We start from the raw sequence: 115343 nt of genomic DNA on the forward strand, positions 1-115343 counted from the left end.
ATACCCCACATGCCCATTAAAATGTGAACCTCCATATAACGAAAATTTTTTAAAAGCCACTTTTAGTAGGCTTATTTTGTTATGCCCACTTTTTTCTCAGCAGTTACTTTAGCATTCTTTCAAACTAGCTCCTTATGCCATCAATTGGTTCGCATTGCTCGCATCTTTATGGTATACAGTATTGTTAACTTGCATCGTTTCGATACCATTTAACGAAGAATAGAGGGCTTTATTTGGAAAATGAAAGGGAAGGAACGGGTGGGACACGGTCTACTTAATGGAGTTACAAAGAATATGGGATAGAGGGGAGAGACTGAGCTGTAAGTCTCTATCCAAAGTTAAAGGGAAGGTTAAAGAATCTGGATAACGTTAAATGGTCAGCTTGAAGGTGATGGAAATTCTAACGAATATGCATAACCTTAAGTAAGGAAATCTGCCTCAAATACGGGGAAAACCGCCTAATACGACGCTGTATATTCCTTAGCATGAGAAAGGCTTCATTGGTCATAAATAACGTTATCCAGCTTCCTTAGCGATTAGCGATCCCTTTATCAGCCTTTCAACCCTTTACTTTTCAGATAGCCTTTGATCACTAGCCTTCGCTTTAAGCTTGCTCCAGCAGTTTTTTCAATTGTAGCGCAGGCATAGGGTTGTTGCAGGTCATAACCGTTGCACCTGCACCGACAGAATAAAGCACATCCTGCGCGGTATCAGGACAATAGCTCCAAACCTGCTTACCCATGTGCTTAAACAGCTTGACGTCGCTGCGGTTCAAATGCGACATTTCCAGCGCAATCGCCCACATTTTTGAGTAGGTGCCCTGTTCTCCTTCAACGAAGTTAGTCATTTTATCGCCGCGAAAGCCTTGTGTTTTAGCGGCGTAGCGGTCATGCAAATAAGCAATAATTGCAGCATCGAAGCATGTAAACACACAGCGCTCATATAGGCTGAACTGTTTAAGCATGGCAATCGCGGCGTCAACAACCTCCTCGGCATCAGAGCTTGGCTTAACCTCGATATTAAGCAATAGGTGGGGGTAGGCAAGCATTAGCTGACAAAATTGCTCAAAGCTCGGAATTTTAAGTCCGGCAAAGCTTGGCCCCATCCAGCCACCGGCATCAAGCGCCTGCAGCTGCTCCCAGGTCATCTCGCCAACCTTGCCGCTGCCGTTAGTCGTACGATCAACCGTTTCGTCGTGGATAATGACAACTTGCTTATCCTTGCTCATGCGCAAATCAAGCTCCAGCATATGCACGCCAGCGGCTACAGCCTGCTGAAAGGACAGCAGCGTATTTTCGGGATAAGCCGCCTTATAGCCGCGGTGACCGGATACAATAATTTGTGCAGAATCCGTAATTGATTCAATCAGCATTTAAATCCTCCTTAAAAGTGGAACATATCAAGTCTCGGCGGTATCAGCGCTGCGGAGTAAAGCATCCTCCAGTCGCTTTTTAAATCAGCGCTCCGGAGTAAAGCATCCTCCAGTCGCTTTTTAAATCGTAATGCTCTTATTAAATTTTTTAAGGTAGCATTACGATGTTAAAGGCGACCCACTTCGTTTTACGGATGCTTTGCTCCTCCGCTGTAGCTTTTTTTAAAGCAGAACCAAGAAGGTTGGACGCTAGTAGAAAACGAGGAGCGCAGTGTAGAACGTTGCTACGTGAGCACCTAAAATGTTTCCGTAGGAAGCATACTTCGGAAGCAAAAGCCTTCGCTAGCGTTCAAGATTCGCCGCCGACTAGGCTACAACGCAATTACATCGTCATCAAAGTCGAACTTTTTGATCATCCTCTTCCAATGAAAGAACAAAAATTCGGCTTTCAGGACCAAGAAGCTTGGACGCTAGTAGAAAACGAGGAGCGCAGCGTAGGCACTTGCTACGTGAGCACCGGAGTTTTCGCTAGCGTTCAAGATTCGCCGCCGACTAGGCTACAACGCAATTACATCGTCATCAAAGTCGTATTTTTGATCTACCTTACTCAGAGAGGAGTCTTTCTGCTTCCTTTTGGAACCCCTGCAACGTCCCTGCAATATCCTCGCTGTCGTACATAATCGCTTCAATAGCAGAGAAGAACTCATGCATAATTGACGGCCAAGCTACGTCTTTGTTCGTATCTACTGCGTATTGCAGCTGCTCATATGCTGTTTTTCGAACGGGCTCTTTTTCCCATTGCTCTTTGATCATGTCGGACTCGATCATGGCATGGGTAACCGGCAAATAGCCTGATTCGACAATGAATGGAAGCGCGCCATTTTCATCAGTCAGCATCCATTTCATAAATTCCCATGCAGCATCCTTGCTATCGGAATCTTCAAGCATGACAACGTTAGCGCCGCCAGTTGGTGTTGCAAACATTTCATTTTGCGGTAAAAATGCTGTTACATATTCAAAATCAACATTTTGGATAAGGCCGCCAATTGTACCCGTAGATTGATATAGTATGGCAAGCTTGCCTTCTGTAAACATGCCGTTCACGATATTGCCAGAGTCAGCGGATGGCGGATAGAACAATGCGCCAGTGCCTTGCATATCTTTCAAGAAGCCAAACACTTCCTCACCAGTTCCGTCCGTTACAAATGGAACTGTTGTACCTGCTTCATCAAAGAAACGGCTGCCTGATTGCGAGATCATCGCCAGCGGATACCAGGTATCATACGGCATCGACATGCCGTAGCGTGTAATTTCATTGTCTTCCTTAACAACTGCTGCATTGGCAACGGCCTTTAGCTCCTCCCAAGTAGTCGGCACGTCCATGCCCAGCTCATCCAAAATGGTTTTGTTAACATGCATAATTGGTGTGGAGCGGTTAAGCGGCAAAGACACAAGCTGATCATTAAAGGTGGAGTGACCCATTAGTCCTTCGATAAAATAGGACTCATCCATGCCTGACTGCTGCAAAAACGGATTTAGATCAGCCAAAACCTCGGAATCAGAAAACATTTGCACATAAGCGCGTTCCAGCATGGATACATCAGGACCTGTAGCTGAAGCGATCGATTGCTGAAGCTTAGTTACGGTTTCGTCATAGCCGCCCTGAAACGTTGCAACTACTTCGATGTTGTCGTGCGACTCATTGAAGCGCTTGACCATCGCGTCGATTCGTTCGCCGTTCGCGCCTCCCATAGAATGCCAGAAATCAATGGTTACTTTTTCGGAGCTTGCGTTGCCGCTTGCACTGGAGCTTGAGCCGTTGTTGCTGCTTTGCGGTGTTCCAGTGTTGGAGCTGCCTCCATTGCTGCTGCACGCTGCAAGCATGCTGATCAGAAGTGTGAGTACAATTGCCATTGACAGTTTTTTCATTTGATTAATCCCTCCACATTTGTATATGTTAGAAGCTTTCGCAGGCTATTTGATACCGGAGTAAACAAATGCTTTCACGATTTGCTTCGAACAAAAGATGTAAACGAGCAAGATCGGCAAAACGAGAATGACGTTGCCCGCCATAATGACATGCCAGTTGCTGATTCCTTCTGTTTCGCGCAGCATGGCGATTCCGATTGTTAACGGGCGAACCGCTGCCGAGTCCGTCATCACTAAAGGCCAAAAGTAATCATTCCAGTGACTGACGAAGCTGAACAGAGCAATCGTTGCCAGGGCAGGCTTGGACATAGGGAGCATAAGCTTCCACAAAATTTTCAGCTCGCTGGCGTTGTCGAGACGGGCCGCTTCAATTAGCTCCTCCGGCACCTGCTTGAAATATTGACGCAGCAGAAAAATGCCGAATGCATTGGTCATAAACGGAATAATTTGCGGCAGCAGCGTGCGGCCAATTCCCCAATCCGCCATCATGAGATAAACAGGAATAAAGGTGACCTGACCAGGTATCATAAATGCCAGCAGCACGAGGCTGAACAGAAAGCCGCTTCCTCTAAAGGAGTATTTGGCAAAGCCGTAGGCAGCCGGAATGAGCACGACCATCTGCATCACAATAATGGACAGCGTAATAATAATTGAGTTTTTGAAGTAAGTGCCGAACGGTCCTGCCTCCAGCGCAGTCAAATAGTTGACAAACTGCGGAACCGCTGGCACAAGCGTTGGCGGATAAGCCAATGTCTCGCGAAACGTTTGCAGCGAGGTAGAGATCATCCACAGAAAAGGGAAGATAAACACCATCAGCAGACAAAGCTTGAGCACATACTCCAAAACTCGCCGGGCGATCGGAAAAACTTGAGTCATTGAAGCTCCTCCAGACTTTTTGAGTACAGACTTGAAACGTTATTGATAGTGCACCTTTTTCGCCAGCATACGGAAGTAGACAAATGTTAAGATGCCGATAATAGCCATTAGCACCATGCCTGTTGCCGAGGCGTAGCCGATATTGGTTGTCCGGTTTTGATAGATGTAATAGACGATCGTATTTGTTGCATTGTTGGGACCGCCGTTCGTCATCATGCGGACGGTATCAAACACTTTGAACGAGCCAATGGTCATAATGATCAGTATGAAAAACAATTGCGGTGAAATCATGGGCAGCGTAATTTTGTAAAAGACCTTCCAATTGCTGGCGTTATCGAGCGACGCTGCTTCATAAATCGAAGGCGAAATGCCCTGCAGCGCAGCGACAATGATCAGCACATAATAGCCAATGCCTTGCCATACGGATACGATGATGACAGACAGCAGCGCTGTATCCGAGCTTTGCAGCCATTGCGAGGTCGGCAAGCCCAAGCTTTTCAGAGCAAAGTTCAGAAAACCGAGATTAGGCTCCATCATCCATAGCCAAACGAGCGAGATCGATACAATCGACACAATATGCGGCGTAAAGATGCCGGCCTGCACAAAGGCATTGAGCTTAGTTGAGCGCTTGAGCCACACCGCAATCGCCAGAGAAATCGCTAGCGTCAGAACGACTGTGCCAAATGTGTAAACAGCAGTGTTGAATAACGATTTGTAAAAGTCATCACGCGCAAAAATAGCAGCGTAATTTTCAAGTCCGACAAATTTACTTTTGGCCGGGTTCATCAAATTGTATTTGTAAAAGCTTAAATAGCCTAAGTACAGCACGGGGTAGATAACAAATACAGCGATACCGAACATAGCCGGAAAAACAAGCAGATAGGGCAGCACAGCTTTCATAAACCGATGTTTATCCATAGCGGCGACCTCTCAGCAAGTCCAAGCTTTGCTCATAGGCAGGCTCGCTTGGTGCGATTCGCTTTTGCCGGGCATCAAAGAAATGCAGCTTGTCCTGTTTAACGGCAATATGCACCTCATCGTCGACGCGGAAGCTGTCATCGATGCTTTTGATCATAAAGCTGCCATGCTCGGTTTTAAGCTGATAAATCGTTTCAGAGCCGAGCATTTCCCGCGTTACAATGCGGCCATGTGCGGCAAAAGCTCCCAGAAGCTTTTCCTTGCTCAGGCTGGCGCTTTCCGGGCGAAATCCGAAGCTGAATCCGTCTGACATTGCACTAATGTTCATAGGCGGAACACCAATAAATTGCGCGGTAAACGCATTGCTTGGCGTATGGTACATCACCTCTGGCGGAGCTTCCTGCTGGATTTCGCCTTTGTTCATCAGCACGATTTTGTCGGCCATCGACATTGCCTCGACCTGATCATGCGTTACATAAACGAAGGTAGTGCCGAGCTTTTTATGAAGCTCGATCAGCTCAATCCGCATTTGTACGCGAAGCTTGGCATCCAAATTGGACAGCGGCTCATCCATTAGAAACACGGCCGGCTTTTTCACCATAGCGCGCGCCAAAGCAACACGCTGGCGCTGTCCGCCAGACAATGTCGATGGCTTGCGATCCAAATAGTCGCTCAAGCCAACCGTTTCCGCGATGCCCTCCACGAGCTCGGTGCGCTCTGCCTTTGGCACCTTATTGTTTTTAAGGCCAAATTCAATATTTTCCCGCACAGACATCGTCGGATAGATGGCATAGTTTTGAAACACCATGGCGATGCCGCGCTGTCCTGGCGCAACCTTGGAAACATCCTTGCCGCCGACATATATTTGTCCCGATGTTTGCACCTCAAGACCAGCGATCATACGCAGCAATGTCGTTTTGCCGCAGCCTGAAGGACCAACAAGCACCGTAAATTTACCATCCTCTATATCGAGATTAAGATCCTTGATGACGTCGTGCTTATCGAATGTTTTCGTAATCTGCTTTAGCTGAATCGAGGCCATCCGTTCACTTCCTTTCAAAATTTTAGCTACACGACATGCACTTGAATGCCGCTTTCCTGGAATGCTTGAATGTCGCTTTCATCGGCCTCCGAGCCTGTAATAAGCGAGTGGATAGCGGATGCAGGAGCAACCGTATGGAGCGAAAGCTTTCCGAGCTTGCGATGGTCGGTAACGACGATGATTTCGCGAGCAGCACGAATCATGCCTTGCTTGGCAGGAACGAGCTGCGACTCCGGATGCATTAAGCCATGCTGAGGATGCAGCGCTGGCGTTCCGATAAATGCTTTGACCACATGCAACGATTTCAAGGCGTAGTCGGTCAGCATGCCATTAAGCATATAGCTGGACGGATACAGCTCGCCGCCAGTCAAAATAACCTTTACCCCTTTGGCATCCTTCAACTCGCTGGCGACATTGATATCGTTGGTCACGACCGTGAGATTCGAGTGATGAACCAAATGCTTGGCGATATGAAGCGTCGTCGTGCCTGAGTCGATGATGATATGATCGCCGTTCTGTACAAGACTGGCAGCAAATTTTCCAATGCGGCTTTTCTCATCGGTGCTTTGCTGAGAGCGCTCGGCAAATGATGGCTCGTCATCAGTCCACTGCTCCATCACGACGCCTCCATGCGTACGCTTCAAAACGCCTTCCTGCTCAATTTCCGTCAAATCCCGCCGAATCGTAGCCTCATGAACATGAAATTGCTGAGCCAACTGGCTAACCGTAGCGGAATTATGCTTGCGCACATACTCCAAAATCAACCTTTTTCTCTCTGCAGCTAACATCCTTATACCTCCTAAAACTTTTCATGTGCATCAAGTCATAGCTTCCTGTATCCATGAAAAGTACGACGGAAGCGTAGGCTTAACTTTTTGCGAATCTTACGTTTGTGCTTCCATGCGAGCAAAAAGTCGCAACGGAAGCCTAAGCTTAACTTTTTGCTTCAAGCTCCTGAACGACTGTTCATGTGACCAGTCTCCATATTGTAGGCGTGCAGCAGGGTGTAGCGTTCTGGTCTTACCAGATGCGCCTCGCTCATGCTTCTGGCAACGAGCTCCTGCGCAATGCCAAGCTGGTGATAGCTGGTCGGACCGCCAACCTGGGCAAGCAGGGCGCTAAGCTCGTCCGCAGCAGGAATAGCGGAAATATGCTGCTTAATTTCATCCCAATGGCTTGCGATATTCGAGTTCAATTTTGCCTGCAAACCCCAATCCTGTTCTTGAAGCTGCTTGTACAGCTTGGCGATTTCAATCGTTGCACAGCCTACCTTGGCACCGTGCAGCAGCTGCTTTTCGCCATGCTTGAGATATTCCATCTCCCAATAATGAGACAAATGATGCTCTGCGCCGGAAGCGGGGTGGGAGTGGCCGAACAGCAGCATCGCCACACCGGATTCCATTAGAGCGCGGGTGAGCAGGGCGATCCCTTCCTCATCGCGTTTTGCAATTTGCCCGGCGCAGCTCACGCTATGCTGCAGCGCATGGCGGGTAATAAGCTCTGAGGCGAGAGAATAAGGCTCGCCGCTTGTTATAGCGCCAAATTTCCAGTCAAACAGCGATGTATATTTGCCGAGAATGTCGCCAAAGCCTGCGGCAATCATTGGCTGAGGCGCTTTGACCAGTACATTGAGATCGGCGAACACAGCCTCGGGTCCAATGCTAATAATCGTTTGCTTATAGCCGCGAATAATAATCGGAGCACCCTTGGAATTGAAGCCATCAACTGAAGGGGCTGTCGGCACGGATATAAAGCGCAGCCTGGATGTGTAGGCCGCATAGCGTGCAATATCATGCAGCGTGCCGCCGCCAACCGCTATGACAACGTCTGCGTGGTTATGCTGAATATCAAGCAGCACCTGCACAATCGCGGCTTCGTCGGCGATAACGTCTCCAATGCTGTTGGCAGTTACACAGGTTGTAAAGGCTTGAAAGCCTTTCTTGCCGAGAATAAGCACCAGTTCCTTGCCAGCCGCAGCATAAGTATGCTCGTCAACTACTAGCTGGACGCTTCTGTAGCCCTTTTGCTCAACATGATCCGCTATGCGGTGCAATGCTCCTGCTTCAATGCAGATGCTCGCCATCTGCTCTTGAAAATGCTGATAGGTTGCCTGATCAAGCAATTGCTGCAAGCTTGAACCGCCGCCTATGTCATTACGTTCTGTCAATATGTCCAACTCCTGTAGTGTAGTATCCTTGAATAAAGCTCCATACATGTGGCGCAATCCAGGTTGGCTGCCATGGGCTCGCCTGCACTTGCTTTTCCATCGTTGAGCCTGACAGCACAAGCACGGATTTCATATTCGCTTTTTGCGCAAGCTGAATATCCGATTTGAGGCTGTCGCCGATTACGATGCATTGCTCTGGGGGCAAGCCTAGCTGCAATAGAGCAGCCTCCGCCATCATGCTGGAAGGCTTGCCGGCGACAAAATCGACATTTTTATTCGTTGTGGCAGTAATCGCACCGATCATGCCAGCTACGTCGATGCAATCGCCATCCTCTCCGGGAAAGCTGCGATCCTGGTTGGTTGCGATAATACGAGCTCCGGCCCGTGCAGCGCGAAACGCCTGATTCAGATCATGGTAGGTGACATGCTCATGCAGCGTAATGACCAGCCAGTCTGCCAGTTCAGGCTCTTCGGCTAGCTGCAGGCCATGAGCCTGCAGCTCCTCGGCAAGACCGCGATCTCCCAAAGTCCACAGCAAATGATGCTTGTAATAGGTTGATAGAAAGCGCGCAGTAACGGTTGAGCTTAAAATGATATGATCAATTGAAACCTCTATGCCCAATGCCTTCAGCTTTGCCTGGCACATGGTACGCGAATAGTTTCCACGATTGCTTAAAAAGACAAACGGAATTTGCTTGGCTTGCAGCAGCTCTACCGTTTCACGTGCCCCAGCGATCAGCTCATTGCCTGCATAAATCGTTCCGTCCAAGTCGATGATGAAGCCGACTTCCTGTTTATTGTTCACGGCTCATTTCTTCCTCTCTAACAGAAAATGCTTGTTTATGCTTGTTTTATCGTTAAGACAAGCTCGTTTTTGCTCGATTTCATTGTAGGCATCAATTGTAAAATGGTTGTTATCGACGTATGAAGAAATTGTTAAGCTGTGTAAAGATCAAGTAAAAGCAAGCAATAAATAGCAGAACATCAGGTAGCGAGCTTGCTTGCAGTGCTAATAGATAGAAAAGTTCATTTATGAGCGAGTGGAATGTAAGTTTGCCTAAATGTTCATTTATGCTCGTTTGTAAGCTTAAGCTGGCAAACTGTATAGAGGATTCATTTAAATAAAGCTATCGGCACAAAATAAAGCGCTTGCTAATCAAGCGGCAGCTATGCTATAAAATAAATATAGTGTTTAAACGTTTAAATTAATCTTCCGATAGCAGCGCACTTAAACCTCTATTTTCAGTACAATAAACTAGCTTTCTCGCTTCTGATTCATATGTTTCCTGCCTGTTTTTTGACAAATTCCACAATACCGGCAGCGAAATCTGTAGAGATTAATTTAAACGATTAAATGGTCAGTCGCACATATAGAGAAGGAGTAGAAGGGAGAAAAGAGAGAATGAACATTAGTAAAATAAGAGAGCGCACCTTGCCATTAAAAAATGTAGCAATTCGCGATCATTTCTGGTCGCATTACATACGTCTGGTGAGAGAGGTGGTTGTGCCCTATCAATGGGAAGTGCTTAATGATCGCGTGCCAGAAGCTGAGCCAAGCCATGCTGTGCGCAATTTTAAAATTGCTGCCGGAGAGGAGCAAGGAGAATTTGGCGGCATGGTTTTTCAGGATAGCGATGTTGCCAAATGGCTTGAAGCAGTAGCTTATTTGCTGCAAACTGGCCCTGATCGAGAGCTGGAGGCTGCTGCTGATGAGATGATCGATATTATCGCCAAAGCGCAGCATGCTGACGGATATTTGAATACTTATTTTACACTAAAGGAGCCTGAAGGGCGCTGGACCAATCTGGCGGAATGTCATGAGCTGTATTGCGCGGGACATATGATCGAGGCAGCGGTAGCCTATTACGAGGCAACGGGCAAGCGTAAAATTATTGATGTAGTATGTCGGTTTGCCGATTATATCGACAGTGTGTTTGGCAGCGAGCCTGGCAAGCTGAACGGCTATGACGGTCATCAGGAAATTGAGCTGGCATTGGTCAAGTTATACCGCACCACAGGAATTGAACGCTATTTGCGGCTAAGCCAGTACTTTCTTGATCAGCGAGGCAGCAGGCCGCACTTTTATTTTCGAGAATTCAAGCTGCGCGATGGCAAGGTTCATTTTCTCCAGCTGGATATGGCGCATGATTTGAAGTACAGCCAATCCCACAGGCCGGTAAGGCAGCAGGATGAAGCGGTCGGTCATGCGGTCCGACTCGTTTATATGCTGTCCGGCATGGCCGACGTTGCGGCTGAAACCGGGGACGCGAGCCTGCTGCAGGCGTGCCGCAGCATATGGAAAAGCATTGTCACCAAGCGAATGTACATTACAGCAGGCATAGGCTCAATGGCGTATGGCGAGTCCTTTACCGCCGATTATGATTTGCCAAGCGATACAGCATATGCTGAAACTTGCGCCTCAATCGGGCTCATCTTTTTTGCGCATCGCATGCTGCAGCTCGAGCCTTCCAGCGAATATGCCAGCATTATGGAGCGGGCGCTGTACAATACAGTAGTCAGCGGCATGGCGCGCGACGGAAAAAGCTTCTTTTATGTCAATCCGCTTGAGGTCGATCCGCGCCTGTTTGGCAAAAACCAAATATATGATCATGTGAAGCCGATTCGCCAGGAATGGTTCTCCTGTGCCTGCTGCCCACCGAATATTGCTCGGCTTCTGGCATCGCTCGGCCAGTACATTTATACCGTGAAGGGGGATACGCTATATACTCATCTCTATATTGGCGGTCATGCGAAAATAGACTGGGAGGATGGCTCATTTGAAATTGAACAGAGCGGCAATTATGCCTGGGAGGGACAGGTAAAGCTTAACATTGCCGCGACCTGCAGCCATGCGAAAACAATTGCGCTGCGTATTCCGGACTGGTGTGACGGAGTCAAAATTGAAATTGACGGCGTACCCCTGGAGCTTGAACAACAAAGGATAGAGCACGGTTATGTGACAATAACTCGCCAATGGGCAGCTGCAACAGAGATACGACTTCTATTCGATATGCCGATCAAAAAAATGAAAGGACATCCGGCGCTCAGGCATACAGCTGGCAAGATCGCTTTGCAGCGCGGCCCGTTCATTTACTGTCTGGAGGAGGCTGATAATGGGGAGCATCTTCATTTGCTGGCAATACCCGAGAATGGCGGGCTGGAAGCGGCATATGTTCCTGAGCTGCTTGGAGGTATAACGGTTATCCGGGCCGAGGCGCTCAGGCAGGTGGCTGAGCCATGCGACGATCGTGCAGCTTTGTACGGCAATACTTTGGCATTGTACGGCGATGCCAGCAGCATGAATTGGCGCGAAGCAAGCTGCCAGGCTACCTTTATTCCATATTATGCTTGGGCAAACCGTGGCATGGGAGAAATGACGGTTTGGGTACGAGAGCGTCTCTTGTAAAAGCGGCAGCAGTGTGCTATAACCGAAAAAGGATCTAAACGTTTATACAGTTAGGGGATGCTAAGGTGCGCAGAGTAGGGATGAAGGATATAGCAGCAAAGGCTAATGTGTCCGTGGCAACGGTGTCTTACGTCATTAACGGCACACGCAATGTAAAGCCGCAAACACGCGAACGGGTTATGAAGGTCATCGAGGAGCTCAATTACACGCCCAATGAAATTGCCAAAAGCTTGAAAATTAAACGAACGAATACGATTGGCGTCATTGCTGAGGATGTGACAGTATTCAATGTTCCCGAAATTATCGATGGCATTCATGACTATGCCGATCAGCATGATTTGCATATTCTTCTTACCAATATGAGATTGTTCAAGCGGATCGGGCATAACTATTCCGATATGGAAACCTACCGCCATCTGGCCGAAAATGCTGCAACCAACCTGCTGTCGCGGCAGGCGGAAGGGATCATTTATATCGGTGTGCATCCAAGGGATGTGACAGGGCTGCTTGATGCAAAGGGCAAGCCTATGGTGTACACATACTGCTATGCGCAGCATGAGCTGTCGATTCAATACAATGATGAACAGGCTTCATATGATGCGATGCATTATTTGATTAGCATGGGCCATAAAAAAATTGCCATTATTAGCGGGCTAATGGACTCTTTGCCCTCACGTCATCGCTTTAATGGCTACTATAAGGCAATTACAGAGTTTGAGCTGCCGTTCAATCCTCAATATATTAGGGTAGGCGACTGGGGCTTGCAGTCAGGCTATCAGCTGACGAAAGAGCTGCTGGAATTGGAGGACCGGCCTACAGCGATCCTCATTATGAACGATGTAATGGCGGCAGGAGCGATGCGCGCGGCGCTGGAGATGGGAGTCTCGATCCCGCAAGACCTTTCGATTTTAGGCTTTGATAATCGGGAGTTTAGCGACTTCGCCAACCCGCGGCTGACGACGATGGAGCTGCCGCTGCACGAAATGGGCTACAATGCGATGGAAGCGTTAAGCCAGCTCATTAAGGGCGAGCAGCCGACGAGCGACCGTTCTCCGCTATGCAAACTGCTGGTCAGAGATTCCGTTGCGCCTCCCCGCAGCTAGCTCTTTACTCGCAATTGGCAGCTTGGCAGCTGATTCAACCTGGTTGATAAGCTGCCAAGCCTGATCTACAGTCTGATCTAGAAACTGATCTAAAGCTGATCTAATCAAAAACTACCTCAAAAAAATCTAGCTTAACGCCTCTCAATTTACCTTTCTTGTTTAGTTCGACAACTTTGTTAAACGTTTAAATTAATTGATCTAAAGCGGCTGTTTATAGCTGTACAAGCCTCTAATCCTTGAAAGGGGGTGATGGAAAAGGTTCAGTCTCAATCATTCATCCAGATTAACTCGCTTGATTGCAAAGCTTTTGTCATGAAAGGAGAAAAAAGTATGGGTGAGAACATTATTTATTGCTCTAAACGATTTATGTGGTTAATGATGGTTATTTTTGTAAGCGCTTTATGTTGGTTCGTGCTGCCGCAAAGTGTCTTGGCGTATGATCTTGCCAATGACACCTTCCGTTTAAGCACAGGCAATCACGGTGAAATTACGAAGCTGGAAATTGTGGGCGACCAATTTCCAACCAATTATGTCATGAACGGCAGCAATGCGCCACCGCAAAATACGTCCGAGCACCAATGGGTAGGCGAGCTAATGTTTACTTATCGCTTGAACAATGGCGCTTGGCAAGAGGCGTGGACGAGCAAATCAGCCGGTGCGCGCACGCAAAGCCAATCGGGCAATACGGTGAATATTACGTATCAAAACTCCTCCAATTCGCAAGGGATTCGCAATTTCCGCGTCGACCAGTCCTACCAGCTGCAAGCGGATCATTTGCGCTGGGAAATCAAGGTGACGAATACTAGCAATCAATCGCTGGAAATCGGCGATTTTGGCTTGCCGCTGCCATTTAATGAATACTGGTCGTACGGAGGCAACGAGGAAATCTATGAAACGCGAGTCGTTACACATTCCAATGTAGCCAACAGCAATTCATATATAACAGTGCAGCGTCCTAGCGGCATCGGCCATTCGTTGCTTATGGTCCCTGATACAGCAACAGGAGCCGGCTTTGAATATATGGACAATTGGCGGATCGAGGAGCATCCCGGCTCAACATGGGCAGCCGATCAAGGGGGCTGGCCTGAAGGGTTAACCGTCTACTACATTCATTCCAATGTCATTAAAAGCACGAATCGCGGCTATTTGAACAATACGAGTCTTATATTGGCGCCAGGGCAAAGCAAAACCTATGCCTTCAAGCTATTCGCCGAGGAGGATGAGCAGGCTGTCAAGGACCGCCTTTATGAGGAAGGGCTGATTGATGTCACAGTCATTCCAAGCATGGTCGTGCCAACTGATCAAAAGGCCAAATTCGCTCTGCGCACGAAGAAGCCAATTACTTCAGTAAACGCACAATATCCGTCGCAAACTGTGATTACATCACTCGGCACGAAGCCGGGCGGCTATCATTTGTATGAGCTGCAGCTTGGCCGCCTGGGACAAAACGATATTACGGTGCTATATGGCAACGGCGAGAAGACTGTGCTGCAATTCTATGCGATTGAGCCGATTGCGGACGCATTGCAGCGCCATGCAACATTTATCGTAGAAAAAACGCAATGGCATATGCCAGGAAATATTCGCGACAAAGTATTCGATGACTGGATGATGTCCACCAAGTCGAAGCGCAACTCCTTCTCGGGCTACTGGGGCTGGGGCGATGATTGGGGCTTGACGCATGGGCAGTTTCTTGCCGAAAAAAATGTGCAAGACCCGGTTGCAGCTGAAATTGTTGCGGTTGATCAATACCTGGAAACCGCGATCTGGACCAATTTAATGAACGGCCATCATCAGGATTATTTGATCCATGACTTCCTGATGCCTGAGCCGAACGATACTCCAACCTACAGAGGCTATGCGTACCCCCATGTATACAATACGTATTTCAGCATGTATAAAATTGCTGATCTTTATCCGCAGCTTGTTAACTACATTCATCCGAAGGAGACTTATTTGCTGCGAGCATACCGCATATTTAAAGCGCTTTATGAAGGGCCTGTCGCTTACAACTGGAATACCGGACTAATGGGCGAAATGACGACCCCGGATATAATCAAGGCGCTGCAGGAGGAAGGGTATACTGCTGAAGCGAACGATATGATCGCCAAGATGACTACCAAATACAACAACTTTAAAAATACCAAATATCCGTACGGCTCGGAATACAACTATGACAATACTGGCGAGGAAGCCGTCTATACGCTGGCCAAAATGAACAACAACCTGCAAATGATGAGCAAAATCAACACGAAGGCGCGAGCTGTTCGCGGCCATATGCCGCTGTGGTACTTCTACTCGGTTCCGGTTACGATTACTGGCGAGCCGTGGTGGAACTTCCAATACACGGTTGCGCTGCAGGGCTATGCGATGGATGACTGGGTTCGCCATCACTCAACGAATCCCGAGCTGGAAATGCGTTTGACCTATGCCAGCAAAATTGGCAATATAACGGCGATCAATTCAGGACAAATCAGCTCAGATCCTGAAAATATCGGTGCTGTAGCCTGGACCTATCAGATGACGAAGGGCAACCATGGCGCGCTTGGACTGGGCGGCGGTCCGCTGTTTAACGGCTGGCGCGGCATGTCAGGCGAGGCTGATCTTGGCTTATGGGGCGCGATTAAAATATTGAGCGCCGACATCGTCGTTGATCCGTTGTTTGGCTTGTACGGCTACGGTGCCGATGTAACAGAGAGCGGCTCCAACTACGTCATCGTGCCGAAGGATGGCGTATTCCAAAAGCTGAATCTTATTACGGAGAAGCTCGGCATCGAGCTGGAGCGCGATACGTATACGACGGCAACGGTAGCGAAAGCAAAGAATTACGTCAAGCTAGCGCTGTCCAATGCCACGCCAGGCGCTGCGCATACAACTAAAATTATGTTTACCGGGCTGGTAAGCGGCAGCTATAACGTATTGCTCGACGGTCAGCCTGTAGGCAGCGTCAATGCGGTTAACGGCCAAACGACAGAGGTGCTTGTTAATATTGGCGCCAACCAAAGCTATGAGCTCGAATTGGAGCAGGGCACATCCGTTCCGATTCCTGAACAGGTGATTCATTTGGAAATGAATCATACGAGCGGCACGACTGCAACTGATTCCTCGGGCAGCGGCAATCATGCTGCTTTGCACGGTGGAGCATCATGGACAACAGGCTATGCTGGTCAAGCGCTGCAGCTGAACGGTACGAACGGCTATGCCAGCCTGCCTGCCGGAGTAGTTAACCAGCTTAATCATTTTACAATTGCGAGCTGGGTAAAGGTGGACAGCCATGCGGATTGGGCGCGAATTTTTGATTTTGGTTCGGGCTCTACTCACTATATGTTTCTCACTGCTGATGCTGGCGGAGCTGCAGGTTTGCGCTTTGCCATCTCGACAAATGGCAACAGCAGTGAACAGCAGCTCAGCACCAATACGCCGCTGGAGACTGGCAAATGGGTGCATGTGGCAGTAACGAAGCAAGGCACGACCGGCATCATGTATGTAAATGGAGTCGAGGTAGCGAGAAATACGAGCATGACGCTCAGCCCTTCTAGCCTGGGCGCAACTACACAAAACTATATTGGAAGATCGCAATTTGCCTCTGATCCATATTTCAAGGGAGCGATTGACGATTTCCGCATCTATAGCAGGGCGCTTGCTTCATCTGAAATTGCCGGACTTGCCAATATTGCGAGCGATATTGCACCGCTAGCGACCGCTACAGCCTCCTATGTTTCGCCTTGGGAAAGCCTGACGGGCTTGAATGACGGCTACACGCCAACAAGCTCGAGCGACCGCGGTCATCCTGTGTATGGAAACTGGAATAATCCGAATACGACACAATGGGTACAGTACACATGGAGTCAGCCGTATACGATTGACAAGGTCGATGTATACTGGTTTGACGATGGCGGCGGTATTGATTTGCCAGCCTCGTATACGATTCAATACTGGAATGGCTCGGCATGGACCAGCGTCAGCAATGCGGAAGGCTACGGCCTGCTCGCTGATCAATACAACACGACATCATTTGCACCAGTTACAACCGATCGCATTCGTTTAAGCGTTACTGCAAAAGCAACTGCATCAACCGGCATTCAAAGCTGGAAGGTTTACGGGAATTAGTGCCTGTACATTTAATTAGTAAGTGAATAGAGGCACCTCATCGCTTCAAATTGGAATATGAAGAGGGCTTGTTCAGATTGTCAGTCTTTACTGACCTTCCGGATAAGCCCTCTTTGAATAAAGAGGATTGACCTTGGAGTATACTCCAATGATACGCTATAGCTAAAGAGGAGGAGATCAGGTGAAAATTAAACAGTTTACAGAAAAATATCGGATTTCAGCTGATACAGCAAGGTTCTATGAAGCAGAAGGGCTGCTGCAGCCAGTTCGTTCTGAAAATGGCTACCGCATTTACGATGAGAACTGCGAACGAGCAATAAAATTTATACTCGTATTAAAGCATACCGGCTTTTCTCTGCAGGAGATTAAGCTGCTGCTTTCCTTGGAAAAAAGACCAGTCTCTGAGGAGTGCAACATCGCCTCTGTTACCGCTTTTTCCAGCAAAATAGATGAGATCAAACGAAAAATAGCATTTTATCAGTCAGCCTTGCATGCGCTGCAAATGACGACGCAATTGATGGAAAATGGGAAGTATGAGCAAAATCAGACGATCATTGACGAGCTGATGGACGATATGTACATCAAATTAACCGCACAGCAGGAGACGAATCGCGATATTTAAGCTTGCAACAAAGCAAAGGGGAGATTAGGATGAAGGTACGTAAAATTTCTGCGCATATTACGAAGCTGGAGAGCTGGTTTATGTTTAAAATGAGCGCTTGGCTCGTACAGGTTGAGGACGGTGTCTATATCGTCGATACCGGTATGTCGTTTATGGGCAAGCAAATATTGCACGAGGCCGAAAAGCTCGGTAAAGTGAAGGCAGTGCTGTTGACGCATGGGCATTCCGATCATGTTGGCGGCTTGCAGCGAATTGTTGCGGAAAGAAATATTCCCGTGTATGCACATCAGCTGGAGCTAAAGTATATGGAAGGCCAGGAGCCGTTTCCAGGCAGAAAGAAAAGCGAGAAGCTCGTACCGCCTGGCAGTGTGCAGCCTTTGCCAGCAGACGAGAACGGTACACTGCAGCCAATCGACTCGTTGATCCCGTATCATACGCCAGGGCATTCTCCAGGCCATGTGGCGTATTATCATAAGGCGGATTCCGTTCTGATCAGCGGCGACTTGTTTACATCCAGTAAAGGCAAGCTGCAGCAGCCGATGAAAATGTTTACCGCCGATATGCGGCAAGCGGTGGCCAGCGCCGTAATCGTCAGCAAGCTAAAGCCCAAGCTGGTTAGCATCGCGCACAGCAATGATGTGCAGCATGCCTACAAGCAAATCGATCATTATTTGCAGCAGGCGTAACTTAAAGTGGTCATCATTTTATTTGCGAGGAGTTGGAATGGAAAGAGGGGATAGAAATATGTTTAAACAGAAGAAGCTTTTGCTAGTCGGCATTGTTTTGGTTTTAATTGTATCTGGATTCTTTATCTATAGTCAGAAAAGCGATCAGAAAAGCGACCGCATTCTTAACAAAATAGTATCCTCTAGCTTAGACAATCTGCTAGAGGATACGTTGCAAATGTTAGAAACAGAAAGCAGTAGTTCCCTGTATTTAATAAAGGATGCGAGCCATTATATTCACTTTATTATGTTAGATTCGAACGAACTATTAGCTGATTTGAAAATTCCTGCGGAAATTGGAAATAACTCAGATTTGGAATTAACATGGAGCGCTAAGCATATCAATAGCGAAAAGAAGTATGCATTTTTTGGCGTAATTTATAACAAGAATATAGCTCGAATAACTGTTAACAACTCCGAGGTTAATACGGTTGATTATCAAGGTCATCGAGTGTTCTATAGCACTGAAAAATTTGATTCTCCTATATTTATTAGAGGTTATTCGCCATCTGGAGATTTGATATATAGAAATGACAGCAATGACAAAAATGACATGAAGCATGCCTAAAAGTAAATCAATACATACAACAGCTCTCCTATTGCCGCGGCACAATAAAGCGCCCGCCTCCGGACCGTTCAGAAGACGGTTGCGGAGGCGGGCGCTATGTTGCTTGTAATAAGATTAAGATTGATAATAAGAGCGGAGTGCTTCCTTGATGCCGAGCGGATTTTTGCGCAGATCCTTCGCGCTGAAGTATACGTCGCCTTTTATTTCAGGGTAGCGCTTATTGTATTCCAACTGATTAATAATTTCCTGTGCGCTCTGCCAACCAGCTTCCTTGGTCCCCAGCTTATATGGCGAGTGACCGATATACAGATCCACTCCGGTTCCCTGCACCTCCTGTACCCACCAATCGACCAGCTTGTCATATCTGGCGGCCGGGAAGGAGAGGCTCCAGTACAGCTGCGGATTGACGTAGTCGATCCAGCCCTGCTTGATCCAGGTGCGGACGTCGGCATACATGCTGTCATATGTCGTTATTCCCGCGTTCGTATCCGAGCCGGTCTTGTCTACCGACTGGTTGCGCCAGACGCCGAACGGGCTAATGCCAAAACGGACATCCGGCTTCGCGCCGTGGATCGCCTGTCCGAGATCACGCACGAACACGTTAATATTGTTGCGCCGCCAGTCGGCCTTGGAGGCGATTTTGTCCGGATTGTACGTCTTGAAGGTCTGGTCGTCGGCAAAGCTTGTATTGGACGGGTAGAAATAATCATCCAGATGAACCCCGTCAATATTATAGCCGTTCACGACTTCCATGATCGTATCAATAATATGCTGACGTGCCTGCGGAATGCCCGGGTTAATATACAGCTTGCTGCCGGCGTTTACGATCCAGTCCGGTTGCTGCTTGGCAATGTGGCTATCAGCCAACTGCTCGGTCTTCGTGTCGACGCTGGCGCGGAACGGATTGAACCAGGCATGAAACTCCATATTCCGCTTATGTGTCTCCTCGATCATAAAGGCCAGCGGATCATAATCGGGAGCAAGCCCTTGTTTACCCGTCACATATTTGGACCAAGGGACAAGCTGTGACGGGTACAAGGCATCTGCCTCCGGGCGGACCTGCACAAATACCGCGTTCATGCCCAGTTCCTGCAGCTCGTCGAGCAGCTCGCGATACTCCTCCATCTGCTGAAGCGACTTCCCGTAGGAGGATGGCGACGGCCAATCGAGATTATACACGGTCGAAATCCAGACGCCGCGCAGCTCGGTCTCGCCCGTATCGCCTTTGCCACCCCCACCCGGATTCACCGTGTCTTTCGGACCTGCAGGGGCCGTCGATCCTGGCTGTCCGCTCCCCGGATTCGTCGTCCCGGATCCTGGCGTCTCGCCCCCCGGGGTCACTGGAGCCTTACCGCCGTCAGCTGCCAATGTAATGCGCTGATCCTGCTCGCTCCAGGTAACCTTCAGACCCAACTGCTCGCTGACGAAACGCAGCGGCACCATCGTCCGGCCAGACTTAATAGCGATGGAAGCGTCGAGCGCGACAGTTTGCCCGTTGACGATTGCGTTCGCTGCCCCTCGTTTCATGATGATCGTCTTTCCAACCCCGTCCATGATTGTAGCCTGCTGCTCCTTCTGGTTCCAGCTGACCGTTGCGCCCAGTTCTTCGCTAATAATGCGCAGCGGCACCATCGTCACATACACTTTAGGGATAATGTAAGGAGAAACATCGCTATTGATTGTTCTCCCATCCAGTATAATCTCGATTCCCTTGGCGCTGTCGGAAGTTCCGGCAGCTGAAGCGACCGGTGTGGACAGCGTCATCAACATCGCCGCCAGCATCAGCCAGACAGCCCATTTCCTTACCTTCATCTTGGCAATTTCCTCCTGCTTCCATTTAATATAGTAAACCTTTCCAATAGATTAGACGTCGGTCCGGTTTGTTAGTTGCACCTTGCAGTCCATTTCGTCCTGATGCATATCCTGCTATCCCCTATGAGCAAATCTAGCACTAATCCCATTTTAACAATTTAATAACAGGTTATTGAACTATTTCCAGTCTTATAATATACTATTCCTACCCGATAACTATGAATATTATTGAAGCCTCGTTACGTTCATAAAAGGAGTGTTCGTGTGATTGAGCTGATCGATATTTACCTTTCTTTAAAATAGAAAAAGAAGCGCTTCACCATTACTAAACGAGTGAAACGCTTCATCATTTTTATCAATATAACTATTGAACAAGAACCTGTAAGAAAATATTTGCAGTCCCACCCATTCCGTATGCGGTTAGGGTAGCTTCTGTGTAACCTCTTGGTCCTGAATAGTTAGTATGAGGGTAAAGGTCGACATAATCCCATCCAGTGTTATAGTTAAACGAATTGGTGGTAGGGTTCTTTCTAATTACATTTCCAAGAGGTAAGCCGTCAGAGACTGATGCTTCACGATTACTTACAACAATAGTGGAATTTTGTGGTTCCCATCCTCCCTTAATATTAGTAATTTTAATTTCTTTATCTGTAGATCCTCTAGTAAAATATGTAATTTCTAATGTTGCCTTGCATAGATTCTGAGTTACTGATCCACTGTTAGAATCAAATGGGGTTATGAGTCCTGATTGAGAACCAGAGCCAAATTCAGTGTTCGGCAATGATAGAGTAACTTCGTAACTTGCTGTGAAAGAGCCATCCTCATTAATTTGGTTAAGAGTTTGTTTTGCGTCTTTAATTTCAAAATCTGATTGCTTGTTATTTTGAACGTTGTTTGATGTTAATGACGTCTTATGATTTGAGTTGTTTAATGTTAAAAATGCTTCAAATTGAAAATTAACAGGCTCCGATTTTTCAGTGTTTTCAGTCGCTGCCGTCGCTGTTGGTTGTAAAATCAAACTAAATAACAACCCTAAACTTAATAAATACCCTAAAATTTTTTTCAACTGAATACCTCCTAAATTTTCAAAATAATAACAATAAAAATATACCATATATTGAATTAAATGTAAATACTAAATTTTCTGAGTATGCTTTATTTCATGTTAAGTTCCGTATACGGTTTTATAGATAAAAGGAGCCAAGTTTTGTGTAGTGTTTATAGAAGGCTGAAAGCCCCAAATGCTTAAGAATACTGACTTAGAGCTTAAAAAACTGCATATGAATCACGGGTTCGCCTTGCTACGATATAGCTTGATAAGAGGAGCAGCAGTAAAGCAGGGCAGGATCAATGCGCTGAGCATTGCGTACAGTACCTGTTAACTAACGGATGATGGGAGGATGATCTGTACTATATTTTGACAGCGGTTTCATTTCGCGACATAGACGGAGGCAAGCTTGTTACAGAGAAATGCAGCTTCAAATTTTAAAGGATAGAAAGGGGATCGATTATGAATAAGCAGTGGAAGCGGTTTTTATCGTTATTGCTGTGCTTGCCGATCATGGGCATGCCGTTTTATACACTTATCCCGGGAACAGCAGCAGCTGCGGCTTCGTCTGCCGCACTGTCCTTTCCGGCAGCGCAAGACGCATTCGTCTCCAATTTCAGTGGTCAAGGAGATCGCTTGGGAATTGAGCTGAACGCCAATAAATTAATTTACGGAAAATCGCGGCATGTTTATCTCAAATTTGATTTATCCGCGATTGATACGGAGCGCTACGATCTTAACGAGATGAGCATGCTGCTTAGCTTCAGAAAATCACATGCGCCAAACGAGCTGGTCTTTACGGAAAGCGAATCCACACTGCGCGACTCTGATGAAGCGTGGACGGCCAACAATTTAACCTATAATAACCGTCCAAATGATATAGCTGGATCGCCTAGCGCAACCTATAAGGTGACATCAAATGGCGAAGAAAACCTGTCCATCGACTTATCTGAAATTTTTCGCTCTGCACTGAGCAGCGGAAGAAAGGTGATCAGCGTACATCTAACGACTGCCAGTGTGGATGACAGCACGATTAGCGCCAGTGAAATGTATGCCTCGCGCAATACAGCAGCGCATCCTGGGCCGACCTTGAACGTCACATTGGGCGAGCCGATTGTCGATGATGGGGTTGACAGGTCAGCGCTCAATGCGCGAATTAGCGAAGCTGAACAGTTAGTTGAAAGCGAATACACAACGGACAGCTGGCCGAAATTGGTCGCAGCTCTCGCTTACGCAAAGGAGGTTAGCATGCGCAATACAACGCAGGAGGAGATTAACGAAGCGCTCGCGTTACTGCAAGCAGCAGTAAACAGTCTTGAAAAGGCAGAATTTCCCATTAAAATCGCCGCGCCAAACATGGGGAATTACGTGAACAATAGCAGCACTGCAGCGATGATTATGAAAATGAAAAATGAGGAAGGCCAATATGTCAAGGTAGACCCCGTAACTGAAAAGCTATCGCTTACGAAAAATGCCGCGGAGGCCTCTCATTTTGCGCTATATGTGCTTGACTATTTTGCAACGGTAAATCATGAGGAGCCAGAGGTTGGCGCTACTAAAACGGCTTATTCGATAAAGTCATTGGATAACGGTAAATATCTTACGATCCAAAATTACTTTACAGCCGACCAGTTTTTAAGCAATACGCATCGTTACTTTAATATTGTGAGCGGTGCGCCTAGCGGCACCAGCACCGACAGAACCTTCGAGATCAAGGCATCAGCGAGCATGCCAAGCTGGAATGAGCGGTTTTATATCGATCATTTCGCCAGCTCAGGTTATTATCGAATATATTCGCATTTGTCCACAATGAGAGATGATATCGGCTTTCGTATATTTAATGTGCAAATGTCTGAGGAGGCAATGCTAAGCACGGGAACAGCCGGGCAGGATCGCGAGTATAGATTTTATTTTGAAGAGCTAGAGGGCAATGATTTGCTGGAGGTAAAGCAAGAGATTTCCGGCGGCCAGGCAAAGCTGTTCTGGCAACCTGTTAATGGCGATACGAATGCTGAGCATTACCGTATTGTAGGGGCAAGTGCCGACATCGTTTACGCAGACGGCTTGATGCAGGTTACATTGTCGGATTTGAGCGCAGGTCATTATCAGTATGTCGTTCAATATAACGGAAGCGATTATGAAACGTCGGAGGATGTAAAGGTACGTATCTTCAACCATCCTGGCATTTTGCATACCGAGCAAGATTTGGACAGAATGAAGCAGCGCGTTCAAGAGAAGGCTGAGCCTTGGTACTCTGATTACCAGAGACTGTTGAACAGCGTTTCCTACAATTTATCGAGCGCAGACTTTGAAACGACTGTCTTTTCAAATGTTGGACGGGGTGGCGCTCCAGCGGATTCCGGCAATATCGGTCATTTTGAGAAAGGCGGTAATGCGGCGTATTTCAACGCCTTGCAGTGGGTCATTACAGGGGATGATCAATTTGCGGAAAAAGCAGCCGACATTCTCGTAAAATGGTCGAGCGGCTTGAAGGCAATAGACGGCAGAGACCGAATTCTTGGTGCTGGCATAAATGCATACAAATATGCCAATGCAGCCGAAATTATACGTTACTATAACGGTGGATACAGCGGGTATAGCGATGAGGACTTCAAAGCACTGCAGGATATGATGCTGAACGTCGTTTATCCTGTTATTCAGGATGCGGCTGTTCCGATGCTTGCCAATGGCAACTGGGACGCGGCGGCGATTGTGAGCATAATTTCAATCGGTGTTTTATGCAACAATACGGAAATTTTTGATCGTGCAATGGCCTTGTATCAAGACATTCATGTAAACGGCTCAATATTCGCTTATGTGCATGAGTCAGGCCAGACGATGGAAACTGGCCGCGATCAAGCCCATGCTTTACTGGCTATCGGCTATATGGCGGAGATATGCCTGATTGCCTACAATCACGGCGAGGATCTGTACTCCTTGTACGACAACAGGCTGGCGAAAGCATTTGAATATTCGGCGAAATATAATTTGTATTCGAGCGAGCTGTACGGTGAGGAAGTGCCCTTCGTATCGATGCCGAACGTTTTTGGCGATAGAAGCAGAGGCTACTATGGGGACGGGTTCGACAGAGAGAATAACGGATTAAACAGAGGCGAGCTTAGACCGGTGTTCGAGCAAGGACTTGCACTCTATAGCAAGGCAGGCGTTGAAGTGCCGTGGACAGAGAAAGCGGCAGCGGCAGCGAGACCGCAGGCTATGGTGCATTTTGACAATTTGAACTTTGCAACGCTTACCTTCTATCAAGGCGAGCCAGTCAATCAAGACGGGCCATACTTCCAAATGCGGACGAGATGGGAGCCATTGTATCAGCGCAATTGGAGCATCGTAGACGGTCAGAGAGTCGCGGAGACATTGAACTCCTATTATGATGTCAATGAAGACGGCGAGCTTGTAACCAGTGTCATGAAGAAGGAGGCGCCTTTCTATCAGCTGGTTGCCAACGACGACGGCACATATTCGATAAGGCTTGTGAAGAGCAACACTTATTTATCGGTCAAGGATGAAACGGCAGGAGATTACAATGTAATAAAAGCTGATGCGACAGAGATAGGCGAGAGTGAAAAGTTTCTGCTTCGTTCCAGCGGAGTAGGCCCGTACTTCCTCGTATCTCCAGCCTACGATAACCGTATTGTGTACCAGGAGGCAATCGATTCAGGAAGCAGTGCTGTCTTAACATTACGGCTTGGTACGAAAACGCTTTCTGAAGTAGCGGATGTACCGAATATTACAACGAATGAAAGACTTATCTTTATGTACAATACGAAGGACATTGCACGGAGCAGCAGCATGCCTCCGCCAATTACATCGGCTAACAGCAGCAAACAGACGGTAACGCTTAATGGTCAGACTGCTACTGTAACAAAAACTGAGGATGGCACATATCGTCTAGTCAGCACAGTTGAGCAAATCAGCAAGGCTCTATCAGCCTCCGGCAGCGAGCTGAACATCGCTGCTAAGGACATCTATGCTTTGACAGTGGAGCTTCCAATAGTGGCAATAGGTACTGCCGATTTGAAGATTGAAACGGAATTCGGCACTGTCACTATCCCTAATGCCGCGCTGCATCAAATTAAGAAATTGTATGGCGATACGCTCATGCTTAGCCTTCGACAAGGTAGCTTTATCGTTGAGCTGCTACACAACGGCAAGCCTGCAGCCTACCATGATCCCGACAATCCGCTGATCATCACGCTGCCTGTAGAGAATGCAGAAGGCCGCGATCCTTATCAGTATGTAGCAATCAAGAAGGAAAATGGCAAAGCAGTCAGCTACCCGATGGCGATTAGTGAAAACGGCAGTATAACGTTTACTGCAGCGTCTACTGGGACCTATGATGTGCTATACAATGGCAAAGCGTTTGCCGACGTAATTCCTGAGCACTGGGCGGCAAGAGATATTTCACTGGTAACAGCTCGTGGGCTATTTGAGGGTACAGCTGTCAACCAGTTCAGTCCTGGCGCAACCATGACGCGGGCAATGCTGGCTCACGTGCTCGCTAATTTGGAAGGTATTGATAGCGAAGTATACGCAGAATCGCCATTCCGTGATGTACCTGCAGGACTTTGGTACACAGCTTCGACGGCTTGGGCATTTAAAAATGGCATAGTAAGCGGAACGGGGCAGGACAGCTTTAGTCCTCATCATAATATTACACGCGAGCAAATGGCGGTTATGCTCTATAATTACGCGAAGTTTAAAGGCTACAAGCTGCCGTCAGCTTCGACGGTACAGTTCGCCGATCATGATCATATAAGCGCATGGGCCAAAGAGGCGGTTGACGCGATTGCAGCAGCAGGCATCATTAGCGGTAAGCCAGACGGCAGCTTTGACCCGAAAGCTAACGCCACCAGAGCCGAGGTGGCTGCTGTATTCGCCAGATTTATTCGGGCAATTAATGCAAACAGCTTAAGAACATAGGGATAAGTTTGCTGTGGAAAACATGTTTGCAGCTTTGCAAAACAGGCGATAAATTAATGATCTTTTCAAAAGCGACTGGAGGAATGCTTTTTTCCGGAGCACCGATTCACCTACAAGAGAAGGACGTTCAGATTGTCAGCATCCGCTGGCTTTCTGGACATCCTTTTTTTGTGCAAAAAGAAGCATATACGCTATAATGACGGTGAATGGAGTGAAGAAAATGAATGAAATTTTATATATCGAAGATGATCTTGAAATAGGTGCATGGCTGAAGCAGGAGCTGGAAAGCAGAGGCTATCGTGTTATATGGCTCAGCTCTGGCGAAGGAGCGGAGGATTACGCTCAGGCTGTCGATCTTGTAATTCTTGACGTGATGCTGCCAGGGCTTGACGGCTTCTCGGTTGGCAAGCGCTTGAAGCGGGTCAGCCCTGAGCTGCCGATTCTGATGCTTTCTGCGCGCACGGCAGTAGAGGACAAGCTGGAGGGTCTTGGCTTTGCCGATGACTATGTAACGAAGCCATTTCATCCCGATGAGCTGGCTGCGCGAGTCGAGGTGCTGCTGCGCAGATTCCAGAAGCATGAGCAGCAGCTTGAGCTGCAGCATTTGCGCATTAATACGAAGGAGCTGCGCATCATCGACACGCGAACGGAAGAAGAAATCGTGCTGACTGGCAAGCAATATTATTTGTTCCAATGCTTTATCCGCCACCTTAATCAAATTTTGACCAAGGAGCAATTATATGAGCAGGTGTGGGGCGAGAGTTATATCGAAGGGGACAAAACGCTAATGGTGCATATTCGCTATTTGCGCGAAAAAATCGAGCGTGACCCTTCACAACCAACCGTTATTGAAACGATCCGCGGCATTGGCTACAGGGTGAAGCTATGAAGAGAAAGCTGTTTAGCTCACTGCAATCCAAGTATATGCTGCTCATATGTGTTGCACTTATTTTGTTTCAATTTGTCTATTTGCTCGTCTCTATGGTGTTTTCAGGAATTTCCAATCAAACGAACAGGGATGAGCGGCCTGATTACAGGAAGGTGGAACAATCATGGCATCAAGCGGCAAAAGAACTGACGCCCGATTCAGCGGAAGCGGTGGAGCAGTTGTATGAAGCATGGGCCAAGCAATTTCCGCAAGCAGCTATGTTTTGGGTCAATGGCGCGGGCGAGCTGAAAAGCAGCTGGAATGTGGAGCGCGAGCTGCCGCAGACCTGGACGGCGATGAACACTGCTCAATATATGAAGTCAAGCTACGGCAATGATCCTTATACGGTGATTGCTTTCGTTGCTGGCTCCGAGCAGCATGGTTTTGTTGTCATTGAGCTGCCGCGCAAGCTGTTCCAATCGATGCTGGAAAACGTGTATGACCGGTTCGGCACTTTGCTGTTGGGCTCAGTATTGGCAATTATTTTGCTGTTCATTTTTATATCGTATTGGTTTTTCCGCAGCATTCGCAAACGGCTGCTCTATTTACAGCGAGCGATGAGTATGCGTGACAGCGATAATTTGCCGGTAGCGATTCATGTGCGCAAGCAGGATGAAATCGGACAGCTGGAGCAGGCGTTTAACCATATGGTGCTTGAGCTGAAGCAAAGCCGGGAAAGGGAGCTGGAGGAGGAGCATATCAGACGTCAGCTGATCGCCAATCTTTCCCACGATATTCGAACACCGCTGACTAAGCTGCGCGCCAACGCCTATACGATCAGCAAGCATGAGCTGCCAGCCCCCGTCGCAACGGCTGCGCAGTCGATGGAAGGATCAGTGCGGCAGATCGATGAGCTGGTGGACAACCTGCTTGCCTATACGCTGCTGATTGGGGAGCGTTATCGGATGGAGCTGAAGCATGTTGCAATCAATCGCTTTTTACGGGAGCATCTTGCGTCATGGTATGCGGCATTTGAGCAGGAGGATTTTGAAGTAGAAATTAAGCTGGGCGAAATGAAGCAGCCAGAATGGATGATTGATCCGATCTGGATGAAGCGCATTTTGGACAATTTGCTGCAAAATGTGCTGCGGCATGCCAAGTCAGGCAAATATGTGGCGGTTGAGACGACCAGCTGCGAGGGCTATGACGTCATTCGCATCATTGATCAGGGCAACGGGATTGATGAAGGGAAGCAGCATAGCGAAGGAGCGGGAATCGGCTTGTCCATTGTCGATATGATGGTCAAAGGAATGGGGCTGTCATGGCAGGTCTATCGCCAAGCACCTTACTTCATCATCGAAATTCGCAAGCCGTATCAGCGCTCCGGAGCAAAGCATCCTCCAGTCGCTTTTTAAATCGTAATGCTCTTGTTTAAATTTTTAAGGTAGCATTACGATGTTAAAGGCGCCCCACTTCGTTTTACGGATGCTTTGCTCCTCCGCTGTGGCTTTTTTGTTGAGTACGCTACGAAGTAGACCGTTGCGTTATTCAGCTGGATGATTGAATGCCTTTTTCAGCGCTCCGGAGCAAAGCATCCTCCAGTCGCTTTTTAAATCGTAATGCTCTTATTTAAATTTTTAAGGTAGCATTACGATGTTAAAGGCGACCCACTTCGTTTTACGGATGCTTTGCTCCTCCGCTGTAGCTTTTTGTCGTTGAGTACGCTACGAAGCAGACCGTTGCGTTATTCAGCTGGATGATTGAATGCCTTTTTCAGCGCTGCGGAACAAAGCATCCTCCAGTCGCTTTTTAAATCGTAATGCTCTTGTTTAAATTTTTAAGGTAGCATTACGATGTTAAAGGCGACCCACATGCGTTTTTCGGATTGCTTTGCTCCTTCGCTGTAGCTTTTAGTTGTTGAGTACGCTACGAAGCAGATCGTTGCGTTATTCAACTGGATGATTGAATGCCTTTTTCAGCGCTGCGGAACAAAGCATCCTCCAGTCGCTTTTTAAATCGTAATGCTCTTGTTTAAATTTTTAAGATAGCATTACGATGTTAAAGGCGCCCCACATGCGTTTTACGGATGCTTTGCTCCTCCGCTGTAGCTTTTTTGAGTGCAGGACCAAGAAGCTTGGACGCTAGTAGAAAATGAGGAGCGCAGCGTAGGCATAAGCTACGTGAGCACCTAAAATGTTTCCGTAGGAAACATACATCGGAAGCATAAGCCTTCGCTAGCGTTCAAGAATTCGCCGCCGATTATGCTACAACGAAACGACATCGTCATCAAAGCCTATTTTTGAACTACCACTTTCAATAAAGGTTCAAAAATAGGGCTTTCAGGACCAAGAAGCTTGGACGCTAGTAGAAAACGAGGAGCGCAGCGTAGGCATAAGCTACGTGAGCACCTAAAATGTTTCCGTAGGAAACATACATCGGAAGCATAAGCCTTCGCTAGCGTTCAAGATACGCCGCCGATTATGCTACAAAGCACTCCATCGTCATCAAAGTCCAGTTATTGAACTACCACTTCCAATAAAGGTTCAAAAATAGGGCTTTCAGGACCAAGAAGCTTGGACGCTAGTAGAAAATGAGGAGCGCAGCGTAGATAGACCTACGTGAGCACCTAAAATGTTTCCGTAGGAAACATACATCGGAAGCATAAGCCTTCGCTAGCGTTCAAGATACGCCGCCGAATCCGCTACAAAGCACTCCATCGTCATCAAAGACCTATTTTTGAACTACCTCTTAAACAAAATTTAAACTTTATGTGGACCTCCTTTTAACCTCCACCCCCTATACTAGGTTGCGAGGTGAAGAAAACGATGAGTATTATCGTACAAACAGAGCAATTAACGAAAACATTTCAGAAGCAGTATGCGGTTGATCATATTGATATGACGATTCGTGAGGGTGAGATTTACGGTTTTCTAGGGCCAAACGGCGCTGGCAAAACGACGACTATTCGCATGCTGCTCGGTCTGATGAAGCCGTCCTCCGGCAGAATCAAGGTGTTAGGCAAACGGCTGAACACGCATAAGCTGGAGATATTGCGTCAGGTAGGCTCTTTGGTTGAAAATCCTTCCTATTATCCACATTTAACAGCCTATGAAAATTTGAATGTTATCCGCCAAATCGTCGGTGTGCCGCCTGTAAGAGTGACAGAGGTGCTGGAGCTGGTCCGTCTGACAGAAGCGGCGCATCGCAAGGTTAAAGGCTTCTCGCTTGGCATGAAGCAGAGGCTGGGCATAGCCGCAGCGCTGCTGCATCAGCCGAAGCTGCTTATTCTCGATGAGCCGACCAACGGTTTGGATCCTTCCGGCATTATCGAAATTAGAGAGCTGATCAAAAGCTTGCCGCAAAAATATGGCATGACTGTGCTAATATCGAGCCATTTGCTTTCGGAAATCGATCAGATCGCTACATCCGTAGGGGTTGTATCGCATGGCAAGCTGATTTATCAGGACAGCATAACCAATATGCGCAAGCTGGCAAACTCTTCAATTCACATTCAATGTAATGATCCTGAGCAAGCAGCAGTGGCTTTGCATCGGCTTGAATTGGCAGTAGAGCTGGGAGCGAATAAGCTTGTGCTGCATCAATGCTCGGACCGCGCGGTAGCGGATGCCGTTAAGCTGCTTGTGCATCAAGGCATGGACATTTATCGTGTAGAGGAGCATAAGCAATCGCTTGAACGCATCTTTTTGGATATGACAGGCGGGGTGAGTTTATGATGCTCTCCAAACTTCTTGGCTCAGAATGGATGAAAATCAAGCGCAAGGGACTATGGTTTTTGACCTTATTAGGTCCGCTTGGCGTGATTGGCTTAACGATGGTTAACTATGGCGTGCGAAAGGACTATTTGTTAGCGCAAAGTGAGGATGATTGGGCCTACTATTTGGACAATGTTGCGGCTTTAACGCCGATGGCGCTTGTGCTTGGCATTGTCATTTTAACCTCGCTGCTAGCCAGCATAGAAGCACAGACGAACGCCTGGAAGATGTGGCTGGCGCTGCCTGTCAGAAGAGGCTCGGTTTATTTATCCAAGTATCTAATCGCAGCTGTGCTGCTGCTTGTATCCTCCTGCATTTTAGCTGTTGGTACAGCGGTTTACGGGATGACGCTCGGTCTGGGCGACGACATCCCATGGCTTTCTATACTGGAATACAGTTTTTATCCATGGGTTGCCTCACAGGCTTTAATTGCGCTGCATTTATGGTGCGCTTTAACAAGCAGCAACCAAGGCTTTACAGTCAGTCTTGGAATTGTAGGCGTGATTGCCGTCATTATTCCGGTGTATTTGCCCGATTGGGTCATATGGAAATGGCCTTCTTTAGTCTCGGAGCTTGACAATCCCTGGTCTAGCGGTGTAATAGGTGTTGGCGCAGGCTTGCTGCTGTTTATGGCAGGCATGCTTCATTTTAGCAGAAAGGATGTTGGTTGAGATGAAGGCGATATTACGAACAGAATGGTTTAAGCTGCGCAAGACGAATATTATCCCCTTTATTTTGCTAGGTCCTGCGCTAGTATTCGCTATTGCTTTGTTGATAGATGTCAGCGGTGAGGAGATGGCTGGCATCAGATATGTGTACGCCTTAATAAATGCCAACATGGCCTACGGTGTTTTGTTTCTGCCGTTAATTACTGGCGTACTGGCAACCTTGACCTGCCGCTACGAGCATCAAGCGGGAGGCTGGAAGCAGCTGTTTGCTCTGCCGACGACGAGAGGACGCGTCTATGTTGGGAAGTTTTTAATTGTTAGTGCCATCATTTTTGTAATGCAGCTGCTTGTATTGGTCGCTTTGTTAGCTGCTGGCATCATTAAGCAATATGGGGAGCCGTTTCCTGTTGATGTGATCCTGCGCGGCATTATTGGAGGCTGGCTGGCAACCCAGCCGTTAATCGCGCTTATGCTATGGCTGTCCACGCTGTTTCAAAGCTTGGCTGCGCCATTTGCGGTAAACGTTATTTTTACAATCCCGACGATGATGGTGCTGAATTCAAAATTCGCTCCATATTATCCATGGGGACAGCCGTTTCTGATGATGACCGTGCGCGAAGAAGCAGACAATTTCTTCTATATTGCGTGGGAGCAGCTATTAGCGGTTGTAGGCGGCAGCTTCCTGCTGTTTTTCCTCATCGGCTATATTTACTTGCAGCGCAAGGAAGTGTAGCTATTCACTATTGAACAATCTTTAAAACAACTTAGAGGAACTGTCCAAAAAGTCAATCACGCTTCTAAACTAGCACTCGTAGTAGTTTAGAAATGGACTTTTCGGACAGTCCCTGCTCTTGTTCATTTGTTGATTTCTATTACTTTAACTCTGGAAACAAATCAACCTGTTCGACCAGGATTTGCTCGTTCGACTGCGTGCCTTCCAAGTGAAGATTAACCGTTACATTTGTAACGCCGTTATGCGTCAGAGTAAAGGGAAGCTTGATCAAGCCGCTGGAGTCAAACTCCTTCACAAGCGATCCGCCTGACAGGTAGCTTGACTTAAGCTCAATTTTCCCTGCAATCGCCTGGCCTTGCAGGCCGCGAACTTTAAGCTCTACTACATAGCTGCCAGCTAAGAGATCAAATGCATTTTGCTTCAATGTTACAGTGTCTGAAGCGTTTAATGAAATTTGCATCCCCTCTTCAACAATAGTGTAAGCCTGTTCCTTCTGTGAAGATATAATCTGCCATTCCTCAATTCCTCGATCGAAACGAGGATTCATTATTCGATTTGCACCGCGGCTTGTTGCTTCTTGGAAATAGTAATAGACGACTTTTGGTGATCGCGCAGCCCAGTCAACCATGCCCATTCCCGAAAGTCTTTGCGGGTCTCTGCTAGTGTATTCCATTTTGCTGCGGTAATCCTTTAAGTTCCAGAAGGTGTAGCCTGCGGTAAATGGATAAGATACCGTTACGTCCCAATGTGCTGCAAAGTTGCCTGCCTGCCACTGTTCTCTGGCACGATCGCCCAGGCTTGACCATGTTCCGTTCTCTGATAGAATAATAGGCTTGCTAGGGTAGCGTTCATGAATTTCCAGCAATTTTTCTCTATATTGCTCCGCGCCATAATCTGCGGCTTCTCCACCGTGAAAGCCATAGTACTGATTAAATCCAATAATATCTGCTGCTGACATAGACATATCAACCGGGTGATGCTGCGTATTCGATGCATAAGTAACGGGTCTCTTTTTAGGATCAACGGATCTCACAGCATCTCTCATATCATTAAACCATGCCAAATGCGTCGTATTGTTTGGGGTGTTTTCATTCGCTACACTCCAAATGATGACAGAGGGATGATTCACCTGATTCCATGCCATAGCTATCGCTTTTTCGCGCGATAAGCCCTTTTCGTACAATTGATGGGCAATCGCCTTTTCACTAAGCCAGTAGTTTTCAATTTCATCCATAACATACATTCCAATTTGGTCAGCATACTCATACGCGTATGGATGACGATTGTAGTGAGCATTACGGATAAGATTGGCGTTTGCATTTTTAGCGACATCTATCTCTGCACGATATTCCTCAGGCGACATCGATCGGCCGGATTCTTTGTTCTCATCGTGCCAGTTCGTTGCCTTAAACCATTCTGGAGACCCATTAACTAGCACTTTTGCATCTCCAACCTCCACGTCTATTGCACCATACTGCGTAGTTAGCGAATCACCATTCTTAATTTCAGCTTTTAATTGATACAGCTTTGGCGACTCTGTTGACCAAGCCTCAATTGCAGGTGTATCAAATTCGAAGGTTACGACTTTTACTTCGTCTGCCTTCATCGTTACGTTTTTGGTTTGAGCTGCAACATTTTCAACGCCTGGCTGAACCTGAAGGCTGAGGTCAGCTGCTTCTTTACCGTAGTTTAGTAGTACAACATAGGCATTTACGCGCTCCTTTAAAGGTGAAGCGTCGATGATGACTTTAGAGATTGTCTGTGGTGCTGTAGCCTCCAAGTAGATATCTCGAGTAATACCGGAATAATCCCACCAGTCAAATCCGCCAGCTGGCAGCGCTCCATCATCATTTTGATCGTGTGGTGGTCTAATAATTTGAACAGCGATTACATTATCTTCACCATAGTTCAAGTAAGGCGAAACATTGAATGAGAAAGAGGTCGCACTGCCTTCATTTTCTCCAACCTTTGTTCCGTTAATATAAATAGCGGAATGATAGCCCATTCCTAAAGCGTTTAACTTAACAAACTTAGCTTCCCAGTCCTGTTCGACCTTGAAGGTTTTGCGGAACCAAAATGCTCCAAATGAATACTGGTATTTCCCATTGTCATAGGCGAGATCAAGGCTTGCTGGAACCTTCTGCACAGACCATGCGGAATCATTATACGCTTTATCGCTGCAAGCAAGGTCAGCGTCTGTACAACTGATTTCATCCTCATGGCCGAATCGCCATTCTCCGTTCAGTGAAATATATTGTCTGCTTTCCTCGTTCATTTTCCAAGTAGAAAATTCAGGGATGGGGAATCCATTATCATATGCAACCTGGACACCATCATGCTCAATTAAATGCACAGTAGTATTTTCTACTAGCAACCGAGTATCACTAGTGATGATCATGTTTTTCTCCTTCAAATTCATAATTAACGTAACAAGACAGATGAAAAATAAGATCGCGGATATGGCAATCAGTAACATCTTTTTTTGACTTGTCATTCTATACCCTCCAGTTAAGACATAACGCCTCGTTAATGAAACCCGTTTCATTAACGGTCAGCTTGATCCCGAAAAACGATCAATCAAGAGGAGAACAATGCTAAAAGAACAACACAAGAGAGAACAACGCAAGAGAGAACAACACAAGAGAAGAATTGAAGAATGAACGATACAAGAGAAGAACATTTTGTCGGTAATAATAATAGATCATATGATTAAAGCGGTTACAGTTCACCATTATAAGGAGTTAACCATTAAAAAACAACAACGATTTTTCTATTTTTAGAAATTCATAGCTCTCCGAGCCACACGATTAACAAGCGGAATATTTTTAATTTTTTTTTATTGACAATACAAAGTGTGAGGAGCTAAAATGTCATCAAACAAGAGATGAATTTTTTACCTATTTTTTTTGAAAGTAATGAAACCCTTTTCATAAAACGGGTTACATTACATGTTTTCTCACAAGGATCATATGATTAAGGATATGAAAATGGGAACCGACAGGCAGGTGATCAGAGCTTTTTTGAATGAACGATGCTTGGAAATTAAAGCGCTTACTTTTTGTTTTGGCCGAAAGGAATTCTAATTTACGAAAACAGGGGGATGCAAAGTATGGTAACTAGATCAAAAAAAGCTTTAATTGTGTTAATGACGATGGTTTTAACTGTTTTATTGCTTAGTGCTTGTACAAAATCTGAGAATACTCCGAAACCAACCAATAGCAATACGGAGAACACAGAGCAAACGAACAACAATGAGACGCCGAGCGGCGAGCCGACAGTCATCGTTTTCGGTACGCACTGGCAGCCTGGGGATGACCCGAACTGGACCGATCCGGTTACTGGTGAGCCAGGCATGCCTCCAGATCAGCTTGCAGCCAGAAAAGCAGCTGAAGAAGCTGTACTTAACGAATTAAACGTAAAAATAGAGTGGAAGCAATATCCTGAGGATATTCGTGAATCATTGTTAAAATCCGTGCTAGCGAACGATCCAATCGTTGATATTGCTTTACTTTGGGGCGGCTCCCAAGGCACATTGCTAGGACAAAACATCTTCCAGCCGCTTGATCAATATAAGGACATTTTTGCTGATCCGGATGACCAATGGATGTTTGGTAACCAAATGTTCGGTGGCACTTACTTCTTGAACTACATTCTTGAATTCGTACCGCACTGGCCGCTTGTTTACAATATTGACTATTTAGATCAGGTTGATGCTTTGAAAGAAAACGGTCAGACCGTCTATCCTCATGACCTTTGGAAAAAAGGTGAGTGGACGTGGTCAAAATTTGAAGACTACTTAACGAAAATTAATGAGTACTATGCTAACAAAATGTCTCCGGTTAGAACGGATGTACCGATCAAAGCATTCCAAACAGACTACCGACAAACAGCCTATCAAGCGATCCATTCTAATGGCGGCGCTGTTTACGGAGCGAATGGCCTGGCAGCTGATTCAGCAGAAACAAAACAAGCGATTGAGTACATTGATCGCCTGATGAATAAAAATCTAATGTTTACAGCCAGATACAATGATAGTGAGCCTTCTCCAGGCTGGACATGGAATGCTAATGACTTTGGCAATGGTGAAACCGTATTCACGAATATGGTTCCTTGGCTGGCAGCTGGTGCTGGTCAAACATTAGCAGGGCGTGGTGAATCTATGGGAGTTGTACCATTCCCTAGACCAGATCATTTGTCTGCGGACGATGCGAAGTACCAGCAGCTCGTTGCTCCTGGTAACCAAATGGCTGTCTTAAAAGGTATCGACGAAGAACGTACAAAGCTTGCACTTGAAGCATACAAAATCTATTGGTCAACCTCATATAAAACATTGGCTAACAGTGATAAGGCGCTTGATTATCTAACTACTCAAGCCAAAACTGCAGCACTTAACTTCGGCTTGGACGTAACCAATGAAACATACGGTGAAGCGGTAATGGAAGCATTCCTTGGCTTGTCGAAAGATCCTGTTCCTAATGAGTTTGCGACCATTCTTTCCTGGGGCCCAATGTGGGAAGAGCAAATTATGGGGAGCTCCATCTATGGCTTGAACGGCACTCCTAAATATGCGGCTGCAATTGATGCGAATAAAAACCGTATTCTTGACGCTATGAGCTCGACTGAAAATGCTTTGAGTGCGAGTGAGCCGGTAGACAATATGCCGCCATTCTTTACAGAAACCGGAACTCCGATTGCTATTGCAGCAGGAACGGATCCAGCAACTGTGAATTGGAATGAATTTGTAACAGCGGCAGACGGTGTTGATGGCGATATTCCATTTGACAAGGTTGTTGTAGATACGAGTGCAATTGACTTTTCTGCTATCGCAAAATATGAAGGCGGCTTAGTTTTAAGCGCTAAGGATGCGGCTGGCAATGAAGGCAGCAGCAAGTATTCTGTCGTCATTTACGATCCGAATAACACAACTGCACCTACCATTACTGCTAAAGCAGAGTATCGTGCGATTAAAGTAGAGGAAGATGTTTCTGCCATTAACTGGAAGGATGATTTTATTGAAACTGCTGTTGATAAAGACGGTTTTGATGTAAAAGCGAATCTAACTGCTGACGTTAGCGAACTGGATGCGACGACTCCAGGTGAATACGATGTTGCGATTACAGTAACAGACTTTGCTGGAAATACATCGAATTTGACGCTAAAGGTTAAGGTTGAGTAATTTCAACAACCCGCACTTATAGCGGCACTTCGTAATTATCACGGAGGTTAAGGTATGGGCATGAAGAAAAGAACGTTCAGATTCAGTATGGTTTTCATTTTAGTTTTAGCCATGTTCATGCCTGCAGGGCTAGGGTCAGGTAACACTGACCCTGCTTTTGCTGTTGGGCTGGAGAGCGAAGGTCATGAATATATTGAGGATTCATATGGCGAGTATCTCTCAGCACAAGGGTATGAAGGAAATATGGCGTCCTCTGAGGTAAAGGTGGATGTGACAACATTTAAAGCGATCGGTGGCATGGAAGCTGTAGCTAATGGTAACGCGGTTGCTACTGGCGAGCAAGGCGCGATAGAGTGGTCATTTCAGGTCAAGGAAGCTGGCTTCTATAATATTTCCCTTACGTATATCCCGTTAAAGGGCACAAATTCAAAAATTGAAAGAAGGCTCCTGATTGATCATGAAAGCTATTTTAAAGGCATGAATCAATTAGTATTTAACCGTGTATGGGACAATAGCAACGGGGAAGAAATTATGGAGCGAAACGGTAATGAGATTAGACCGTTGGCGGTAGAAAAGCCACAATTGACGACGGTTTATATTGGCGATGCACAAAAAAGAAACCTGGAGCCATACAAATTTTATTTTAGTGCAGGCACACATACGATTACGCTTGAATCCGTAAAAGAGCCTATGGAAATTCATGAGCTTACGTTAAAGACGGCTCCGGAAGTAAGACCTTATGAAGAAGTGCTGAGCGAATGGAAGCAAAAGTATGACGTGTATAGCAATGAAAATCTTACCTATCAGGCAGAACGCATTGATGGCAACACACTAGCAATCGAAAAATCGTCCGTCGACATTACGATGGCTACTGATTATAGCAATCCTAATACAGAGCCTTATCATCCATACAATATTAAGCTAAACGCCATTGGCGGACCCAATTGGAGAACACCTGGCGATTATATCGAGTGGAAGATTAATGTGCCAGAGGAAGGCTTGTATCAGCTGTCATTCCGCGGCGTACAGAATACAAACCGCGGCGTAATGTCCTATCGACAATTACGAATAAATGGTGAGGTTCCATATCGTGAAGCGATGGCTGTTCCGTTCGCGTTTCATTCCGGATTCGTCAATTACATCATTGGACAGGATGATGAAGAGTATCTTGTTCTGCTGCATGAAGGGGAAAATACGATTTCCTTAGAGGTCGTGCTAGGTGAATTTGCGATGCCTCTATCAGAAGTAGAAAAAAGTGTGTACGTTCTTAATGATCTTTATCGGAAAACGGTGCAAATTACTGGACTCGTACCAGACCAATATATTGATTATGAGATTACTAAAAAAATCCCTGATTATGCTGAGCTTTTCCAAGCTGAAAGTGAACGCTTGAAGCTGGTTGTCGATGAACTGGTGAGAATTACCGGTGAAAAAGGCGAAAAAACGGCAATGGTCGAAAAGATGCAGGTACAGGCAGCAGGAATTGCAGCTAAACCTGACACGGTCATTAAGGAGCTTGGTACGTTAGCGAATAATATATCTTCTTTAGGTACTTGGATTACCTCCATATCCGAGATGCCTCTTCAGCTCGACAGCTTCACATTGTATGCTCCTGATTCCAAGCTAAAAAAGGCGAAGCCAAATTTCTTTGTAAGTGCCTATAACAGTGTGGTCCGATTCTTATCTACCTTTTTTGTAGACGAGACGGAGATGTTTGGAGATTCAAGTGAAGATGCCATTACGGTGTGGGTATCGTCTGGTCGAGATCAGGCTCAAATTATTAAAGATTTGATTGATCAAAAATTTACGCCGCAAAGTAATATTCCAGTCAATTTAATGCTTATTCCTGAGGACGTTATACTGCCAGCTACTTTAGCGGGGAATGGACCGGATGTGGCGCTGTCGATTCCGCAAGCCATGGTTGTAAACTTTGCTATGCGTAATGCATTAACTGATCTTTCAAAGCTGGAGGGCTATAATGCTTTGGCAGACAAGTTTTATGATAGTGCGCTTCGTACGGTAACGTTCCAGGAGGGAGTGTATGCGCTGCCAGAGCAGCAAACGTTCCTTATGATGTTCTATCGTGACGATATCCTGAAGCAGCTTGAGCTTACACAGCCCAAAACGTGGGACGACGTTGAGCATATGATCGCTGTGCTGCATGCCAATAACTATGATTTTTACATCCCTGGTCAGGAGCTGGTTCCTTCCATGGTGTTCCAGTATGGCGGTGATCTATTTAAGGGTGAAGGCAATGATTACGGGATAGAAAGTGCATTAACGGAAGACAACGCGATGAATGCATTCAGTCGTGTTACACGCTTCTTTACAAGCTATCGACTGCCTGTTTCTGCCGATTTTCCAAACCGCTTCAGAACGGGTGAGATGCCAGCTGGTATTGCCCAATATACGACCTATAACCAACTAGAGGTATTTGCTCCAGAGATTAGAGGTCAATGGTCCTTCTCTCCACTACCTGGTATAGAGCAAGAGGATGGCACAATTAACAATCAGGTCGTATCGAGCACAATTAATACCGTTCTGCTTGATGACTCTGACAATAAAGAGGCTGCCTGGGAGTTTATGCAATGGTGGCTGGCAACAGATACTCAAACGGAATACGCCAATGCATTAGAAGCAATTATGGGCTCAGCTGCTCGATATCCAACGGCAAACGTAGAGGTACTCGATCAACTGCCGTGGTCAATCAAGGATGCCGCACAGATTAAAAATCAGTTTGAGGCTACTGTAGGTGTGCCAGAGGTGCCTGGCGGATATATGACAACAAGGGCAATTGATTATGCGTTCCGCGGTGTTGTTACGAGTGGTGAAAGTCCACGCGAAGCCTTATATCTGAACAACAAGCAGATTGATAAGGAGCTTACAAAAAAACGTCAGGAGTTCCATCTATCCTATATCAGCAGTGATTGAAGCACGTCTCGCAATCTATGGGAAAAGGAGTAAACAGAGAGTATGCTGACAAATCAAACAATCACGCGAAGAAAAAGCAGAAGGTCGTTTTCGAAGATATGGAAAGAGCATGGGGCGAAGTATCTATTAATTATGCCGTTTGCGATACTATTCATCGTGTTCACTGTCATTCCGGTACTTGCTTCGATGATCATTAGTTTTACATCCTTCAATATGCTTGAAGCTCCTTCATTTGTCGGATTTAGAAATTATATTAATCTCATTGTAAATGACGATGTATTCCTGATCGCCGTAAAAAACACATTATTTTTTGCGTTGATTACAGGACCAATTAGTTACTTAATGTGTTTTGTATTCTCCTGGCTAATCAATGAGCTTACTCCTAAGGTTCGAGCCATTATGACGTTAGTGTTCTATGCACCTTCCATCTCAGGTAATGCCTACTTAATCTGGAAGCTTATCTTTTCTTCCGATATGTATGGTTACGCTAACTCCTGGCTGCTGCGCTTAGGCTTTATTACGGAACCCATTCTATTCTTTGATAAGAAGGAATACGTGTTTCCAATTCTAATTCTCGTTCAGCTTTGGTTAAGCTTGGGCGTCAGCTTTCTGGCATTCGTTGCCGGACTGCAAAACGTAGACAAAACATTGTATGAAGCAGGCAGCATTGATGGAATTAAAAATCGTTGGCAGGAGCTATGGTATATTACGCTGCCATCGATGAGACCACAGCTTCTATTCGGAGCGGTTATGCAGATTACAGCCTCATTCTCGGTATCTCAATTATCGATTGAGTTAGCTGGATTCCCTTCAGTCGAATACTCTGGTCATACCATCTTAACGCACCTGCATGACTATGGCTTCATTCGATATGAAATGGGTTACGCTTCTGCGATTGCAACAATCTTATTCTTTACGATGCTGTTTACGAACATTATCGTGCAGAAAGCATTAAGAAGGGTAGGTGCGTAATGTGAGCAGCATTGTTGCGACAATAAAAAAAGCATATGTATCTAGACAATTCAAGCGTAGAAACAGAAGTATTATAGGCGATCTGTCGCTGACGGTTCTTTTAGGATTATTTGGTTTATTCAGCGTATGGCCATTAATTTTCATCATTAACAATGCGTTTAAGCCATTGAATGAAATCTTTATTTTTCCACCGAAATTATTCGTTATGAGTCCAACGCTGACGAATTTCCAGGATTTATTTATCGTGATCGGAAATTCGTGGGTGCCAATGACGAGATATATTTTCAATACAGTTTTTATTACAGCGATTGGTACGCTGGGGTCGGTTATTATTGGCTCGATGGCAGCCTTCCCGCTAGCGAAGTATGTATTTCCAGGCTCAAAAACAATGTCAAAGCTGATCGTATATTCCTTGATGTTTAACGGTACAGTAACGGCATTGCCGAACTATATCATTATGTCAAAGCTGCATATGATTGACACGTATTGGGCGTTATTGCTGCCTTCTATTGGCGGAACGCTAGGATTATTTTTAATGATGAACTTTATGGTCCAGGTTCCAGATGCATTAATTGAAGCGGCCAAGATTGATGGTGCCAAGGAGCTCACTATTTTTTGGCGGATTATGATGCCATTATCTCGCTCGGCCTGGATTACGTTAATTATTTTATCGTTCCAATCGTTATGGGGAACGACAGGTGGAGGCGTAATCTTTACGGAGAAGCTGAAGCCAGTCAGTTATGCGTTATCACAGATCGTTAATGCAGGGATCGCGAGAACGGGGGTTGCTTCTGCTGTTACATTAATCATGCTTGTTGTACCTGTTGTCGTATTTATTATCTCGCAAAGTAATGTAATCTCAACGATGGCTACTTCCGGGATTAAAGAATAAGCGAGATACCGATAACCATCAGCAGGTCAATAACATATGGAAAGGAAGTTTAGCAGCGATGAAGAAAAAGAGGGTTTTATTATTCGTTTTAGTATTATGTATGCTTCTTCCCTCCACTCCAGTGTTCGCTGAACATACGCAGGAATCGAACTATATTTATGATTATTGGGGCGATACCCCGAAAAGCTTGCCCGCCTTTGAATGGATGGATACGATCGATCAGGATCAAATGGGGCAGATTAAGATGGGAAGCATCGACGATGTTTTTGTAAGTAAGGATCAACGTATTTTTCTTGTCGATACATTGGAAAGCAGAGTCAATGTGCTCGATGCTAATCTGCAGCTATTGCAATCCATTAAACTGATTCGCGACGAAAACAATAAAATCATCGTTGATGCCGCCAATAAACAGCTTATGCTCGATAAACCAGAAGGGGTTTTCTATCATGACTACAGCAATGAGCTGTATATTGCCGATACGGGAGCACAGCGAATTGTCGTATTAGATGGGTTGACGTATCAGTTTAAGCGCATCATTGAAAAGCCCGAAAACATGGTTGGAGCTACGCTTTTCAAGCCTTCCAAAATTGTCGTGGATAAGGATGGGAAAATTAGCGTCGTCGTCCAGGGCAGCTACGAAGGGATTATTGAGATTCATAACAACGGGATGTTTTCAAGATATTTTGGCTTAAATAAGCCACGAGTGAATGTTATTGATCATTTTTGGAAAACGATCGCGACAAGTGAGCAAAAGGAAAAAATGGAGAAGGTGTTTGCCCCTGCTTTCAACAACGTAACGATTGATTCTGAGGGTATGATTTATGCAACGACATTTGACTCCTCGGCTCAAGATAAGGTGTTCCGTTTTAATTCCAAGGGAGAGAATGTCCTGATGGAAAATGGATATTTTTCGGTTGTTGGTGACGTGAACTACATGTCAATGGATGATCGCAGCCAATTTGTTGATATTGCTGTTTCAGACTATGGCGTATATGCCCTGCTGGACAAAACGAAGGGCAGAGTGTTCCTTTACAACTTTCAAGGTGATCTATTGAATATTTTTGGCTCGATCGGATATAAGAAGGGGGATGTAAGGGAGCCTACCTCGATAACTTGGTTTGGCGACAATTTAATCATTACCGATAAACAGTTTGCCATCGCACACGTTTATCAGCCAACTGAGTTTGGCGAAGCAGCATTGTATGCAGAGAAGCAGTATTACTATGGACAATGGGAGGAAGCGGGAGAAAGCTACGGTAAAACGATCGAGCTGAACGCTAACTATGATATTGCTTATACAGGAGTAGGTAGAAACTATCTTATGCAGGATGAATATGAAAAGGCGATGTATTATTCCGAGCTGGGCAACGCGCGTCATTATTTCTCAAAAGCATTTGCGGGATATCGCAATATTTTCATTCAAAATAACTTCATTTGGCTTGTTATACCGTTTCTACTCTTTGTTGGTTACTTAGTTTATTCGGAATACAGATATAACAGGAAGAACGGTTAAGCGCAGTTCAATAATCGATTAAATCCGTTTAGAAAGGGTATGATCTGTATTTATGTCTATTATTGAAGATGGAAAGTTTATGTTTCATGTGCTGTTACATCCATTTGATGGATTTTATCATGTAATCAATCATCGGAAGAAAACCTATTTCCTTCCAACCTTGATTCTGTTATTGGTCGGAATCGTTGGCGTTTTATCCTATCAATACACAGGCTTTATCTTAAATACTTTTCCGGTTCACTATATTAACAGTGTAACGATTTTCATAACAACATTATTCCCGATTGTGCTGTTCCTCATTAGTAATTGGAGCATTACAACGCTGTTTGATGGTAACGGTTCAATTGGCGATATATTCATCGTGATGAGCTATGCCTTAGTGCCGAAGCTGCTTTTTGATATCTCAGGCATTCTCTTAAGTAATGTTGTAACGATGGAAGAGGCGCCATTGTTAAATGCGTTTACGATGATTGGCACCGTATGGTTTTGCTTCCTGCTGTTCTGCGGGCTCTGTGTTGTGCATGAGTATACGGCATTAACGAATGTGCTTACGCTCATTGCCACCTTTATAGCAGCAATCATTATTATTTTCCTGGCAATGCTGTACTTTACGTTAATCGGTAAAGTTATTGGCTTCGCATATTCCGCATTTAGTGAAATGACAAAAAGGTGGTGACGCAATGTGATTAGAAATCTAAGTGAAACAGCAATCAACCGCATGAAAAATGCGGGAGTAAAAGAAATGATCATTGCGGTGATTTTACTTGCAGTCTTAATTTCACTATTTTTTATTCCTTCACAAATTCAATCTCTAGGCATTAAGCGTCAAGCCTTGCCAGAATACGTTAAGGATGGAAAAGCTGAAGCGATCGCTGAACTTGATCAGCAGGCGGGTAATATAAAATTAGCCAGCAATGAAGGTAAGGATCTGTACATTAATACGGAAACCTTGAATATCAAAGTTGTAGACACACAAACTCGTACAGAGTGGAGCAGCTTATCGCTGGATAAAGATAGTAGTGTAGTCGATAAGTCACCAGTTATTATTAAGTATTTAGGTAAAGACGGTGCGTTGTATGAATGGGATGCGTACACGTATGCGATCCAAAATAAACGCTACAAGCTCAATCAAATTGATAACGGTGTTCAAATCGTATTTGACTTTTTTGAAACTGAATCGTATCGCTTGAATGAATACGTACCACAAAAGATTTTAGCTGCCAATTATGAAGCTCATTTTATCGATAAAATTGAGGAGAAGCTGGCTGCAGGTGCGATTACAGAGGCTCAAGCTTTGAAGTTCAAGGATGCTTTAACGTTAACGTATCAATATGATAAGGCTAACGATCTGTACTATTACAGATTTGCGGGATTGCCGCCATTATCACTTGTTCGTGACTTAATTGCGATGACGAAGGCTATTGAATATACAACGGACATGTTAATAGAAGAAAGCTCTATTCATGGACTCGCTGTTAAAATTACTCAACCAGCCAACTTTATCGTTACGATGGAAGTAACGCTAGACAAGGGTGATCTAGTCGTTAAGGTTCCGACCTATGAGATTGCAAACAGTAATGACTTCTACACGATGCAAAACATATCGGTGTTTCCTTCGTTCGGTATGGCGGCAGCCAAAAATGTGGCAGACGGCTATATTTTTGTTCCGGATGGAACGGGCGCTTTATTCAAAATGAATACCTTTAATGGTAAATTTCCGGAGTATGAGCGACCGATCTACAACAACACCTATTATGACAAGCTGTATGAGATGTCTGAATTCCCTGAAAATCTGATGATGCCGGTGTTTGGCTTGTATTATACCGATCAAAAAGGCAAAAGCAGCGGTCTTCTCGGCATTGTTGAAAAGGGAGCAGAGCTAGGTAAAATCAAGGTTCAGCTTGGGGTGGAGGATACGTCCCTTGGTGGAACACCTAATAATAAGGTGTTCAGCAGCTTTGATGCGATGCAGTTCTCTCGCGTGAAGGTTTTCGGGCCATACAGTGAGGAGGAAGCACGTTTTACAGCTTCGACGGGTGTAATGGATGTTGATTACACGGTTCGTTATAAGCTGTTTGCTGGCAAGGTAACTCATTTTGAACTTGCGAAGGCATATCAGACCTATTTAGTTGATCAAAACGGGCTGCAGTTATCCTATGACAATCGTCCGAAATTGTTCTTGGATGTCGTTGGCGGGCTTACTTTAGAGAAGCGTTTCCTTGGGATTCCTTATCATAAATCACAATCTATGACGAGCTATAGTCAGCTGCTAAGCATCCTGCAGGATTTGGATGGAATTCCGACGGTTATCAATTACCAAGGCGTGTTTAACGATGGATTGCATAATTCAATTGGAAACAAAGCCGAGCTAGTAAAAGCCAATGGCAATAAGGAAGAGCTGGAGCAGCTAATGAACTATGCTGCCAGCAATGATCATGAGCTGTTCTTCAACATTGACTTAATGCGTGTATATAAGGATGATGACGGGTTTAAACCGAAGCGTAATGCAGTATATGGCTTTGACAATAAGCCGCAGGCCATTCATCAATATAATCTAGCCTTGGGCATATTCGATACGTATACGACCAAGCAGTATTTGTTACATCCGCTCAACTTAAGCAATACGGTTGATCGATTTATCAAAGACTCTAGCGAGTTTAACAATGTTTTCGTTAATGATTTGGGCTCATCATACTATGCGAGCTATAACGATAAGGAGATCGTTAGCCCGATTATTTCAAATTCGATTGTACATGAGAACTTGCAAAAGCTGACTCAAAGTAAAACAGTCGCTCTTGATAATCCGAATAGCGATAAGCTAGCTTACGCGAAATACGCTGCCAACATCTCTCGTGAAAGCAGCGATTACGGAACGATGTATATGTCAGTCCCATTTAGACAGCTCGTTATGAACGGATTAACCCAATATACGACGCTAAATGTGAATCTGTCGGCTGACCGTAGCGACTATTTTATTCTACAAGCGCTTGAGCTAGGAAGTATTCCGAAGTTTACGATTACTGCAGAAAATGTTGATATTCTGAAGTATTCCGAATTCAGGCATTTATTTGCAACGGAATATCGTGCGATGGAGCAGCGAATAAAGGAACTGTATGAGGAGTATAGCGCAGGAATGGCCAAGATTGGCTCCGGGGAAATTGTGAACCATCGTATAGTAGATGAAAATGTGTTTGAAACAAGCTATGCGTCAGGCGTCAAGGTTATCGTTAACTATAATAAGTTCGCAGTGACCGTTGAAGGACAACAGCTCGATGCGCTTGGTTACATCATTCAATAGTAAGGCAATACGCATAGAGTATGCTTCCGAAGCAGCGTATTGCTGCCAAGAAGTATATCTCTAATAGAAAGGCAATACGCTTGAGGAGGTTGGGTAATGGAAGATACCGCACATAAGGGCAGAAGATTTCAGATCTCGCATATGAATATGCGAAAGATTCACGGTATCATCTTTGTGCTTCCTTGGTTGCTTGGATTTATTTTATTTTTTGTAAATCCGTTAATTAGCACCATTAAGTATTCATTCCATAAGGTTGGCGTTGCCGATTCCGGAGGGATGAGCCTTGAATATGTCGGCTTACAGAACTTCATTGATTTGTTCACAACGGAAGTGTCGAGCCAAAGTACGCAGTTTCTACGTATATTTACGGATGAGAATGTAGATATTTTCATCAATACTCCCGTAATCGTTATTTTCAGTTTGTTCTGTGCGATTCTTGTAAACGCTAATTTTAAGGGCCGTGGGCTCGCTCGAGTCATCTTTTTCCTGCCAATCGTACTAGGATTAAAGGTGGTTGTCGATTTAACGCTAGTGACAACAGGTGGCGATGTGGCAAACGCCTCTATTTCACAAACGTTTGATAACGGGTTTATATTAGATTTTTTAAGAGAATATACCTTCTTGCCTCGTGACATTACCAGGTTTATTTCGGAGTTAATTAATGGCGTATTTATGCTAATCTCACAGACAGGCGTGCAGACCCTTATTTTCTTGGCTGGTCTGCAATCAATCAACCATTCGCTTTATGAGGTAGCAAAAATTGAAGGCGCGAACGGCTACGAGGTATTTTGGAAAATCACATTGCCACTGCTTGCTAATATTACGTTGTTTGCCATGATTTATACGTTCGTTGATATGTTCCTTAAATCATCGATTTCGACGGAAATCTATTATTTCGCATTCAACAAAAATAGTATTGGTACGGGCTCAGCGCTTTCCGTTGTCTATTTATTGAATGTACTTATCGATTTATTGATTTTGATGCTAGTTATTAACAGGGTGGTGAAGCCGTATGACTCAAACTAAAACATCAACAAAAAAGCAATTAAACCTGTATAGCGTAAAAGAGAGCTTTAAAAAAATTGTTTTCTGGTATGCGTTCATATCGTTGATTGTCGGCCTTGGCTTTGCTATTCTGTATCCGCTAATTAAGATGATTCCGACTGTATTTAATAATCTGGAGGATCTAGGAAATCCCGATGTTGTCTGGGTTCCTATGGAGTTTTCAATTGTCAGCTTTGAAGCAGCCATACGGCTTGTATTTGGCAATGGAATGCCGATGGTACAATCTATAATATACGCAGCTGCGATTGCGACCATCCAAATCTTTGTATGCGCACTCGCAGGATATACGCTTGGCAGAGTAAATTTTTGGGGAAGAAACATTGTGATGTTTTTAGTTATTCTTACATTCGTAGTACCGCCTCAGTCCTTGTTAATATCACAATATTTGAGCTTCAAAAACTTTGATATTCTTGGCATTTTTACGGCGATCAGCGGTAGTACGATTGATTTGATTAATAAACCGATTACGTTATTTTTATTGGCGATCTTCGGCTTTGGCGTTAAGCAGAGCATGTTCGTATTTATTTTCAGGCAATTTTTCAAAGGACTGCCTAAGGAGCTAGAGGAAGCATCCTTAATTGATGGCTGCGGCTTCTATCGCACCTATTTTCGCATCTGTTTGCCCAATGCAATACCAGCCATTATGACCGTCGGGATTTTATCCTTTGTTTGGAATTATGGGGACACCTATTATACAGGGTTTTTCCATCCAGATGGACCATACTTGAGCATTAAGCTGGCGCAAACTTTTTCAGCAGCCAATGTGAACAATATTTTATATGCTGTTCAAACCTGGTATAACGTTCCTGGGGCCAATGTGTTTGCGTTTGATGCCGTGAAGCAAGCGGCAGCGTTCATTTATTTGTTGCCGTTGTTAATTATTTATTTCGCTGTACAAAAGAAGCTCGTACAAAACTTCGAGCAGTCAGGAATTGTTGGATAATCTTAAGGATTGCACGATTAATGTCAATAAATCCGAACGGTCTGTGTAACGACAGTGAAGTTCGGATTTATTTTAAATCGTTATTTTGTAGATAGATTTCAAGTAGAAATACGATCAAGGATAGGTGGAATGAGCGATGACGATTCAGTATGATAAAAAAAGCTTTGTTATAGATGGGAAACGTGTCTTCCTTAATAGTGCGGCCGTGCATTATTTTCGCATGCCCAAGGAGGAGTGGCGTGATGTACTCATAAAGGCAAAGCTAGCTGGAATGAACTGTATTGATACGTATTTTGCTTGGAATGTGCATGAGGCAGAAGAAGGCAGCTTTAACTTTGAAGGGGATAATGACTGCGGTGCATTTATGGATTTATGCGCTGAGCTTGGACTATGGGTTATAGCACGACCAGGGCCATTTATTTGCGCGGAGTGGGATTTTGGCGGTTATCCTTGGTGGCTGGCCAAGAAGGCAAATATGGAATATCGTATTGATCATCCGGAGCATTTAGAGTATGTGTTTCGTTATTTTGATCGTTTGCTGCCTCTTATATCGGCCAGACAGCTGCATAAGGGCGGCTCAGTCATACTCGTTCAGGTGGAGAACGAATATGGCTATTTAGGTGAAAGTGAGCGCGGTAAAAACTATATGCGTCTGCTTCGCGACGGTATGCTTGCACGCGGCATAGAGGTTCCTCTTATAACGTGTGTGGGCGGGGCTGAAGACACAATAGAATGCGCGAACTTCTGGTCAGGCGCTAAGCAGCATTATGGAAAGCTGGTTGCGAAGCAACCGGATACGCCCAAACTAGTAACCGAGTTTTGGACGGGGTGGTTTGAGCATTGGGGCGGTTCAGCCGCACTGCAAAAAACAGCAGCCTTATATGAAAAAAGAATTTTAGAGACGATTGCAGCCGGGTTTGACGGCATTAATCATTATATGTTTTTTGGTGGAACAAACTTTGGCAGCTACGGCGGAAGAACGGTAGGAAGCAGTGATATCTTTATGATTACCTCCTACGATTATGATGCACCGCTTGATGAATATGGTCGCACTACAGCTAAATATTTTACTGCGAAAAAGCTGTCGCAATTTACAAATGTAATGTCCGAATTTTTACTGGAAGCGGAGGAGGAAGACCTTCCCACATTCAATGCATCGAATGGTTTGACTTTATCGGCTTTGAAGCTTGATAGACAGCAGTTGCTTTTTGCTGCAAGCAGCAAGGAGGAGCGCGAAGGCTTCCATATTACATTACGTGACGACTTAACCTTGCCTGTAACGATTGAAGCCGGCGGGATGATTCCTGTTCTCGATGGAGTAAAAGTAATGGACGGTCTAAGCTTGACCATGGGCGGCTACGTCATCGGGAACGAAAGCTATGAGAATCGTCAGGTGCTGATCGTTAGTGGGGGCAGGGGTCAGCGTCTTACTCTATTGCTTGAAGCTGAAGATACGTTGGAATGGTCTGCGAACGATTATCCTTCAATCCGCTACTCATGGCTTCATAAACGGCGATTGCAGCTGGACCTTTACAGCTTTGAAGAGCCACAGCTCATTACGCTGAAGGCTAACGGGCGTCTCGTTGAGCTTATTATGCTTAATGCCGAAAGCACAGAACAAGCGTGGCGCGTAGCCCATCCTGCTGCTGACTGGGTTATTGGCTATAAGGATGTGTCCGTTACTCCGGAAGGCTTGCTGGAAGGGGTTAAGGATGAAAGCAGGGCAAGCCTTTACATTACGAATCAGCAAAGCCTGTTCTCTTATGAGCAGCCTGCTGCAATTCAGTGTCATAGTTATTCAAATACCGCTGCCAAGCTGCCTCAGCTTGCGAATTGGTCAGCTTCACCAGTTGCGCTGGACCACCAAAGCGGTATTATGCTGCAGCGCCCTGTAGGCTTTGCTGAATTCGGGCAGGAAGCGGGATACTTGCTCTATTCCCATGAGCTGTACAGCGAGTCCGAGAAGGAGACAATGATCGCCATCTCTGCACTGCAGGATTCTGTACGCGTGTATGTTAACGGCAAGGAACAAGGCTTCATCAAGGATGTAGGAGCAGGCAGCATAGGCGTGCAGCTGGAGCGAGGCCGGAATACGATTCAATTTCTCGTTCAGCATATGGGCCGGTTGAATTTTTCTCCTTATCTCGGTGAAGAAAAAGGAATATCAGGTGCTGTCTATAAAGATGCTGAGATCGTTGATTTCCGTAAGGGTTGGCAGTTGGACAATACGATCGTCGATTTGTCGCAAGTCATTGCTGCTGACAATTTGAAGCCGATGAGAAAGAGATGGCATATAGAAGCGGGCAAGCGTGTACTAATGGTTGGGGCCATTAGTGAAAACCTGAGCATTAACGGTGTTCAAGTCGAGCTCGAAGGCTACTCCAGCTGGTTTAAGTTTCATACGGTTGACCTAACCTCTTATCTTCAGGCTGGACCTAATGAGTTTGAAATGCAGCCTGTCGTATCGCCTATGGAGCGATTACAGCTCATTGTCTGTGATGAGCAGCAACGACTGGAGCCGTGGCGCGTCGGAGCGCTGAAGGATAAAGGAGAGAAAGAAACTTCAGCTGCATTAGAGCTGCAAGGACCGGCCTGGCTTCGTGGCAGCTTTATGTGGTCTGAATCGGATGCGCCTCGTCATGCTAGATTAAAGCTGCGTCTTACGGGAATGAGCAAAGGATTCATTAGGTTGAATGGCCGATCTCTCGGACGATACTGGCAGGTCGGACCTCAGGAGGATTATAAGCTGCCGCTCGCATGGCTTAACAATGGCGTTAATACGCTAGAGCTGTTCGATGAGCAGGGACGTTCACCACGACAGGTAAAGCTGCTGTTTGACAATCACACATCCATGCAATGGTCAGAGCTGAATAGCAGCGTGCCAGAGCGTGTCTAATATAATAACCCTTTTAAAATAGTAGGTTCGTGCTGCGCGCACGAGCCTACTGCTGTATGGCTCGAAAAAGATTGATTTATGTTAGTTGTATGAAATATTTGCTATAATATGTGAAAATGAATATGTGGAAACGAGTTCGGAGGTTCTGCTGTGATGAAACAGATGACGATATATGATATAGCCAAGCTAGCCAATGTATCCGTGGCGACGGTGTCCAGGGTAATCAATAGTACGGCTCCTGTTAAGGATTCAACACGCAAAAAAATTGAAGCGCTTATTCAGCAATATCAGTTTCAGCCTAATGCAATGGCGCGCAGCTTGCTAAAAAAAGAGACCGGCATTATCGGAATTATCGTTCCCGACCTCACCAATCCATTCTATACAGAGGTACTGGCAGGCGCTGAGCAGGAGGCGTTAACGACTGGACACACCTTCCTGTTGACGAACTCGGTTGGCGATTATCAGAAGGAATCGCAATACTTGAGCATTATGCGAGAAAAACGCGTCGATGGCATGATTTTTCTAGGCGGTCGAATAAATTTGAAAATAGGCGACGAGGAGCTGGATCAGGAGCTGATTCAGCATGCCTCGACCATTCCGACGGTGCTCGTTAATGGAACGGTGAAAGGCAATGCGCTAACGCGCGTTGCAACTGATGAATATACGGGCACATGCATGGCGGTCCAGCATTTAATAGAATGCGGGCATAAGCAGATCGGCTTCCTTGGCGGAGAGATGCATATGAGCACAACCTCTACCAAACTGCGAGCATTTAAGAAAACGATGCGCGAAGCAGGGCTGGAGGTGCGTGAGGAATGGATACTGACGGACAGCTTTTCGATCTATTCCGGCCGAAAGCAAATGGAAAAGCTGCTGCAGCTTGCCGACAAGCCGACGGCTGTGATGTGCGTCAACGATTTTGTAGCGATCGGTGCAATTAAAACAGCAGTTGATCACGAGCTCACGATTCCTGATGATATGTCGATCATTGGCTTTGACGATATTCCGTTATCGCATCACTTCATTCCTGAAATTACAACAGTGTCGCAGGAGGCCAACGAGCTTGGACGCACCGCGATTCAAGTGCTGCAAAAGCTGATGAATCAGGAAAAGGTGAAAAAGCATACCGTCATTGAGCCGAAGCTGATCGTAAGAAAAAGCTCGGCGCGGTTGAATTAAGTCATCACTATGGAGCAAAGCGTTCCTCTAGTCGCTTTTTAAATCCTCATGTTCTTATAGAGATCTACTGGCTCTTAGAGGGTTAAAGTGAAGCTTTAAGGAATCTGGATGACGCAAAATGTTTTGACTGGAGTCTGTTAAAATCTAATGAATTTTCATAACGTTAAAGGCGGTAAACTACCTTAATTCCAGTGAAAATCGCCTAATAAGACGCTAGAAATTCATTAGAACTGAGAACGACTTCATTTGTCACCAATAGCGTTATCCAGTTTCCTTAGCCGCTAGGGCGTGTCTGAAAACCCGCTCAGAGTCCCCTTTCACCGCCTTTTCGCCCCCTGCTTCGTTCCGTTTGCTTGACGTACGCCCGGTACGCCTTCCCAAACGCGCCTTGCATGGAACGAAAATTCGGCAAAATTGGCTGTCTTCGGAGTTCTCAGACACGCCCTAGTCACTCGCTTTTCAGAAACTCCCCGCAGCATTTTTATTTCGGCTTCCGTTAATCCAGTAACCTCGGCAATTAATGAAATATCCATACCTTTGCCAAGCATGTTCTTGGCTACTTCAACTTTACCTTCCGCTTTCACTATATTCATTAACATTTCAAAATCAACCATTGGTTGATTTTTTAGATTGTATATAACTATGATTCGATAGCTATTCCTGCAGTGCCCGCTTATGATGGAGGTAGAAGGAGTGGTCATCATGCAAGGGTTGAAATTCGCAGAAAATTTCAGCAGCCGCCGCAAGCAGCTGGGCATGACGCAAGGCGATGTGGCTGCTTATGTCGGAGTATCGAATGCGGCGGTATCGAAATGGGAGCAGGGCATCAGCTATCCGGATTTGTCCTTGCTGCCCAAGCTGGCGACGTTGCTCGATGTTACGATCGATGCGCTGCTGGGCTATGAGCCGCAGCTTACTCGCGCTAAAATTATTGAGCTTTATCAAGGCTTTGCCAAACGAATGAGTGAAGAAAGCTTTGAGCAGGTTCAGGCAGATATTGAAGCTATGCTGAAGGAATATTACGCCTGTTATCCGTTCCTGATCCGAATTGCTCAGCTTTATTTGAACTACTTTATCAATGCGAGGCAGCCAGAATTGGTTTTACAGCGCATTGTAGAGCTGTGTGAACGTACCGTAACGCACAGCGGCGACTACCAAATGAGTCAGGAAGCTCATATGCTTCACGCTTCTGTCCTGCTATTGTCGGGCAAGCCGCAGGAGCTGCTGCAGCATCTTGGCGAGGGGATTACAATCGAGTACGGTACAGATCAAATGATTGCGCAAGCGCATGCGATGCTTGGCGATATGCACAAGGCTCAGCAAATGCTTCAGGCGAGCGTGTTTCAAAACATATTCAGCATCATATCGAGCGAAACAGAACGCCTGACCTTTGAAGTAGAAAGCCCGCAGCGATTTGATGAAACTGTCAGACGTATTGAGCAAATCATGAAGCTGTACAATACGGCAGGGTTGAATATTCATATGGCACTTATGTTTTATTACAAAGCTGCACGCGGCTATATGCAGCAGCAGCGGCCTAAAGAAGCGCTGCGCATGCTGGAGTGCTATTATCGCGCTTGTGAGGGTTTGACATTCCCTATTCAAATCCGCGGTGATCATTATTTTGATCTGGTAAACGACTGGATTGCGCAAAATATTCATCTTGGCCCCTATGCTCCGCGCGACGAGCAGGCGATCAAAAAGGATATGTTAAAGCTGCTGCAGCAGGATCCAAGCTTTGTTCCGCTGCATGATGATCCTGCATTTAAAGCGCTAATTACCAATTTGCGTCATGTCCTTAAGCTAAAGGAGGAAAATCCATGAATGATTGGTCTGCCGTTCCTTGGAATTTAGTTATGCCCCTCATTATCATTCAAGTGCTGCTTATGGTTGTAGCGCTGATCGACCTTGTTCGCATTCACGAAACGAAAGGCCCGAAATGGTTATGGGCGATTCTTATCGTAGTCGTGAGCATACTGGGGCCAATAGCCTACTTTATTATTGGGAGAAAACAACAATGAGCCTATTAGAGGTCAACGCGTTAACGAAAAAGTTTGGCAGCAGGCGCAGTGTCGATGAAGTCAGCTTTACGCTGCAGCCCAATACGTCAACGGCACTTATCGGGCCCAATGGAGCTGGCAAGACAACTACGATGTCGATGATTGCCGGACTGCTGCAAGCGAGCAGCGGCTCGGTTCGCTTGCAGGGCAGCAAGGATATCCGCCGACATATCGGCTTTCTGCCGCAATATCCGAAGTTTTATTCCTGGCTGACAGCGCTGGAATATGTTGAGATGGTGGCAAGACTAAGCGGCTTGTCTGCGCAGGAGGCGAGCAAGCGCAGCAAGCAGGTATTGGAATATGTAGGGCTAGGCAGCGACATGAAGCGGCTTACCTCGACCTTCTCGGGCGGAATGAAGCAGCGGCTCGGCATAGCGCAGGCCATCGTGCATGATCCGAAGCTGCTGCTGCTGGATGAGCCTGTTTCTGCGCTTGATCCGCTTGGCAGATCAGAGGTAATGACGCTGCTCAAGCAATTGCAGCAGCAAACGACCATCCTCTATTCGACGCATATTTTGCATGACGCTGAGAAAATGACCGATCAAGTGCTGTTTATGAAGGAGGGCAAGCTCGTCGAGCAGGGCAGTCTGGCAGACATTCAGCTGCGCTATGCCGATCCGCAATATTTGGTTCAGTTTGCACATGACAACGATGCAGAACGGTTTGCAGCCAGCCGCAAGCAGCTAGTGCGTCGCGAGGTGAACAGCGTCTATTTGGCTATTGACGCTGAGCTGCCAACCATGCAAGCGCTAATGTCCAGCTTATTGGCTACAGGCTATGACATTGTAAAGCTAGAGCGGGTCAGCGCTTCGCTAGATCAAATCTTTATGAAGGTGGCTGGTGCTAATGAACACATGGCGCGTGTTGTGGATTAAGGAGTTCAGAGAGAGCTGGCGCAGCTTTAAATTATTATGGATACCGCTGTTGTTTTTATTCCTCGGTGTTAGCGATCCGTTAGTCAATTACTTTATGGAGGATATATTAAATGCGGTAGGCAACATGCCGGAAGGCTTTCAAATGATTATGCCTGAGCTGCATGCGCGCGATTTGCTGCTTGCCACGACAGAGCAATTTCAAATGATGGGCATCATTGTGCTAATTGCGGTATTCGTGGGCACAATCAGTCGTGAGCGCAGCGGCGGTACTGCGACACTCATATATGTGCGGCCCGTATCGGCTGCTTCCATTTTTCTTAGCAAATGGATGGGGGCATCGCTCGTTGCCTTATTGAGTGCGCTAATCGGCTATATCGGCAGCATCTACTACACCTCTGTACTATACGGCGAGATTACGTTTTCTACGGCGTTAACGATTATCGCCACATATAGCGTATGGCTGCTGCTGGTGATGTCGTTGACAGTAGCGCTAAGTGCCGCGTTTACAACGGCGGTTGCGGCGTCGCTTGCGATTATTTTAATTCCAATCGGGGGAATACTGGATTCATTGCTCGGCGGCTATTGGCATGTTACACCCTGGAAGCTGGCACGGTACGGTGTACTTGTAACGGATGGTACGATAGAAAGCAGCTATTATTGGACAACCTTGCTGCTCGTAATTGGCATTACGCTGCTGTGCTTAGTGCTGGGCATTTGGGCAACAGACCGCAATCGTCGACTTGCTGCCGTATAGCAGCCTGGCAACGATAACTCTGCAAGTAGAAGAGACGGTACTGCGTGCACTAAAAAATGCAGCTCCTTTTTGACGCTATAAATGAGTCAAAAAGGAGCTTTTTTGCATAACAAATAGCGGATGGCAATGATCACCGCTTTACATACCCTGCAAGGGTATATTAAAATAGAAATAAGCTTAAGCTTCCGTTGCACCTTTCTTGTACTGGAAGCTCAATCAAGCATGAATCATGAAAAGGTTAAGGAGGTTGAGTGGATGAGTACAAAGCATGACATCGATCAGCTGGATGCAGCTTGCCACACCGAAGAAGGCGAGCACTGCCGTAAAAGTCATCATCCTGAAAAAGTAAAAAAGGATATGATCACTCGCTTGAATCGGGTTGAAGGGCAAATACGCGGCATTAAAGGAATGATCGAGAAGGATGTTTATTGTGATGATGTAATCACTCAGCTTGCCGCAACTCAGTCCGCATTAAACAGCGTGGCAAAAATTTTGCTGGAAGGCCATCTTAAAGGCTGTGTTGTGGATCGATTGGGCGAAGGCGATGAAACGGTGCTCGATGAGCTGCTTGTAACGATTCAAAAGCTTATGAAAAAATGAATCGTTGCTATAAAAATAAAATAAAAAAATGCAACCATCGCTGCACGTTATACGTATTACAAGCTATGTACCAAAAAGCAGCATGGTCTGCATTTTAAAATGATGAGGAGGAAGAGCAGTGGGAAGGATAAGCTTCATTTTTGTGAGCTAGTTGCTGCATGTTTCATTCGCACTAAAGCGCATGACGAATCATATGCAATAGCTGGCTAACACGGAATAAATGAGGTAACCCATAGTTTTAGTATTCCTTATAAGTTAATAGTCGGCTCTGCAATATGATCGATCTGCGTTCAAGATCTATTATCATATTGTAGGAGGTGAAGTCTTACTTTTAATTAAGTAAGACATCTATTTGGGGACAACGATTAACATTATTATTTTTGTTATATTAATTGCATTAACCGCATTTTTTGTGGCAACGGAATTTGCCATTGTTAAAATCCGCAGCTCGCGTGTCGACCAGCTTATTGCTGAGGGGCGCAAAGGCTCTAAGGCGGCAAAGCATGTTACAACGCATCTTGATGAATATTTGTCAGCCTGTCAGCTTGGTATTACTGTAACAGCACTAGGTATTGGTATGGTCGGAGAAAGCACGTTTGAATTTATTTTGCACCCATTGTTTGAATCGATTGGCTTGCCAACCAGCTTGATTTCTGCTTTTACGATTGGTGCAGCCTTTCTAATTGCGACATTTCTGCACGTGGTTGTAGGTGAGCTGGCGCCTAAAACGGTAGCGATTCAAAAGGCGGAAGCAGTAACGCTTGCCTTTGCTAAACCGATCATGCTGTTCTATAAGCTATTATTCCCGTTTATTTGGTTCCTGAACGGTTCTGCTCGTGTTCTTGTCGGCTTGTTCGGCTTGAAGCAAGTGAGCGAGCATGAAATGACGCATACGCAGGAAGAGATTCGTCTCTTGATTGCAGAAAGCAATAAGTCAGGCGAAATCAACAACAGTGAGATGAAATTCGTTAACAATGTATTTGAATTTGACGATCGTCTAGCTCGCGAAATTATGATTCCGCGTACTGAGATGGTTGCTTTTAATATTGATACGCCGTACGAGGAAATTCTGAAGCGTATATCTCAGGAAAAATATACGCGTTACCCGGTCTATGATGGGGATCGCGACAATATTATCGGTTTCTTCAACATTAAAGATTTTCTGATCCAAGGCTTGGAGGACCCGAGCAAGGCGAGAAGCTTTGCACTTAAAAATTTCATCAAGCCAATTATTAATGTCATTGAAACTACACCTATTAAAGAAGTTCTGCAAAAGATGCAAAAAGAGCGTATTCATATGGCGATTCTCGTGGATGAATACGGCGGAACCTCTGGTCTTGTAACAGCGGAGGATATTATCGAGGAGCTTGTCGGTGAAATTCGCGACGAATTTGACGGCGACGAGGTTGCTCATGTTCGTACCGTTGGTGAAGGTCATTATATTATTGACGCCAAGGTGCTGCTTGATGAAGTGTCTGAACTGCTTCATATTCAGCTGGAAAATGATAATGTAGATACACTAGGCGGCTGGATCTTCGCGCAAAACACGGATTTGGACGTTAACAAAGTCATTACACATGAAGGCCATAGCTTTGCGATTAAGCAGAAAAAAGGTCTTGTACTGCAATTTATTGAAGTAAGGAAGCTGCCAGCTGTTGAAGTTGTTGCAGTAGAAGCCGAGGCTCAAATTTCATAGAGTAGTTTCTAAGCGGCTTTGATATGCGTACGCCAAGAACTTCTTACACTCGCCGTAGACAGGCGATGTAAGAAGTTCTTTTTATTTTGCCAGAGTAGTAACAACAAATGAGGGGAAGAAAGGATTGAGCTTGAGATGAAAGTCGTTTACTATAGCTGGCTTGCTGTTACTGGCATCATTGCTTTTTACGTTTTGGTAGCGCATTTCCCAAGTTATGTTGAAAATGAGCATCCTCTTTTTACGGATTTATTTACGGCCATCGTTTATATGCCTTGTTTCTTTATATTATTGGCGGCGATTCCTTCGCAATTAGCGATATCGCTCATCCGCGAACCTAAGAAACGTGTGCTTTGGAGTTTTGTTTTTCATGTGGTGGCTTGCATGCTCGTTCAGTTCATTTTTTCCTTTAATGTAGTTGCAAACTTGATGCTTATAGCCATCGGTCTGGCTGCCTCGGCTATTTATATGGCCGTCTCGTATTTGATTTTTTCATTGTTGAAGTTATGTTATAATCATAAAGTAATTTTATAGGTTTTTATATTTTGCGGGGGGACTTACGAGTTGAGAAGGTTAAAACCTGACCCTTTGAACCTGACAGTTAACACTGACGTAGGGAGCAATGGATTTGAGGCTTCTTTGTCGTGGACAAGGAGGCTTTTTTTCGCTTGCGTCCGCCCAAAGCTTGAGGAGGACAGAAGATGGATTTTAGTAAAGAAGTTCGAGAGAAAAGCAGCTTAGCGCATATCCGACAAGCAAGTCCGCTTGTGCATTGTATTACGAACTATGTTGTTTCCAATGTAACGGCCAATGGGCTGCTGGCTATTGGCGCATCGCCTGTTATGGCAGATGAGCTGGAGGAGGTTCAGGAAATGGTATCGATTGCTGGCGGCTTGCTGCTTAATATCGGTACGTTGAATGCCCGTACAACTGATTCTATGCTCGCTGCAGGCAAGCAAGCTAATCGTCTGGGCATTCCGGTCGTGCTGGACCCTGTTGGGGTGGGTGCTACTTCTTACCGCCAGCGCTTTGTGCAGCGGCTGCTTTCTGAAATAAACTTTGATCTGCTGCGCTGCAACCGTGGCGAGCTGGCAGCGATTGCTGGCGTAGCCTGGCAGTCGCGCGGCGTCGATAGCGGAGAAGGCAGCCAGGATATTAAGGAGATTGCGAAGCAGGTGGCCAAGCAGTATCGCTGTCTCGTCGCCGTCACGGGAGACTGGGATTATGTAACGGATGGCGAGCGAGAAGCAATGATTACTGGAGGCGATATTCGCATGACCGCTGTTACCGGCATGGGCTGCTTGCTTAGTGCGATCTGTGCGGCGGCGCTCTCTTTGCCGGGTGATCGCTTCAAGCATTTGCAAGGGGTGTTGCAGGACTATAAGCTGGCGGCAGAAATTGCAGGCGCTCAGCCAAAAATCGGCTCGTTTCAGGTGGAAATCATGAATGCGCTGGAGCAGCTTTCTGCAGGTGAGCGCTTATGAATATTGCCTTAACGATTGCCGGTTCAGACAGTGGAGGCGGAGCTGGCATCCAAGCCGATCTGAAAACATTTCAAGAGCTGGATGTGTTCGGAGCATCGGTCATTACTGCTGTTACCGCGCAAAATACGATCGGTGTGAGCGGAATTTCGGCGCTCCATCCACTGTTTGTAAAGAGCCAGCTTGACGCCTTGTACGATGACTTTTCGATTGCTGCGCTTAAAACGGGGATGCTGTTCTCCGCCGAAATGATCGAGATCGTAGCCGAGGTTTTGCAGGAGCGGGATTGGCAAAAACAGGCCATCGTCGTTGACCCGGTTATGATTGCCAAGGGCGGCGCAAATTTGCTGCAGGATACGGCTATTGAAGTGATGCGGCGCCAGCTGCTCCCAATGGCTGCTGTATGTACGCCTAATATTCCGGAGGCTGAGGTGCTGACGGGGCTGCGCATTGAGCGCCAGGAGCAAATTAGAGAGGCGGCTGAGCACTTGCTGGACTACGGCATGCAGGCAGTCGTCATGAAGGGCGGACATTGGCAGACAACGGGGGAGCATGTGGTCGACTACGTATTTATGCGGAGCGGCGAGCGCTTCCAGCTCCATGCTCCCCGGATTGCGACCAATCATACGCATGGGACGGGCTGCACCTTCTCCGCGGCAATTACAGCGGAGCTGGCCAAGGGCGTGCAGCTGCGGCAAGCGATTATTACAGCGAAGCGGTATGTGCATGCTGCGATTGCTCACCCGCTCGAGCTGGGGCGCGGGCATGGACCGACGAATCATTTTGCCTATAAAAAATACGGTGATCGAGGAGAAGTGACTTATGTTGAAGGCTGAGCAGCTTGCGGTATATTTTGTGATGGGAAGCATAAACTGCAAGGGAATGCAGACTCCACTGCAGGTGCTGGAGGATGCGCTGCAAGCCGGCATTACGATTTTCCAGCTGCGTGAAAAAGGAAAAGGCGCCTTGCAGGGAGCGGAGCTTGAGCAATTTGCACGGCAATGTCAGTCACTGTGCAGGCAATACAGCGTACCCTTTATCGTCAATGACGATATTGATCTGGCGCTAAAGCTCGGCGCCGACGGTGTTCATGTAGGGCAGGAGGATGAGGCGCTGCTTGAGGTTAAGCAAAAGCTGCCCCATGCGATTATTGGTGTATCTGTGCATACAGAGCAGGAAATGCAGCAGGCTGTTGCAGGCGGCGCAAATTATGTTGGAATTGGCCCGATTTATGCGACTAGCTCGAAGGAGGATGCAAGGCCGGCGGCAGGTGTTGGCTTTCTCCAAAGCATGCGGCAGCAGTATGGGAACTTTCCGATCGTGGCGATCGGCGGTATAACTGGAGAAAACGCCGCAATAGTCAAGCAGGCAGGTGCTGATGGCGTTGCGGTTATTTCCGAGCTGTGCCAAAGTAATGACCGCAAGCGTACAGTGCGCTTGCTGTGCGGAGCTGAAGGCTAACTGTAAAACCTTTACAAGAGCAGGCTCCAGCGTTAAAGTAAAAGGAGTAGTTAGATGGAAAGCTATTCAGGCTGGAGGCGATGAACAGATGGCGATAGCCGAAGTGACAATCATTCCAATCGGTACAGGCAGCACAAGCTTAAGCCCTTATGTAGCCGAGCTGCAGCGTGTGCTGCAAAAGCAACAGGGCATTACGTATACATTAACCTCTATGAGCACGATAATTGAAGGCGAGCTTGCGCATATATGGTCCGCGATTGCAGCGCTGCATGAAACACCGTTTCTTTCAGGCGCGCAGCGTGTTTCGACTTCGATTAAAATCGATGATCGGCGAGATAAAGCGAGCTCTTCTGAGCAAAAGCTGCGCTCTGTGCAGGAGAAGCTTGCCGAGCCGCAGAGCTAGCTGCAATATACAAGGAAAGGAGAAAATGATGTCTTTTTCGTTTTCAATCTGGTTTTTGCTGCTGCTTGGGATCGGCTTAATTGCAGTGGCCGGCATAATATTTGCTATTATATATGTGATCCATTACGTCACGACTAAAAACAAACGAAATCACCATCATTAATGCTGTTAAATGTACAACGCTCCTGCTGCAACCGAGTCTTGAAGGCTCATTGGTTGAAGTCAGGAGCGTTGTTTTACTTAAGTACGATCATTATTTTGACGCTGATTCCAGGTAATCAACGACACGAATAATAACGGTCATCGCTTCAGCACGAGTGGTGCTGCGGTTTGGATCAAATTTGCCGTCAGCCTTGCCTGTCATAATGCCCAGCTCCGCAAGCAGTGCAATTTCATTTTGCGCCCATGCCGGGATGCTGCTCTTGTCGGCAAAGCTTAGCTCCGCTGTGCCGTCCAGCTTCAAAGCGCGAGCGATAATGACAGCCAGCTCAGCACGGGTAATATTTTGAGCAGGACGGAAAGTTCCATCCGTATAGCCGTTGATCAATTGCAAAGCGTTAAGCTGTGCCACATAAGGCTTGGCATAGGCAGGAATTGCCGCATGATCGGTAAACGAAGTGCTGCTGCTTCCGTCAGCAGGCAGCTTTAGTGCACGACCTACAATAGTAGCCAGCTCAGCACGGTTAAGCGCTTGGTCAGGACGGAAGGTGCCATCCTTATAGCCATTGACAATACCAAGCTCAGTAGCACGATAAATGCCGATATATCCCCAATGCGAAGCAATATCTGTGTAGGAATTGCCGGCTTGATTTGGCTGTTCATTGCCTTGCTCTCCGCTGTTTCCGTTATTGTCTTCTCCAGCTGGTTGATCATTGCCGCCAGTGTTGCCGTTGTTTGCAGTGCCATTGTTTCCGCTATTGCCTGTGTTGCCATTGTTTCCACTATTGCCGCCACTGTTGCCGCCGCTATTGCTGGCTGTTCCAGTTACTTGGCTGCCGTTTTTCGAAATAGTGTAGTCGAGCTTTTCGCCGCTCCAGAAATGCAGCTTCAGCTTAACCTCTCCATCATTTAATTCGTTGAAGAAATTAGATGTCAGCGTCAATGTGTTGTTGCTGTAGTTCGGCTTAAATGTGTATGCGAACTCCTTGAATGGAGTCCAGTTTTGCGGACCTGCATTGCTGCCGTCTGCATAACGCGCTTCCATCGTTGCCAGCTTGTCGCCGTTGTAAACGAGTGGGATATGGAACTGTTCTGTCGTACCTGTTGTGCTTTGCAGGACAGGCGTGTCATACGTAATGATGAACAGCTTCCAGTCCTTGCCTTGGTTAAAGCTTGCGGTTAATACTGCGTTGGTACCCAATTGGTTAGAAGCGGTCAGCTGCTGCAGCAGACTCGCCTTCAAGGTTAAGGTTTCATTATTCAGTACATAATCCTCGCCAGCTACTAGTGTTTCATCGTTCAGCTTTAGCGCTGTAAATTGGTTGCCATTCAATTGAAGCTTAACTTCAACATCCGCAATTGCCGCACCACGCTTCAAAAATACAGAATCAGTTTCAGCAACTGCAGAGCGAGAGGTCCAGCTAGCCTTCATCATATCAAAAAGCTCCTGGTCGGACCATTGATAGGATTGGCGTCCAAAATGCTGGCCATTATCCCAAAGCATATGTGTCAGCTGCTTTTGCTGCGCATAATGAATCATAAATTCGAAAAACTTCAGCTTTTCGCCTTGCTGTACGGCATTGAGATCGGTATCAAAGCCAAGCAAGCCAAACTCGCCAATAACGACAGGGATATCGTTGGCTACGAATTTGTCATGCACACGGTCAAAGGTAGAAATAATATCTTGTTTTGTTTCTTCATTAAAGGTTGTAACGCCTGCGATATTGACACTAAACGGCCAGAAGCCATAATAGTGAACGGTTGCAATAATGTTCGGGTCATTGAGCTCGTCAATAAAATGATACAGTGCGTCAATTTTCACTTGCTCGCTGCCTGTATCAAGCGTTGGCAGCACAAGCGGGCGAACATCATTGTTGCCGCCAGAGTTTCTTACGATGTTGTAGAACGAGCTGTTCAGCTCATCGAGATAGGTTTGCTTTTCTGTGTCCGAGCCATGGAAGCGCGGCTCATTGATGCTCTCAAACATAAGCTTGATCGGGTAATCTTTATAGCGCTCAGCTAATTGCGTCCAGATCGCTTCATATCGCGCAAGTGACTCGTCATGATTTTCATGCATGCCGGCTTCTAACCAAATCCATGAATCATGGTGCACATTGATCATGACGTATAGCCTTTCGTCCAGCGACCAGTTAATAGCTTGATCCAGTCTGCTCAGAAAGGCTTCGTCAATCGTGTAGTCAGCAGTAGACTCCATCCGCTGATCGAAGGTTACAGGGATACGAATGCTCTTAAAGCCCTGCTCAGCAAGCTTTTCAATAAATTGCTGCGTGACATGCGGATTGCCCCAGGCTGTCTCATCTGCTCCTACAGCGTCAAATGTATTGCCGAGGTTCCAGCCAGGCTGCATATCGGCTGCATATTGGCCGATGTTAATGCTTTGCTCGTCTGCCTGATTGGCATAGCTGATCGAAGGCAGCATTAAAGCCAGCATAAGAAGCATCGACACGAATAATTTTCTGGTACGTTTCAAAAATAACACCCTCCTTAAAATTTTCGTAAACGCTGTCAAAAATGAAAGGCGGACAAGTTGATAGCGTTTACAATTTAATTTATCATACTCATCAAAATGGAAATACATAACAAATTAGAGGGAAATTCATGTGAAAAGTAGCGATTGAAGCAATGAGGGGAAAAAGCAACAAGGGCTTGTCAAAGCTAATACTGTTCGACAAATTTCGCATTGTATATTATGATTGACACGTCAGGTAAATGATGCTAGTATATCAAAGAAAACCAACAAGAATAATCGGAATTAAAGGAGTGTATATGATGGTAAAATCTTATGCTTCAGCAACAAAGCTCGCTGTTGCCTTGCTATTATCTGTAGCTTTATTGTTTAATATTTCACTGACAAGTGTAGATGCTGCATCTTCACAAACTGACAGCGCTAGTGAATATGCGTTGTTTTTGCAGGATAAATACGATGTAACGGTCGATGCAAGCATTACGAAAGGCGAATTCATTCAGCATATTGCAAAGGTGCTTAACCTGGCAGCACCGGAGGAAAAGGTAAGCTTTACAGATGTGGCTGCCGATGATGCGTTGTACGCTAGTGCGGCGGCACTGTACAGCAAAGGCATTTTGTCTGGTCCTGCTATTGGAGCAGAAGAGCCATTAAAGCCTTGGGTAGCAGCACTTATTGCGCTTCGCGCTTCTAATTTGCAGGAGCTTGCTTTTACATACCCGCAAGAAAAGGTCGAGGCTGCTTTGCAGAAGCTGGGGCTTTCGTCTGGCGCCTTCAATAAGGCTACGGCTCAGGAGCTTGCGGCTGCTGTAGATACTGGCTTGATTCCAGAAGACTACTATGCGCAGCTTTCGAAAAAAGGCGCTGCATCTGCTGAGCTTGTCAACGTATTGCTTGGCAAGGTGCTTAGCTTTAACGGAGCATACAAGCAATATATCGGACATGTAAGCGACGCTGACATTTACAGCAAGTTTTACACCGCTTATGAAACCTCCAACATTATTCAAATTCCAGAGCTGCAGGAGTTTGTTGACTCTGCTCTGAAGCAGGAGGTTGTAACGGGATATAATTTGAAGGATGCAAGATTTGATGCTAATTTCGTAGAGCCGCTAACGATCACATACGGTCATTCCAATGTACAGCATGCGATTCAGCTGCTCGGCTTGCTGCGCAGCGAGGGCATTGACGCCAAAGTGCAGCTTGAGCCGAAAACCTCTGCTTTCGTGCACAGAAAAGAGTGGGGCGAGCCGACTGTTGACGAGAACAACAAGGCTGTGCTGACTGACAACGGAAATTATATTCATTATTCCAAGGAATACGATTTGAAGCTTGAGTTCAGCAATGCCGCTGACAAGCAAGCCTTTAATGAACTGATTGTGCAGTATGCAAAGAAAAATGCTGACGATCAAACAGGTCTGCTTGCTGGCTCTTGGTGGCAGCCGCTATTCTACTCTTTGAATGAAGTAACAGAGTTCAAGCAAATTGCCAACAATAAAATTGTAGACGGCAATTTCTATGTTCAAACCTTCTCACTCGTTGAGGATACTGAGAAAATTGCAGCTGGCTTTGCAGAAATCGATCCTGAGGTAGAAGTGGAAAGCTATACGTTCTGGACGAACGAAGCGTTCTTTAATTATTTGAACGGCGAAGGGCTGTAAGCTGAAGCTTAGCGCATCTTATTCGGATAGCTGAAATAAGCGAATCTCATAAATAAACGTCCTGCTAATCGCCAGGCAGCTTGCAGAAGCTGTCAACAGCGAGAGCAGGACGCTTTTCTTTTAACGGTCTTGCAGTGTGCTCACAATTCAAGAAAATGTTAACCGATCTGGCGCAGCGTTAAGGCCTGCAGCATAATCGCATGCAGCTGCTCGCGGATGCGCACGACTTCTCCGATAATAATGAGCGCAGGATTAACCAGCTTGCTTGCTGCGGCGAGCTCGCTCATTTCGCCAAGCACGCCAGTTACGATGCGCTGCTTGGCGGTTGTGCCTTGCTCGACGAAGGCGATCGGCGTAGCTGCTGGCTTGCCGGCTCGCAGCAGCTCGGCCTGGATCTCACTCAACTGGCTGACGCCCATATAAATGGCGAGCGTATCCACGCTGTGAGCGAGCAGGTCCCAGCGCACAGGCTTGTGGTTGTCGTGACAGCGATTGCCAGTTACACAGGCGAAGGAAGCGGCAGTGCCGCGATGCGTCATTGGAATAGAGGCTGAGGCGGCAGCGCCTATAGCTGAGGTAATGCCGGGAATAATCTCAAATTCGATGCCGGCAGCCGCCAGCTCCAACGCTTCCTCACCGCCGCGGCCGAATATGAACGGATCGCCGCCCTTGAGGCGTACCACTCTTTTGCCTTGATAAGCGTAGTGTATAAGCGCTTTATGAATATCCGCTTGCGTCATGGCATGCTGGCCGGGCGCTTTGCCGCAATATATGAGCTCAGCCTCAGCCTTGGCATACTGCAATATTTCCTTGCTGACAAGCCGATCATACATAATGACATCTGCCGCTTCTATGAAGCGGACAGCCTTCACGGTCAACAGCTCGGGGTCGCCTGGTCCAGCGCCGATAATCGCTACGCTGCCGATAACGCCCTTGCTCTGCATGCTGCTGCTTGCTTCTAATGGCAGCAGCGCATAGGTAGAACGGTTAAGGTGAACGGCACTGATTGCTTTGCTCATAGTTATCCACTCTTTTCTTCAGCGATTCGAGTTCTGTTTCGTGCGATGCGCGTCTTAAGTCGCGCTAGATCGTAATATAAATATCCCCGCTTTGCTGGTCGACCTCTGTCTCGAAGGTTGTCACACAGCCTTCATCCGGCTCCTGTACTTTGCCGCTATGCAAATCTATTTTCCAGTCATGCAGCGGGCAATGCACCTTGCCGCCGCATACCATGCCTTCTGACAGCAGCCCACCTTTGTGCGGACATTTATTTTCCAAGGCAAGCACACTGCCGTCCGATAGATGGAAGAGTGCGATGTCGATATTTTGCACCTTCAGCTTGCGTGAGCTTTTTACGTCTATATCTGATAATTTGCCAACCAACACCTTAGTCGCCATTGACATACCTCCTAAACCTATTCATGCAGCTTATCACCTATGCGCCAGCCTAATTATTTGGTTGCTGGCTCCAGACCTGTAAGCTGTTCAAAGTTTTTGCGCAGCTCTTTGTTTTCGATAATTTCCTTCCATGGGTCGTTCGTTAAGCTTAATGTTTTTTCGATGCGTTGCTTCAAGGCCAAGCGATCTTCCTTGTTTTCCAGCGCTTTTTTAATGAAGTCGAGACCGACGCGCTCAATCCATTGCGACGTACGCTCATTCCAGACCGCGTGCTCGCGATACAATTGCAGGAAGGCTGATGACCATTCCATCACTTCATCCTCTGTTTTGACGACGCAAAGCAAATCGGTTGCTCTTACTTTAACACCACCATTGCCAGCGATATGAATTTCCCAGCCGCCATCAATTGCCACTACGCCAAGATCCTTAATGGTAGCCTCGGCACAGTTGCGCGGACAGCCTGATACAGCAAGCTTGACCTTGGCCGGGGTGTTAAGGCGCTCGAAGGCTTTCTCCATGCGAATGCCCATTGAAATGGAATCCTGCGTGCCGAAACGGCAAAATGTCGAGCCGACGCATGTTTTAACGGTGCGCAGCGTTTTGCCATACGCATGGCCGGACGGCATGTCGAGCTCTTCCCATATTTTAGGCAGATCCTCTTTTTTAACGCCGAGCAGATCAAGCCGCTGGCCGCCAGTGAATTTCACCATTGGCACCTCGAATTTTTCGGCCACCTCGGCAATTTTCTTCAAATCTGAAGGCGTAGTAACACCGCCATATACACGCGGAACGACGGAGAAGGTGCCATCCTTCTGAATATTGGCGTGGAAGCGTTCATTCGTAATGCGCGATTCCTTCTCGTCAACATATTCCTCAGGGAACAGCATGCCGATATAGTAGTTGAGAGAAGGGCGGCATTTGGAGCAGCCTTCCGGCTCATTCCAGCCAAGCACATTCATTACTTCCTTGACGGTTAGCAGCCGCATTCGCTGAATTTCCGCCACGATTTCATCGCGAGTAAGTGTCGTACAGCCGCAGATGCCTTCCTTGACCGGCTCGGCTGCCGCATCACCGGCATAGACCTTCAGCAAGCCTTCGACGATCGGCTTGCAGCCGCCGCAGGAGCCTGACGCTTTCGTGCATGCCTTAATGCTTGCCACGCTGTTGCAGTCCTTTGTTTGAATCGCCTCGACAATTGTCGCCTTCGATACGCCGTTACAGCCGCATACGATTTCATCATCCGGCATTGCTTCGTATTTGGCGAGCGGATTGCCGCCGCCTAGTTGATCGAGCGATATGCCAAGCAGCAGCTCCTTTTCTCTGCCTTCAACGTTTTCGCCTTTTTTAATGAGGGAAAACAACTCAGTGCCGTCTGTTGTATCGCCGAATAATACAGCGCCAACCAGCTTGCCGTTTTCGATCACGATTTTTTTGTAGGTGCCTCCAAGGTCGTCTTGGATGCGTAGCGCCTTCGTGCTAGCCGTTTCTGTAAAGTTGCCTGCGGAGAAGACGTCGACGCCTGACACCTTCAGCTTCGTTGAAGTAACCGAGCCCGCATAGCCAGCCGTTTCGACGCCAGCCAAGCGCTTGGCAAGCACTGCTCCTTGCTCGTATAGCGGGGCAACCAGTCCATATGCGATGCCGCGATGTTCCGCGCATTCGCCGACTGCATAAACATTTGCCACGCTTGTTTCCATATAATCATTGACCACTACGCCGCGGTTAACCTCAATTCCTGAGCTTTTGGCCAGCTCGGTATTGGGCCGGATACCGACAGCCATTACGATCAGATCGGTTTTGAGCTCACTGCCATCAGCAAATTGCAGCGCCTTTACTCGGCCGCGCCCGGTAATAGATGCGGATTGCTTGTTCAGCAAAAACTTCATGCCCTGTGATTCCAGCTCGCGCTGCAGCATGCGTGCCGCAGGCTCATCCAGCTGTCTTTCCATCAAGTAGTCGTTAATATGAATGACCGTAGCCTCCATGCCGAGATGGAGCAGTCCTCGCGCCGCTTCCAGTCCGAGCAGCCCGCCGCCGATGACGGCGGCCTTCTTATATGTTTTTGACGTTTCCATCATCGTTTCGCAATCGCGAATGTCGCGGAACGCAATTACGCCTTCCTTATCCGCGCCAGGAATCGGCAGCATAAACGGATTGGAGCCAGTAGCCAAAATAACGCGGTCATACTGGTACTGCGCTCCGGTATGCGTCGTAACCGTACAAAGCTTTGTATCCAGCTTCGTCACCTTTTGCCCGGTCACAAGCTGAATTCCGTTGTCCTTGTACCAATCCCAGTCGTTTACAATAATATCCTGCATATTGGCTCCGCCTGCCAGAACCGAAGACAGCATAATGCGGTTATAATTAGGATGAGGCTCCTCGCCAATTATCGTAATCTCGTATTTGTCAGGAGCTAGCTTAAGCAGGTGCTCAATGGTACGTACACCTGCCATACCATTGCCGATCAATATTAATTTTTCCTTCTCTCCCATCATTCTCTCTCCTTTCCATATTGCGAGACTTTCAGTTGAAACTGATGCTTGGGGGTGAAAGCTGGATATGACCTAAAAAAGCCTGCTTCGCATAGCAAGCTTGCCACACATAAGAGTGCGATCAGCTCTTGCTTACGAAACAGGCTTCATTGCCATTATTAGAATACGCCATTGTATTCGACTTGTTAATTTGATTTACATAAACTATACTACAAACTTATTTTCATGTAAATATATCTAACGTATAAAATTTTAATCTTCTGGATATCGACAAGACAAATAGATATATGTTATATATATTGACATAAACAAGGAGAGAACGCAGGAAATGGATGATGCGTGTTCGTTAAGAGGGGAGAGGGCTTACGTATGCGCTCGATATTATTGATTTCTGGCATAACGTTCAAATTAGAATCAATTCGTGCGTCCGAGGCTATTTTGCCGATTGATGTGCTGGAAAGGGCCGGCTATCTTGTAACCCATGCGGAAAGCAAGAGCCAGGCCAAGCAAAAAATCGAGGATACCGACGTTATATTGCTCAATTTGTCCTTGGAGGAGTCGAGGAAATGGGGACATCAGCTTATGCAGTGGAAGCGGCTTCCGTTGCTTTGGTGGTGCAGCGAGCATACATGTGAGCTTTCCAAGGCGTTTTGCGATAGCGATCTGTTTATGGATGGGTTGATTACACCGGCGATGAATGAGCAGGAGCTGCACTGGGCGTTGTACTTTGCGACCAAGCAATGCTTTGAACGCCAGCAATGGCTGACTGAGCGCAAAATGCTCGAGGAAAAGATCGAGGAGCGCAAATGGATTGATATAGCGAAGGGCATTTTATGCAAAACGAAGAAAATTTCTGAAGCAGAAGCGTACGATATGCTGCGCAAGCAGGCGATGAATGAGCGCAAACGGCTGGTCGATGTTGCAGCTTCCATCGTCAAAGTATACCAGCTGCTGGAGAAATAACAGAAGGAGGTCGCATCATGTTTATTAAGCTATTGAAGGAGGTTGGGCGCGGCAAGCGTGGCGCGCGCGACTTGACGTACGAGGAAGCACTGGAGGCGGCTCAGTGGATATTGAACCGCAAGGCGGCGCCAGCGCAGATCGGAGCCTTCTTTATTGCCGAGCGCATTAAAATGGAAAGTGTAGCCGAGCTGCAAGCCTTCGTTGACGTATGCCGCAGCCTTGCCTACCGCGCCCCGATACAGCAAGGAATCGATTGCAGCGGCCCTTATGACGGCAGGAAAAAGTCGTTTTACGCTTCCTTTGCAACGGCGTTTGTATTAGCGGCGGCCGGATTGCCGGTTACGCTGCATGGCTCGGCAACCTTGCCGCCCAAGCGCGGTGTTACTTTACATGACATAATCGAGGCGATGGGAGCTGATTTGCAGCATGTGACACAGCAGCGCTCGATTGAGCTGGCTCGCGAAACGGGCGTGTTGTATGTGCCAGCGGAAAGCTGGTGTCCGCCGCTGGCTGCGCTGCGCGATATTCGCGAGGATCTCGACATGCGCACCATTTTGAACACGGTGGAAAAGCTGATTGACTATAGCTGCTCACCGTATCTTGTGTTTGGCGTCTTTCATAATACGGTCTTTAATCGCATGAGCGAGCTGATGCAGCATTTGGGCTATAAGCGAGCGCTAATTGTGCAGGGCATGGAAGGGTCGGAGGATATGTTCATTGACCGTCCAACCCGTACCTATGTCGTAGATGGCGAGCATAGCGAGCTGCGCGTCGTAGATCCTGAGCTGTATGGTCTGGAGACTCCGGTGCCAGAGGATATCGAATGGACGGCGCACGAACAGCTGCGCGTAACGGAAGAGGTGCTGCAGGGAGGCGGGCATATCGCATTTGCCAATCAGGTGCTGTTGAATAGCGCGGCTCGCTTAACGCTTGCCGGTGTTGTCGATTCGATTGAGCAAGGCTTGTACATTTGCAAGCCGTTGATCGAGAGCGGTGAGGTTTGGCAGCTATATACGAAGTGGAAGCAGACGCTTTTGCATGAGGAGTTGAAGCTGGAGCATAAGCGCCATTGAAATATGGACGGAGTAATGAGAATTGAAAGCTCTGTCAGCAGAAATAGTCGTGCAGCCTGTTGCAGGCTATGCGAGCTGCTGGCAGAGTTTTTTTGTTTAAACATGCCTCATGATTAACGGTATAGTTAATCAATAACCGTTCTATCAACTTATGCTATAATAAAGACTGCATATTGCCAGACATTCCATCACGTTTTTCATATTGCCATTTATTTAGCAATATATTTTTGATATGACATGGAGAATGTGTGCATGAATATAAAAAACAAACCGCTGCTCTATAAATTTCTTCTATCCTATGTGCTCATATTTATATTTCCAATCGTAATTATGCTTGCGTTCTATTACCCTTACACAATGACAGCTGTCAAAGATAAATTAAGCGCCTGGAACGACCATACAACAGAGCAATTGATGAACTCGATGGACATATTTACAAAATATGTGTACAACCTGCCTGCCGAAATTATGCAAAATCAAGAGATCAAACCGTACATGATTTCAGAAGACCCTTATCAAAAAATTGTTATTATCAATGAAATGAGAAAGTATAACATTACCAACGCTTTCATCGAAAACACATTGTTTTATCTCAAGGATGCCAATTATTTTTTTAGCAATAAAGGAAGCGCATACACAATTGATGACTTCGGTATAAAAGGAGTCGGTTATGTCTATAAGGATTGGCCAGTAGAAGAAATAGAGCAAGATTTAGCAGCTTTAACTGCGCCAATTATTCGTCCAGTAGAGCCAGTTGTTGTGCCGGGTGGACATACTTTTAATATTCTGAGCTTTATTCTTCCATTGCCTTTAGGTGGAGAAAATTCTCCAGGCTCCCTACTTATATTAGTTAAAGAAGATACCATTCTCAATATGATGCAGACAGACAATGATGAGTCGAATGGTATTTTTATTATTACTAATGAAGACAAATCCTGCCTTGTGGCAACGCTTGGTTGTGAGCAAATCAATACACAAGCAGCTTTTTTACATTTTCTGCAACAAGATTTTTCGGCGGGCGCTAACCGCGAAATCATGATTGAGAACGAAACATATTTAGTTTCCAAAAGCATTTCGCGTACAAACGGGTGGCACTATATTCGGTTAGTACCGATCTCGGAAACGGTCGGCGATATTCGAAGTCTGCAAAAAAGCACACTTCTGCTGCTTGTCATTGTTATTGTCACTACCTCTATTGTCATTTACTTTTCGATGCGATCCAACTACCATCCGATCAAACGGCTTGTCGATGTTGCTTCCCAGCTGTTTGATGAGCCGGATTCCAAACATAAACTCAATGAAATCGACACAATTGATTATGCTTTAAACCAGCTTTCCGCTACTAAAGCCAATCTGGACGAGCAGTTAATGCAGACCAAGCCGATTATTCGCGATCAGCTGCTGTTTGATTTGCTGTTGGGCAACTACGAAAGCTGGGAGCAATTTGCACAGGAGGCTGACGATTATCAAATTAGCTTTCCTTATCAATATTTGACAGTAGCGGCGATGCTGATTGAAGCGGATGCTAATAGCGAATTGTTTCTGACCTTTAGCAAGATTTACTTCGACAAGCGGCAGGAGCCTCTTGTCAGCTATATTATGAAGAGCCACAATAAGCGCGAAATTATTATTGTATTATGCCATGAGGAACAAGGGAATAATGAAGCGTTGCTGGCATCATTGCAGCGGCAAATTCAGCAGCAATTGAATCAGCGTTGTCTGATCGGATTTAGTAAGGAGCGTGAGCTTGCCGATATTAAAAGCATTTATATCGCATACTTGCAGGCTGCACGCTGCCTCGATCAAATTCGCTTTCAGCATGCAACGATTTTGGCAGGCTATGCGGACGGCATGCAAACTTCAAGTGGCCTTGTCTCCTATCAATCAGAGCTTGTGCAATCATTAGAACTGGCAACGCTGAAAAATGATATTGAGAATATCCCGCTCATTATTCAGCGAATTCAGGGCTACATGAGCAGCGAAGGGATTTCAGCTCACATCGTACAGTCGTTATATTGGAATACAATGAGCATTCTATTCCATGCGTTAGAACGGTTTCAGCAGGATAATGATTCCATACTAAGCAGTATAGAATTTGTATTTCAACGCCGCTATACGCTTGACCAAATGCTTGCCATTATGAGTGATACTGCGAGCAAACTTTGCGAGCTGCTGTCTGAAGTGATGACTTCTGCTGCGCGGCGAACACCTTCCGAACAGATCATGGCTATTATCGAACAGTATTGGGCTGACCCTAATCTTTCGTTGCAATTTATGGCGGACCAATTTCAGATGTCGCCTTCAAACTTCAGCTATCATTTCAAGAAGACAATGGGTCAAAATTTCAAAGAGTACATTGATGGTCTGCGTATTCAGCAATCGATGCTGTTGATTCGTCACAGCCAAGATTCCATCGAAAATATTGCAATGCAAGTTGGGTTTATGAATTCTTCGAGCTTTATCCGCTCATTTAAGAAAATAGTGGGCATGACTCCTGGTCAGTACCGCGACCAGTCAAAGCAGCACCGCTAATAGAGCTGCCAGGCGATGCGACGCCTGTGCTTTAGAATCCACAAAAATTATATGGATCTGCAAAATTTCAAATGCAACCCCTCAATGCTATGCCGAGGCTTATTGAAAACGCTTTAATTAAATCGCTTTCAAATTTTGTTGATGACTCAATTCTTGCTCGTTTACGGCTTGGGAAAACGTGGTCTACACTAATACCGCCGGCGACAACTTGCACACTCGCAAGACTTGCGTTGGCAAAAATAATGAGGGGGCAAGGAAAATGAAAAAATGGCTTTCTGTTTTTCTCACGTTGGCATTAGTGATGACCGTTATGGCAGCATGCAGCAATTCAAACAATGGAAGCAGCGATGGCAAGCAAGCAGAGACTGATGGTTCTGCGGGCAAAAAGGTAAAGCTTACGGCAATTATGCTCAAGCACCCTTTGACCAAGCCGCTAGCTGAAATGGAGTGGCTGCAAGAGATCGAAGAGAAAGCAAATGTTGATATTGAATGGCAAGAGATAACGGCCGACTGGGATCAGAAAAAAGGCCCGATGCTGGCGAGCGGCGATATTCCCGATTTATTCGTTGGTCCTACTGTTATAACGGATGCTGACTTTGCGCAGTTTAATGGGTTATTTCAAGACTTAAATGAATTGCTTGACCAGGCTCCAAATGTACAGAAAATGTTCAACGACAATCCTGCCACGAAAATCACTTCGACACAAACCGATGGTCGTATTCTCGGACTGCCTAAATACCAGCGCTTCTGGCCGGAGTCCGTCAATCGTCAATATATTAATCAAACATGGCTTGATCATTTAGGCTTGCAAATGCCAACAAATTGGGATGAGCTGTACGATGTGCTGTTGGCGTTCAAGGAGCAGGATGCGAACGGTAATGGCGATCCCAATGATGAAATTCCTGTTGATTGGCCTGGCGGTATCGGCGGCTATTTTAACCCTGCGGTTATGCTGGGCGGCACGGGCATCAACCTTTCTTCCGACATAAGCGGGCAGGGCTACTTTATAGAGGATGGTCAAGTGAAAAACTTTTTGGTTGATGACCGCTTCAAGGAACTCGTCATGTTCCTTCATAAACTGTACGCAGCTGGTTTGATTAATACCGAGGTATTTACCCACGACTACACGAAATTCCAATCGATTGCTCGCGGTGAAGGCGATTATGCAAAGGTTGGCTTTACTTGGGGGTGGGTCGCATCTGATCGCTTTGGCGAGCAATTGGCGCCACAGTACACATCTATGGCTCCTCTAAAATGGAATGCCTCTTATACAGGCGATGTTTCTTGGAGCTATGACTTCTATACGCTCAACTACAGTGCAAATGCAATTGTAATGTCAGCAAAATCGAAAAATAAAGAAGCTGCAATGCGCTTTATTAATGAGTTATACGATCCTGAAGTTGGAATTCAGGCGTTGTTCGGTTCAATTGGCCCCAACATTGCCAAAAACGATGATGATACCTATACTGTACTGCCACCAGAAGATCCACAGATGGACCCTGGCACTTGGAAATGGACATCTACTTGGGCAGATAACGGCGCGTTCTATATTTCTGACGATATCAAGCTGACGCTAGGTACAGATATGCAGGAAGTGCTCGCGCATTCCGAAGTGTTAAAGCCTGCATTAAGCAATATTAACCCTGAGGAAGATATCTTCCCAAGTGTATTCATTAAATACTCCAGTCAGGATAATAACACGATGAGCCTTAACAATACGAACCTGATGAATCTTGCCGATACAAACTTTGCAAAATGGGTAACATCGGGCGGCATTGAACAGGAATGGGATAGCTTTGTGAAAGAGACTGAGAAAGCTGGCTTGCCGCAAAATCTGGAAATTATGCAGCGTTATTTTGAAGAATATAAAAAGAACAAATAATCAAGGCATGAACAGATTACATGTATCGTTTTATTTGAGGGAGGATGCATATGAAGCAGGCCATGGTGAAAAAATCATTTGTCCGCGACTATCAGTTGTGGCTTATGGTGCTGCCAGCCATTATCGCTATCTTTGTTTTTAATTATATACCGATGTATGGGATTCAGTTGGCATTTCGCGACTATGATTTCAGCAAAGGCTTGACCGGCGGAGAATTTCAAGGCTTGCACTACTTTAAGCAATTTATTGACAGCTACCAATTTTCCAGCTTGATGACGAATACATTTTTCATTAGCCTGGCAACTATTGTACTTGGCTTTCCAGCTCCCATTATATTAGCGCTGATGCTCAATCAAATTCGTGTGAAACGTATGAAGCAATTCATGCAAACGACCGTTTACTTGCCGCATTTTATTTCGATTATCGTGCTGGTCGGCATGCTGAACGTTTTGTTGTCCTCCGAAACAGGCATAGTTGGACATTTCATGAAGGCGATTGGCTTGGGACATATTAATTTGCTGGCTTCGACGAATACATTTATACCTGTCTATGTACTATCGGATATTTGGCAGCATTGCGGCTGGAATAGCATTATCTATTTGGCTGCACTGTCCACTGTCGATCCGCAGCTTTATGACTCGGCCAAAATGGATGGAGCAAGCCGCATGCAAATGGTGCGCTATATTGATCTGCCAGCGCTCAAGCCGACGATTATCATTCTGTTCATTTTAAGTATGGGCAATATTTTAAGCACAGGCTTTGAAAAAATCTTCTTGATGCAAAACTCATTGAATTTGCCTGTATCAGAGGTAATTGCCACCTATGTGTATAAAATAGGGATTGTTTCCAGTCAATTCAGCTATGCTTCGGCGATTGGCTTATTCAATACCATTATTAATTTCATATTTCTAATTAGCATGAACGCTATATCAAGAAAAATGTCCGATACAAGTTTGTATTAATCTATTATGATCGGGCCAAGAAAGGAACTGTTCGATGAGCATAAAAGGAAAATCTCCGACTGAGCTTGGCTTCTCGATTGCGCTCGGCCTATTCTGCATCGCTATCTTTTTGCTGATCGCCTATCCGCTCTACTTTATCATTATTGCGTCGATCAGTGATTCCGTGCTAGTTTCGACTGGCAAGGTGCTGTTGTTTCCTAAAGGCGTAAGCTTTTTCGGCTACACGGAAATTTTTAAGGATGAGCGCATCTGGACGGGATATCGCAATACGATCTTTTACACGATTGCCGGCACACTTGTTAACTTGCTCGTTACGTTGCCTGCTGCATACGTACTGTCGCGCAAAGATTTTAAAGCGGGCAAGTTCATCATGTTTGCCTTCATCTTTACAATGTTCTTTAATGGCGGCTTAATTCCGACTTACTTGCTGATGAAGGACCTTCATCTCATCAATACCGTGTGGGTATTTATCATTCCGTTCTGTGTAAACGTGTTTTATCTCATTATTGCCCGCACGTTTTTTGAAAGCTCCTTGCCGAAAGAGTTGTATGAAGCTGCGGCAATGGATGGCTGCTCGCATTTCACCTATTTCATGAAGGTCGCGCTGCCGCTATCGAAAGCGATGATTTCTGTCATTGGCTTATATTATTTAGTCGGTCATTGGAACGATTTTTTCACAGGCTTAATTTATATTCGCAGCAATGAGCTCCAGCCGTTGCAAATTGTACTGCGTGATATATTGCTCTCCAACCAAGTGTTTTCCGGAGGAGCAGGCACAGGCGGCAGTGCAGGCGGCTACGCCCAACGTTATGCCGATCAGATCAAGTACGGTGTGATCATTATTTCCACCTTGCCGATATTGCTTGTCTACCCGTTTATTCAAAAGTATTTTGACAAAGGTGTAATGATTGGCTCGGTGAAAGGGTAAGAAAAAAGCAAACTTTGAGAACGCTATTCATACAGCCTTCTCGGAGTTTGCTTTTTATTTAAAATGGACTTTTTGGATAATCCCTTTCTCCAGAGCTGCTGTAAAACTATTTTGCGGCTGCCGAACGTTGTATATACATAAGGCTGATCGAGGTCGGCCAACGCTTCAAAATGTGCATTTCAATAAGAGACAGTGCATCGAGAAGTGAACTGCAAAGGGTTAGGGGGTGTCTTGAATTGAAGCGCAAGGAGCGGGAGGAAGCATTGGCTCAATTAATCGTGCAGGATAAGGAGCATTTTTACCGCTTGGCATATAGCTATGTGAAAAATCAGCAGGATGCGCTTGATGTTGTCCAGGATTCTATTCATAAGGCGCTGCGCGGAGTGCATCGGCTTGAGAAGGAAGCGAATTTGCGAAACTGGTATATCCGAATTTTGATTAATACAGCGATAGACAAGCTGCGCAAGCAAAAGCGGGAAGTGTTAATTGATCAAGCAACGCTGGAGGGTATGGCGCCAAGCAGTAATGACAGCTATAAAAATGTCGACCTGGAGCAGGTGCTGCAGCAGCTGTCTCCCAAATATCGAATTGTAATTGTACTCAAGTATTTCGAGGATTTAACGCTGCGGGAAGTAGCCGAGGTGCTCGATATTAGTGAAAACACAGCAAAAACGAGATTGTATCGCGCGCTCAATTTATTGCGCGAGCTGATGAAGGAAGCAACTTATATGGGAGGTCATTTTTAATGGACAAAAAGCTGGAAGAATTGAAGAAAGAGTATCATCATATTCCTGTACCTGACGAGCTGGATTTTGTCGTCAGACAAGCCTTGAAACAGAATAAAGGCAGATCTGTTGTAAGAAGGTCGGCGATCGGAGCTGCTGCCGCTGTGCTGCTATTCGTTGGCAGTGTGAACGCTAGTCCGGCTTTGGCAAGAGCTATGGAGCAAATTCCGGTGCTCGGCCAGGTCGTCAATGTCGTAACCTTTACTTCATATAAGCTGGAAGAGGGAGGTTACTCGGCCAATATCGAGGTTCCATCGCTGGAAAATATGAATAACAAGGAGCTGCAAGCCTCGCTTAACAGCAAATATATCGAAGAGAGCAAGGCATTGTACGAGCAGTTTGTTGCTGAAACAAGGCTGCAGGATGTGGAAGGTGGACATTTCAGCCTTGAGAGCGGCTATGAAATTAAAACGAATAATGAGCAAATTTTATCGCTTGCCCGTTATGTTGTGGAAACGGCTGGCTCCGCTGCAGAAAGCTATCAATTCGACACGATTGACAAGCAGAATGAATGGCTGATTACGTTGCCAAGCTTATTTAAAAATGATGATTATATTGCGATAATAAGCGATAATATTAAGCAGCAGATGATTTCGCAGATGGAGCAGGATGACTCGCTCGTTTACTGGGTAGAGCAAAAGGGCGAAGAGGTAATGTCTGATGCGTTCCAGCAAATCGCTGCGGATCAAAGCTTTTACATTAATGTTCAGCAGCAGCTGGTCATCGTATTTAATGAATATGAGGTTGCGCCCGGCTATATGGGAATCGTTGAGTTTACAATACCTTCACAGGTGCTGGCGGATGTGCTGGTCAGCGACGTCTATATAAAGTAGCCTGCTGTGGGCAGCCGTTCTGACATGAAATGGAGGGATGTTGGTGGATATGCTATGGCAAGATCGCAAAACGAAGCTGAAGCAGTATATGATGCAGCATCAAATCGAAGCAGCACTGCTTACTTCGCCTGCAAGCATCTATTACTTCACTGATTTTTACAGCGAGCCGCATGAACGCTTCTTAGCCTTTTATATGGAGGCCAATTCGCAGCGGGAAATATTGTTCGTGCCGCGGCTTGATGAGCAAGCTGCGGCAGGGGCGGCAAAGACAGAAGCGATTGTTGCAATCGCGGACGGTGAGGATCCGCTTCAGGTGCTGAAAGCAGCAGTTCAGCGCCCGCAGCGCCTGGGGCTAGAGAAAAACGCGATTAGCGCTGCGCGTTATGAGCGCTTGCTCGAAGCGCTGCAGCAGCCGCAGGCTGTTGATATAGTGGATGGGATTGTAGCGCTAAGGATGTTCAAGAGCGAGCATGAAATCGCCAAGGTGCAGCATGCTGTGCAAATTGTGGAGCAGGTCGTAGCACATGCGGCGGCTGTAGCTGCCGTCGGTATGACGGAGCTGGAGCTGGCTGCTGAAATCGAATATCAGATGAGAAAGCTGGGCGCGGACCGCCCTGCCTTTGAGACGATTGTGCTAACCGGTGCAAGATCGGCATTGCCGCATGGCAGACCGGGAGCAGCAAAGCTGCAGCAGGGACATTTCCTGCTAATCGATATCGGTGTGCAGGCGAATGGCTATTGCTCGGATATTACGCGTACCTTTGTCATCGGCGAGGCGACGCAGGAGCAGCGTCGGCTATATGATACCGTGCTGGCCGCCAATCAGGCAGCAATTGCAGCCAGCAAGGCTGGTATAAGCTTTGCTGAGCTGGACCGGATCGCACGAGACATCATTGCCGAGGCTGGATACGGTCAATGGTTTACGCATCGTCTCGGTCATGGCTTCGGCATGGAGGTGCATGAACCGCCATCCGTAGCCGCAGGCAATACGGCGCTGCTCCAGCCGGGCGTGCTTTATACGATAGAGCCGGGCATTTACCATCCAACGCTGGGCGGTGTACGGATTGAGGATGATGTATATATAGCAGCCGATGGCAGCGCCAAGGTGCTGACGAGCTATCCGAAGCAGCTGATTCAGCTTGAGCTTGGCGGCCGTTAGGTCAAGCTAGAGTACAGTATTAACAGGCTGGCTTTACCGGACAGGCTGTTTAAGAGGAGAGATGTTGAATGAGACGCTTATATGTATCACTTTTAGCTGCCGCATTAATAGCTCCGCTTGCTTTAACTGTAAATTCATCAGCTGAAAGTAAGCTTGAAATTCCTAAAATGAGTTCAATTGAACAACTACAAGCAGATGCTTTGCAACAATATGCTATTGTTGAAGCTAAGCTCAAGATGCATAATTTGGAAGATAGTTACGGCGGAGTGTTTATTGATAGTAATGGGGAATTAAATATAAATTTAACTGGCAATGTCGATACAATTCAAGCGCTCATTCAACAGGATGGGATCCAATATCATCAGGTTCAACACTCAATTAAAAAATTGGAGGAAACCATCTCGAAACTTGAAGGCAGGATGCTTGAACTAGATATTGTACAACTATCACTTGATGATGAAAAAAATAAAGTAGTTGTTTACGTCAGAGATATGGATGAAAATAAAATAAAGCGAATCAATCAATACATTGATCCTGAAACAGTCAAATATGAAAACGCTGTTGGGGAGATACGCGTGCAATAGCGAAGGAGCAAAGCTACCCTAAAACGAATGTGACTATAGGGATTGCTTTGCTCCATATTGCTATATAGCCTCAAGCATGAACCGATGTTCTGGACAAGCACAATCGACTCACGCTTGCTTCGTATACTTTTTAAGTGCGGGTACAATATCGCGCCCGATAAGCTCGATGTTTTTCATTACTTTTTCGAAGGGAACGCCGCCAAAATCGATTTGGGCCATAAATCGCTGCTGTCCGTACAGCTCATACTGGTACAGCAGCTTTTCTATAATTAATTGCGGGCTGCCGATCATAAGCGCATCATGCGGATCGACTGCTTCATCGAATTGCTGCTTCGGATAGCCCGAGCGGCGAATTGCTGTAAAGCCTGCATTTAGATATGGATAGTATTCCCGTACCGCTGCTTCCGTTGTTTCAGCCGTGTAAAACAAGCTTGCTGTAGCAAGCGGCAGCTGCTCGGGCTGATGACCATGCTCGGCTGCTGCTTTGCGGTACTCATCAACCGCTTCCTTAAAGCGGATAGCAGGGCCGCCAAGCGTGGTCAGCATCATCGGCACACCTGCACTGCCTGCTTTAATTGCGCTGGCTGGGGGACCGCCTACCGCCCGCCAAATTGGCAGTCGTCCATGCTTCGGCTGAGGCAATATTTGTGCGCGGCGCATCGGGGCGCGGAATTGGCCAGCCCAGCTGATCGGACCGCTTGCCTCATTGATTTTCAGCAGCAGCTCCAGCTTTTCCTCGAATAGCTCCTCGTATTGCTCCAAATCATAGCCAAACAGCTCATGTGCCCCGATCCGTGAGCCGCGTCCAGCAACAATTTCTGCTCGCCCGTGCGAAATTAAGTCCAGGGTGGCGAAATCCTCGTAAATTCTTACTGGATCATGAACGCCAAGCACGGTTGCCGAGCTTGAGAGCTTGATTTTTGAAGTAGCTTGGGCAATAGCCCCGAGAATAACAGTATGCGCCTGCGATGTAAAGTAGAGCTGATGGCTTTCTCCGATGGCAAAAACGTCCAGCCCCGCATCTTCAGCCAGCTTGCTCGCTTCAATTAGTTGCCCGATCCGCTGCTCAGCGGAAATTGGAGCGCCGAGCATGGAATGTACCATATGGTCGCCAAGCGAATACAAGCCAAACTGCATGCCTTTGCTCATATCAACGATGCTGCGACCAGCTTCAACCTCAGTTTCTTTGTCTGTCATGGTGCTTCCTCCTCGCTGTAATGTGCTTCAATTGTTAATCAAGCTTCAATCAAGCGGCTGAAGCCTGTGTTCAATCGCGGCTCGATTAACCTCTAAAAATGGCGGCAGATCGAGTCTTTGCCCCAGCTCGGCAGGCTCAGCGTCAATCGTAAAGCCCGGTCCGTCTGTTGCCAGCTCAAACAGAATGCCATTGCGATCATGAAAGTATAGGCTCGTAAAGTAAAAACGTTCAATGATGCCTGTCGTTTTATAGCCTTGCTGCTGCAGCACATCATTCCAATGCTCCAGCTCCTTCTTGTCAGCGACAGTTAGCGCTAAATGATGCACGCTGCCTCTGCCAGCCCGTTGCCGCGAGCCATGCTCCTCGCTTACTACAATTTCTCCCCAATGTTCGCCTGCAACAGCCTGCAGCGTCGTCTCCTGCGCACTTTGTTGTTTAATGGTATAGCCAAATGTGTCCGTTAGCAGCTTTACCGTAGCTTCCATCTGTCTAACCTTAATTCCGATTGGCCCCATCCCTAAAATCGCATGCTCCTGAGGGACTGGAGCGTCTCCCCATGGCTGCCAGCGCTGCGGCACGTTAAGTCCTTCATTGCTCAGCAGCACGAGCGAAAGCTGGTCCGGATCTTCAAAATATAAAGCATCGTAAGCGCCATAGCGGCTTAACCCGCTATGCTCAATGTTATGAGCGGTCAAACGCTGCTCCCAATAGGTGAGGCTATTCTTGCTCGGCACCAGCAGACTGATCAAGTGAATAGAATTAGTCCCTTTGACAGTATGGCCGGCATTCTGGATTTCAAAAAACGTAAGCTCTGTTCCAGGGTTGCCCACCTCATCACCATAAAATAAATGGTACATATCAGGGCTGTCCTGATTAACAGTTTTCTTCACTAGCCTCAATCCCAGCACCTCAGTATAAAATTGCTTATTTTGCTTCGCATTCTTAGTAAACATCGAAGTATGATGATGACCCAAAAGCTGTGGCATAAACCTCATCCTCTCTATCTCATAATAAACATCAATCAACATCAATTAACTAGTCAAGTGACAACCTAAAAAAAGGCGTAACCTACAAAGCAATCGCACCGCCGTCGAATACGCTCCAGAGCTAGGCATCGTCATCAAAGTCCAGCTTTTGAACTACCCCTTCCAATAAAGGTTTAAAAGCAGGGCTTTCAGGACCAAGAAGAGGTACTAAAAGGCGAGGAGCGCAGCGTAGAGCAGAGCTACGTGAGCACCGCAGTTTTCGCTAGCGTTCAAGCTTCGCTGCCGACTATGCTACAGAGAAATCGCATCGTCATCAAAGTCCAGCTTTTAAACTACCCCTTCCAATAAAGGTTCAAAAATTCGGCTTTCAGGACCAAGAAGATGGCACGATACTAGAAGGCGAGGAGCGCAGCGTAGGCACAAGCTACGTGAGCACCGGAGCCGTCGGTAGCGTGACATATTCGCCGTCGAATCCGCTGCGAAGCGGTGCATCGTCATCAAAGTCGGATTTTTGAACTACCTCTATGAAGCTTGGTGAGTAGACGGTATAACTCTTTTAACTCCTCCCTACTAAGAGCATTGTCAAACAGAGACGATTGAAATGCGGTTTGAGCGGGCAAGGCTCGTTCGATCGCAATGCGGCCTTTTTCACTGAGCATAATCGTTTTCGTTTTCCATTCCTGCTTGCGAACGATGTAACCATCCTGCTCGAGACGAGCGAGCATGCGCGAAATACCGCCTTGCGTCACTAATATTTTTTCTGCCAGCTCAGACTGGGTAAGCGGCTGATAATAATAAATTTGCGCCAGCACATCAAATTGAGCAGTAGTAAGCTCGAAGCGCTTCAAAAACTCGTTGGACAGCTGATTGCTTAGGTTGCTAAAGCGCATCAAGCGAGTCCAGGTTAAGGAGCCGAGTGTATTGTTTTTCATAAAATCACCCCAATTCCACCTGCGGCAGCAAGCGTCGTTTAACGAGTTCGTTTTTATCATTTTACTACTCAAGTGATAATAATGCAATGCCGGTGATTTATAGGTCATTTTATTTAATTTTCAATTGTTTTTTACAGTATATTAACACGTCAACTAGTAAAATGTTCTTAGTTTATGAAAATAATTATGAAAATAGGACATCAGTCTCTTTTATTAAATGGGTCAAATCATACATAATTATAATAAAAATTACCATTTAATTAGGTGATTGGTAGGAGTGTGAACACAGCTTATATGTACAAATCAGTTGAAAATGAAGTGGAATTGGCTCTATTTAATGGGATTTGGACAACAGTGTGGCGCGAGCATGGATATGAGCTGGAGTTTAGTGAGAATGCATTGGAGAGAAACATTATTTTTACTGAGAAAGGAGAGGCTGTTGGAACCTCTGAGCTAAAGCCATATTACGAGGACAGCCGCAGCAGCATTAACGAGGTGGCGCCCTTTGCTTTGCATCCATGGGTGCTGCAGGCGCAGGGCAAGGTTGGAGAAAGTGATAAAATAGCGCTGCTAAGCTCTTATCGCGGCAAGGGCACCTATACGGATGACGTGCTTTCCTCGATATGCGCAAGCGCGGCAAAGTTCAACCTCACTTGTATGGTTTCCTTGCTTGAGCCTGTATTTATGAGAGCCCTGCGCATTTTATACAAGGTGCCGATGCAGAAGCTAGGAGAAAAAACGTTTTATAAAGGAGATTACGTCGTTCCAGCAGTGATGGATGTCGGCTATATTAACGAACATCCTGAGCAATTCACCTGGTATAAAAAATTTGCTACAGCGGCGAGCACAAAATAAACAAAAAGGCGGAACATCAATGAAAAAAGCATTAACCGAGCTGGATAAACGCAATCGATTGCTGATGTGGATCATTTGGGGTTTGCTAGCCTTGGGAGTCGTTATAGATATTGGAATAGGTCTTCCTTGGCATTTAATTTTGATACTAATTGTTGTAGGAGGCTTATTTACAGGTGCGGCAACGCTAATGACGTTCATTGCCAAGCTAAGCCCTTACGTAAAATATGTAGTGCCATTTGGCTTGACGAGTATCGCAACGGTACTGATGGTATCTGATCCTGAGCCGGTTACGAGTACATACTTTTTGGTCTATGTAAATATTGCGATTGTAGCGTTATATTCCGATTATCGTCCGATTGTACTGACAGGCGTACTTGGTGCAGCGATGACTACGTATCTGTACATGGATGAAACGATCCAGCAACGTATTTTCCCGTACGATTCCATTACGTATCTTTATCTCTACCTGCTGTTTGCAACAGTTGCTTTAAGCGTTTCTGCTTACTATGCAGGGCGCCTGCAGCGAGATATTCAAGCAAAGCAGCAGGAGGCAGTTGCGGCCAAGCAGCTGTCGGACGAAATGATCGACAAGCTGCAGCAGTCGATACTGGTGCTCAATGAGTTCAGCTCCAAGCAAAAGGAGCAGGTGCATGCGGCAACGGGCATTTCTCATGAAGTGACCTCGACCTTTAATGAAATGGCTGTAGCATTCGAGCAGCAGACCAATCATATTGTTGCGATTAATGATTCTACGCAAACGATGAGCAGCAGCGTGAAGGATATGTCGGAAAGCGTACAGACGCTGGAAACGATCGCATTAGATAACGCCGAGCTTAGCGAGCGCAATGTCGAGCAGCTGCAAAATATGAGCGAGGAAATGCAGCAGCTTCAGCAGTCTACGCATCAAGCACTGCAGGAAATGGAGCGTTTAAAGCAAAATAATGAGCATGTCAGCGAGATTGCAACGACCATTAACGATATTGCCTCGCAAATTCATTTACTGGCTTTGAATGCCGCAATAGAGGCCGCTCGTGCAGGGGAGCATGGCCGCGGCTTTGCAGTTGTATCAGGAGAGGTAAGCAAGCTTGCGGAGCATACGCGCAGCTCAGTTGAGCAAATTAGCGAGCTGCTTAATTCCATTCATCATAGCATCGCAGCAGCCTATCAGTATGTCGAGCAAGGCAATCAGTCGGTTGCACGCAGTAATGCGGCGCTGCAGATGACTGGCGAGGCGATGATCCTGTCGGAGTCCAACACAAAGCGTGCATCCGAACAGACGTTGAAGGCCAATGCCTCTACGAACAGCCTGATGGAGCAATCGACGATGCTGGCGCAGCGAATGAACGAAATTACAGCAACGACACAGCAAACGATGGGCGCTGTCGAAGAGGTTAATGCCAATATGGAGCAGCAATATGGGCAGATGATGGAGATGAGCCGTCAATTTGAACAGCTGGATCAGCTTGTTACCGAGCTTAACAAGTTGATTGAGAAGCGACAGAAGAACATCTCTGCATCGTAGGATGAACGGCGACTTGCAAAAATAGAGGATGCCAGATTGTCAGTATGTACTGGCTTTCTGACATCCTTTTTTATTAATTTGTAAATAGCGGCTGCAGCATTTTTATGCAGAAATATGTTCAATTAAATTCATTTATCTGACATCGTGTGAAAGAAACGCTGTAATATTGCAGCGATAAAGCAGCAGCGAGCTGAGTGAATGAATATTAAATGACAGCGGCATGAAGAAAAGCTTCCATATTAAAGAATAATATAATATTTTAATTAGCAACTAATCATTAGTTATGATAATTTAATCAATTATCGCGCCGCAATAACATAATTATTATAGAAAAATATGGTTGTAATGATGTCATTATATGGTTTACAATACAATAAATTCGACTTGAATTTCTTCGTTAATTATTAACCTTATCCTTAAGAAAGGGAGTCATCTGATGCAGCATCAAGGTTCGGACGTCTTCTTGTATAATGAACCCATTAAGACCCAATATCTTTCACGCTATCGCAATTACGATACGAAGGAAGTGTACGGACGCATTTTCAAAAAATCAGCCTCGTTAGAACGAAGGAATCAGCAGGATCTCTATGATTTTACTGAAGATCAGCTAAAATGTTTTGTAATAGATGTGTTAAAGCCGAAAACTCGAGAAAGCTCGCGCTCTATTTACTCAACAATTTCATCGTACATTGATTGGGCCATGCAGGAGGGATTGTCGTCCCATTCGGAAAATCCGTGGAAGAAGCGCAATACCGATTATATTTACGATCTCGTTATCCCGGTAAAAAATTATATGTCCTACGAGGAAAAGCAGTTTATACTGGACAAGCTGGTCAATGCGCAGGACAAATTCATTATTGAGGCATTGTGGAATGGCATACAAGGAGATAAGCTAAATGAGCTTGTCTCATTAAGAATAGAGGATGTACATAGTCCAACTAACAGCATTGCGATTGCGAATGAGCATAATGAACGCAAGCGGCACATTATCGCCTTCGATGCTCAGTTGTGTGCGCTGGCACACGCAGCCAATGAACAGCGCGTATACATTAAGCGCAATGGACAATGCAGCGAGAACACGATTTCCGACAGTGCGGATTTGGTGGAGTCCGGTTTTATTATTAAGCATTCCAATACAAAGCATCGCGGCAGATTAACGCATACGACCCACTATACGATTTACAACCGAGTTGAAATGCTGCGCAGCTTGCCTGAGTTAGCTCAATTCAATAAAGTGCTGGTTACGAAAAACATTGTACGCAGCGGCATGATCTATTATGCGATGCAGCTGTACATACGCGATGGAGAGCTGCGCAGAGCTCAATTGGAAGAAATTTGCGAGCGCTTCAATATACGCTTTAAGTGGTCAATCAAGGATTTTCTCAATTTGGAGGTTTTACGCAGCTTGTACCCGGAGCAGCCAGAGTTTGCGCACTAATATGATTCATAGCCAGAAATTCAGAAAGTTAGGAAAGCCCGAGCCAATTATATGGCTCGTTTTTTTGTTGTCTAATTGTAAAACTTTTGATTTGTTTCTAAAGCAAGGTATCGCTACAATGTAAAGTAGTTGCAATCCAGCACGAGGAGGCGGAACGATGTACAAGGTATTATTAGTTGACGATGAAATCTTTGTCAGAAAAGGACTAATCAGTTTAATGGATTGGTCGTCCATGCAATATGAAATTTGCGGCGAGGCAGAAAATGGACAGCAAGCGATCGCAATGATCGAGCAGCTCAAGCCTGATCTTGTCATTGTCGATATTCGGATGCCCATACTGGACGGCTTGGGGTTAATTAAGCATGTTAAGGAAGAAGGTTCGCATCGGCCTTTATTCATCATCGTTAGCGGCTACCATGATTTTGCCTATGCGCAGCAAGCGCTGCGCTATAATGTTTCCGATTACATTTTAAAGCCGGTTGATGAGGATGAGCTGCGAGCGACCTTAAAGAAGCTGGCCAGCACATTGGATAAAAATCGGATTACGACCTTCACTGGTGAAAAACCGTTAGCAGAGTCCATTATCGAAACGCTGCTGCAAACCGAGCACAGCGATGAAGCTGTGGAGCAAATTGCCACTGTACTAAATATTCCGGCTGCTTCTCCTTATCGATACGTGCTGATCGAGGTGCAGGATTTGCAAGTGGATGGACCGAGCTATTTGCCTAAGCTTCAAACACTAATTGCCGAGCGCTTCAACAATCAATTTCCTGCTTTGCCAATTAATGTACGCGGGTACAGTCAGTACGGCCTGCTTATTCCACAATCGCTTGCTTCCATCATCCAGGCTAAAAATGAGCAGGAAGCATACATGGAGCTGCGCAGCATGCTGGAGGAAGGGCTCAATGCCTCTGTTTCCCTATATGTCGGCGTTCAGGTGAACCATTTAAAAGAAAGTACGCTTTCTTACACAGCAGCGGTGGAAAGCTTGAACTATAAATTCACAATCGGTGGCAGCGGCATTATTTTCGCAGATGATATACAAGGACAAGCGCTCTATTATTTCGACGTCGATGAAGAGCTGCACAGCAAGCTGATCGATCAGATTGAGGAAAATCGATGTGAAGCGTACGAGGAGACGGTTGCGCTTATTTTCGAGCAGTTTCAGCACAAGCGCTTTGCGCCTAGCGCTGTTGCTAATACGATTACGCGCAGCTTAATCGGCATTATCAACAGCATCCGCAAGCTCGACGGCAATGAAGAAGAGCTGGAGCTGCTTAGCGAGCTGCTTGACTGGCAGCAAAAATACCGCAATTTGCAGCAGCTGCAGCATATTTATATGCAGTTTGTGCAGGAGGCGGCAGCATATATCGCCCGCAAGCGCGGCGAGCAGGGTAAGGGCAGCATTGAGAAAATAAAAAAATACATCGATACGCATTACACGGAAAACATTAACTTAAAAAGCATCGCAGCCAAATTTTTTATGAACTCTGTCTATCTGGGACAGCTGTTTCGCAAAACGTACGGGTTGTATTTCAACGAGTATTTGCTAAGCCTGCGGGTAGAGGAAGCAAAGCGGCTGCTGCGGCAAACCGATATGCGGATGTACGAGGTGGCTGATAAGGTAGGCTTTCAAAATGCCGACTATTTTGTTACGCAATTTGAAAAGCTGGAAAAGATGACGCCTACTGATTATCGCAATAAAATGCTGGGCAAAAATTAGCGAGGTGGTCGATAGCCGTGCGTCGATTTCATTACAATCATTTGAAGCTTAGAAATAAGCTGATCGTCATCTATATCGTATGTGTGTTCATTCCGATCGTGCTGACGAACGTCCTTTTTTACAATGTAACAACGAATAACATTAAAAGACAAAAATCAGCAGATGCCGGACAAGCTGTCATTCAGCTTAAAAATGAGCTTGGCGTGCTCATTGACGACGCTGCGGGAATCGCTTATCTGTACGCGTTCGATCGCTCGCTTAACAATCATTTGAATATGGAATACAGCACCTATGATCGTTATATTGAATCGCTGAATACGATTAAAAACATATTTAATCGCTCGGACAAGGAATATAAGATGATTAGCTCCGCTAAAATTTTGACCGATAACCCTACCATTCTTGCCTCCGGCAACATCATTAATTTGGATGCAGCCGCAAAAGATACAGACTGGTATCGCTACGTGAAAAATTTGAACAATGCGTATCCTAATCTGTACGTTACAGCAACGGAAATGAGTGTTATTCAAAAAATAACCGATAACCAGGGTCAGGACTATGAGCATATTGTCAAAATCGATCTCAATATGGAATATGTGAAGCAATTGCTCAGCCTGTCGCGATTTGATGGGGATATTTATTTCATTGATCCTGGTCATACTGTTCGCTTCAGTAATGTGCCAGAGGTTCAGCAGTCCGAGCAGCCGATCACGATAGAGGGGATCGAGCTGCCGCATGATGTCATTACGATACGAGAGACCTATCAAAATAGTCGCTATTTAGGCGGATGGTCGCTGTATGGCGTTTTGGATGAGCAGAAAATATTGTCCGAAGTGAGACAGTCGGGACAATTCATTTTGTGGTTTGCGCTTATTAACTTTTTAGTGCCGACCATTATCATCATGCTGCTGTCACGCTCGATTCATTCGCGCATCAAAAACATTTTGCTGCATATGAAGCGGGTAAAGGGGAAAAACTTTGAGCCAGTTCCCTATTATTTGGAGCGCGATGAGATCGGCGAGCTGGCCGTAGAGTTCAACCGCATGATTGAGCGGATTAAAAATTTGATCGACGATGTGTATGTGGCAGATATTCAGAAAAAAGAACTGGAAATCCGCCAGCGCCAAGCCCAGCTTCATGCGCTTCACAGCCAAATTAATCCGCATTTTCTATTTAATGCGCTGGAAACGATACGGATGCGCAGCTTAATAAAAGGAGAAGCGGAAACGGCCAAAACGATTCAAAATATGGCGAAAATTTTTCGCAAGTCCATTTCCTGGAAGCGCAGCTTCGTGACGATTCGCGAGGAAATTGAACTGATCGAAAGCTTTCTTGAAATTCAAAAGTATCGCTTTGCCAATAAGCTGCAATATCAAATTTCTGTCGAGGAAGCATTAAAGGAAACATTGATCCCGAAAATGACCTTCCTGCCATTTGTCGAGAACGCAAGCATACACGGGATTGAGAACAACCCTGGAATCGGCTTTATTACGATTCAAATTGCCCGCAGCGGCGAGCAAATCGTATTCGTGATCGCAGATAACGGCATGGGCATGAGCGAGGAAAAGGTGCAGGAGCTGCATCAATACTTTATCGAGGATGATTCGATGGGCGAATCAGTCGGCATGAAAAACGTATACACTCGCTTGAAAATTTGCTACGGCGATGAGTTTACGTACGCGATAGAGAGTGGGGTAGGACAAGGCACTCGCATCACTCTACGTCTCCCTATTAGAGAGGATGTTTAAAAGCTGGACTTTGATGACGATGCGTTGCTTTGTAGCTTATTCGACGGCGAAGATAGCATTCATCGGGAGCCTGCGGTGCTCACGTACCAAACCCGTACGCTGCGCTCCTCATTCCCTAGCTTCATGCTATCTTCTTGGTCCTGAAAGCCCAGTTTTTAAACCTCGATTGGAAGGGGAAGTTTAAAAGCTGGACTTTGATGACGATGCGTTGCTTTGTAGATTATTCGACGGCGAATCTTGAACGCTAGCGAAAACTGCGGTGCTCACGTAGCAACGCTCTACGCTGCGCTCCTCGTTTTCTACTAGCGTCCAAGCTTCTTGGTCCTGAAAGCCCAGCTTTTAAACCTCGATTGGAAGGGGAAGTTTAAAAGCTGGACTTTGATGACGATGCGTTGCTTTGTAGCTTATTCGACGGCGAATCTTGAACGCTAGCGAAAACTGCGGTGCTCACGTAGCAACGCTCTACGCTGCGCTCCTCATTCCCTAGCTTCATGCTATCTTCTTGGTCCTGAAAGCCCAGCTTTTAAACCTCGATTGGAAGGGGACGTTTAAAAGCAGGACTTTGATGACGATGCGTTGCTTTGTAGCTTATTCGACGGCGAATCTTGAACGCTAGCGCTTCTTAGTTTCTACTAGCGTCCTCTTCTTGGTCCTGCACTCAAAAAAAGCTACAGCGGAGGAGCAATGCATACCGAAAAACGAAGTGTGTCGCCTTTAACATCGTAATGCCACCTTAAAAATTCAAATAAGAGTATTACGATTTAAAAAGCGACTTGAGGATGCATTGCTCCGGAGCGCTGAAAAACGAAGTGTGTCGCCTTTAACATCGTAATGCCACCTTAAAAATTCAAATAAGAGTATTACGATTTAAAAAGCGACTTGAGGATGCATTGCTCCGGAGCGCTGAAAAACGAACGTGTGTCGCCTTTAACATCGTAATGCCACCTTAAAAATTCAAATAAGAGTATTACGATTTAAAAAGCGACTTGAGGATGCATTGCTCTGGAGCGCTGAAAAAGCTTGGCCCTGATGAAGCTGCAAGACCTATATTTTTCAAAGAACGAACTAAAGTTTAATGGGTAACGCTTGCATATTGCATCTTTTATACTGAAAGTGCTTACAAAAAACGATGTTGGAAAGGGGAAAAAGAAATGACCAACAAGAGATGGTTAAAGACGGGTCTAGCGGCTGTAATGGCATCTGTGGTGCTTATTACAGGCTGCGGCAGCAATGACAATAACAGCAGCAGCAAAACAAACAACAACGCTGCCAATTCCGGCAATACTGGCGAGGTTAGCACAGAGCCGGTAACTTATACGTATTTTAGCTTCAGCAGCGGCAAGGATGTAGTTGCAAGCGAAACCACAATCGGTAAAATCCTCCAGGAGCAAACGGGTGTAGACTGGAAAATGGAATACGCGGTTGGTGATGTCGCAACAAAATCCGGCGTTATGATTGCAGGAGGAGATTACCCTGATGTGATCGTGCCAGAGGGTGAAATCGACAAATTGCTGGATGCAGAAGCGTTCATTCCGCTAAATGACCTGATTGAAAAGCATGGCCCTAATATTAAGCGTGTTTACGGCGATTATATGGACAAGTTTACTGCCGATGACGGCAATATTTATATTCTGCCTTTCTCTGCTAACCAAGGCTACATTAGCGAGCCAGGCGTTTCTCAAGGCGCATTCTGGATTCAACGCCGCGTGCTGAAAGAGTTCGGCTACCCTGAAATTAAAACGCTTGATCAATACTTCGATCTAATCGAGCAATATCAAGCAAAATATCCAACAGTAGATGGCAAGGATACAATCGGCTTCATCACCTATGCGGGTGTAACCGACAACTTCTTTACGATTACTAATACGCCGATGCACTTGGCTGGTTATCCAAATGACGGCGACGTTCTAGTCGATATGGAATCACACGAGGCTAAAGTTTATGCTGCAACGGACTATGAAAAACAATGGCTGGCATCGTTGAATGAATTGAACAGCAAAGGCTTGTTCGATCCGGAAACATTTACAGCGAACAAGGACCAATACCTTGCTAAGCTTACTTCCGGCCGCGTGCTTGGCTACTTCAACTATGCATGGCAGGTTGGCGATGCAACGAACAACCTGAAAACTGCTGGCAACGATGATTTGCGTTATGTTGCGCTTCCAGTTGTATTTGACGAAAACACGAAAGACCAATACATTGATCCACCTTCCTTCGTAAATAACCGAGGTATCGGTATTTCTGTAAGTGCTGACGATCCAGTCCGCATTATTAAATACTTTGATAACCTGTTGACAGAAGAAAACCAAAAGCTTGTGCAATGGGGTGAAGAAGGCGTAACGTACTCCGTTGATGAAAATGGACGCTTTGTGATGAACGACGAGCAAATCGCAAACCGCAATGACAACGAGTTCAAGCGTTCTTACGGTTGGCAGTATTTTGAGTACAGCTGGCCGCGTTACGGCAACTTCTCTGTATTCGAGGATGGCAACTCCTACGCTGTAGGCAACCAGCCTGAGGTTGCATATGCAGGCTACACAGAAGGCGACCGTGCAATTCTTGATGCATATGGCGTTCAAACCTTCTCTGAAATGTTTGCTGAGCCAGACGAGCGTCCTTGGTATCCTGCTTGGAGTATTAATATCGCTCAAGGCTCTCCAGAGCAAATTTTCAAACAAAAAGCTACTGATCTGCAGCAAAAATACTATCCGAAATTAGTATTTGCGGCTCCATCTGAGTTTGAATCAGTTTGGAATGAATACGTCACTGAATACAATAAGCTGGACGTTGCTGGTTATGAAGCATTCGTTACAGAACAAGTAAAAAATCGTGTAGCAGGTAACTGGTAAGAAGCTATAAACAAACAAGGAAAAGCGAAGCGAGCCTTCGCTTTTCCCTTCTAACCGTTGGAGAGAAGCACGCATTTTTTGCCGGAAGGGAGTAATTCATGGTGGGGAAACATACAAGTCAAACCGTTGTAGCAGCATCAACAGCTACTGGCTCCTCGCGCATCGCGAGATTTTTTAAGCAGCTATCTAAGCAAAAAATGCTTATGCTTATGTCTCTGCCGTTCTTAATCTGGGTACTTATATTCAAATACGTTCCGCTATATGGCTGGACGATTGCATTCCAGAAGTTTAGACCAGCAAGAGACTTGTTTAATCAAGAATGGGTAGGACTTTCAAACTTCAAGTTTTTATTTCAGGAAGAAGCGTTTTACCGCGTCCTCCGCAATACGCTCGTCATGAGCTCAATCAATCTCGTACTAGGCTTTGTAACAGCAATTGTACTCGCAATATTGCTCAATGAGCTTCGCAATATTTTATTCAAAAGAACGGTTCAAACTATTAGTTATTTGCCACACTTCATTTCATGGGTCGTAGCGGCCAATATTGTGCAAACAGCACTAGCACCAGAGGGCATCATTAATATTTTGCTATTGAAGCTAAATCTGATTGATCAACCTGTGCTGTGGCTCGGTAAGGGTGAATACTTCTGGAGTATTCTCGGAGCGACAGAGGTATGGAAGAATGTTGGGTGGAATACGATTATTTACTTGGCTGCGATCACAACGATTGATCCGGCGCAGTATGAAGCTGCTGAAATTGATGGAGCAAGCCGCTTCCAGCGTATTCTGCACATTACGCTTCCAGGTATGAAATCGGTTATCGTAATTTTGTTGATCATGAACCTAGGGCATATTCTGGAATCGGGATTTGAGCCGCAATACCTGTTAGGCAATGGTATGAACGTGGACTATTCCGAAAACCTTGATATATTCGTCTTAAAATACGGGATGAACATGGGCAACTATGGTTTGGCAACCGCTGCTGGTATGTTTAAGACCGTTGTCAGCTTCATCTTCCTAATGGCTGCTAATAATATAGCAAAACGATTAGGCGAAAGCAGACTGTACTAATCATCATGCAAGGAGGCTATCATCATGAGTCGAGCCAAATCATCTCGTAAGCTGTACTCAACCGTACCGGACAAAATATTTGATGTGTGCAACATTATTTTTATGATTTGCTTAATGGTTGTGACACTGTATCCGTTTTTGAACATGTTCGCGCTGTCGTTCAACGATGCGAATGACTCGATTCGCGGCAGCATTTATATTTGGCCGCGTGTCTGGACAACGGCAAACTATGAATATATTTTCAATGAATCATCTGTATTCCATGCTACGCTCATTTCAGCGCTGCGCACCATAGTAGGCACGATCATATCGGTGTTTTGTACCGCGATGCTTGCCTATACAGTAAGCAGACAGGAATATGTGTTGAAAAAATTTGTAACAATCGCATTCGTATTTACAATGTACTTCAACGGTGGTTTGATTCCAAACTACTTGCTAACGAAAGAGCTGGGGCTGTTAAATAACTTCTGGGTATATATTATCCCTGGCATTATCGGCGTATTTAATATGATCGTCATTCGCTCCTTTATCGAGGGCTTGCCAGAAGGGATTATGGAATCGGCAAGAATTGACGGAGCAGGCGAGTTTACGACCTTTATGAGAATTGTTCTGCCGCTTACAGTTCCAGCGCTTGCAACGGTTTCCCTGTTCGTTGCAGTTTCGCAATGGAACTCATGGTTTGACGTATTCTTATATAACTCTTCACGAATTGAACTAAGTACTCTACAATATGAGTTGATGAAAATATTATCGACATCTAACACTGCAGCTAATTCCAGCGGCTCAGCAGCCGATGCTTTCGCAAGTGCTCAAGGGAATATTACGGCAGTAACACCAACCTCGATTCGCGCGACGATGACGATCGTAGCCAGCGTGCCAATCATTTTGGTTTATCCGTTCCTGCAAAAGTACTTTGTTAAAGGCATGACGGTTGGCGGTGTTAAAGGCTAAGGCACAAATGAAAACATAACTGAAGGCTGTGTCCGTTCAATGGGAGCGTACACAGCTTTTAGTGCTAGAGAGGACGATAAAACATATGAAGAACAACGGGTATGATGCATGGCTAAGGTATGATAAGGTAAAGGATGATGGGCTGGCAAGCCAATACCGCGAATGGACAGCCGAAATTGTCGCAAGCGAGGCGGCGGTCGAGGGACCGGTAGCTTCTGCTATTAAGGAGCTGCAGCTTGCGCTGCCAAGGCTTATCGGGCAAACGCCGAAGCTGGTGGAAGAGAAGGCAGCGTCCAAACGCTTCCTCGCAATCGGCACATTGAACAGCTTCAGCTATGTGGAGGAGGCTGTACAGGGGCCAATTGCTGCGCTGAACGATGATGAAGGCTATCTTCTGAAAACGATTACGGCAGCAGACTGCTCGTATCTGGTCGTGACAGGCAAAACCGAGCGCGCCGTGCTCTATGGCGTATTTCACCTGCTGCGCTTAATGGCGCAAGGGGAAAGCATACAGTCGCTGCAGCTTGCCGAGCAGCCGAAGTACAGACTGCGCATGATCAACCATTGGGACAATATGGACGGCAGTATTGAACGCGGCTATGCAGGACGCTCGATTTTTTACCGCAATAATGAGCTGCTTGTCGATTCTCCAAGGATTGTCGATTATGCAAGGCTGATGGCATCTATCGGAATTAACGGCATTGCGATTAACAACGTTAACGTGCATCGTGCGGAAACCTTTCTAATTACGGATAAGCTGCTGCCTCAAGTCGCACAGTTTGCCGCTATTTTCCGCAGCTACGGCATTAAGCTGTTTTTAAGCGTCAACTATGCAGCGACGATTGAGCTGGGCGAGGTTGACACAGCAGATCCGCTTGATCCGCGTGTGCAGGAGTGGTGGAAGCAGAAGGCCGAGCAAATCTATAGCGTCATCCCTGATTTTGGCGGCTTTGTTGTGAAGGCAGACTCGGAAAATCGTCCAGGGCCGTTTACGTACAATCGCGACCATGCTGACGGCGCCAATATGCTGGGCGAGGCGCTGAAGCCATATGGCGGACTTGTGCTGTGGCGCTGCTTCGTTTACGATTGCCATCAGGATTGGCGAGATCGTTCAACAGACCGTGCGCGAGCTGCATATGATCATTTCAAGCCGCTTGACGGACGTTTTCTCGACAATGTCATTTTGCAAATTAAAAATGGTCCGATGGACTTTCAGGTTCGTGAGCCAGTATCTCCGCTATTTGGCGCGATGCCGAACACAAATGCAGTGATGGAGTTTCAAATTACGCAGGAATATACAGGTCAGCAGCGTCATGTATGCTTCCTTATTCCGCAGTGGAAGGAAGTACTGGAGTTTGACACGAAGGTGAAGGGCGATGGCAGCACTGTTAAGGAAATCGCGGCAGGCAGCATTCATCCGTATGCGCATAGCGGCATTACCGCAGTTACAAATGTTGGCGATGATGACAACTGGACGGGGCATCATTTGGCGCAGGCTAATTTGTACGGCTATGGACGGTTGTTGTGGAACCCGGAGCTAAGCAGCGAACAAATTGCGGAGGAATGGGTGCGAATAACTTTCCCTGACTCTGATGCTGTGCAGCAGCTGCTGGTAAAGTTTTTGCTGGAATCATGGTCGATTTACGAGAGCTATACATCGCCGCTAGGCGTTGGCTGGATGGTGACGCCGCATTATCATTACGGGCCAGACATTGACGGCTATGAATATTCCAAATGGGGCACGTATCATTTTGCTGATCATAAAGGCATCGGCGTTAATCGTACGGTTGCCAGCGGAACAGGCTACACGAGCCAGTACGAGCCAGAACATGCTGCCCGCTATGAAAGTCTGGAGACTTGCCCTGATGAGCTGCTGTTGTTTTTCCACCATGTGCCGTACACGCATGTGCTACATTCAGGAAAAACGGTTATCCAGCATATTTACGATACGCATTTTGCCGGCGTTGAGCGAGTGGAGTATTGGATTGAGCGCTGGAAGGAGCTTGCCGGCGAGGTTGATGAGCAGCGCTTCGCCCATATTAGCGGACGTTTGCAGGAGCAATTGGAAAACAGCAAGGAATGGCGAGATATTGTCAATACGTACTTTTTCCGCAAATCAGGCATAGCGGATGAAAAAGGCCGCACGATTTATTAAACCAGGGCGCTGACGCAGCTTTAGTGTACGCGCGATCATAATTGTAAAAAGGAGAGAGGAAGATGAATCAGGTACCAAAGCTTTGGGAAGTGTATAAGGATTATTTCGATATTGGCGCAGCAGTCAATCTGAATACGATCAAGAGCTCCGAGCAGCTGCTGCAAACGCATTTCAACAGCATTACGGCAGAAAATGATATGAAGTTTGTTAGTGTGCATCCCGAGGAGCAGCGCTATACGTTCGAGGCTGCCGATGCGCTGATGGACTTTGCGACAGCTAACGGCAAGAAGATGAGAGGGCATACGCTTGTATGGCATAATCAAACGACAGAATGGGTGTTTGAAGGCGAGCATGGTCAGCCGGCTACGCGCGAGCAGCTGTTGGCGCGCATGAAGGCGCATATCGACACGGTGGTTGGCCGCTATAAAGGCTTGATCTACGCCTGGGATGTTGTGAACGAGGTCATTGAGGACAAAAGCGATGTATGGCTGCGCGATTCAAAATGGCTGCAGCTAGTTGGAGAAGACTTCATAGCCAAGGCGTTCCAATATGCGCATGATGCAGACCCGAATGCATTGCTGTTCTACAACGATTACAATGAATGCAACCCTGTAAAGCGCGATAAAATTATTAAGCTGGTGCAGTCGCTGCAAGAGCAGGATGTTCCGATTCACGGCATCGGCCTGCAGGCTCATTGGAATTTGTCGGGACCAAGCATAGCGGAAATTCGCGAGGCGATTGAAAAATATGCGGCACTTGGCCTACAGCTGCAAATTACCGAGCTTGATGTTTCTGTATTCAACTATGAGGATCGCCGTACCGATTTGACGGCGCCAACCGCTCAAATGCTGGAGCTGCAAGCTGAGCGCTATGCTCAAATTTTTGAGCTGTTCCGTGAGTACAAGGATGTCATTACAGCTGTTACCTTCTGGGGAGCGGCTGAAAACTATACATGGCTGGACGACTTCCCGGTGAGAGGCCGCAAAAACTGGCCGTTTGTATTTGACGAGCAGCAGCAGCCAAAGCAATCGTTCTGGCGTATTGTTGATTTTGCCAAGTAAGCACAAAAGGAATAAGGAGAAGATCATATTGGTTAAAACGTACACATACACCAACCCTGTGCTCCCTGGCTTTTACCCTGATCCGAGCGCGATTCGCGTCGGAGAGGACTATTATATGGTGACGAGCACCTTTGAATATTTTCCTGGCGTGCCGATTTTCCACAGCAAGGATTTAGTGAATTGGCAGCAAATTGGTCATGTGCTGCACCGTGAAAGCCAGGTGAATTTGCTGGAGCGGCAAAGCTCGCAAGGCATCTATGCGCCGGTGCTGCGCTATTATGATGGCGTGTTCTACATGATTACGACCGATGTTTACGGGATTGGCAACTTCTATGTGACGGCAACCGATCCCGCTGGTCCGTGGAGCGATCCGATTCGCATCCCATATGGCAATATCGATCCTTCGCTGTTTTTTGATGATGATGGCAAGGTGTACGTATCTGCACAGGCTGGCTTTGGCGATACATCGCATATTATCCAATATGAAATTAACCCGCAAACCGGCGAGGCGTTAACCGAGCCTGTCGTCGTGTTTGAAGGGGATGAGGGGCCTTGGGTTGAGGGGCCGCATTTGTACAAAATGAACGGCATGTACTATATGATGACAGCTTCAGGCGGCACAGGGCCGATGCATCGGGAAATTATCGGGCGCAGCAGCAGTCCATATGGTCCGTTTGACATGCTGGAGCATCCGATTTTAACGCATAATGCGCTGCACGATCATCCTTTGCAGTATACGGGTCATGCTGAGCTGGTTGATGATGTGGACGGCAACTGGTGGGCGCTGTTTCTCGGCGTGCGCTTGCGCAATGAACGCGGCAGCGTGCTGGGAAGGGAAACGTATCTTGCTCCGGTTGCGTGGGTGGACGGCTGGCCGATGATTGACAATAACGAAGGGCATGTTGGGCTGCAGATGGAGGTCACAGTACCATCGAAAAGCGCAGCTGATCAGGTCATCGTGCAGCACGAACAGCCTCGGCAGGTTGTAACAACCTTCTCGTCACAGCAACCGCTCGGGTTGGAATGGATCTATACGCGCGTGCTGCCAACTGAGGATGCGGTCAGTCTTGACGCTAATGAAGGGTATTTGACGCTGGTCGGCAACAGCAAATCACTTCATGATGGCCATAACACGGTCTACGTGTGCCGCAGACAGCTGCATCACGTGATGCGTATCGAGACTAAGCTGAGCTATTTGCCGCAGCAGAATGGCGAAGCCGCAGGCATTGCTGCGCGCTTAAGCGATCATAGCTACTATGCGATCGGCTTGACAAAGCAGGAGGGCAAGCTTGGCGTACAGGCAACGCTAATGCGCAATAAGCAGGCAGAGCGGGCTTTTGCAGCAATCGACGAAGCTGCTTTTGCCAGCAAGAACGAGCTGCAGCTTGCGATTGAGGCTACGGAGCAGAATTACACTTTGCTGTATTCGCTTGATGGAGAGAGCTGGGAGCTTCTTGCTTCCGCACCTGCGAGTGGAATTTCCCCAGACGCTGACGGCTCATTTACCGGCGTAACGGTAGGAATGTACGCTCATGGCACGACTGAGCACAGCTCAGCACCTGCGCGATTTGCCAGCTTCAAGTACGAGTCGCTGTAAGTTTTATTAATATAAGCACGACAGGCAGCTGCCCCATAAATCTCTGGAAGAAAACGTAATAGCGAAGGAGCAAAGCAATTCCGAAAAAGCGACTGCGGAATGCTTTGCTCCCTGGGGCGTGTCTGAGAACTCCGAGGCCACTAAGCGGGTTTTCAGACACGGCCTAGTATTATTGCTTTATAGTAATACTTCCTGAGCCAGTATGAATGGCGATCAGCTCTTGAGATGTGCCGATCTGCTCGGGCATTTTAATATCGCCTGTTTTAGTGCTTACATCGTAGGAGCCGGCAAAGTCTTTGGCAGCAGTAAACTTCACATCGCCAGAGGAAGTCGCAACAGAAGCGCTGTTAGCTTCCTTCTGCACTACGGATATATAGCCGGATTTGCTTTCGGCTGCAAGCTCGCCGCTTAAATTTCTAATTTTAATATCTCCGGAGCTGGTCGTAGTCGTAAGCTTGCTTGCAATATTCTCTAATTTTACATAACCAGAATGAGAGATTACCGAAGCTTCAGTCGCTTGCACATCGCCCAAGGCGATATCGCCAGAACGAGTTTCAATGCTTAGCTCATCAACATTTGCATCATATACCTTCGTGTTGCCTGAAGCTGTATTGACCTGCAGCTTGTCGAGAGCACTGGACTTTGGCAGACTTACCTGTACGACGATTTCTGGTTCGGTGAAATTAAACTGGATGAGCTTAAACTGCTTCGATCTACGCAAATCCAACTGCAGAGTTTGAGCAGTCATTTCAGTGCCTTCAATCCTTTCCACGACAAGAGGCTCCGTTTTGCCGGAAATGATTACATCTGCCAAGTCGCTGCTGCTTTCGCTAAACTCGATTTTTACATCAGATGAATTTCCATCAATGATCAACTCGTTTAGTTGATCGCTCGTAACCGACCAGCTTTTCTCAAAGTGAACGAGTCCATTGTCATCGAAATCGAATTTGTTAAATGCTAATCCGATAATACCTACAGCAATAAGTAGGGATGCCAGAATCCAAAGCTTTTTCCTCATTCTATCTACCCCCTCTAATTATGCTCATATTCCAATTGATGTAGGAAACGGTCACCTTCTTAAGCCGTGCTCCTAAAGAGAAGACGCCCATCGCGAGCATAATTCCTAAACCCGTCATCGCAATGGTAGCGAATAATTTGCTGCTGCTAAAATAACTGTTGTAAACAAAATCAAATAGCGCAACAAGAGGGGAAAGGATAAGCAAGGCTGAGCCAGCAACAAGACAGACCCAAACCGCCCAGATTGCCAGGCCTAGCGGGACAACGCATAGCACAAAATTAAGCATGAATAGTCCAATGCAAGCCATAATCGATCGTGAACGGCTATTGCTGCTAATTAGCGGCTGGTTGCGATTATATTCTGCCAGCACCTCTGCTGCAATCTCATGTGGATTGCCGAGCTCCTCGGAAATTTCCTCTTCAGTCTTGCCTGCATTTTGACCAAAGGCATAGTGATGCTCATAATCCTCCAGCAGCTCATTTCTTTCCTTTAGCGGCAAAGAGCTGAGCATTTTACGCAATATCGATAAAAATTGCGCTTTATTCATTAGCTGCACCTTCCTTTAATAGTTTGGAGACGCTTGATACGAACTTATTCCACTCCTCGACCATGGCATTCATATATTGCTCGCCTTCCGGGGTAAGGACGTAATACTTTCGTGGAGGCCCTTCATTGGATTCCTGTAAATAGGTTGAACAATGGCCATCAGCTACAAGTCTTCTAAGCAGTGGATAAAGTGCTCCTTCCGCCACCTGGATATATTGAGAAACCTGCTGAGCTAACTCAAAGCCATAGCACGGCTTTCGATGAATGAGAACAAGAACACAAAGCTCTAGTGCGCCTTTCTTGAATTGAACGTGAATATCCACCTTCTCACCTCACTTCTATCAACGAACACAAGGATGTAGCAACTATTATTCACTACTGTATTATATTCACTACCTAGCAATCATTATAACTGCACCAGATAGCTATGGCAAGTGAAAAAACTGCAGCTATCCGACTTGACGATTACTCGGATAACTGCAGCCTTTAACTTACTGCTTTATGAGGACTTAGCCTTAAGGGCCTTAAGGGCCTTAAGGGCTTCACTTTGCGGACGGCCCGGCATTTTTTTGCTGCTGCTCGATAAGCTGGCGCAGCTCGGCAAGGGTATGAGTGCCAGCAATGCCGCTCACCTTTACATCGATTTCCAGCTCATCCGACAGCGTTAGCTTGCCCTCCGACACTAGCGATTGTGAGTTGGCATCGGCAACGACATACATCCTTTCCTCTGGCCTATGCTGTAAAAACAACAGGTAGGTTCCACCCAGCTTAACCTTGTCAACGGATTGATAGAGTGTAATCGTATCGCCAGTCGGCTTGCCATACAATGTCTCCTGCAAGCTTAACTCAGCAAGCTGTACAACCTGCGAGACGTCTTGACCGCTGACCTGCTTGACGTCAGTGACATGGGTCAGCACAATTGCGTCCGTCTTCCCATTGATCATTTCCGCAAATGTGTAGGTAGGCCAATCCGCTAAAGTCGCAGGCTCCCTGCGTGGTGTGCTTTCATTGGAGCAGGCTGCCAGCAGCAGCACGACCATCATCAGGCTAGCCAATAAACGCCATACATGCTTCATATACAATCCCTCCTTAATTGCTTGAAATAATGATTAAGCTTACGCCTAGCGGCATTACTTTAGCAGCTGCTTGCGATACTCCAGCGGACTAATTCCAGTCCAGCGCTTGAATTGACGGCTGAAATGTGATAAATGACTGTAGCCTAGCTGCTCGGCAATATCGGTGAGCGACAAATGTGCTTGCTGGATTAAAACTTTAGCCTCGTGAAGCTTTAGCTCCGATAAATATTTACGAGGTGAAATGCCATATACGCTTCTAAACACCTCGAGTCCGTAGCCGCTGCTAATGCCTAGCGACTCAATGAGCGCCTCTACCTTCAAATCTGCAAGGCTGCTCCGCTGTTGACTTGCCGCATGCTGATTAAAATACAGCTTTAGTCGTTCTGCGATCATTTTCGCGTAATGGATGGCAGTAGAAGTTAGCGGTTGGGAGCCGTCATTTGCCCCTGACTGCCCTGCCAAGCGAGTGAGCGCAACACACAGCTCAAACAGCACCATTTGCAGCTGAAAATGATCTGTGCTTGTGTAGGCTTGCTCCGGCTTAAACATGCTTAGCCACTTGCTGATGATCTCCTGCAGCTGCTTGTTCAGCTCTGTGCCGCTATGATAAATTAGCTGCTGACGCAGCAACTGAATACGAAATAACGGATCATCGATATGAAAATGAGCACAGAAATAAGTTAGCCCATGCTCATACTCGCAGCGGTTCAAATGCTCAATGCCGGATGGAATGATTATAATATCTCCTTTGCCAAGCTCCAACTGCTCGCCATAAATCGTTGTTATCTGCTGCCCGTCGAGTACCTGCAGTACTTCAAAGCCAATATGCGATTCGAGTGGAGCAGACCAGCCCTTGCCGACTCGCTGTACATGTCCACCGTAAAATTTAATGTTCCAATCGATGCTCGGCAGCCATTGATAAGAAGTGTGCTCATCTTCCTTGCTTCCGGCAAACTGTTCAGCAGTAAAGGAAGCACGATCAAGCAATTTTGCGTCGGTTAGTTTGGCGGGATCATTTGCAGCCATCACAGTTGCTCACCTCGGATTTGGGTAAATTCTACTTGGTTTTCTCCCTCTTGCAAGAGAACGCTTTCCATTATACTAGAGCTAATTTCAAGATAAAGCAAGCTACATGCTTTGAACAGGAGGATCATGATTATGGATAATATGGTTTGGGTGACTAGTACAGAGAGCCAGCAATGGCAGGAGAAAAACGACTTTCATGTCGCACAGGGAGCTAGCAGCGGGCTGAGCTTAACCGATCACGAGCATCAAAGGCTGCTAGGCTTTGGCGGCTGCTTTAATGAGCTAGGCTATGTCGCGCTGCAGAAGCTGCCGCAAGCAGAGCGCGAGCAGCTGCTTGACCGATTGTTTTTACCGACGAGCGACCAGCGCTTCGATATTTGCCGTCTGCCGATTGGAGCCAGCGACTATGCGCTGGATTGGTACAGCTTGAATGAAACGGCTGGCGATTACGCGATGGAGCATTTTTCGATTGAGCGCGATAAGCAATATTTGATTCCATACATCAAGGCAGCGCTAGTGCGCAATCCGCAGCTGAAGCTGTTTGCTTCGCCGTGGAGCCCGCCAACCTGGATGAAATCCCCGAAAGCATACAACTACGGAACACTTCGCTTCGAGCCACAAGTGCTGCAGGCCTATGCGCTTTATTTCGTGAAGTTCGTGCAGGCTTATGCAGCAGAGGGCATAACGATTCATCAAATCCATGTACAAAATGAAGTCGTCGCTGATCAAAAGTTTCCTTCCTGTGTCTGGACAGGCGAGCAGCTTAAACTGTTTATACGCGATTATTTGGGTCCGGCGTTTAAGCAGCATGGCATTACAAGCGAAATTTGGCTAGGCACGATTAATGCGCCGGAGGCATGGGATGAGTGGATGAAAAAGAAGGAAACAGATTTCAATGGCTACGCCAATACGGTGCTGAGTGATCCCGAGGCTTATCAGTATGTAAAGGGAGTCGGCTATCAATGGGCGGGCAAATATGCGATTCAGCGCACGCAAATGAGCTATCCGGAGCTGCAATATTTGCAAACGGAAAATGAATGCGGCGATGGAGAAAACACATGGTTTTATGCGCGCTATGTATTCAATCTGTACCATCATTATTTTATTAATGGCGTGAACGGTTATATTTACTGGAATATGGCGCTGGAGCCTATGGGGATGAGCACATGGGGCTGGAAGCAAAACAGCATGGTTACGATCGATCCACAGACCAACCAATATAAGCTGAATCCGGAGTATTATGTGATGAAGCATTTTGCACATTATGTAGGAGCAGGAGCAACGCGCCTGGGCTTGCAAGGGCCTTGGTCCGGAAATGCGCTTGCTTTCCGCAACCAGCATGGCTCGCGTGTAATCGTGCTGGCCAATCCATTCAAGGCCGGGCGCAGCATTTCGATTGGGCTGGGCGATGGAAGGCTGCTGCAGCGCACTTTAGAGCCTGAATCCTTCCATACGATTGTGCTTTCATAAGGAATCATTTTACAGCTGCTAGCGTCTTCACACCTATGTACTTGCGGAGCACCGTCTGCTATAGTTGCTTTACTGAAAGTCAAAGTCGCTCAGGAGGGTGGGTCTTATATGTTTAGACAGCGCTTACATTCACTGCTGCAAACGCTGATGCTGCCTTTTAAACGCAGCATCAGGACTCGACTAATTATTACGATGGTGCTGCTTGTTATTCCGCCTACGATAGCCGTTACGCTGCTGGCAACAACCAATTCCAGACAAGCAATGGAGGATCAAGTCATTCAAACGAATCTTTCCAATATGAAATGGACGGGCATTTACCTGGATCAGCAGTTTGACCAGTTGAACAGTCTCATTTACTCGGCCCTGATTCATCCTGATATGTCTGCTTACTTGTCTAATTACGGCAATCAGTCGCTCTCGGAGCAATACAGCGATCAGCGCAATATTTCGAATTTGATTACGAATATGTATTATTCGGCAGGCAATTATATGGTTGGTGTTGACATTTATGTTGATGATCGCAAAAAGCTGTTTCGCTATAACTCTTACGAAGCGTCCGTTAATTCGTTAACAGCTGCACCAGAGGTTTTCAGCCAGCTGGTCGAGCAAAACAAGGACTTTATAGTCCATACTGACGAGGAGGATCGCAGCAAATTTCGCATGATCCGCAGCATCAATCGCTTTGAAAATCGGCAGAAGCAGGGCTACATTTCGCTTGATGTGCGCTGGAGCATGATGGATCAAACGCTTGATTTGCTTAATCAGGGCAGCAATCATCCGATTTTGCTCGTCGATGGCAGCGGAGAGCTGCTTTATCAGTCCTCCGGCGAACAATTGTCGGCCGACATATGGCGCCAGGTGCAGCAGGTACAGCAGGCACAGCAACAGCAAGCGCAGCAATCAGCAGGCGGACCATACTATCTAGCCGCAGACGGCGCTTATATCTTTTATTACCCAAGCTCGGCGCTTGAGCTGACACTTATCAAGGTCATCCCGAAAAGCTTTGTTCATCAAAGCTCGATTCAAACGATGAAGTACGGTCTCATAGTCGGCATCGTATCCGCGGTGCTGTCGATGCTCATTGCTGCATTTCTCGGCTGGCAAATTTCCAAGCCGATTGTACAGCTGGCCCATTCAATGCGCGGCTTAAGCTTTATGCGCAGACAGGAGCAGCAGCCGATAAGCTCAAGAATCGATGAAATCGGCTTGCTGGAGGTTAAGCTGCACAATATGCAAAATCGCATTCAAGAACATATTTTGAATGAATATCAGATGGAGCTGGACAAGAAAAACGCCGAGCTGCGCGCCCTGCAGGCGCAAATCAACCCGCACTTTATGCAAAATACGATGCAAATGATAGGCAGCATGATTTTCAGCAGCTCGCCAGAGCAAAGCTATCAGATGATTCGCTCGCTTAGCGACATGTTCCGCTATGTGCTGCGCGAGCCGGATGAGCTGGCGACAGTGGAGACAGAGCTTAAGCATGTGCAAAATTATTTGACGATCCAGGAGCAGCGCTTTGGCGGACGGCTTAAGGTAAACATGGATTGTGACGAGCGCTTCCTGCAGGCGCGCTTGCCTAAGCTGACACTGCAGCCGATTGTAGAAAATGCCTTTTTCCATGGGCTGGAGCCCAAACAAGGGGATTGGCAGCTTCATATTTCCACACAATTTGCGGCCGATAGAGACACGCTGTGCATGTCCATCCGCGACAACGGAGTAGGGATGAACAGCCGGCAGCTGGCGCAGCTGCGCGCACGGTTAGCCTTCAATGAGAAGGTGCTCTGGACGAGCGGCAAGCAAATCGGATTGGCTAATATTGCTTCACGCATTCATATACAATTTGGCAGACGCTACGGCATTGAAGTGAACAGCTCAGAGCAGAACGGAACAGAGGTTATGGTCAAAATACCTGCAGCAGACAAGGGGGATGTGCAATGATTAAAGTGATGCTTGTGGATGACGAGCCGTGGAATCGTCAAATTGTAAAGCGTTTTGGCGCGTGGGATGAGCTTGATATGGAGATCACATATGAGGCCAATGATGGCGCCGAGGCAATCGACTATATGAAGCAGCAGGCGCTGCAGCTGGTCATTACCGATATGAGAATGCCGGGCGTTGACGGTGGCAAGCTGATGGAATATATTTGCCAGCACTATCCCGACACGCAGCTGATCGTGATTAGCGGCTATGATGATTTTGAATATGCGCGAAAGGCGCTGCGCTGCAACGCCGTTGAATATTTGCTGAAGCCGATCGACAGTCACGCTTTGAATGAAGCGCTGCGCAAATGTCGTGAGGCGCTTTTGCAGCTGCAGGCGGTTGTCGACGTATCGCTTTTCTATGCGATGGACGCCTACAAGCAAAGCATTGAGCAGGCATTCCACAAGCTGCAGGAGCAGCAACTGCAGCATGTATTGACGCAAATGGCAAGCAAGTGGACCAAGCAGCAGCTGCCCGCCGGCTTGCAGCAGCAGCTTTACGAAGAGCTGCTGCGCTTTGCACGGGAGCTGGCCGAGCGGCATAATCTTGCAACGTCTGCAGCAGACCGGCAGCAGGAACCTGGCGCTCCGCCAAAGCTAAGCTGGGATGAGCTGACTGCCTGCTACCTGCAGCTGCTCAAGCAATTAATTGATCAGCGCAAATTCAAATCCAGGCTTAATTTGCTTGAGGTTAAAGGCTATATTGAGCAGCATGCGAAGCAGCCGCTCACGCTGGAGGAGCTGGCGAGTACATTTTTTGTCAGCAAGGAGTATTTGAGCAAGCAATTCAAGCAGGAGTTTGCTGTCAGCATCACCGACTATATGACGCAGCTTAGAATGGAAGAAGCAAGGCAGCGAATAGAGGAAGGCAAGCTGTCGATTAAGGAAATAGCCGAGTTGGTAGGCTATGAGGATGTGACGTATTTCTATCGCGTATTTCGCAAATATTTTGGCGTAGCACCCGGCGAGATGAGAAAGCAGCATGAGGTTTAAAATAATCCAATCCAAGTGATTAAATCTGTCCAATTTCAAAATGAAAGCGCAATCTTATAATGAAAGCGTAACCAAATCATTTGGGAGGTCATGATTATGAAAAAGATAGCAAGCCTTATGACATCATTAACGCTGGTTGCCGCATTGCTGGCTGGCTGCGGTTCAGGAGGGAACGGCGGCAATGGCGCGAGCAGCCCCAATTCCACGGACAGCAATGTAGGGTCGGGCGGCAAAAGCGTCACGCTTAAAGTATTTATTGCCCAGCCGCGCTTTAAGGAGCAGTATGATAAGCTGGCGGCCGATTTCACCGCAATGATGAAGGAGACGCAAAATACCGATGTTACGGTGCAGCTTGAGCTGCCAAACTCAGATAATGCGGCGCAAATATTGAAAACGCGCCTGGCGTCGAATGATGCGCCTGACGTATTCTCGCTGCATGCGATTAATGAACTGCCAACGTTCTACAAGGCAGGATATTTGGAGGACTTGTCTGATCAGCCATTCGTTGATGTGCTGCTGGAGGATGTCAAGAAATCTGTAACGACTACGGATGGCAAAGTTGTCGGAGTGCCGCTGGAAACGATGTCCTGGGGCTACCTGTACAATAAAGATCTATTCGAGCAGTATAAGCTGGAGGTGCCGACAACTGTTGCGGAGCTAAGAGAGGTTGCCGAGCAGCTGAAGGCCAATGGCGAGACGCCGTTTTTGCTGTCCTATAAGGAAGCATGGATTCCGCAGCTTGTTCTGCCGCTTGCAGTAGGCGCGCTGATGAAAACAGGCAATGAGGATTTTGTAGATCGCATGAATAAGGACGAAGGCTCCTTCCAGGAAATGAAGGAGATGTTTACGGTGTTTGACTTGATCAGTGAATACGGAACTGATCGTGCGCTCGAGGTTGGCGGTGACGATGGAGCAGCCAAGTTTGCAGCAGGCGAGGCGGCAATGTGGCTGCAGGGGCCTTGGTATGCGGAAACGATTCTAAAATCCAATCCGGATATGAGCTTCGGCGTTGCGCCGCTTCCAATCAATGATGACCCGAATGCTACCCTTATTAATTTGAGCGCATCGACTACGCTTGCCGTATCTCAAGCGAGCAAGCAGAAGGATGTAGCCAAAGCATTTTTGAATTTCGTGATGAGTGAGGAATATTCCAGCGGCTTGTTTGAATCGTTAATGTTCAATCCGACTGCAACAGTTCATACGTATGAAAGCTATCCTTGGGTGGACGATGCGACAGTATATGTGAAGGAAGGCAAGGCTTATCAGGATCCATCAATTCCGCAAGCGGTGAAGGATGAGGTTGGCAAAGGCTTGCAATCTTATTTTGCAGGCCAAATGACGCAGGATGAAGTGCTTGATGCGCTGGACAAAGCCTGGAAATCGTTCAATAAAGTCAATCAATAACGCGCTGAATTGAACATGAACAGGAAAGGAGCAGGCAGATGGTACAGAAAGGCTATCGAAAATATGTTTCATTACTCGCGTTTGTCGCGCCTGCATTTATATTGTACGCCTTGTTTTTATTGATTCCGACGATCAACGGCTTATATTACAGCTTAACGAACTGGAATGGCTTGAATCCGAGCTATCAATTTGTCGGACTGGACAATTTTATCGAGCTGTTTACGGAGGACCCTTATTTCCTTGACTCGATCTGGTTTACACTGAAATACGTCGTATGCATGGTTATCTTTCAAAATGTAATTGCGCTGCTTATTGCGGTATTAATTGAGTCGCGCACAAAAAGCAAGGGACTGTTTCGCACATTGTTCTTTATGCCCAACATGCTCAGCTTAATTATTAGCGCGTTTATGTGGACCTTTATTTTCACGCAGGTTTTCCCGCAGCTGGCTGAGCGTACTGTGCTCACATTTTTAGGCCAGGCGTGGATCGGCGATCCGAAATTTTCATTCCTCGCGATTCTCATTGTCTCGCTTTGGAACGGCGTTGGCTATATGATGATTATTTATTTAGCCGGCTTGCAGGGTGTGCCGCAGCATTTGAAGGAAGCTGCTGTTATTGACGGTGCTAACATTTATCAGCAGTTTTGGCATGTCACCTTGCCGATGATTACTCATGCGATTACAATTTGCTTGTTCCTAACGCTAAATGGCGCCTTCAAAGTATACGAGGTTGTTTATGGGCTGACAGGCGGCGGGCCAGGCCGCAGCACGCAGGTTATTACGATGAACATTTTTGAAGAAGCGTTCTCGAACAATTATCGCTATGGCTATGCGAGCGCGAAATCGGTCATTTTGTTTTTAATCGTTCTTGTATTTACGGTTATTCAGCTAAGATTGACGAAGCGAAAGGAGATTGAATCATGAGAAGGAAGCAGCTTGCATCCTGGGGCGTCAACCTCTTTTTAACGCTGGGCTCGCTCATTGCCTTGTTTCCGATCTACATGGCCGTGCTCAACTCCTTTAAAAGCGATGGCGAAATGTTCCGCTCCTTTATCGCGCTGCCCGAGTCGATCAGCTTCGCGAATTATATCGAGGCGTTCACGCGGCTTGATATGCTGAGCAGCTCGCTTAATTCGGCGACTGTTTCCATGCTTGGCATCCTCGGCATTCTATTATGCGCTTCGCTAGCCGGCTATAAGCTGTCGCGCACGCCGGGCCGTCTGAGCGGGTTTTTGTTTCTATTATTCATTGCATCGATGCTCGTGCCGTTTCACTCGATTATGATTCCGCTCACGCGCATGGCAAAGGCGCTGCACGCATCGGGCAGCATCTACGGCTTGTCGTTTATTTATATCGGGCTGGGCGTCAATATGGCAGTATTTCTCTATCACGGCTTTGTCAAATCAATTCCGCGCGAGCTGGAGGAAGCGGCGTATATCGATGGCTGCGGCGAGCTTAAAATGTATGTTAAGGTGATTTTTCCGCTGCTGCTACCGATTACCGTAACCATCGCGATTCTTGATTTTCTTTGGATTTGGAATGACTTTTTACTGCCGCTCATTATGATTACAGATACGAGCCAATATACGTTAATATTGTCAACGAATGTGCTGTTTGGCGAATACAATAAGGAATGGTCGCTTATTTTGGCTTCACTGGTGCTGACGGCAATTCCTGTGCTGATCATTTATGCGTTTTTCCAGCGCTATATTATGGAAGGGATTACGGAAGGCGCAGTGAAAGGATGAGCATTCTTGCTTCATGATTCGCGGTGGAAAGGGAGGGGAGCGTTTGGGAAGGCCTACCGGGCGTTGGCCTGCGCAAACGGAACGAAGCAAGGGGCGAAAAGGCGGTGAAAGGGGCCACTGAGCGGGTTTTCAGACACGCCCTAGTCGCTAAGGAAGCTGGATAACGTTATGTGTGGCGAATGAAGCGTTTCTCATTCTAAGGAATATACAGCGTCTTATTAGGCGGTTTTCTCCGTATTTGAGGAGGCTTTCCGTACTTAAGGTTATGCATATTCGTTAGAATGTCGATCGTCTCCAAACGGATCATTTAACGTTACCCAGATTCTTTAATCCTTCACTTTAACCTTGCACAGCGGCTTACAGCTCAGCCCCTTTATTCGTGCTCAAGCAGCACATCGGGCGGACGATAGCCGCGCTGCAGTTCTTCAATAGAGTAGCCGAAATCCATTTGCAAATGAGGATAGTCCTTGAACCTTTCCCAATCGCCACCCCAGCTGAAGCCGAGGCGCTTTGCGATCTCAACAACCTCCATCCAGTCGGCTTGACCGTTGCCGTTCCCGTCATATTCCATATCCCAGACGACCTCATCTTGCTTCGTTTTCAATGCGAAATCAATCGCCAATCCATAGTTATGATAAGATTCCCCGCCACGCGCATGCGTGACGATTGAACCATCCGAGGTCCTTCCTTGCGCATATAGACTGTCCTGCTCTTGATTGCTGCGAAAATCATCCGTAATGAGAATAGAAATGCCAAGCTTGGCAGCCTCTGCAATAAGCTCGTCCTTCTTGGCTTCCACGATAGGGTGGAGCTGAACGACGGGCGGAGCGTCCTTGCGAACAAAAGGCAGCTTTCTGGCGAGTTCGTCGTTTCGGTTAACCAATAGGGAAGCTGTCAGCATCAGAATAAAGAGCAGCAGCAGCCAGTTGCGGATCTTTTTGCTTCTGCGCCTGCGAGCAGGTTGTCGCGGCTGAGGCCATGCAGCAGGCTGTTGCTGAGGCAGCCTGGGCTGTGGTCTGTATTCGGGCATAATGATGAATCTCCTTAATGATTGTACATGATAGCTAATACTTCTACTATAAAGCTTTGTCTGAACAGAACGCAACTGAACCTAACTCCAGACTCCCTACCCCTGCCAAATATGCGTCCGACCAAGCTCCATCGTCCAAAGCCGCTCAGCTGGCAGCTCGCGACGCTGCCATTCAGCGAGCAGGCGATCGAGCGCTTCTTTAG

Annotated in this window: 89 protein-coding genes and 1 riboswitch (1 of these 90 running past the window's edge); of the genes, 63 read left to right on the forward strand and 26 right to left on the reverse strand. The window is 46.4% G+C overall.

Translation table 11 applies throughout. The features are described from left to right. Positions 1 to 604 precede the first annotated feature (604 nt). The 8 genes from KJS52_RS20335 to KJS52_RS20370 form a co-directional block, all read right to left on the reverse strand. Entirely contained in the window at positions 605 to 1372 is a 768-nt protein-coding gene (locus tag KJS52_RS20335; protein WP_246563815.1) for a glycerophosphodiester phosphodiesterase family protein, read from the reverse strand. Between the two features lie 603 nt (positions 1373 to 1975). Next, positions 1976 to 3301 carry an ABC transporter substrate-binding protein gene (locus KJS52_RS20340; RefSeq protein ID WP_213518931.1) on the reverse strand — a complete coding sequence of 442 codons (1326 nt, stop codon included), beginning with the start codon at positions 3299 to 3301 and terminating at the stop codon, positions 1976 to 1978. Positions 3302 to 3346: 45 nt separating this feature from the next. Beyond that, positions 3347 to 4177 (reverse strand): carbohydrate ABC transporter permease, encoded by an 831-nt coding sequence (locus tag KJS52_RS20345; RefSeq protein WP_213518932.1) that lies wholly within the window; start codon positions 4175 to 4177, stop codon positions 3347 to 3349. A 39-nt stretch (positions 4178 to 4216) separates the two neighbouring features. Next, positions 4217 to 5095 (reverse strand): carbohydrate ABC transporter permease, encoded by an 879-nt coding sequence (locus KJS52_RS20350; RefSeq protein WP_213518934.1) that lies wholly within the window; start codon positions 5093 to 5095, stop codon positions 4217 to 4219. After that, complete coding sequence (locus KJS52_RS20355; RefSeq protein WP_213518936.1) at positions 5088 to 6137, reverse strand: ABC transporter ATP-binding protein; 1050 nt, start codon at positions 6135 to 6137, stop codon at positions 5088 to 5090. Before KJS52_RS20355 ends, KJS52_RS20350 begins: the two co-directional genes overlap by 8 nt. A 26-nt stretch (positions 6138 to 6163) precedes the next feature. After that, positions 6164 to 6925, reverse strand: a complete 762-nt coding sequence (locus KJS52_RS20360; protein WP_213518938.1) for a DeoR/GlpR family DNA-binding transcription regulator — start codon at positions 6923 to 6925, stop codon at positions 6164 to 6166. A gap of 158 nt (positions 6926 to 7083) precedes the next feature. After that, positions 7084 to 8304, reverse strand: coding sequence for a sn-glycerol-1-phosphate dehydrogenase (locus KJS52_RS20365; protein WP_246563817.1), 1221 nt, complete (start codon positions 8302 to 8304; stop codon positions 7084 to 7086). After that, positions 8291 to 9109: an HAD-IIA family hydrolase gene (locus KJS52_RS20370; protein WP_213518940.1), complete on the reverse strand. Its 819-nt coding sequence runs from the start codon at positions 9107 to 9109 to the stop codon at positions 8291 to 8293. Before KJS52_RS20370 ends, KJS52_RS20365 begins: the two co-directional genes overlap by 14 nt. A 597-nt stretch (positions 9110 to 9706) precedes the next feature. Between KJS52_RS20370 and KJS52_RS20375 the strand changes: the two genes are divergently transcribed. The 6 genes from KJS52_RS20375 (at position 9707) to KJS52_RS20400 (ending at position 18838) form a co-directional block, all read left to right on the forward strand. Further along, the gene (locus tag KJS52_RS20375) at positions 9707 to 11710 is read left to right on the forward strand and encodes a glycoside hydrolase family 127 protein (protein WP_213518942.1); all 2004 of its coding nucleotides are present in this window, start codon (positions 9707 to 9709) and stop codon (positions 11708 to 11710) included. Positions 11711 to 11775: 65 nt separating this feature from the next. Next, positions 11776 to 12813: a LacI family DNA-binding transcriptional regulator gene (locus KJS52_RS20380; RefSeq protein ID WP_213518944.1), complete on the forward strand. Its 1038-nt coding sequence runs from the start codon at positions 11776 to 11778 to the stop codon at positions 12811 to 12813. Between the two features lie 375 nt (positions 12814 to 13188). Further along, complete coding sequence (locus KJS52_RS20385; RefSeq protein WP_373871378.1) at positions 13189 to 16923, forward strand: DUF5695 domain-containing protein; 3735 nt, start codon at positions 13189 to 13191, stop codon at positions 16921 to 16923. Positions 16924 to 17104: 181 nt separating this feature from the next. Then, the gene (locus KJS52_RS20390; protein WP_213518946.1) at positions 17105 to 17545 is read left to right on the forward strand and encodes a MerR family transcriptional regulator; all 441 of its coding nucleotides are present in this window, start codon (positions 17105 to 17107) and stop codon (positions 17543 to 17545) included. A 29-nt stretch (positions 17546 to 17574) separates the two neighbouring features. Further along, positions 17575 to 18231 carry an MBL fold metallo-hydrolase gene (locus KJS52_RS20395; RefSeq protein ID WP_213518948.1) on the forward strand — a complete coding sequence of 219 codons (657 nt, stop codon included), beginning with the start codon at positions 17575 to 17577 and terminating at the stop codon, positions 18229 to 18231. Between the two features lie 58 nt (positions 18232 to 18289). Beyond that, positions 18290 to 18838, forward strand: coding sequence for a hypothetical protein (locus KJS52_RS20400; RefSeq protein ID WP_213518950.1), 549 nt, complete (start codon positions 18290 to 18292; stop codon positions 18836 to 18838). 114 nt (positions 18839 to 18952) lie between these two features. Here the strand turns inward: KJS52_RS20400 and KJS52_RS20405 are convergent, their stop codons facing one another. Together KJS52_RS20405 and KJS52_RS20410 are read right to left on the reverse strand one after the other, a co-directional pair. Continuing rightward, positions 18953 to 20650, reverse strand: a complete 1698-nt coding sequence (locus KJS52_RS20405) for a family 10 glycosylhydrolase (protein WP_213518951.1) — start codon at positions 20648 to 20650, stop codon at positions 18953 to 18955. 364 nt (positions 20651 to 21014) lie between these two features. Continuing rightward, complete coding sequence (locus KJS52_RS20410; protein ID WP_213518953.1) at positions 21015 to 21716, reverse strand: hypothetical protein; 702 nt, start codon at positions 21714 to 21716, stop codon at positions 21015 to 21017. Positions 21717 to 22160: 444 nt separating this feature from the next. Between KJS52_RS20410 and KJS52_RS20415 the strand changes: the two genes are divergently transcribed. The 6 genes from KJS52_RS20415 (at position 22161) to KJS52_RS20440 (ending at position 32678) form a co-directional block, all read left to right on the forward strand. Beyond that, positions 22161 to 26636, forward strand: coding sequence for an S-layer homology domain-containing protein (locus tag KJS52_RS20415; protein WP_213518955.1), 4476 nt, complete (start codon positions 22161 to 22163; stop codon positions 26634 to 26636). A 220-nt stretch (positions 26637 to 26856) separates the two neighbouring features. Beyond that, positions 26857 to 27525, forward strand: a complete 669-nt coding sequence (locus KJS52_RS20420; protein ID WP_213518957.1) for a response regulator transcription factor — start codon at positions 26857 to 26859, stop codon at positions 27523 to 27525. After that, positions 27522 to 28919, forward strand: coding sequence for a HAMP domain-containing sensor histidine kinase (locus tag KJS52_RS20425; protein ID WP_213518959.1), 1398 nt, complete (start codon positions 27522 to 27524; stop codon positions 28917 to 28919). Before KJS52_RS20420 ends, KJS52_RS20425 begins: the two co-directional genes overlap by 4 nt. Before the next feature lie 1410 nt (positions 28920 to 30329). Then, positions 30330 to 31238, forward strand: coding sequence for an ABC transporter ATP-binding protein (locus KJS52_RS20430; protein ID WP_213518966.1), 909 nt, complete (start codon positions 30330 to 30332; stop codon positions 31236 to 31238). Further along, positions 31238 to 31948, forward strand: a complete 711-nt coding sequence (locus KJS52_RS20435; RefSeq protein ID WP_213518968.1) for an ABC transporter permease — start codon at positions 31238 to 31240, stop codon at positions 31946 to 31948. Before KJS52_RS20430 ends, KJS52_RS20435 begins: the two co-directional genes overlap by 1 nt. A gap of 1 nt (position 31949) precedes the next feature. Further along, complete coding sequence (locus tag KJS52_RS20440) at positions 31950 to 32678, forward strand: ABC transporter permease (RefSeq protein ID WP_213518970.1); 729 nt, start codon at positions 31950 to 31952, stop codon at positions 32676 to 32678. Positions 32679 to 32817: 139 nt separating this feature from the next. Here the strand turns inward: KJS52_RS20440 and KJS52_RS20445 are convergent, their stop codons facing one another. Then, positions 32818 to 35172, reverse strand: coding sequence for a glycoside hydrolase family 2 protein (locus tag KJS52_RS20445; protein WP_213518972.1), 2355 nt, complete (start codon positions 35170 to 35172; stop codon positions 32818 to 32820). 615 nt (positions 35173 to 35787) lie between these two features. On the opposite strand from KJS52_RS20445, the gene KJS52_RS20450 reads away from it, so the two are divergent. The 11 genes from KJS52_RS20450 to KJS52_RS20500 all read left to right on the forward strand — a co-directional run bounded on the left by KJS52_RS20450 (position 35788) and on the right by KJS52_RS20500 (position 53543). Beyond that, positions 35788 to 37854, forward strand: coding sequence for a hypothetical protein (locus KJS52_RS20450; RefSeq protein WP_213518974.1), 2067 nt, complete (start codon positions 35788 to 35790; stop codon positions 37852 to 37854). Between the two features lie 54 nt (positions 37855 to 37908). Further along, entirely contained in the window at positions 37909 to 40785 is a 2877-nt protein-coding gene (locus KJS52_RS20455) for an extracellular solute-binding protein (protein ID WP_213518976.1), read from the forward strand. A 42-nt stretch (positions 40786 to 40827) separates the two neighbouring features. Continuing rightward, positions 40828 to 41757 (forward strand): carbohydrate ABC transporter permease, encoded by a 930-nt coding sequence (locus KJS52_RS20460; protein ID WP_246563819.1) that lies wholly within the window; start codon positions 40828 to 40830, stop codon positions 41755 to 41757. Position 41758: 1 nt separating this feature from the next. Beyond that, the gene (locus KJS52_RS20465) at positions 41759 to 42649 is read left to right on the forward strand and encodes a carbohydrate ABC transporter permease (protein WP_246563821.1); all 891 of its coding nucleotides are present in this window, start codon (positions 41759 to 41761) and stop codon (positions 42647 to 42649) included. A 121-nt stretch (positions 42650 to 42770) separates the two neighbouring features. Continuing rightward, entirely contained in the window at positions 42771 to 44162 is a 1392-nt protein-coding gene (locus KJS52_RS20470) for an NHL repeat-containing protein (RefSeq protein WP_213518978.1), read from the forward strand. A 52-nt stretch (positions 44163 to 44214) separates the two neighbouring features. Next, on the forward strand, positions 44215 to 44838 hold the full coding sequence (locus tag KJS52_RS20475) for a YIP1 family protein (RefSeq protein WP_213518980.1): 624 nt from the start codon (positions 44215 to 44217) through the stop codon (positions 44836 to 44838). Positions 44839 to 44844: 6 nt separating this feature from the next. Next, on the forward strand, positions 44845 to 47460 hold the full coding sequence (locus KJS52_RS20480; RefSeq protein WP_213518982.1) for a DUF5696 domain-containing protein: 2616 nt from the start codon (positions 44845 to 44847) through the stop codon (positions 47458 to 47460). A 96-nt stretch (positions 47461 to 47556) separates the two neighbouring features. Beyond that, entirely contained in the window at positions 47557 to 48486 is a 930-nt protein-coding gene (locus tag KJS52_RS20485; RefSeq protein ID WP_213518989.1) for a carbohydrate ABC transporter permease, read from the forward strand. Beyond that, positions 48473 to 49468, forward strand: coding sequence for a carbohydrate ABC transporter permease (locus tag KJS52_RS20490; RefSeq protein WP_213518991.1), 996 nt, complete (start codon positions 48473 to 48475; stop codon positions 49466 to 49468). Before KJS52_RS20485 ends, KJS52_RS20490 begins: the two co-directional genes overlap by 14 nt. Positions 49469 to 49604: 136 nt before the next feature. After that, positions 49605 to 52364: a beta-galactosidase gene (locus KJS52_RS20495; RefSeq protein ID WP_213518993.1), complete on the forward strand. Its 2760-nt coding sequence runs from the start codon at positions 49605 to 49607 to the stop codon at positions 52362 to 52364. 153 nt (positions 52365 to 52517) lie between these two features. Further along, entirely contained in the window at positions 52518 to 53543 is a 1026-nt protein-coding gene (locus KJS52_RS20500; protein ID WP_213518995.1) for a LacI family DNA-binding transcriptional regulator, read from the forward strand. 317 nt (positions 53544 to 53860) lie between these two features. Here KJS52_RS20500 and KJS52_RS20505 read toward each other — a convergent pair whose 3' ends face one another. Further along, positions 53861 to 54157: an Rpn/YhgA-type helix-turn-helix domain-containing protein gene (locus KJS52_RS20505; protein ID WP_213518996.1), complete on the reverse strand. Its 297-nt coding sequence runs from the start codon at positions 54155 to 54157 to the stop codon at positions 53861 to 53863. An 88-nt stretch (positions 54158 to 54245) separates the two neighbouring features. Between KJS52_RS20505 and KJS52_RS20510 the strand changes: the two genes are divergently transcribed. The 12 genes from KJS52_RS20510 (at position 54246) to KJS52_RS27810 (ending at position 63033) form a co-directional block, all read left to right on the forward strand. After that, positions 54246 to 55367: a helix-turn-helix domain-containing protein gene (locus tag KJS52_RS20510; RefSeq protein ID WP_213519003.1), complete on the forward strand. Its 1122-nt coding sequence runs from the start codon at positions 54246 to 54248 to the stop codon at positions 55365 to 55367. Further along, the gene (locus tag KJS52_RS20515; protein ID WP_213519005.1) at positions 55364 to 55564 is read left to right on the forward strand and encodes a PLD nuclease N-terminal domain-containing protein; all 201 of its coding nucleotides are present in this window, start codon (positions 55364 to 55366) and stop codon (positions 55562 to 55564) included. The genes KJS52_RS20510 and KJS52_RS20515 overlap by 4 nt, the downstream gene beginning before the upstream one ends. Then, positions 55561 to 56478 carry an ABC transporter ATP-binding protein gene (locus KJS52_RS20520; protein WP_213519006.1) on the forward strand — a complete coding sequence of 306 codons (918 nt, stop codon included), beginning with the start codon at positions 55561 to 55563 and terminating at the stop codon, positions 56476 to 56478. Before KJS52_RS20515 ends, KJS52_RS20520 begins: the two co-directional genes overlap by 4 nt. Beyond that, entirely contained in the window at positions 56450 to 57232 is a 783-nt protein-coding gene (locus KJS52_RS20525) for an ABC transporter permease (protein WP_213519008.1), read from the forward strand. The genes KJS52_RS20520 and KJS52_RS20525 overlap by 29 nt, the downstream gene beginning before the upstream one ends. Positions 57233 to 57487: 255 nt before the next feature. Then, a complete protein-coding gene (locus tag KJS52_RS20530) occupies positions 57488 to 57832 on the forward strand; it encodes a metal-sensitive transcriptional regulator (protein WP_281425662.1) in 345 nt (114 codons plus the stop codon). 352 nt (positions 57833 to 58184) lie between these two features. Continuing rightward, on the forward strand, positions 58185 to 59528 hold the full coding sequence (locus KJS52_RS20535) for a hemolysin family protein (protein WP_213519010.1): 1344 nt from the start codon (positions 58185 to 58187) through the stop codon (positions 59526 to 59528). Positions 59529 to 59663: 135 nt separating this feature from the next. Beyond that, positions 59664 to 60059, forward strand: coding sequence for a hypothetical protein (locus KJS52_RS20540; protein ID WP_213519012.1), 396 nt, complete (start codon positions 59664 to 59666; stop codon positions 60057 to 60059). 5 nt (positions 60060 to 60064) lie between these two features. Continuing rightward, a riboswitch (TPP riboswitch) is annotated at positions 60065 to 60161 on the forward strand. A gap of 65 nt (positions 60162 to 60226) precedes the next feature. Next, positions 60227 to 61009 carry a hydroxyethylthiazole kinase gene (gene thiM, locus KJS52_RS20545; RefSeq protein ID WP_213519014.1) on the forward strand — a complete coding sequence of 261 codons (783 nt, stop codon included), beginning with the start codon at positions 60227 to 60229 and terminating at the stop codon, positions 61007 to 61009. Then, entirely contained in the window at positions 61006 to 61842 is an 837-nt protein-coding gene (gene thiD, locus KJS52_RS20550; RefSeq protein WP_213519016.1) for a bifunctional hydroxymethylpyrimidine kinase/phosphomethylpyrimidine kinase, read from the forward strand. The genes thiM and thiD overlap by 4 nt, the downstream gene beginning before the upstream one ends. Then, complete coding sequence (gene thiE / locus KJS52_RS20555) at positions 61832 to 62467, forward strand: thiamine phosphate synthase (protein ID WP_281425672.1); 636 nt, start codon at positions 61832 to 61834, stop codon at positions 62465 to 62467. Before thiD ends, thiE begins: the two co-directional genes overlap by 11 nt. An 88-nt stretch (positions 62468 to 62555) precedes the next feature. After that, on the forward strand, positions 62556 to 62870 hold the full coding sequence (locus tag KJS52_RS20560) for an MTH1187 family thiamine-binding protein (protein ID WP_213519311.1): 315 nt from the start codon (positions 62556 to 62558) through the stop codon (positions 62868 to 62870). A 28-nt stretch (positions 62871 to 62898) separates the two neighbouring features. After that, positions 62899 to 63033, forward strand: coding sequence for a hypothetical protein (locus KJS52_RS27810; protein ID WP_281425663.1), 135 nt, complete (start codon positions 62899 to 62901; stop codon positions 63031 to 63033). Between the two features lie 90 nt (positions 63034 to 63123). Here KJS52_RS27810 and KJS52_RS20565 read toward each other — a convergent pair whose 3' ends face one another. Further along, the gene (locus KJS52_RS20565) at positions 63124 to 65520 is read right to left on the reverse strand and encodes a cellulase family glycosylhydrolase (protein WP_213519025.1); all 2397 of its coding nucleotides are present in this window, start codon (positions 65518 to 65520) and stop codon (positions 63124 to 63126) included. Positions 65521 to 65819: 299 nt separating this feature from the next. On the opposite strand from KJS52_RS20565, the gene KJS52_RS20570 reads away from it, so the two are divergent. After that, a complete protein-coding gene (locus tag KJS52_RS20570; RefSeq protein WP_213519027.1) occupies positions 65820 to 67172 on the forward strand; it encodes a hypothetical protein in 1353 nt (450 codons plus the stop codon). Between the two features lie 158 nt (positions 67173 to 67330). Here KJS52_RS20570 and cobA read toward each other — a convergent pair whose 3' ends face one another. The 3 genes from cobA to nirB form a co-directional block, all read right to left on the reverse strand. Beyond that, positions 67331 to 68098 (reverse strand): uroporphyrinogen-III C-methyltransferase, encoded by a 768-nt coding sequence (gene cobA, locus KJS52_RS20575; protein WP_213519312.1) that lies wholly within the window; start codon positions 68096 to 68098, stop codon positions 67331 to 67333. Positions 68099 to 68255: 157 nt separating this feature from the next. Next, positions 68256 to 68570, reverse strand: coding sequence for a nitrite reductase small subunit NirD (gene nirD, locus KJS52_RS20580; protein ID WP_213519029.1), 315 nt, complete (start codon positions 68568 to 68570; stop codon positions 68256 to 68258). Between the two features lie 53 nt (positions 68571 to 68623). Beyond that, the gene (gene nirB, locus KJS52_RS20585) at positions 68624 to 71062 is read right to left on the reverse strand and encodes a nitrite reductase large subunit NirB (RefSeq protein ID WP_213519031.1); all 2439 of its coding nucleotides are present in this window, start codon (positions 71060 to 71062) and stop codon (positions 68624 to 68626) included. Between the two features lie 369 nt (positions 71063 to 71431). Between nirB and KJS52_RS20590 the strand changes: the two genes are divergently transcribed. From KJS52_RS20590 to KJS52_RS20635, 10 genes are all read left to right on the forward strand, one after another. Continuing rightward, a complete protein-coding gene (locus KJS52_RS20590) occupies positions 71432 to 72025 on the forward strand; it encodes an ANTAR domain-containing response regulator (RefSeq protein WP_213519038.1) in 594 nt (197 codons plus the stop codon). A gap of 14 nt (positions 72026 to 72039) precedes the next feature. Next, a complete protein-coding gene (locus KJS52_RS20595; protein WP_213519313.1) occupies positions 72040 to 73098 on the forward strand; it encodes an anthranilate phosphoribosyltransferase in 1059 nt (352 codons plus the stop codon). A gap of 252 nt (positions 73099 to 73350) precedes the next feature. Beyond that, positions 73351 to 75630: a helix-turn-helix transcriptional regulator gene (locus tag KJS52_RS20600; protein WP_213519039.1), complete on the forward strand. Its 2280-nt coding sequence runs from the start codon at positions 73351 to 73353 to the stop codon at positions 75628 to 75630. Positions 75631 to 75889: 259 nt separating this feature from the next. Continuing rightward, a complete protein-coding gene (locus KJS52_RS20605; protein ID WP_213519041.1) occupies positions 75890 to 77512 on the forward strand; it encodes an extracellular solute-binding protein in 1623 nt (540 codons plus the stop codon). 50 nt (positions 77513 to 77562) lie between these two features. Further along, entirely contained in the window at positions 77563 to 78474 is a 912-nt protein-coding gene (locus KJS52_RS20610) for an ABC transporter permease (protein ID WP_373871376.1), read from the forward strand. A gap of 34 nt (positions 78475 to 78508) precedes the next feature. After that, complete coding sequence (locus KJS52_RS20615; protein WP_213519045.1) at positions 78509 to 79402, forward strand: carbohydrate ABC transporter permease; 894 nt, start codon at positions 78509 to 78511, stop codon at positions 79400 to 79402. A 236-nt stretch (positions 79403 to 79638) separates the two neighbouring features. Next, positions 79639 to 80148, forward strand: a complete 510-nt coding sequence (gene sigV, locus KJS52_RS20620) for an RNA polymerase sigma factor SigV (protein WP_246563823.1) — start codon at positions 79639 to 79641, stop codon at positions 80146 to 80148. Further along, the gene (gene rsiV, locus KJS52_RS20625; RefSeq protein WP_213519055.1) at positions 80148 to 81020 is read left to right on the forward strand and encodes an anti-sigma-V factor RsiV; all 873 of its coding nucleotides are present in this window, start codon (positions 80148 to 80150) and stop codon (positions 81018 to 81020) included. The genes sigV and rsiV overlap by 1 nt, the downstream gene beginning before the upstream one ends. A 49-nt stretch (positions 81021 to 81069) precedes the next feature. Next, on the forward strand, positions 81070 to 82179 hold the full coding sequence (locus tag KJS52_RS20630; protein WP_246563851.1) for a M24 family metallopeptidase: 1110 nt from the start codon (positions 81070 to 81072) through the stop codon (positions 82177 to 82179). A 68-nt stretch (positions 82180 to 82247) separates the two neighbouring features. Continuing rightward, the gene (locus tag KJS52_RS20635; RefSeq protein ID WP_213519059.1) at positions 82248 to 82763 is read left to right on the forward strand and encodes a hypothetical protein; all 516 of its coding nucleotides are present in this window, start codon (positions 82248 to 82250) and stop codon (positions 82761 to 82763) included. Between the two features lie 108 nt (positions 82764 to 82871). Here the strand turns inward: KJS52_RS20635 and KJS52_RS20640 are convergent, their stop codons facing one another. The 3 genes from KJS52_RS20640 to KJS52_RS20650 all read right to left on the reverse strand — a co-directional run bounded on the left by KJS52_RS20640 (position 82872) and on the right by KJS52_RS20650 (position 85879). After that, positions 82872 to 83960: an LLM class flavin-dependent oxidoreductase gene (locus KJS52_RS20640; RefSeq protein ID WP_213519061.1), complete on the reverse strand. Its 1089-nt coding sequence runs from the start codon at positions 83958 to 83960 to the stop codon at positions 82872 to 82874. Between the two features lie 45 nt (positions 83961 to 84005). Next, complete coding sequence (locus KJS52_RS20645; protein ID WP_213519063.1) at positions 84006 to 84947, reverse strand: VOC family protein; 942 nt, start codon at positions 84945 to 84947, stop codon at positions 84006 to 84008. A 497-nt stretch (positions 84948 to 85444) separates the two neighbouring features. Continuing rightward, positions 85445 to 85879, reverse strand: coding sequence for a MarR family winged helix-turn-helix transcriptional regulator (locus KJS52_RS20650; RefSeq protein WP_213519065.1), 435 nt, complete (start codon positions 85877 to 85879; stop codon positions 85445 to 85447). Between the two features lie 294 nt (positions 85880 to 86173). On the opposite strand from KJS52_RS20650, the gene KJS52_RS20655 reads away from it, so the two are divergent. From KJS52_RS20655 to KJS52_RS20705, 11 genes are all read left to right on the forward strand, one after another. Beyond that, the gene (locus KJS52_RS20655; RefSeq protein WP_213519067.1) at positions 86174 to 86734 is read left to right on the forward strand and encodes a hypothetical protein; all 561 of its coding nucleotides are present in this window, start codon (positions 86174 to 86176) and stop codon (positions 86732 to 86734) included. A gap of 19 nt (positions 86735 to 86753) precedes the next feature. Continuing rightward, positions 86754 to 88256, forward strand: a complete 1503-nt coding sequence (locus KJS52_RS20660; protein ID WP_213519069.1) for a methyl-accepting chemotaxis protein — start codon at positions 86754 to 86756, stop codon at positions 88254 to 88256. Between the two features lie 436 nt (positions 88257 to 88692). After that, a complete protein-coding gene (locus tag KJS52_RS20665; protein ID WP_213519071.1) occupies positions 88693 to 89694 on the forward strand; it encodes a phage lytic cycle repressor MrpR family protein in 1002 nt (333 codons plus the stop codon). 157 nt (positions 89695 to 89851) lie between these two features. Beyond that, positions 89852 to 91417: a response regulator gene (locus KJS52_RS20670; protein WP_213519073.1), complete on the forward strand. Its 1566-nt coding sequence runs from the start codon at positions 89852 to 89854 to the stop codon at positions 91415 to 91417. A 17-nt stretch (positions 91418 to 91434) separates the two neighbouring features. Next, positions 91435 to 93165 carry a sensor histidine kinase gene (locus KJS52_RS20675; protein WP_213519075.1) on the forward strand — a complete coding sequence of 577 codons (1731 nt, stop codon included), beginning with the start codon at positions 91435 to 91437 and terminating at the stop codon, positions 93163 to 93165. Positions 93166 to 94316: 1151 nt separating this feature from the next. After that, positions 94317 to 96014 carry an ABC transporter substrate-binding protein gene (locus tag KJS52_RS20680; protein ID WP_213519077.1) on the forward strand — a complete coding sequence of 566 codons (1698 nt, stop codon included), beginning with the start codon at positions 94317 to 94319 and terminating at the stop codon, positions 96012 to 96014. A gap of 98 nt (positions 96015 to 96112) precedes the next feature. Continuing rightward, entirely contained in the window at positions 96113 to 97084 is a 972-nt protein-coding gene (locus tag KJS52_RS20685; RefSeq protein ID WP_213519079.1) for an ABC transporter permease, read from the forward strand. Positions 97085 to 97108: 24 nt separating this feature from the next. Then, positions 97109 to 98035: a carbohydrate ABC transporter permease gene (locus tag KJS52_RS20690; protein ID WP_213519081.1), complete on the forward strand. Its 927-nt coding sequence runs from the start codon at positions 97109 to 97111 to the stop codon at positions 98033 to 98035. Between the two features lie 85 nt (positions 98036 to 98120). Further along, positions 98121 to 100190, forward strand: coding sequence for an alpha-glucuronidase family glycosyl hydrolase (locus tag KJS52_RS20695; protein ID WP_213519082.1), 2070 nt, complete (start codon positions 98121 to 98123; stop codon positions 100188 to 100190). Positions 100191 to 100252: 62 nt separating this feature from the next. Continuing rightward, positions 100253 to 101251 carry an endo-1,4-beta-xylanase gene (locus KJS52_RS20700; RefSeq protein ID WP_213519084.1) on the forward strand — a complete coding sequence of 333 codons (999 nt, stop codon included), beginning with the start codon at positions 100253 to 100255 and terminating at the stop codon, positions 101249 to 101251. Positions 101252 to 101279: 28 nt separating this feature from the next. Continuing rightward, entirely contained in the window at positions 101280 to 102848 is a 1569-nt protein-coding gene (locus tag KJS52_RS20705) for a glycoside hydrolase family 43 protein (protein WP_246563825.1), read from the forward strand. A 169-nt stretch (positions 102849 to 103017) separates the two neighbouring features. Here KJS52_RS20705 and KJS52_RS20710 read toward each other — a convergent pair whose 3' ends face one another. The 5 genes from KJS52_RS20710 to KJS52_RS20730 form a co-directional block, all read right to left on the reverse strand. After that, a complete protein-coding gene (locus KJS52_RS20710; protein ID WP_213519086.1) occupies positions 103018 to 103866 on the reverse strand; it encodes a DUF4097 family beta strand repeat-containing protein in 849 nt (282 codons plus the stop codon). A 1-nt stretch (position 103867) separates the two neighbouring features. Then, complete coding sequence (locus KJS52_RS20715) at positions 103868 to 104413, reverse strand: HAAS signaling domain-containing protein (RefSeq protein ID WP_213519088.1); 546 nt, start codon at positions 104411 to 104413, stop codon at positions 103868 to 103870. After that, positions 104406 to 104735, reverse strand: a complete 330-nt coding sequence (locus KJS52_RS20720) for a PadR family transcriptional regulator (protein WP_213519089.1) — start codon at positions 104733 to 104735, stop codon at positions 104406 to 104408. The genes KJS52_RS20715 and KJS52_RS20720 overlap by 8 nt, the downstream gene beginning before the upstream one ends. A 219-nt stretch (positions 104736 to 104954) precedes the next feature. Then, positions 104955 to 105488: a hypothetical protein gene (locus tag KJS52_RS20725; protein WP_213519091.1), complete on the reverse strand. Its 534-nt coding sequence runs from the start codon at positions 105486 to 105488 to the stop codon at positions 104955 to 104957. Between the two features lie 54 nt (positions 105489 to 105542). Then, positions 105543 to 106514: an AraC family transcriptional regulator gene (locus KJS52_RS20730; protein WP_213519093.1), complete on the reverse strand. Its 972-nt coding sequence runs from the start codon at positions 106512 to 106514 to the stop codon at positions 105543 to 105545. Positions 106515 to 106640: 126 nt separating this feature from the next. On the opposite strand from KJS52_RS20730, the gene KJS52_RS20735 reads away from it, so the two are divergent. The 6 genes from KJS52_RS20735 to KJS52_RS20760 all read left to right on the forward strand — a co-directional run bounded on the left by KJS52_RS20735 (position 106641) and on the right by KJS52_RS20760 (position 114110). After that, a complete protein-coding gene (locus tag KJS52_RS20735; protein WP_373871377.1) occupies positions 106641 to 107984 on the forward strand; it encodes a glycoside hydrolase family 30 protein in 1344 nt (447 codons plus the stop codon). A gap of 108 nt (positions 107985 to 108092) precedes the next feature. Next, entirely contained in the window at positions 108093 to 109925 is a 1833-nt protein-coding gene (locus tag KJS52_RS20740) for a sensor histidine kinase (RefSeq protein ID WP_246563827.1), read from the forward strand. Further along, positions 109922 to 110959 (forward strand): response regulator, encoded by a 1038-nt coding sequence (locus tag KJS52_RS20745; RefSeq protein ID WP_213519097.1) that lies wholly within the window; start codon positions 109922 to 109924, stop codon positions 110957 to 110959. The genes KJS52_RS20740 and KJS52_RS20745 overlap by 4 nt, the downstream gene beginning before the upstream one ends. Before the next feature lie 96 nt (positions 110960 to 111055). After that, positions 111056 to 112363 carry an ABC transporter substrate-binding protein gene (locus KJS52_RS20750; protein WP_213519099.1) on the forward strand — a complete coding sequence of 436 codons (1308 nt, stop codon included), beginning with the start codon at positions 111056 to 111058 and terminating at the stop codon, positions 112361 to 112363. 38 nt (positions 112364 to 112401) lie between these two features. Continuing rightward, positions 112402 to 113286, forward strand: a complete 885-nt coding sequence (locus KJS52_RS20755; protein WP_213519106.1) for a carbohydrate ABC transporter permease — start codon at positions 112402 to 112404, stop codon at positions 113284 to 113286. Further along, positions 113283 to 114110 carry a carbohydrate ABC transporter permease gene (locus tag KJS52_RS20760; RefSeq protein WP_213519108.1) on the forward strand — a complete coding sequence of 276 codons (828 nt, stop codon included), beginning with the start codon at positions 113283 to 113285 and terminating at the stop codon, positions 114108 to 114110. The genes KJS52_RS20755 and KJS52_RS20760 overlap by 4 nt, the downstream gene beginning before the upstream one ends. Positions 114111 to 114483: 373 nt before the next feature. Here KJS52_RS20760 and KJS52_RS20765 read toward each other — a convergent pair whose 3' ends face one another. Beyond that, a complete protein-coding gene (locus tag KJS52_RS20765) occupies positions 114484 to 115140 on the reverse strand; it encodes a M15 family metallopeptidase (RefSeq protein ID WP_213519111.1) in 657 nt (218 codons plus the stop codon). A 96-nt stretch (positions 115141 to 115236) separates the two neighbouring features. After that, a protein-coding gene (locus tag KJS52_RS20770) for an MBL fold metallo-hydrolase (RefSeq protein WP_213519113.1) crosses the window boundary here: on the reverse strand, positions 115237 to 115343 show its final stretch. Its footprint extends 814 nt past the window's final position; the window shows 107 of its 921 coding nt (coding positions 815-921); its start codon lies beyond the right edge, outside the window — the gene reads right to left on this strand; its stop codon occupies positions 115237 to 115239.

The organism is Paenibacillus montaniterrae, from assembly GCF_018403185.1.
In the GTDB taxonomy this organism is placed as follows: Bacteria; Bacillota; Bacilli; order Paenibacillales; family Paenibacillaceae; genus Pristimantibacillus; species Pristimantibacillus montaniterrae.

Coding starts and splice junctions, on each gene's coding strand:
- KJS52_RS20590 (WP_213519038.1), top strand. CDS start 71,432: ATGCGCTCGATATTATTGATTTCTGGCATAACGTTCAAATTAGAATCA.
- KJS52_RS20710 (WP_213519086.1), bottom strand. CDS start 103,866: ATGAGGAAAAAGCTTTGGATTCTGGCATCCCTACTTATTGCTGTAGGT.
- KJS52_RS20375 (WP_213518942.1), top strand. CDS start 9,707: ATGAACATTAGTAAAATAAGAGAGCGCACCTTGCCATTAAAAAATGTA.
- KJS52_RS20745 (WP_213519097.1), top strand. CDS start 109,922: ATGATTAAAGTGATGCTTGTGGATGACGAGCCGTGGAATCGTCAAATT.
- KJS52_RS27810 (WP_281425663.1), top strand. CDS start 62,899: ATGTCTTTTTCGTTTTCAATCTGGTTTTTGCTGCTGCTTGGGATCGGC.
- KJS52_RS20740 (WP_246563827.1), top strand. CDS start 108,093: ATGTTTAGACAGCGCTTACATTCACTGCTGCAAACGCTGATGCTGCCT.
- nirB (WP_213519031.1), bottom strand. CDS start 71,062: ATGGGAGAGAAGGAAAAATTAATATTGATCGGCAATGGTATGGCAGGT.
- KJS52_RS20525 (WP_213519008.1), top strand. CDS start 56,450: ATGAACACATGGCGCGTGTTGTGGATTAAGGAGTTCAGAGAGAGCTGG.
- KJS52_RS20430 (WP_213518966.1), top strand. CDS start 30,330: ATGAGTATTATCGTACAAACAGAGCAATTAACGAAAACATTTCAGAAG.
- KJS52_RS20750 (WP_213519099.1), top strand. CDS start 111,056: ATGAAAAAGATAGCAAGCCTTATGACATCATTAACGCTGGTTGCCGCA.
- KJS52_RS20715 (WP_213519088.1), bottom strand. CDS start 104,413: ATGAATAAAGCGCAATTTTTATCGATATTGCGTAAAATGCTCAGCTCT.
- KJS52_RS20385 (WP_373871378.1), top strand. CDS start 13,189: ATGATGGTTATTTTTGTAAGCGCTTTATGTTGGTTCGTGCTGCCGCAA.
- KJS52_RS20670 (WP_213519073.1), top strand. CDS start 89,852: ATGTACAAGGTATTATTAGTTGACGATGAAATCTTTGTCAGAAAAGGA.
- KJS52_RS20680 (WP_213519077.1), top strand. CDS start 94,317: ATGACCAACAAGAGATGGTTAAAGACGGGTCTAGCGGCTGTAATGGCA.
- KJS52_RS20635 (WP_213519059.1), top strand. CDS start 82,248: ATGAGACGCTTATATGTATCACTTTTAGCTGCCGCATTAATAGCTCCG.
- KJS52_RS20485 (WP_213518989.1), top strand. CDS start 47,557: ATGGAAGATACCGCACATAAGGGCAGAAGATTTCAGATCTCGCATATG.
- KJS52_RS20450 (WP_213518974.1), top strand. CDS start 35,788: ATGGTAACTAGATCAAAAAAAGCTTTAATTGTGTTAATGACGATGGTT.
- KJS52_RS20360 (WP_213518938.1), bottom strand. CDS start 6,925: ATGTTAGCTGCAGAGAGAAAAAGGTTGATTTTGGAGTATGTGCGCAAG.
- KJS52_RS20765 (WP_213519111.1), bottom strand. CDS start 115,140: ATGCCCGAATACAGACCACAGCCCAGGCTGCCTCAGCAACAGCCTGCT.
- KJS52_RS20340 (WP_213518931.1), bottom strand. CDS start 3,301: ATGAAAAAACTGTCAATGGCAATTGTACTCACACTTCTGATCAGCATG.
- KJS52_RS20690 (WP_213519081.1), top strand. CDS start 97,109: ATGAGTCGAGCCAAATCATCTCGTAAGCTGTACTCAACCGTACCGGAC.
- rsiV (WP_213519055.1), top strand. CDS start 80,148: ATGGACAAAAAGCTGGAAGAATTGAAGAAAGAGTATCATCATATTCCT.
- KJS52_RS20755 (WP_213519106.1), top strand. CDS start 112,402: ATGGTACAGAAAGGCTATCGAAAATATGTTTCATTACTCGCGTTTGTC.
- thiD (WP_213519016.1), top strand. CDS start 61,006: ATGAATATTGCCTTAACGATTGCCGGTTCAGACAGTGGAGGCGGAGCT.
- KJS52_RS20500 (WP_213518995.1), top strand. CDS start 52,518: ATGAAACAGATGACGATATATGATATAGCCAAGCTAGCCAATGTATCC.
- KJS52_RS20345 (WP_213518932.1), bottom strand. CDS start 4,177: ATGACTCAAGTTTTTCCGATCGCCCGGCGAGTTTTGGAGTATGTGCTC.
- KJS52_RS20420 (WP_213518957.1), top strand. CDS start 26,857: ATGAATGAAATTTTATATATCGAAGATGATCTTGAAATAGGTGCATGG.
- KJS52_RS20700 (WP_213519084.1), top strand. CDS start 100,253: ATGAATCAGGTACCAAAGCTTTGGGAAGTGTATAAGGATTATTTCGAT.
- KJS52_RS20350 (WP_213518934.1), bottom strand. CDS start 5,095: ATGGATAAACATCGGTTTATGAAAGCTGTGCTGCCCTATCTGCTTGTT.
- KJS52_RS20600 (WP_213519039.1), top strand. CDS start 73,351: ATGAATATAAAAAACAAACCGCTGCTCTATAAATTTCTTCTATCCTAT.
- KJS52_RS20640 (WP_213519061.1), bottom strand. CDS start 83,960: ATGACAGACAAAGAAACTGAGGTTGAAGCTGGTCGCAGCATCGTTGAT.
- KJS52_RS20495 (WP_213518993.1), top strand. CDS start 49,605: ATGACGATTCAGTATGATAAAAAAAGCTTTGTTATAGATGGGAAACGT.
- KJS52_RS20540 (WP_213519012.1), top strand. CDS start 59,664: ATGAAAGTCGTTTACTATAGCTGGCTTGCTGTTACTGGCATCATTGCT.
- KJS52_RS20445 (WP_213518972.1), bottom strand. CDS start 35,172: ATGACAAGTCAAAAAAAGATGTTACTGATTGCCATATCCGCGATCTTA.
- KJS52_RS20605 (WP_213519041.1), top strand. CDS start 75,890: ATGAAAAAATGGCTTTCTGTTTTTCTCACGTTGGCATTAGTGATGACC.
- KJS52_RS20395 (WP_213518948.1), top strand. CDS start 17,575: ATGAAGGTACGTAAAATTTCTGCGCATATTACGAAGCTGGAGAGCTGG.
- KJS52_RS20735 (WP_373871377.1), top strand. CDS start 106,641: ATGATTATGGATAATATGGTTTGGGTGACTAGTACAGAGAGCCAGCAA.
- KJS52_RS20515 (WP_213519005.1), top strand. CDS start 55,364: ATGAATGATTGGTCTGCCGTTCCTTGGAATTTAGTTATGCCCCTCATT.
- KJS52_RS20730 (WP_213519093.1), bottom strand. CDS start 106,514: ATGGCTGCAAATGATCCCGCCAAACTAACCGACGCAAAATTGCTTGAT.
- KJS52_RS20645 (WP_213519063.1), bottom strand. CDS start 84,947: ATGCCACAGCTTTTGGGTCATCATCATACTTCGATGTTTACTAAGAAT.
- KJS52_RS20400 (WP_213518950.1), top strand. CDS start 18,290: ATGTTTAAACAGAAGAAGCTTTTGCTAGTCGGCATTGTTTTGGTTTTA.
- KJS52_RS20615 (WP_213519045.1), top strand. CDS start 78,509: ATGAGCATAAAAGGAAAATCTCCGACTGAGCTTGGCTTCTCGATTGCG.
- KJS52_RS20355 (WP_213518936.1), bottom strand. CDS start 6,137: ATGGCCTCGATTCAGCTAAAGCAGATTACGAAAACATTCGATAAGCAC.
- KJS52_RS20510 (WP_213519003.1), top strand. CDS start 54,246: ATGCAAGGGTTGAAATTCGCAGAAAATTTCAGCAGCCGCCGCAAGCAG.
- KJS52_RS20415 (WP_213518955.1), top strand. CDS start 22,161: ATGAATAAGCAGTGGAAGCGGTTTTTATCGTTATTGCTGTGCTTGCCG.
- KJS52_RS20490 (WP_213518991.1), top strand. CDS start 48,473: ATGACTCAAACTAAAACATCAACAAAAAAGCAATTAAACCTGTATAGC.
- KJS52_RS20435 (WP_213518968.1), top strand. CDS start 31,238: ATGCTCTCCAAACTTCTTGGCTCAGAATGGATGAAAATCAAGCGCAAG.
- KJS52_RS20455 (WP_213518976.1), top strand. CDS start 37,909: ATGGGCATGAAGAAAAGAACGTTCAGATTCAGTATGGTTTTCATTTTA.
- KJS52_RS20460 (WP_246563819.1), top strand. CDS start 40,828: ATGCTGACAAATCAAACAATCACGCGAAGAAAAAGCAGAAGGTCGTTT.
- KJS52_RS20440 (WP_213518970.1), top strand. CDS start 31,950: ATGAAGGCGATATTACGAACAGAATGGTTTAAGCTGCGCAAGACGAAT.
- KJS52_RS20610 (WP_373871376.1), top strand. CDS start 77,563: ATGAAGCAGGCCATGGTGAAAAAATCATTTGTCCGCGACTATCAGTTG.
- KJS52_RS20570 (WP_213519027.1), top strand. CDS start 65,820: ATGGTAAAATCTTATGCTTCAGCAACAAAGCTCGCTGTTGCCTTGCTA.
- KJS52_RS20560 (WP_213519311.1), top strand. CDS start 62,556: ATGGCGATAGCCGAAGTGACAATCATTCCAATCGGTACAGGCAGCACA.
- KJS52_RS20405 (WP_213518951.1), bottom strand. CDS start 20,650: ATGAAGGTAAGGAAATGGGCTGTCTGGCTGATGCTGGCGGCGATGTTG.
- KJS52_RS20695 (WP_213519082.1), top strand. CDS start 98,121: ATGAAGAACAACGGGTATGATGCATGGCTAAGGTATGATAAGGTAAAG.
- KJS52_RS20520 (WP_213519006.1), top strand. CDS start 55,561: ATGAGCCTATTAGAGGTCAACGCGTTAACGAAAAAGTTTGGCAGCAGG.
- thiM (WP_213519014.1), top strand. CDS start 60,227: ATGGATTTTAGTAAAGAAGTTCGAGAGAAAAGCAGCTTAGCGCATATC.
- KJS52_RS20685 (WP_213519079.1), top strand. CDS start 96,113: ATGGTGGGGAAACATACAAGTCAAACCGTTGTAGCAGCATCAACAGCT.
- KJS52_RS20660 (WP_213519069.1), top strand. CDS start 86,754: ATGAAAAAAGCATTAACCGAGCTGGATAAACGCAATCGATTGCTGATG.
- KJS52_RS20505 (WP_213518996.1), bottom strand. CDS start 54,157: ATGGTTGATTTTGAAATGTTAATGAATATAGTGAAAGCGGAAGGTAAA.
- KJS52_RS20725 (WP_213519091.1), bottom strand. CDS start 105,488: ATGAAGCATGTATGGCGTTTATTGGCTAGCCTGATGATGGTCGTGCTG.
- KJS52_RS20760 (WP_213519108.1), top strand. CDS start 113,283: ATGAGAAGGAAGCAGCTTGCATCCTGGGGCGTCAACCTCTTTTTAACG.
- KJS52_RS20655 (WP_213519067.1), top strand. CDS start 86,174: ATGTACAAATCAGTTGAAAATGAAGTGGAATTGGCTCTATTTAATGGG.
- KJS52_RS20530 (WP_281425662.1), top strand. CDS start 57,488: ATGAGTACAAAGCATGACATCGATCAGCTGGATGCAGCTTGCCACACC.
- KJS52_RS20665 (WP_213519071.1), top strand. CDS start 88,693: ATGCAGCATCAAGGTTCGGACGTCTTCTTGTATAATGAACCCATTAAG.
- KJS52_RS20630 (WP_246563851.1), top strand. CDS start 81,070: ATGCTATGGCAAGATCGCAAAACGAAGCTGAAGCAGTATATGATGCAG.
- KJS52_RS20335 (WP_246563815.1), bottom strand. CDS start 1,372: ATGCTGATTGAATCAATTACGGATTCTGCACAAATTATTGTATCCGGT.
- nirD (WP_213519029.1), bottom strand. CDS start 68,570: ATGGCGACTAAGGTGTTGGTTGGCAAATTATCAGATATAGACGTAAAA.
- KJS52_RS20650 (WP_213519065.1), bottom strand. CDS start 85,879: ATGAAAAACAATACACTCGGCTCCTTAACCTGGACTCGCTTGATGCGC.
- KJS52_RS20475 (WP_213518980.1), top strand. CDS start 44,215: ATGTCTATTATTGAAGATGGAAAGTTTATGTTTCATGTGCTGTTACAT.
- KJS52_RS20425 (WP_213518959.1), top strand. CDS start 27,522: ATGAAGAGAAAGCTGTTTAGCTCACTGCAATCCAAGTATATGCTGCTC.